The following is a 115,343-nucleotide window of genomic DNA, read 5'->3' as shown; positions in this document are numbered from 1 at the left end:
TGATCGAGCGCGTCTCGACGGCGATCTGCGGCATGCCGAGCCCATGCTCGGCAAACACATGCTGCATATGCTCGAACGGACCCGTCCCGCGTGGCGGCACACACCACTGCTGATCGAGCGTGTCGGCAAGCGATAAATCCACTTTGTTTCGCAGCGGATGATCGAGCGCGGCGACCACAAAGCTCGTGTCTTCCCACCTGCAATCGGCAATCGCCGTAATCTCATCCGTGTCGGGCACGGCCATGCTGAGCGCGAGATCGATCTCGTGTTTCATCAGACTGTCCGCAAGCCGGTCCCAGACGCCCTCCATGATCTCCACACGCAGATTCGGCCAGCGCGCGAGCACGCCGCTCACCGCGAGCGGCAGGACGAGCGTCGCAATGCTCGCCACCGCGCCGACGCGAATCGTCCCTTTCGCAAGGCCGCGCATCGCGTCGATCTCCTCGCGCGCGTGATCGGCTTCGCGTTGTAGCAGCGTAGCGTGTGGCAGCAGTGCGCTGCCGATCGCAGTAAGCTGCATACCCTTCGAATGCCGTTCGAACAGCGGCGCGCCGACCTGATCCTCGAGCCGCTTGATGGTGCGGCTGAGCGCCGGCTGCGTGACGTGCAGCACCTCGGCTGCACGGCCCAGGCTGCCGCTCGCGACGATGGTTGCGAACGCATGCAATTGCTGAAGATTGAAAGTCATGCGCAAAAGTAATGCCTTTTCTCAAAAAAGGCAATTTTCAATCAACCGCGAGCTTCCGATAATGAGCCATCAGGAAACGGCGCTCATCGACAGCAACTATTTTGCATGGGATCAGAGTAAGTGCTTTGCATGGGATCGGAGTGGCGCGCTAAAGCGCAAACTCTGATCGACAGCTAAAGCGCCAACTCTGGTCGACAGCTTTGCATGGGACCAGAGTAAGCGCTAAAGCGCCAACTCTGGTCGACAGGAGACAGGTATGACCAGCAACACGCCCCGTTCAGACGCATTGGGACTCTCTCAACACGCACCATTTACTGTGCGCCACGCCGTGATCGATTTCATGCGGCGCGTCGGTATGACTTCGGTGTTCGCCAATCCGGGGTCGACGGAATTGCCGCTGTTCCGCGATTTCCCGCAAGATTTCCGTTACGTGCTTGGCTTGCAGGAAGCAACCGTGGTCGGCATGGCCGACGGTTATGCGCAGGCCACCCGCAACGCTGCGTTCGTCAATCTGCACTCGGCGGCGGGGGTGGGCAATGCGATGGGCAATATCTTCACCGCGTTCCGCAATCGCACACCGATCGTGATCACCGCCGGCCAGCAGGCTCGCGCGATTCTGCCGTTCGACCCGTTCCTCGGGTCGACGCAAGCCACCGAATTGCCGAAACCGTATGTCAAATGGAGCATCGAACCGGCGCGCGCCGAAGACGTGCCGCTGGCGATCGCGCGCGCCTATCACGTGGCGATGCAGGAGCCGCGCGGGCCGGTGCTGGTGTCGATTCCCGTCGACGATTGGGACCGCGCAGCCGAGCCTGTGCCGGCGCGTGTGGTCAGTACAGAGATGCGGCCGGAGCCGTTCGTGCTGGCGCAGATCGGCGCGGCACTCGATGGCTGCGAACGGCCAGTTTTCGTGGTGGGGGGCGCGGTCGACCGGGCCGGCGGCTGGGACGAAGTCGTGAGTCTCGCCGAACGCCATAACGCCCGCGTATTCGTCGCTCCGATGACAGGCCGCTGTGCGTTCCCCGAAGACCATCGTCTGTTCGCCGGCTTCTTGCCTGCCATGCGCGAGAAGATCGTCGAGCTGCTCGGCGGCCATGATCTGATCTTCGTAATCGGCGCGCCGGCTTTCACGTATCACGTGGAAGGTCACGGCCCGCACCTCCCTGCCGGTGCAACGCTATGCCAGTTGATCGACGATCCGGCTATTGCGGCGTGGGTGCCGACCGGTACCGCGGTGGTCGGCAATATTCGCCTCGGCGTAGCTGACCTGCTGACCCGGACTGCACCAAAGACTCGCCCGTTGCCCGCGCCACGCGCCGAGCGTCCACGCGCGGAACCGTCACCCTTGATGTCGGTGGAGTTCGCGTTGCAGACCCTCGCAGAAGTGCGCGATGCGGACGATATCGTGGTCGAGGAGGCACCGAGCTCGCGGCCTGCGATGCAAAACTATCTGCCGTTCACGCGCAGTGGCACGTTCTACACGATGGACAGCGGCGGCCTGGGCTTCGGCATGCCGGCTGCTGTCGGCGTGGCGTTAGCGAAGCCCGGCACGCGCGTGATCGGCCTGATCGGCGACGGTTCCAGCATGTATTCGATCCAGGCCATCTACAGCGCTGTGCAGATGAAATTGCCGATCACATTCGTGATCCTGAACAATTCCCGCTATGCCGCGTTGCAGGACTTTGCCCCGGAATTCGGTTTTGGTCCTGGCGATCCTGTGCAAGGCACCGATCTGCCGGGACTCGACTTCGTGGCACTTGCTGCGGGCATGGGATGCCAAGGCTCGCGTGTGACCGACGCCGAACGCCTGCGCGACGTGCTGCGTGACGCGTTGGCGTCATCTGGACCGACGCTGGTTGAAGTCGTCGTGGCTTGAGCTCAGGCGAGCGTCGTGCCCGCATTCATAAAACTTTCCGCAGGAGACAAGACGATGCAGAGTATTTCGATGCTAATCAACGGCGCGGCAGTGCAGGCGAGCAACGGCGCCACCTTCGAGCGGCGCAATCCGCTCGACGGCGAAGTCGCGATACGTGCTCCCGCGGCGACGGTTGCCGACGCGGTAGCCGCCGCCGATGCCGCCGCAGCGGCGTTTCCGGCATGGTCTGCGCTGGGGCCGAGCGAGCGCCGTGCGCTGCTGATGAAGGCGGCGCATGCGTTGGAAGCACGCAGCGCTGCGTTCGCCGCGATGATGGCAGCGGAGACCGGCGCGTCTGCGATGTGGGCGGGGTTCAACGTGCATCTCGCCGCCGGCGGATTGATGGAAGCGGCGGCGCTTACTACGCAGATCGGTGGCGAGTTGATCCCGTCCGACGTGCCCGGTAGCCTCGCGATGGGCGTGCGTCAACCGGCCGGCGTCGTGCTTGGCATCGCGCCGTGGAATGCGCCGGTGATCCTCGCGGTGCGTGCCATTGCATTGCCGCTCGCGTGCGGCAATACGGTCGTGCTGAAGGGCTCGGAGATTTGTCCCGGCACGCATGGCCTGATTATCGAAGTCTTGCAGGAAGCGGGCTTGCCGAAGGGCGTGGTGAACTTCGTCACCAATGCCCCGGCCGATGCAGGCGCGGTGGTCGAGGCACTGATCGCGCATCCGAAAGTCCGGCGTGTCAATTTCACCGGCTCCACGCATGTGGGCAAGATCATCGCGGCCACGTGTGCGCGCTATCTGAAGCCTTCAGTACTGGAGCTCGGCGGAAAGGCGCCGTTGATTGTGCTCGATGATGCGGATATCGATGCAGCCGTCAATGCCGCTGCATTCGGCGCGTTCGCCAACTCGGGGCAGATCTGCATGTCGACGGAGCGGATCATCGTCGATGAACGGATCGCTGACCAGTTCGTTGCAAAGCTTGCGCAGAAAGCGCGCGGCTTGCCGCTCGGCGACCCACGCAAAGGGCCGGTGGTGTTGGGATCGGTCGTCGATATGAGCACGGTGGAACGCTGTAATGCGCTGATTGACGACGCGCTGGCCAAAGGCGCCACGCTCGTCTGCGGCGGTAAGGCGGACAGCACCCTGATGCCCGCCACGTTGCTTGACCACGTCACGCCCGCCATGCGCATCTATGCCGATGAATCGTTCGGGCCCGTAAAGGGTATCGTGCGGGTGAACGGCGAAGACGAAGCCGTTGCCTGTGCGAACGACAACGAATATGGGCTTTCGTCTGCGGTGTTCAGCCGTGATGTGGCGCGCGCGATGAATGTCGCAAGGCGCATCGAGTCGGGTATCTGCCATGTCAACGGGCCGACCGTTCACGACGAAGCGCAAATGCCGTTTGGAGGCGTGAAGGGCAGCGGTTTTGGACGCTTCGGTGGGCAGGCGGGAATCGCCGAGTTTACGGATTTGCGCTGGATTACCGTGCAGACCACGCCACGTCATTACCCGTTCTGAAGGGGCGATGGTCGTTCCGGTCGCTGCGTATCGCTGTGCGCTGATTTACTGCAGCGATACGCGCGCCGTGAAAGCCATGCATACATGTCATGGCTTTTACGCGAAATGGCAATGTCAATAGCCGGCCGCTCGCTTACATACTGACTAAAAAAACGCGACCAGAAAGTTTGACCAGAGAGCGTGACGACAGAAGCGCGGCGCTCAGATCGCGCACACACACCAGGAGACAGCTACATGACCAGTTATGTACCACCGGCCGGCCCGGCCAGTGCGGCGAACGGTGCGACCGACACGTCGTTCGCCGGCCATCAGGCAGGATTCGACGAGGGACGTCACGCGGTCGACATCGGCCGCACGCTCGACGAAGGCCCCTACACCACGATGCAGAAGATCGTGGTGTTTCTCGCGGCGCTGTCGATCGTTCTGGACGGCTTCGATAGTCAGCTAATCGGTTTCGCGATTCCAGTGCTGATCAAGGAATGGGGCGTCACGCGCGCGGCTTTTGCGCCGGTAGTGGCGGCCGGCTTGGTCGGCATGGGCATAGGCAGCGCGTGTGCCGGGCTGCTGGCCGATCGCTTTGGCCGGCGGTGGGCGGTGATCGGCAGCGTGCTCGTGTTCGGTGCCGCCACCTGCGGCATCAGCTTTGCCCCCGACGTTGTGACGATTGCCGTGCTGCGCTTTGTCGCCGGCCTCGGCATCGGCGGCGCATTGCCGAGTTCGACGACGATGACCGCCGAGTTCACACCAGCTCGCCGCCGCACGTTGGCAGTCACCGCGACGATCGTTTGCGTGCCGCTCGGCGGCATGGTGGCGGGTTTGTTCGCGCATGAAATTCTGCCGACGTATGGATGGCGCGGGTTGTTCCTGATCGGCGGCGTGTTGCCGTTGGCGCTCAGCGTGTTGCTGTTTTTCACATTGCCCGAGTCGCCACGCTTTCTCGCCCGGCAGCCAAAGCGCTGGCCGGAGCTCAAACGCCTGCTTGGCCGTATGTCGCGTCCTGTGGCAAGCAACTGCGTCTTTACCGATGTTCGCGAACAGGCCGCGGAAAAGCACACCGGCTTTACCGCGTTGTTCCGCGAAGGCCTGGCACTCGATACGGTGGCGATCTGGTGCGCGTTCTGCATGTGCCTGCTGGCCGTCTATAGCGCTTTCAGCTGGCTACCGACCATGCTGAGCACGCAGGGTTTGTCGGTTTCGGTGGCGGGTTCGGGGCTCACCGCATACAACCTGGGCGGCGTGGTGGGCGCGTTGCTGTGCGCGGTGGTGATCGCTCGCACCGGTTCGCGCTGGCCGTTGATTATCTGCAGCGCGGGTGGCGCGGCGAGCGCATTGCTGCTACTCGGCGTGAACATCTCCGATCACACGGGTCTGCTGATCTTTGGTATAGGTGTGCACGGACTGTTTGTCAACGCGGTCCAGTCGACAATGTTTGCGCTGTGCGCTTACGTCTATCCGACCCGTGTGCGCGCAACCGGCACTGCATCGGCGCTGGCATTCGGCCGGCTCGGCGCGATTGCCAGCGCGTTTGCGGGCGCCGTGGTGATCACAGCCGGCGGCGCATCGTCGTATTTGTGGATGCTCGGAATCGCGATGGTCATCGTGATGGTCGCGCTGATGGTGGTCAAGCGCCATATTCCGAAGCCGGGCGTTTGAGGGGCGCAATGTCCTGAATCGCGGCGATCGAGCGTGATACGCGGATCGCCGCTATCTGAAGCAGTCAATCTTCAGCGTATCGGACGGCTTGAATAGCGGTCGGTATCGTCACGTCTGTAATTAGTATCGCTACATAAAAACGCTGCATATGAAGCGCATCCGGATCGGTGCGCGCTCACACAAAGCACCAGTCAAGGAGACATGGAGACAATGAAATACAAACTCGCATTGGGCAGTATGCTGCTCGGAATCGGCGCTTCTTCGTTCGCACAGAGCAGCGTGACGTTGTACGGGATCATCGATACCGGTATCGAACTGGTGACGCATGCGAACGCAGCGGGCGATAGCCTTGTACGCATGCCGGGCATCACCGGTGAATTTCCGTCGCGTTGGGGGATTCGCGGCAAGGAAGGATTGGGCGGCGGGTTGTCCGCGGTGTTCGTGCTGGAAAGCGGCTTTAACACCAAAGGCGGCACGCTCAATCAGGGTGGCCGGCTGTTTGGGCGGCAAGCTTACTTGGGGCTTGAGAGTCCGTACGGCACGCTGACGTTCGGCCGCCAGTACACGATGACGTATTGGGCGATACTCGATTCCGATCTGCTCGGCCCTGACATTTACGGCGGCACGGGGTCATTCGATCAGTATATGCCGAGCGCGCGCAGCGACAATACGATTGCGTACAAGGGCACGTTCTCGGGCTTCACGTTCGGGGCGACCTATTCCTTCGGCCGCGATTCCGCGGGTACCGGCAATTCACCGGGACAGGGCACCTGTGTGGGATCGATTCCGGGCAGTTCGCAGAGTTGCCGCGAATGGTCGGCGATGTTGCGCTATGACATGAACGGCTACGGCGTGGCGAGCGCGTACGACGAACAACGCGGCGGCCCAGGCGCGGCCGCAAATCTGTACGACGGTACGGCGCCTTTTGCATTGACGCAGCCTGGCGACAAGGACGTGCGGATGCAGTTGAACGGTTACGGACACATCGGGCCGGTGAAACTTGGGGCGGGTTGGCTTGGCCGTCACGTCGAAACGGTGTCTCCGGCGTTGCCGGACGTGCGCTCGAATCTGTACTACCTGACCGCAGCGTATAACGTGACGCCTGCGTTCATCCTGGACGGTGGCGTGTATCGCATCATCAATCGTGCCGACGACACCCGCGGCACAATCGCCGCGCTACGCACTACATATTTGTTGTCGACGCGTTCCGCCGTTTACCTGCAAGGCGCGTATCTGTTCAATAGCCCGCATGCCGCCTACACGGTGAGCCAGGGCGGCGGTGGCACGACGCCGGCGCCAGGCATCGGGCAACTCGGTGTAATGGCCGGCATTCGCCATTCGTTCTGAGAGGTTGAAGTGGCCACGTCGGGCATTCCTACGTGGCCTTTTTTGCTTTAGATTCCGCCGACGCACATGTACTTGATGACAACGTAGTCGTCGATGCCGTAATGCGAACCCTCGCGGCCGAGACCGGATTGCTTGACGCCGCCGAATGGCGCGACTTCGTTGGAGATCAACCCGGTGTTGATGCCGACCATGCCATATTCGAGCGCTTCGGCGACACGCCAGACGCGACCGATATCGCGGCTATAGAAATATGACGCGAGACCGAATTCCGTGTCGTTGGCAAGGCGGATTACTTCTTCATCAGACGAGAAACGGAACAGCGGCGCGAGCGGGCCGAAGGTTTCGTCGCGTGCGACCTTCATGGCGGGGGTGACATCCGCGAGCACGGTCGGCTCGAAGAAGCCGTGACCGAGCGCATGGCGCTTGCCGCCGGTGACGATGCGTGCACCTTTGGCGAGAGCGTCCTCGATATGCGATTCGACCTTGAGCACAGCGGCTTCGTTGATCAGCGGACCTTGCGTGACGCCGTCTTCGGTGCCGCGGCCTACCTTGAGTTGTTCGACGGCAACGCGCAGTTTTTCTGCGAATGCGTCGTAGACTTTATCGTGCACATAAAAGCGATTCGTGCAGACGCAGGTCTGGCCGCTATTGCGATATTTCGACGCGATGGCGCCCGCGATAGCCGCGTCCAGATCCGCGTCTTCGAAGACGATGAACGGTGCGTTGCCGCCGAGTTCGAGCGATACCTTTTTGACCGTCGGCGCGCATTGCGCCATGAGCAGACGGCCGACCGGCGTCGAGCCCGTGAAGGACAATTTACGCACGATCGGATTGCCGGTCATTTCTGCGCCGATGGCTTTCGGCTCGCCGGTGACGACGTTGAACACGCCGCGCGGCACGCCGGCGCGTTCGGCCAGCACGGCGAGGGCGAGTGCCGACAGCGGCGTGGCTTCGGCCGGTTTGACGATGATCGGGCAGCCGGCGGCGAGGGCGGGACCGACCTTACGCGTGATCATGGCCGCCGGGAAATTCCAGGGCGTGATGGCCGCGCAGACACCGATCGGTTCTTTCGTCACGACAATGCGTTTGTCGCTTGCCGGCGTGGGGATGGTGTCGCCGTTGACGCGTTTGCCTTCTTCTGCGAACCATTCCAGGAACGAGGCGGCATACAGGATTTCGCCTTTGGCTTCGGCGAGGGGCTTGCCTTGTTCGGTGGTCAGGATTTTGGCCAGATCGTCGGCGTTTTCCAGCATGAGGTCATGCCATTTGCGCAGGATCGTGGCGCGGTGTTTGGCGGTGGTGGCTCGCCATGCTGGCCATGCTGCATTGGCTGTGTCGATGGCTCGACGCGTTTCGGTTGTGCCCATGCGGGGCACGGTGGCGATTGTTTCGCCTGTGGCCGGGTTTTTTACTTCGAAGGTTGCGCCGTCGTCGGCGGATTGCCATTCGCCTGCTATGTAGGATTTTGTTTTTAGAAGAGTAGGGTCTTTTAGGACTAGCGTCGGCATTTTGGTTTTTGCTCCTGGGGTTTTGGATTTAAGGTTTTTTGCCTGCGCGGCGCTTGTTGTTGTGTGCCTGTGGCGTTGGCCTTTCCTTGAATTCTTATTGGTCTATTAGCGTCGCCCCTGTGCGGGGCGGCACTTACTTTCTTTGGGGCCGCCGCAAAGAAAGATAAGCAAAGAAAGCGGCTCACCCCGCTAATTCTTAAGCGGGTCCCCCGCACAGCCACGGTAGTGGTGCATCTGGAATCGGTGCCCTCGCGCATTCTGCCCTGGTGACAAGGGCGTCATACTTCTGGCGGCGCTGCGCGCGCCGAAGGGTACTTCACCAAACCATCGCCATGTCCGAACCACCGCCACATTGCAGCGCCTCGCCGAGGCGAAGCCGATGGCCCCCACCGCGCCCGAAGCCCGGGTTTCCCTGGCGGACCCGTCCGCGACGCACGCAGTGCGGAGTGGGAGCTGATGACTCCCTTGTCACTCACGCCGAATGTGCGAGAACACGGATTCCAGATGCACCACTGCCCCTCCAAGCCAGGGGACCCACTTAAGAGTTAGCGGTTTAAGCTGCTTTCTTTTGCCTACTTTTCTTTGCAGCAGGCAAAGAAAAGTAGGTGCCCGCCCCGCACAGGGGCGACGCCAATAGACCACTAAGAAAACAAGAAAAGGCCAACGCCACAGGCAAACAACCAAGCGCCGCGCAGACCAAAAAAAACCGTCAAACAGCTACAGCAACACTTTCCTTAAGCACAGCTTCCAAAATCCCCATCGCCTCATCAAAGACGGCGTCTTGAATCGTAAGCGGGAACAGGAACCGAACCACGTTCGAATAAACACCACAAACCAGCAACAACAACCCGCGCTCCAGCGCCCGAGCCTGCACCCGCTTGGTAAAGTCAGCGTCCGGCTCCGTCCCACCTGCCTTGCAGAACTCAACAGCCACCATCCCGCCCGGCCCGCGCACATCGGTGATCTGCGGAACTTCGCTCTGAAGCGCGATCAGCTTCGCCTTAACACGATCACCCAAAACAGTCGCCCGCTCGCAGAGCTTCTCTTCGTCGATGATATCGAGCACAGCATGTGCGGAAGCAACCGCCAACGGGTTACCCGCATAAGTGCCACCCAGACCGCCAGGCGCGGCAGCGTCCATCAGATCTGCACGCCCGACCACCCCCGACAACGGCATGCCGCCCGCCAGGCTCTTGGCCATCGTCATCAGATCAGGCACCACGTCATAGTGATGCATCGCAAACAGCTTCCCGGTACGGGCAAAACCAGTCTGCACTTCATCGGCAATCAGCAAAATGCCATGCTCATTGCACAGCTTGCGCAAGGCGCGCACGAACTCGGCCGGTGCGGGATAGAACCCGCCTTCGCCCTGAACCGGTTCGAAAATAATCGCGGCGACGCGCTTCGGATCGATGTCGGCCTTGAACAGGAACTCGATCGCCTTCAGCGAATCGGCCGTCGTCACGCCATGCAGCGGATTCGGGAACGGGGCATGGAATACGTCCGCCGGGAACGGACCAAAGCCGATCTTGTACGGCGCAACCTTGCCGGTCAGCGCCATGCCCATCATCGTGCGGCCATGGAACCCGCCGGTGAATGCGATCACACCCGGACGGCCGGTCGCGGCACGCGCAATCTTGATCGCGTTTTCAACGGCTTCGGCGCCCGTCGTGAAGAAGGCCGTCTTCTTCGGATAGTCGCCCGGCGCACGCGCGTTGATCTTTTCAGCCAACTCGACATACGACGCATACGGCACGATCTGATACGCGGTGTGCGTGAAATGATCCAGCTGGTCGCGGATCGCGGCCAGAATCTTCGGGTGACGGTGGCCCGTGTTGCACACAGCAATACCCGCAGCGAAATCGATGAAACGGCGGCCCTCGACGTCCCACAACTCGGCGTTTTCAGCGCGCTCGGCGTAGAAATCGCACATCACTCCGACACCGCGCGGCGTGGCGGCATCTTTGCGGCTCTTCAGTTCGGCATTCTTCATGGTTATCTCCGTTGCTCCTCGATTTTGCAGATCCCGCGCGCTTAGCGCAGCACATGTAGCGACTATAATGAGATTTGGCTCTTAATTTCAGAGCCATTTCAATAAAAATGTAGGAGCCATTCATGCGCGCAAGCGTTTTGTCCGACTGGCTGGCGCAGCGCCTCGACCGTGGCAACGGCCAGCCGATCTATCGTCAGCTGCACCGGCTGTTGCAGCAGGCGATCCTGTCGCGCGAACTGCCGGCGGGCAGCAAGGTGCCGTCGTCGCGTTTGCTGGCGCAGGAATTGGGCATTGGGCGTAATACGGTCACGCAGGTGTACGAGCAGTTGGTGCTCGAAGGCTATGTGAACTCGGCAACCGGCCGCGGCACGTTCGTCGCCGACAGCGCACCGGACGAGATCGTCGGCGTGCCCGACGCCGAGGCGCTGGCTGCGCCGCTCGAGTCACTGCCGCCGCCGTTGCAGGGCAACCGCGCGTTGTCGACGCGTGGCGCGCGGTTGATCGCGGGTGCGGGCGTGTCGAAGCGGCAATGGGGCGCGTTTATGCCCGGCGTGCCGGATGTCACGAAGTTTCCGGCGCGCGTGTGGAGCCGCCTGCACAACAAGTATTGGCGCCGGCTGCGCCCGGACTTACTGACCTATGCGCCGGGTGGCGGCCTGGCCTCATTGCGGCACACGCTAGCCGACTATCTGCGGACATCGCGCTCGGTGCGATGTACGCCCGAGCAGATCATCATCACGACCGGGATCCACCAGTCCGTCGACCTGGCCGTGCGTCTGCTGTCCGATCCGGGCGATCTGATCTGGACGGAGGACCCCTGCTACTGGGGCGTGCGCAGCGTGCTGCACGTGTCTGGCCTGCAGTCGCGGCCGATCGCCGTCGACGAAGAAGGCATCAATCCATCCGCCGACGATCTTGCGCAACCGCCTAAGCTGATGCTCGTCACGCCGTCGCACCAATATCCGCTCGGCATGGTGATGAGCCTCGCGCGGCGCCGCATGTTGCTGGAGTACGCGCGGCAGAACCAGTGCTGGATCATCGAGGACGACTACGACAGCGAATACCGCTACGGCAGCCGGCCGCTGGCATCGCTGCAAGGCCTGGATACGTCGGGGCAGGTGATTTACGTGGGCAGCTTCGGCAAGACGTTGTTTCCGGGGTTGCGCATCGGCTACCTGGTCGTGCCCGAAGCGCTGGCGGAGAGTTTTGCGACCGCCAGCGCGGAGTTGTATCGGGAAGGGCAGTTATTGCAGCAGGCGATGCTCGCGGAGTTCATCGCGGAAGGGCATTTCACCTCGCATATCCGCAAGATGCGCACGCTTTACGGACAGCGTCGCCAGACTCTGCTGGATGCCGCAGCGCACCGTTATGGCGATGCGCTGCCGGCCGTGGGTGGCGACGCCGGTTTGCATCTCGTGATGCAGTTGCCCGCGGGTAGCGACGACCGCGCGGTGGCGGCTGCGGCGCTGGAGCGCAATATTGTCGTGCGGCCGTTGTCGGGGTATTACGCGCAACCGTCGCTCGCGCCATCGGGGTTGCTGATCGGCTATGCGTGCGTGTCGGACGAAGAGATCGCGCCGGCATTCAATACGTTGGCTGATGCGATCGACGCGACGCTCGTGCAGTTTGCGTAAGGGCGGCCGTGGTTGCTTGATAGCGTCAACGTGTCTTCAACGGGTGTCAATGCGCTTCAAATCCGGATCAACACGGCCCCCAGCGTAACCAATGCGCACGCCAGGATACGCCGTGTCGTCAGCTTCTCCTGCATGAACAGCCAGCCGATCAGCACCGCGAAGATCGAACTCAGCTCGCGCAACGCGGAAACCATCGCGATCGGCATATAGCGGTAGGCCTCGATAATCAGGCAATACGCGGTGAGCGCGAGCGCGCCGGAGGCCATGCCCTTGAGCACCACCGTGCGGCCGATAAACAGCCCCTTGGCGCCACCGCGCCAATGCCAGGCGAGCAGAAACTGCGGGATATTCCAGATCAGATAGACCCACATGATGTAGCTCAGGCCATTGCCCGCCACGCGCGCGCCGATTCCGTCGACAACCGAATACGTTGCGATGAAGAAGCCCGTCAGCAGCGCAAACGGTACGCTTTCGCCGGAAAAACGCATGCCGCGGCGGAACGCCAGCGAGACGATGCCGAGCGATACCAGCGCCACACCGATCGCCGCCAGCGGCTTGAGCGTTTCGTGCGCGAATACCAGCGCGCCGACGAACACGAGCATCGGCGAAAGACCGCGCGCGATCGGATAGATCTGGCCGAAGTCACCGCTTTTGTACGCGCGAATCAGCGCCAGCAGGTAGCCGAATTCAAGCACCACTGATGCAAAGATGTAAGGCCATGCGGCCGGGTCAGGCAAAGGCAGCACGATCACGCCGACGGCGCTGACGGCGATATACGGAATCGCCATCATGCCGAGCAGCCACACACGGTCTTCGGATAAATGCAGAAACGCGTTCCAGGTGGCGTGCAGCAGCGCGGAGAGCAGCACGAGCAAGACGACAAAGGTGTCCATGAAGACCAGGGAGAGATGAGAGACGGCCGGGGGCCGGCCGTAAGCACGTGATTATTCCAGCAGAATGCCGGAATGGAGGGGTGGACGACTAAAGTGAAGGGGCTTTATGTGGCGGAAGCCGGCAATTTGTGGCGGCGAGGTCCCGCTGCTCAACTTCGGCGCGGCGCCTGCGTGCCGCTATACTGCCGCGCTGGCACGCAGCAGGTACCCAGTAGGCTCGCAGCAGGCACGCAATATCGAAGCAACCCGGATGAGGGTTGACGAAGCACGTCTCGCCAACCCTTCGGCATGCAGGAATCGCGAAGCGATCAAATTGCGTCACATCACATCACGTTACGTTACGTCACGCGTTCGCGCAGCCACGCGGACGCCAGATCGATCACCGTCACGACCACGATCACCATGATCATCACCGCAGCCGTCTGCGCGTAATTGAACGAGCGGATCGCCTCGTACAGCACCACGCCAATCCCGCCCGCACCCACCATGCCGACCACCATCGCCGAGCGCACGTTCGATTCGAAGCGATATAACGCGTACGAGATCCACAAAGGCAGCACTTGCGGCAGCACGCCGTAGATGATTTCGTCGAGACTGGTCGCGCCGGTGGCGCGCACGCCTTCGGCCGGACGCGGATCGATGGCTTCGACCGCTTCGGCGAAGAGCTTGGCGAGCACGCCGGTGGTGTGCACCCACAACGCCAGTACGCCGGCGAACGGACCGAGTCCCACCGCGACGATGAACAGCATCGCGAAGACCATTTCATTGATTGCGCGGCACGCGTCCATCATGCGGCGCATCGGTTGAACGATCCACATCGGCGCCATGTTATGCGCGGACATCAGTCCACACGGCACCGCGCACACCAGCGAGAGCGCCGTGCCCCACACTGCCACCGACAGCGTCACGGCCATCTCGTGCAAATAGCTGCGCCATTCGGTGAAGTCAGGCGGGAAGAAATCCTTGGCGAACTGACCCATGTTGCCGGAGTCGGAGAGCAGGTCCAGCGGACGCATATCGGCGCCGTGCCATGCGCCACCCAACGCGGCAAGCACCGCGATCCAGCCGACGAGCGACAGCCAGCTGCGCTTGCCCGCGGCGGGAGCTGCACGTGCCGTCTGCGCGGCGAGCGCTTCGCTCGCACGCGTTGGCGACGTGATCAGATCAATCGTGTTCATTGCTTGGCTACGGCGGTGTTGAGTACGCTTAGCTTCGCATCGAGCGCGGCCAGCTGGGTCTTGCGGTCGTCGTCGGAAAGATGCGTGTCGCTTTCGATCTTCTGCTTCTGCTGGAACAATGCGACCTGGCGGATCGGCAGCAATTGCGCATCCGACGATGCCGCGAAGCCGGCGTAGCCCGTAATCGCCGCCATCACCGCTTTTTCATGCGGATCGGTTTTTCCGTAGTTCAGGAAAAAGTTGCGGATCTTGTCCTTGGTGGCTTGCGGCAGATCCTTGCGCCACACGAGCGGATCCGACGGAATCAACGGCGAGGTCCACAGCACGCGTACTTGCGCGAACTTGTCCGGATGCTGCTGTTTTAGTGTGTCGAGCATCTCGGTGTTGTTGGTCGCGATGTCGATCTTGTTGTTCACCACGGCGAGCAGATTCGCTTCGTGACTCGACGGCAGCACGGCTTTGAATGACGTGTTGACCGGGGTGTTGTGCTTGGCGAACAGGTAATAGCCGGGGATCAACGTGCCCGAGGTGGAGTTCGGATCGCCGAAGCCGACCGTGACGTCCCTGGTGTTTTTAAAGACGTCGTCGAGCGTCTTGAAGCGGCTGTTCACATTGGTGATCAGCACCGATTTGTAACCGGCATCGCCGTTTGCATACAGGACCTTCGCGAACACTTCGCCTTGCGACCGGTCTACCGCTTCCATCGCCGACGCATTGCCGAAATAGCCAATCTGTACCTTGTTAAAGCGCATTCCTTCGATGATGCCGGAGTAGTCGGTCGCGAAGAACGCTTTGACGTTCAGGCCGGTTTGCTTGTTCATGTCCGCGATCAGCGGTTCCCAGCGCTGTTTCAGCACGGAGGACGAATCGGTCGAGATGATGCCAAGGTTGATGTCCTCGGCTTGTGCGGAGGCGACGCAGGCGAAAGCGGCCGCGCCGACGGTCAGCGTGATCAATGAACGCAGGAATTTCATCTCTTTTGAGGTCCGGTTGAGTGGACAGAATGAGTGGGCGCGCTCAGTTCGAGTGCGCCGGATTGAGGGCGAACGCATAACGTGTCGAGGTGGGCGCGGCGTCTTGCGCCGGTGCGCCGGTGTCGACACCGTTAGCGTTGTTGTCCGTATGATCGGCCGCGCTATCAGCGCTGGTTTCGTCGAGCAGTTCGCGGACATCGTCGCCGTAGAGCTTCTTGAGCAGGGCAGGGCTCAGCGCGGCGGAGGCGCCGTCATAGACCACCTTGCCACGACGCAGCGCGACGGTGCGCGGGCAATACTGCATCGCGATATCGACCTGATGCAGCGACACCAGCACCGTCAGTTGATGCTCGACGTTGAGCGTGCGCAGCATTTCCATGACACGGCGCGAAGATTCCGGGTCGAGCGAGGCGATCGGTTCGTCAGCAAGCACGATGCGCGCGCGTTGCACCAGCGCTCGCGCCAATGCCGCGCGTTGCTGTTGGCCGCCGGAGAGATTGGCGGCGCGTTCGCGCGCATGGTCGCCGATGCCGACTTCATTGAGCGCGGCCATCGACAAGGCACGCTCAGCAACCGGAAATCTGCCGGTGAGACGGCGCCACAAAGGCAGCCGCGCGAGTGCGCCGATCAGCACGTTGCTCTCTACGGAAAGCCGGTTCACCAGATTGAATTGCTGGAATACGAAACCGATATCGCGGCGAATGCTGCGCACTTCTCGCACGATGCGGCCGTTCTGCTGGATCGGCCGACCGAGAATCGCGATCTGCGACGGCTGCGCATCCGAGGCCGTGAAGCCCGCGATATGCCGCAGCAGCGTCGACTTGCCCGAACCCGAGGCGCCGATCAATGCAACCATTTCGCCCGGTTCGACGCGCAGATCGATTTCGTCCAGCGCCTTGCGGCCATTGCTGAACGTCTTGCTCAACCGTTCGATACGAATTGCTTCCCGAATCTCTTCCATAAGTACCCCTTGATGCATCCGGCCATTGCCGGCTTGTGTGGGGCTCATTCTAGGAAGCGTCTGTGACGGTTGAGTGAAGGCATCGCAACGTCTAGACGACTATATCTTCATGTGACTTTTTTGCGTCGCCAGAAAGACAGGTAGAAGTCATTCGTTCGAATAAAAAATGACATCTGTATGACACGATTTGCGTGGGGTGGGGCTGGCAGCGCATGATCGCGCGCAGCCAGGCTATATTGCTTCATCCGGCGTGCCGTCCCCAATAACCTTGCAGTTTCCTTCGACGTCGTCATGCAGCCTTTGAGCTTTCTTCCCGACAGTTTTGCGGAGTACGAAGATCTCAAGACGATCCTCGATCAGGGCAGCGCAAGCTTCGAGATCCGCACGGTCTGCGAGACGACGGTGCGAGGGCGGCAGTTCGCCGTGCACACCGCGAGCATCGGTTCGACCGACCCGCTCGCGCCGGCAATCGGTTTCTTTGGCGGCATTCACGGGCTCGAACGGATTGGCTCGCAGCTCGTGCTCGACTACATGCGCGCGCTGCTCGCCCGGCTCGAATGGGACGAACTGCTGGTGCGGCAATTGCAGTCGATTCGTCTGATCTTTATGCCGATCGTCAATCCGGGCGGGATGTGGGCCGCCACGCGCGCCAATCCAAACGGTGTCGATCTGATGCGCAACGCGCCGCAGAATGCCGACGAACGCGTGCCGCTGCTCGCCGGCGGCCAGCGGGTGGGCGCATGGCTGCCCTGGTATCGCGGCCGGCAAGGCGAGCCGATGGAGCCGGAGGCGGCGGCGCTCCTGCGGGTGGTAGAAACCGAAATGGCCGCGCGACCCTTGAGCATCGCGCTCGATTGCCACTCGGGTTATGGCTGGCGGGACAGCATCTGGTTTCCTTATGCGCGCACGCGCAAGCTGATGCCGCATCTGCCGGAAATGTACGTGCTGAAAACCATGTTCGAGCGTGCGCATCCGCATCATGGCTACGCGTTCGAGCCGCAGAGCCACCAGTATCTATTGCACGGCGATCTGTGGGACTTCGCGTACGACCGCACACCTGCACCGAACGTCTTCCTGCCGATGACGCTCGAACTCGGTTCGTGGCTGTGGATCAAGAAGAATCCGCGCCAACTGTTTTCGCGTCAAGGTATGTTCAACCCGGTGAAGGCGCATCGCACCGCGCGCGTGTTGCGGCGTCATGCGAATCTGCTCGATTTCCTCGCGCGCGCGGCGTTCTCGTCGCAACGCTGGCTGCCGCAAGGTCATCGTCGTGAGCAACTGTTGCAAAGCGCGATCGACCTTTGGTACAAAACGGAAGTGTCATGAGCACGTGGATTCTGTTGCGTGGGCTGACGCGCGAAACTCGCCATTGGGGGCGTTTGCCTGGCTTGTTGCGCGAGGCGATCGGCACGGATTGCGTGTTGTTGCTCGATCTGCCCGGCAACGGCGAGTTTGCGAACCTGCGCGCGCCGGCTGCGGTGGAAGATATGGTGGGCTTCGTGCGGATTGCTGCGCTGCAAACTGGAGCAACAGGCCCTTATCGCGTGCTGGCAATGTCGCTTGGCGGCATGGTGGCAACTGACTGGGCGCAACGGCATCCCGGCGAGATCGAGCGGCTCGTGCTGATCAATACCAGCATGAGACCGTTCAGCCGCATGCACGAGCGCTTGCGGCCATCCGCATGGCCGGGCCTTCTGGGCGTCGCAGCACACTGGCGCGACGCGCCGCGCGCGGAAAGCGGCATTCATCGGCTGACGTGCAATAACGTCGAAACGCTGGGTGCCGATCTCGATGCATGGAGCGAAATTCGCCGGACCGCGCCGGTGAGCCGGGGCAATGCGTTACGGCAGCTTTGGGCCGCCGCACGCTTTAGCGCGGCTGTGGCAAAACCGGGTTGCCCGTTGCTGATTCTTTCTTCACGCGCCGACACGCTGGTTAATCCGGCGTGTTCGGCGAAGCTCGCGGCGGCGTGGGGCGCAACCCATCGCGAGCATCAATGGGCCGGTCATGACTTGCCGCACGACGACCCGGCATGGGCCAGCGAACAGGTTCGCGCGTGGCTGATGCAGGAAGGCGAAGAGCCGAAGGCCGGGCTCTAGCCAGGCAAGAGCGCAGGCAACAGCGCAGACCACAACGCAGACCACAACGCAGACAGCAGCACCTCAACCGCCAGCGGGTATAACCTAAGAGCTCGCACATCGTTTTTCTGGCCAGCAGGTGCATAATCCCCGTTCAGACGATGCATGCGAATCAAGCGATACTCGCTATTGCCGCCCGCCGGGGGAGTTGATCATGCAAGCGAAGAATGAAGAAGCCGTCACGCACCTGCTGAACGATGTCTTCGAATTTGCGCGTGGGCGCTTGCCCGAGCCGACCTTCAAAGTCGTCGAACCTTTCCTGCAGCACTACTACGATTTCGTCGATGCCGACGACCTGCAAAGCCGCGCGATTGCCGATCTTTACGGCGCGGCGCTCGCACACTGGCAAACCGCGCAGCGCTTCGTGCCCGGTAGCGAACGGCTACGCGTCTACAACCCGATACTCGAACAGCATGGCTGGCACTCCGATCACACGGTGATCGAGATCGTCAACGACGATATGCCGTTTCTGGTCGATTCGGTGTCGATGGCGGTCAACCGCCTCGGGCTCGCGCTGCATTCGGTCGTGCATCCGGTGTTTCGCATCTGGCGCGGGCCGGACGGCAGCATCGTGCGAGTGGGCCAGGGCGCTGAAGATGCAGCCGATACGCGCTCGCAGCTTGCCTCGTTCATTCACTTCGAAGTCGACCGTTGCGGCGACGCAGCGAAGCTCGACGCATTGCGTGACGAGATCGCCAAGGTGTTGAGCGACGTGCGCGCCGCAGTGGAAGACTGGCCGAAGATCGTCGAGCTGGCGCGCGTTACGGTGAAAGGCATGAAGGCCGGCGAGGCGGGACCAGAAGGTGTCGAGGCCCGAGCCTTCCTCGAATGGATGGTGGCCGATCATTTCACATTTCTCGGCCAGCGCGATTATGAACTGGTGCAGCACGACACTGGCTTTGGCCTGCGTGCGGTACCTGGCTCCGGCCTCGGCATTCTGCGCGACGCACTGCGTCCCGCGGGCGCGGCCGACGTCACGCCATTGCCACCGGCGGCCGCCGATATCATCTCCGGCTCATCGCCCATTTTCCTGACCAAGGCCAACTCGCGCGCAACGGTGCATCGGCCGGGCTATCTGGATTACGTCGGCATCAAGCTGACCGGCGCGGACGGCAAGGTGACCGGCGAGCGGCGTTTTATCGGCCTGTATACGTCTACCGCGTACCTGGTTTCGGCCTCGGAAATTCCGATCGTGCGGCGCAAATGCGCGAACATTGTGCGGCGCGCTGGCTTCCTGCCGAAGGGTCACCTGGCCAAATCGCTGGTAACTGTGCTCGAAACCTATCCGCGCGACGAACTCTTTCAGGCGGACGAAGACCAGCTCTACGATATCGCGCTGGGTGTGCTGCGTTTGCAGGAGCATCAGCGCACGCGTCTGTTCGTGCGCCGCGACCGTTTCGACCGTTTCGTGTCGTGTCTCGTGTTCGTACCGCGCGACAAGTACAACACCGATATGCGGCAGCGCATTGCCAACCTGCTGGCCGATGCATTCAATGGGGAAAGTGTCGAATTCACGCCGCTGTTGTCGGAGTCGACCCTCGCACGTATTCACTTCGTCGTGCATGCAAAGCCGGGTGGTATGCCCAATGTCGATACGCGCGAACTCGAAGCGCGGCTCGTCCAGGTCACGCGCCGCTGGCAGGACGATCTCGCCGACGCATTACTCGACGCATTCGGCGAGGAACAGGGCAACCGTCTTCTGCAACACTATGCGGATTCGTTTCCCCCTGGCTATCGCGACGATTATCCGGCCCGTACCGCGGTGCGCGATATCGAGCTGATCGAACGCGTGCAGGGCAGCGAGCGGCTCGCCATGAATCTGTACCGCCCGATCGAAGCAGGACCGCGTGCGTTTCGCTTCAAGGTTTATCGCGCGGGACTACCCATTGCGTTGTCGCGCAGCTTGCCGATGCTTGAACATCTCGGCGTGCGTGTGGATGAAGAGCGGCCCTATCTGATCGAAGCGCTCGGCGCCACGCCTGCGTGGATTCACGATTTCGGCCTCGAACTCGCGGACGACGCCGAGTTCGATATCGAACGTGTGAAGGATCTTTTCGAAGACGCGTTCGAACAGGTGTGGACTGGCGGAATCGAAAGCGACGATTTCAACCGCCTTGTGTTGCGTGCGCAACTGAATGCGCGCGAGGTGACGATTCTGCGTGCTTATGCCAAGTACCTGAGGCAAGTGGGATCGACCTTCAGCGACGCCTATATCGAGCGCGCGGTTACCGGCAATCCGGCGATTGCCCGCATGCTCGTGGAGTTGTTCATTGCGCGCTTCGACCCGGCGCAGGGCGTGACGCGCGAGGCACGTGTCGACGGCTTGTTGAAGTCGATCGACAGCGCGCTCGATCAGGTGCCGAATCTCGACGAGGACCGGATACTCCGGCAATTCCTCGGCGTTATCAAGGCCACCCAGCGCACGAACTACTATCGCTTCGATGCAGACGGCCAGCCGAAGCCGTATCTGTCGTTCAAATTCAATCCTGCGCAAGTGCCCGGTTTGCCTGAACCGAAGCCGATGTTCGAGATCTGGGTGTACTCGCCGCGTGTGGAAGGCGTGCATTTGCGCGGCGGCCGTGTCGCGCGCGGCGGGCTGCGCTGGTCGGACCGGCGTGAGGACTTCCGCACGGAGGTACTCGGGCTGATGAAGGCGCAGATGGTGAAGAACGTGGTGATCGTGCCGGTCGGCTCCAAAGGCGGCTTCGTCGTGAAGAATCCACCGCCGCAGACCGAACGCGACGCGTGGATGCGTGAAGGTATCGCTTGTTATCAGACGTTCCTGCGCGGCCTGCTCGACCTGACCGACAACCTCGCGGGCACGGCGGTGGTGCCGCCGCCGGATGTGGTGCGGCATGATCCCGACGATCCCTATCTGGTCGTCGCCGCCGACAAGGGCACGGCCACCTTCTCCGACTACGCGAACGCAATCTCGCAGGAATACGGTTTCTGGCTCGATGACGCCTTTGCGTCGGGCGGTTCGGTCGGCTATGACCACAAGAAAATGGCGATCACGGCGCGCGGCGCGTGGGAGTCGGTCAAGCGGCACTTCCGCGAAATGGGCGTCGATACCCAAACGACCGACTTCACCGTGGCCGGTGTCGGCGACATGTCGGGCGATGTATTTGGCAACGGCATGCTGCTGTCGCCGCATATCAGGCTGGTCGCCGCGTTCGATCATCGGCATATCTTTCTCGATCCGAATCCGGATCCTGCGGTAAGCCTTGCCGAGCGTGGGCGCCTTTTCATGCTCGATCGCTCGAGTTGGGCGGATTACGATCCGTCGTTGATCTCTGCGGGCGGCGGCGTGTTTCCGCGCACGGCCAAGACAATTCCCTTGTCTGCGGCGGTGCAGTCGGTGCTCGGTATCAGCGCGCCGGCGCTCGCGCCCGCTGAATTGATGCGCGCGATTCTGCTGGCGCCTGTCGATCTGCTCTACAACGGCGGCATTGGCACTTACGTGAAGGCGAGCCGGGAAACGCATCTGCAGGTCGGCGATCGCGCTAACGATGCGATTCGCGTCAACGGCGCCGATCTGCAGTGCAAGGTCGTCGCGGAAGGCGGCAATCTCGGGCTTACGCAACTCGGACGCATCGAATTCGCGCAGCGCGGCGGCCGCATCAATACCGATGCGATCGACAACTCCGCGGGTGTCGACTGTTCGGACCACGAGGTCAACATCAAGATTCTGCTGGGCCTCGTCGTCTCCGACGGCGAAATGACTGAGAAACAGCGCAATGCTCTGCTTGCGGAAATGACCGATGAAGTCGGTTTGCTCGTCTTGCAGGACAACTACTATCAGACCCAGGCGCTCTCGATTGCAGGACGCTTTGGCGTCGAGTTGCTCGATGCCGAAGCGCGGTTAATGCGTTACCTTGAACGCGCGGGCCGGCTCAATCGCGTAATCGAGTTCTTGCCAACCGATGAAGAAATCGCCGAACGCCAGGCCGCAAAACAAGGGCTGACCACGCCCGAGCGCGCCGTGCTGCTTGCCTATAGCAAGATGTGGTTGTACGACGCACTGCTCGAATCGTCAATGCCGGAAGATCCGCTCGTCAGCGACATGCTGATCGAATACTTTCCGAAGCCATTGCGGCAACGCTTCAGCGAACCGATGCAACGGCATCCGCTGCGGCGCGAAATTCTTGCAACCCATCTGACCAATGCGTTGGTGAATCGCGTGGGCTGCGAGTTCGTGCATCGCCTGATGGAGGAGACCGATGCACAGCCTGGCGTCATCGTGCGAGCCTGCATTATGGCGCGCGACGTGTTCGATCTGGACGACGTATGGCGCAGTATCGACGCGCTCGATAACCGTGTCGCCGACGATGTGCAGGCGCGCATGTTCGTCGAAGTGGCGCGGCTTGTCGAACGCTCGGCGCTGTGGTTTCTGCGGCAGTTGCAGTCGGGAGCGGTCAGCGACGGTGACGTCGCCGGCTTGCTTGCACGCTGTCGCGACGCGGCGCAACGCCTCGCGCCGCAATGGCCTGCGCTGCTGCCGAGCGCGGATCTCGAGGCGTTGTCCGAACGGCAACGCGCGCTCGCGGACGCGGGTGTCGATAGCGAACTGGCGGTGCGAATCGCCAGCGGCGAGATATCGGCGGCTTTGCTCGACATCGCCGAGGTGGCGTCGACCTGCGGGCGTAGTCTCGAACTCGTGGCGGGCGTCTACTTCGCGCTTGGTACGCTGCTGAACTACAGCTGGATCAGCGAGCGCGCGGCCGCACTGCCGGCGCCCACGCACTGGGACATGCTGGCGCGCGCCACGGCGCTTGCCGAGCTTGCGCGCCTGAAACGCGCGTTGACCACGAGTGCGCTGACCGGCGCGGACGATGCGTCGACGCCGGATGCACTGGTTCAGACGTGGCGTGACAAACGCACCGCGCAGCTGGAGCGCTATGCGCGCCTGCTTGCCGATCTGCGGGCCACGGGCGGCGCGAGCCTGTCGATGCTGCTGGTGATCGTGCGGGAGATGGCCGCGCTCGAAAGGGCCTAGCACAACGGACCGTGAGAGAGGGCGGATGGACTGCAGACGTCATGGAGCACGGGGCGAAACCGCACTGGGGTTGGACGCATGCCGTCTGGCATGTCCATAATACGAACAATTGCCAACCGAAACCGCTCTGCAAACCCACGGACCCTCTCCACGACGATGAAAGAAGAATCGCCGAAAGCCATTTTCTATGCGCTCGCCGCCAACCTCGGCATCGCTGTCTGCAAGTTCGCTGCAGCCACCTTCACGGGTTCCGGCTCGATGTTCGCTGAAGCCATTCACTCGACCGCCGATTGCGGTAACCAGTTGCTACTGCTATTCGGTTTGCGTGAAGCGCGCAAACCCGCGAGCCCGTTGCATCCCATGGGTAGCGGCCGTGAAATCAATTTCTATTCACTGCTGGTGGCGTTGCTGCTGTTCTTTGTCGGCGGGGCGTTTTCGGTGTACGAGGGCGTGCATCGTCTGTTTGCACGTGAGCCTTTGCAGTATGCCTATGTAGCGCTCGTCGTACTCGGTGTTTCGGTGGTGCTCGAAGCCCTTTCTTTGTGGGGCGCGGTTAAGGAAATCCGCAAGACGCATCCCGACAAAAGCATGTGGCGCTGGTTTCGCGAAACGCGCGAGTCCGAATTGCTGGTGGTGGCCGGCGAGGACATTGCTGCGTTAGCGGGTCTTGCGATCGCCTTCGTCGCCGTGCTGCTGACGATGGTGACCGGCAATCCCGTCTACGATGCATTGGGCTCCATCGGTGTGGGTGTGTTGCTGATGGTGATTGCGTGGCTGGTGGCGCGTGAAGTGAAGTCGATGATCGTCGGCGAATCGGCGGGGCCGGAAGTGCGCCGCGCGATCGAGGCGCATCTGCGCGCCAGATCGGAGATTCGCAGCATCATCAACATGATTACGCTGCAATGGGGCCGTCACGTGGTGGTGGCGGTGCAGGCGGAAATGATCGACTATGCGAGCGGCCGCGCGATGGTCGATGCGATCAACGTGATCGAAGCGGACTTGCAGGCGACATTTCCGCAAGTGCGCTGGGTGTTTTTTGAACCGGACGTGCCGCGGATCTGATGCGCTTTCGCGCTGCCTGGCGGGGCGCGTCCGGTCTGTCCGGGACCGGCGGATTCCGGGTGGGTTGCCGCTCAGGTGCCCCCTCATGTGTCTGCTGAGCGGTGCATTTTCCGCTTATTTGAACCCGGTCACCGCATGCGGCACATACAGTTCTTCCAGTTGACGGATTTCGTCCGCGCTCAGGTTCAACGACAGCGCCGCAACCGCATCGTCGAGGTGATGCAGTTTGGTCGCGCCGACAATAGGCGCGGTGATCGGCTTCTTCTGCAACACCCAGGCTAGCGCGACTTGCGCACGCGGTACACCGCGTTCCTTGGCGATCTGACTCACTCGCTCCACGATCCGGCGATCCGCATCTTCGGTATGCGCGTACAGCGTGCGGCCGAATTCGTCGGTCTCGGAGCGCGCGCTCTCGGTGTTCCAGTCGCGCGTCAGTCGTCCACGTGCCAGCGGGCTCCACGGAATGACGCCGATGCCTTCGCTTTCGCACAGCGGCAGCATCTCGCGTTCTTCTTCGCGGTACAGCAGGTTGACATAGTTCTGCATCGTTACGAAGCGCGTCCAGCCGTTGCGTTCAGCCACATGCAACGCCTTGGCGAACTGCCATGCATACATCGACGATGCGCCGATATAGCGTGCCTTGCCTGCCTTCACGACGTCGTGCAGCGCCTCCATGGTTTCTTCGATCGGCGTGCCGTAGTCCCAGCGGTGGATCTGATACAGGTCGACGTAGTCGGTACCGAGACGCTGCAGGCTGTTGTCGATTTCCGCCATGATCGCCTTGCGTGACAGGCCTGCACCGTTCGGGCCCGGATGCATGCGGCTATTCACCTTGGTAGCCAGCACAATCTCGTCGCGCTTCGCAAAGTCCTTCAGCGCCCGGCCGACGATTTCCTCGCTGGTGCCGTCTGAATAAACGTTGGCGGTATCGAAGAAATTGATGCCGTGGTCGAGCGCCTGCTTGATAAAGGGACGCGCCGCCTCATCGTCAAGCGACCAGGGGTGGGTGCCGCGAGCGGGCACGCCGTAGCTCATGCAGCCGAGACAAAGACGCGATACATCGAGGCCGGTGCGGCCTAGCTTCACATAATCCATTGTGGTGCTCCTGTATTGAACGGTACAAACGCGGTGCGTGCTGACGGTCCTCCATTATAGGAAGGGACGCGTTGACGTGCTGAGGAGCCGACGGGCTGGCCAGACGCGGGAGCCGGCGGGGTTCAGACGTGGCGTATGAAATGCAGTAACACGTAGTGGAAAAAAATTCCTTCGCATCTATACTTCTTTCGGCTTGAAAGCAGTCCCTCTCCCAATCTGCATCACAAGCAAAAAGGAAGGATCCCGATGCTGACTCGCACACTTGGTGCAATTTCCGCAATTGCACTCGCGGCTTGCGCCGCCTTCACGCCCGGCGCCGCCAGCGCGGACGACAACGATGGTTTCTCGCAAGGCGACGGCGGCTCGCACGGCCGGCCGGTCAAGGTGATGATCATTTCGATGTTCGCGCCGGAGGGGCAGGTGTGGCTCGACCGGCTGGGGCCGTGGCGTGAAATTCAGGTCGACGGCCTATCTCCCGATTATCCGACGGTTCATTGCAACAAGCAGGACGTCTGTGTCATGACTACTGGCATGGGGCATAGCAACGCTGCCGCGTCGATCATGGCGCTGACCTTCTCGCCTCGCTTCGATTTGCGGCATACGTACTTTATGGTGGCGGGGATTGCGGGGATCGATCCGCAGCAGGGCACGGTCGGATCTGCCGCGTGGGCGAAGTATCTGGTCGACTTTGGGATTCAGTGGGAGATCGACGGGCGGGAGATTCCGCCTGGCTGGAATACCGGGTACCTTGGGATCAATACGACGAGTCCGACGGACAAGCCGCCGCTTGACTATCGGACGGAGGTGTTCCAGTTGAATACCCAGCTTGCCGATACGGCGTTTGATTTGTCGCGCAGCGTTGTGCTGTCGGACAACGCTCAGGCGCAGGCTGCGCGGGCCAAGTATTCGTACGCGCCTGCGAATCGGCCGCCGACTGTTATTCAGTGCGATACGCTTGCGGGCGATACCTGGTGGTCAGGGACCCTGCTTGGTCAGCGGGCGCGCGATTGGACCAGGATTTTGACTGATAACAAGGGGGTTTATTGCACTACGCAGCAGGAGGATAACGCGACGTATGAGGCGCTTAAGCGCGCGGCCTCGGTGCATAAGGTCGATTTGAATCGTGTTGCTGTGGTGAGGGCGGGGTCTGATTTTGATCGGCCTTACGATGGGCAGACTAGTGCGGATAATTTGCTTAACTATGCTGCGCAAGGGGGCTTTACGATTGCTATTGAGAATTTGTTTCGGGCCGGGAATCCGCTTGTGCAGGATATTGTGACTCATTGGGGGGAGTGGCGGGAGGGGGTGCAGAAGAGGTAAAGGTTTTGTGCCTGTTCGGCGCTTGTTTGGGTTGAGTTGAGTGCCTGCGGCGGTGGGCTTTGCTTGGATTGATTGTTTGCGCAGCATTTGTCGTTTGTTTGCCTACGGCGTTGGCCTTTCCTTGCTTTCTTAGTGGTGTATTAGCGTCGCGCCTGTGCGGGGCGGGCACTTACTTCTCTTTGCCGCCGCAAAGAGAAGTAAGCAAGAGAAAGCGGCTCACACCGCTAGCTTATAAGCGGGTCTCTCGCGCAGTTGCGGTAGTGGCGCATCTGGAATCCGTATCCTCGCACATTCGGCGTGAGTGACACAGGGCTCATCCGCTCCCACTCCGCACTGCGTGCGTCGCGGATGAGTCTGCCAGGAAAACCTGGAGCTTCGTTTGGGGGGGCGATCGGCTCCGGCCAGGCGACGACGAAGTTGCACGAGGAACCTCGGGCTCCGTTTGAGCACAGAGGGAATCATCAGCTTCGCCTCGGCGAAACGCCGGATGAAACGCGAGTGCAAAAACACCACAATCGGTTTTGAGAACGTGCGCTTCGGCGCGCGCAGCGCCGCCGGAAGTATGACTGCCTTGTCACGAACGCGGAGTGTGCGGGAACGCAGATTCCAGATGCACCACTGCCGCAACTGTGCGAGAGCCCCGCTTATAAGCTAGCGGTGTGAGCGGCTTTCTTTTGCCTACTTTTCTTTGCGGCAGGCAAAGAAAAGTAGGTGCCTGCCCCGCACAGGGGCGACGCTAATAAACCACTAAGAAATCAAGGAAAGGCCAACACCAAAAACGCACCAAAAAACGCACCGAGCAGGCAAACAACTCGAGAAAAACCCAACGCCGCAGGCAAACAGACAAACAGACAAACAAGCGCCGCACGGCAAAAACCAACCCCTATCGTCACGACGCCCGATAAGGCGTCCACACAGGCGTATCCATATCCCAATGATCAAGTTCAGACGGCGTCATAACATGCTCCTTCATAAAGAGTGCACAAACACCACCGCAATGACTATTTCTTTTGGAAACCGAATCATCGCGGTGCGTCAGCCTTACTGCCCATTAGCAACGCGTGTCACGTCGCCACTGGCGCCTTCCTGCAATGCAATACGCGCAGCCTGCGTCTGACCAATCAGACCTTTATTCGGATACGACGTACGATTCAGCGCAGGTAGCGAGCCGTCACGATACGCCGCGACCAGTTCGGCCTTAACCTCAGCACGGGTTTTACCGCCTGTGGTCGGCGTGGGTTGCGTTTCGTATGTGCCGGCATGGCCAATCCCACCACCATTGCTTTGAGCAAAAACCGGTGCGCTGGCAAGCAGCGAAAGAGCCAGACCTGCTAAGAGATTGCGTTTCATGATTCACTCCTGTCGATTCGTTTGCAGCACGACGAGCGCTGCGACAGGGTGAAATGTAGACTTCGAGGCGACTCGGATAAATCGCACTTTCGCGAAATGAATTGTCGCGATTCCAGAACAATCATCGCAGCGCGCGTGTCTCCCCGACAACCAGAGGGCACTACAGGGCAACTGCGGGACAACCGCGGCATTAGAGCCGCGGTTGGAATTCACTGTTCCAGATTACGTACTTCAACTCGGGCGAATCAGGCGACCCACTCCGTTATTACCGGCGTATCGAGCGTCGGAGCAGATTCGCGTTCTTCGAAAGTACGCTTCGTGCACATCGTGTCCAGACTGCCGCGTCCGCTCAGCAGCGGGCAGCGGTCGAACAACTCCGCGATCCAGTCTACGAAAACACGGACTTTAGGCGACAGATGCCGACTGTGCGGATAGACTGCGGAAATCGGCATCGGCAAAGGCTTCAGCTCCGGTAGTACTTCAACCAGTTGGCCCGAACGCAGATGCGGCAACACCATGAAGAGCGCCGGCTGAATCAGGCCGAAGCCTTCCAGTCCGCAAGTTACGTAGGCATCGGCGTCGTTCACCGACACAATGCCCTTCATCTTCACTTCAATTTCTTTGCCATCAACCATGAAGGCCCAATCGATCGTGCGCCCCGTGCGGCTCGAAAAATAGTTGACTGCTTTGTGATTCTCGAGGTCCTCGAGCGAAGTCGGCATGCCCGCTCGCTCAATGTAGTCGGGGGCCGCGCAGGTCACGCCCTCGAACAAACCGATGCGTCGCGCCACCAGCGACGAATCCTGTAGCGCACCCACACGTACCACGCAATCCACGCCTTCCTGCAACAGATCGACGGGCCGGTCCGTCAATCCGAGTTGCAGGTCGATGTCCGGGTAACGCGTGTGGAATTCACACAGCGAAGGGATCACCAGCAGGCGCCCGATCGATCCCGGCATGTCGATGCGCAGCTTGCCGTGCGGTTTTTTGTTGCCGCTCTGGAAGCTGGCCTCGGTTTCTTCGACGTCCGCCAGGATGCGCACGCAGCGTTCGTAATACGCCGCACCGTCCGGTGTGAGCGACAAACGCCGCGTGGTCCGGTGCATCAGCCGCGTGCCGAGGAACGCTTCGAGGTTCTGAATGATGGTGGTAACCGATGCGCGCGGCAGGTCGAGCGTTTCCGCCGCACGAGTAAAGCTGTTGGTGTCGACGACGCGCGTGAACACTTGCATGGCCTGAAGCCGGTCCATTGCAAACCTCCGAAAGGGGCGGGCGCACTGAGCAGGGATCGAATCCGGGAGAGCAATCGCATTCGATTGTTCAGGTGCGCCGAATTGTGTTGCCGGATTATAGGCATTTATTTACGAGTCTGCTGAACCCACAATTCGCACCATTGAAGTTCTATGCGCATTGCGCGGCTCGACATGGATGCATTTAAACCGCCGTACTCCTTTGTGCCCTCCGGCAGCGGCCCGGCACAGGCAGACAGCACGGCACTCGACGTTACTGACGTGCAGATCGAAGGGCACGCGCAGGACATTACGTTGCGTTTGTACCGGCAGTCACAAAAAACCGCACTGCCAGTACTGCTTTATTTTCACGGCGGTGGTTTTACGAAGGGCTCGATCGATCAGGCTGAGTACGCCGCGCGTTATTTCGCAGAACACTTACCAGCTCTCGTCGTCTCGGTTGGTTATTCGCTGGCGCCGCAGTTTCCGTTTCCGGCGGCGCCTGAAGACGCACACCGTGCGGCGCTGTGGGTGCAGACAAGAGCCCGCGCGTTTGGCGGAAATAGCGGGAAGATCGGCGTGGCGGGCCACGATGCGGGCGGGCAGTTGGCCAACTGCCTCGCTTTCATCGCGCGGGATCGCGGCGACGTGCGCATTGCTGCGCAAGCGCTGTTCGGACCGATGCTCGATCCGAGCCTCACGCGTTTAGGCGACGAGCAACGCCTCAGTTCGGACATCACCGCGAAGGAATGCGCTGCGTGTTATCGCGCATATCTGCCGCAAGCGTCGCAACGCATGCATCCGTATGCCGCGCCGCTCGAATCGTCACGCCTCGCGGGCCTGCCGGCCACGCTGATCGCGACGGCTCAAAACGATGTGCTGCATGTGGAAGCGGAGAAATACGCGAGCAGTCTGATCGATGCGGGTGTGCTGACCCAGGTGGTCCGCTATCCCAGCGTTTCGCACGCCGCGTTGGCCGACCATCCACCTGCGTTGCAGGAAGCGGTGCGATTTTTTCAGTGGCGCTTCGATGCGCGCGCCCATCGCTGAGACAGAAATAAGTAGAACTTTAATCAACGATACCGGGAGCTTCTCATGACTATCCTTCCTCTTTCCCGTCGCCGTGTGGCGATTGCCGCGCTAGCCGTCCTCGTTGTGGCCGGGCTGGGCACGTTCGGCGCGATCCGGGTCGACGCGAGCTCGCCCGCCGCGCCGACCATCGTGCCGGAGGTCGATGTTGCCACTGTGGTGCAAAAGACCATCACCGACTGGCAAAGCTATTCAGGCCGCCTCGAAGCGGTCGAAAAAGTGGACGTTCGTTCGCAGGTGCCGGGCACGATCGTGTCCGTCAACTTCAAGGACGGTGCGCTCGTGAAGAAGGGCGATACGCTGTTCGTGATCGATCCGCGTCCGTACGCAGCCGAAGTCGATCGCGCCGAAGCACAGGTCGCGGCAGCGCAAGCGCGTACGGGCTACACGCAAAGCGATTGGGAGCGTGCGCAACGGCTGATTGCCGACAACGCAATCGCCAAGCGCGATTACGACGAGAAGCAGAACGCCGCGCGCGAAGCGAGCGCCAACCTGAAGGCCGCGCAAGCCGCCGTCGAAACCGCGCGCATCAATCTCGGCTACACGAAGATCGTCGCGCCCGTGGCGGGCCGCGTCTCGCGTGCGGAAATCACCGTGGGCAATGTGGTGGCCGCGGGCGCAAGCTCGGCGCCGCTGACCACGTTGGTGTCGGTTTCGCCGATCTACGCATCGTTCGACGTTGACGAACAAACCTACCTGCAATACCTGAGCCGGGCGAAGGACGGCCGCAAAGTGCCGGTGGACCTGGGTCTGGCGGATGAAAGCGGCTACTCACGCAGCGGCACGATCGAATCCGTCGACAACCGGCTGGATACGTCGTCCGGCACGATTCGGGTGCGCGCGCGCTTCGATAACCAGGATGGTGCATTGATTCCGGGGCTGTATGCCCGCGTCAAGGTCGGCGGCAGCGAACCGCATCCGGCACTGCTGATCGACGATGCAGCGGTGGGCACCGATCAGGACAAGAAGTTCGTGCTGGTGGTCGACGAGAAGAATCACGTGGTGTATCGCGAAATCTCGGTGGGCAATATGCAGGGCAACCTGCGCGTCGTTAAGGGCGGTTTGCAGGCGACCGACCGGATCGTGGTGAATGGTATCCAGCGTGTGCGTCCGGGCGATGCAGTACGCGCTCACATGGTGCCGATGACCGCGGATCAGGATCCGAACGGCGCGCCGCTCGCACAGACGCGAGCGAAAACAGCGGACAAGAATTCGTGAGCCTCGTGCGCCGCGCTTGTGTGTAGCCACATCAAGTAGCCGTAGCGGCGCATGCTCCAACGTTAAGAGCTTCCCATGAATATATCCAAATTCTTCATCGATCGGCCGATCTTTGCCGGCGTGCTATCGGTATTGATCCTGCTGGGCGGTATCATTTCGCTCTTCAAGTTGCCGATTTCGGAGTACCCGGAAGTGGTGCCGCCCTCGGTGGTGGTGCACGCGCAATATCCGGGCGCCAATCCGAAAGTAATCGCCGAGGCTGTCGCCGCGCCGCTCGAAGAGCAGATCAACGGCGTCGAGAACATGCTGTACATGCAGTCGCAAGCCAATAGCGACGGCAATCTCACGCTGACGGTGACCTTCAAGCTCGGCACGAATCCGGACCTTGCGACGCAGCTGGTGCAGAACCGCGTCAACCAGGCGCTGCCGCGCCTGCCGGAAGACGTGCAGCGCCTCGGCATCACGACCATCAAGAGTTCGCCTACGCTGACGATGGTGGTCCACCTGATCTCGCCGAACAATCGCTACGACATGACGTACCTGCGCAACTACGCGCTGCTCAACGTCAAGGATCGGCTCGCGCGGATTCAGGGCGTCGGCGAAGTGCAGTTGTGGGGTTCGGGCGACTACGCGATGCGCGTCTGGCTCGATCCGCAGAAAGTCGCACAACGCGGTTTGACGGCAACCGAAGTGGTTAACGCAATCCGTGAGCAGAACATTCAGGTGGCGGCCGGTGTAATCGGCGCATCGCCTTCGGTGCCGGGCACGCAATTGCAGTTGTCGGTGAATGCGCGCGGTCGTTTGAAGACTGAGGGCGAATTCGGCGACATCATCGTCAAAACCGCGCCGGATGGCGGCGTAACGTACCTGCGTGATATCGCGCGTGTCGAGCTGGCGGCGTCGGAATACGGCTTGCGTTCGCTGCTCGACAACAAGCCTGCGGTGGCGCTCGCGATCAACCAGGCACCGGGCGCGAACTCGCTGGCGATTTCCGATCAGGTTCGTGCGGCGATGAAGGAGCTGGCGGAAGACATGCCGGCTGGCGTCGAATACAAGATCGTCTATGACCCGACGCAGTTCGTGCGCTCGAGTATCGAGGCGGTGATTCACACACTGCTCGAAGCGATTGCGCTGGTGGTGATCGTGGTGATCGTGTTCCTGCAAACATGGCGTGCGTCGATCATTCCATTGATTGCGGTGCCGGTGTCGATTGTCGGTACGTTCTCGTTGCTGCTTGCATTCGGCTTCTCGATCAATGCGTTGTCATTGTTTGGGATGGTGCTTGCCATCGGGATCGTGGTGGACGATGCGATCGTGGTGGTGGAGAACGTCGAACGGAACATCGAAAGCGGGCTCAGTGCGCGCGATGCGACTTATAAGGCCATGCAGGAAGTGAGCGGGCCGATTATCGCCATCGCGCTGACGCTGGTCGCTGTGTTCGTGCCGCTCGCTTTCATGACCGGCTTGACGGGCCAGTTCTACAAGCAGTTCGCGATGACCATCGCGATCTCGACGGTGATCTCGGCGTTCAATTCGCTGACCTTGTCGCCGGCTTTGTCCGCGCTACTATTGCGCAGCCATGGTGCGAAGGAAGACTTCCTGACCCGTGTGATGAATCGTGTACTGGGCCGCTTTTTCAAGGGGTTCAACAAGGTGTTCCATCGCGGCTCGACGGAATATGGCCGTGGCGTGAAGGGCGTGCTGCGCCGTAAAGGGGCGATGCTCGCGGTCTACGCGATCCTGCTGTGTGCGACTGTGCTGATCTCGCGCGTCGTGCCGGGCGGTTTCGTGCCGGCGCAGGATAAGGAATACCTGATTGCGTTTGCGCAGTTGCCGAACGGCGCGTCGCTGGATCGCACGGAAAAGGTGATCCGCGATATGAGCGCGATTGCCTTGAAGCAGCCGGGCGTGGAAAGCGCGGTGGCGTTCCCGGGTTTGTCGGTGAACGGCTTCACCAATAGTTCGAGTGCGGGCATCGTGTTCGTCACGTTGAAGCCTTTCAAGGATCGCGGCAGCAAGAAACTCTCGGCCGGCGCGATTGCCGGTGCGTTGAACCAGCAGTACGGCGCGATCAAGGATTCGTTCGTCGCCGTGTTTCCGCCGCCTCCGGTACTGGGTCTCGGCACGCTCGGTGGTTTCAAGATGCAGTTGGAAGATCACGGCGCGGTGGGTTATGCGGAGTTGAACAAGGCTGCGGAAGCGTTCGTGAAGAAAGCGGCGCAAACGCCTGAACTTGGACCGACGTTCTCGAGCTATCAGATCAACGTGCCGCAACTGAACGTCGACCTGGATCGCGTGAAGGCCAAGCAACTCGGCGTGCCGGTCACGGATGTCTTCAACACGATGCAGATCTATCTGGGCTCGCTGTATGTCAACGACTTCAACCGCTTTGGCCGCGTGTACCAGGTGCGGGTGCAGGCGGATGCGCCGTTCCGTCAACGTGCTGACGACATTCTGCAACTGAAGACACGCAATGCTGCAGGCGACATGGTGCCGTTGTCGTCCCTGGTGACGGTGACGCCTACGTACGGTCCGGAAATGGTGGTGCGCTACAACGGCTATACGGCTGCCGACATCAACGGTGGACCGGCACCAGGTTTTTCGTCGGGCCAGGCGCAGGCCGCGGCCGAACGCGTGGCGGCGGAAACCTTGCCGCATGGCGTGAAGCTCGAATGGACCGACCTGACGTATCAGCAGATCATCGCCGGCAATGCGGGCTTGTGGGTGTTCCCGATCAGCGTGCTGCTCGTGTTCCTCGTGCTGGCCGCGTTGTATGAAAGTCTGACGCTGCCGCTCGCGGTGATCCTGATCGTGCCGATGAGCGTGCTGTCCGCGCTGACCGGCGTGTGGCTCACGGGTGGCGACAACAACATCTTCACGCAGATTGGTTTGATGGTGCTGGTGGGGCTGTCGGCAAAGAACGCGATTCTGATCGTCGAGTTCGCCCGGGAGCTGGAACATGACGGGCGTACGCCACTGGCAGCGGCGATCGAGGCGAGCCGCATGCGTCTGCGCCCGATCCTGATGACGTCGATCGCTTTCATCATGGGTGTGGTGCCGCTGGTGCTTTCAAGTGGCGCCGGTTCGGAGATGCGTCACGCGATGGGTATCGCGGTGTTCTTCGGCATGCTCGGCGTGACGTTGTTCGGCCTGATGCTGACCCCTGTGTTCTATGTGGTGCTGCGTACGTTGGCGGGCGGGACGATTCACGTCGCGCAGAAAGACGCGCCGCACCTTGGGGCGCCGGCGACGGAAGCCTGAGGAGAAAACAAAAATGAATCGTTTTGAATCTTTAAACGGATGGGGCAGAGCGGCTGCCAGCGGTTTGCTGGTGGCGTTGCTCGCGGCCTGCTCAGTCGAGCCCACGTATAAGCGGCCGGAGGTGGATACGCCGGTTGCGTTCAAGGAAACGCCTGCCGCTGCGTCGGGAGCGTCGACCACATCGGCTACGTCCGCCGCATCGCCGCAGGACACGGGCACGTGGAAGCAGGCCCAGCCTGCCGACGACGCGCATCGCGGCGAATGGTGGACGATTTTCGGCGACCCGCAGCTCAACGCGCTGGAAGAGCAGGCGGCTGCTGCGAACCAGGACCTGAAGGCCGCAGCGGCGCGTGTGCAACAGGCACGTGCGGTGACGCAGGCGGCAAAATCGGACTGGTTCCCGAAATTCGACGCGGGTTTTGGCCCGACGCGTGAACGGGCATCGGCAGCCTCGCAGTTCCAGCCGGATAGCGTGGGCGGTACGAACGGTACGATCTGGCGTGCACAGGTCGGTGCATCGTATGAAACCGATCTCTTCGGACGGGTCGGTTCGAACGTGAATGCGTCGCGCGCGGACGAGCAGCAAAGTGAAGCGCTGTTCCGGTCGGTCCAGTTGTCGTTGCAGGCTGATGTTGCGCAGAACTACTTCCAGTTGCGCGAGCTCGATACGGATCAGGATCTCTACCGCCGTACCGTGACATTGCGCGAGGACACGCTGAAACTGGTCGAGCGGCGTTTCAAGGAAGGCGATATCGGCGAACTGGATGTTTCGCGCTCTCGCAACGAACTGGCGAGCGCACGGGCCGATGCGGTTGGCGTGGCGCGTCAGCGCGCGGCCTCCGAGCATAGTCTCGCGATTCTGCTTGGCAAGCCGCCGGCGGATTTCTCGTTTGCGGAGGCGCCGCTCGCGCCGGTGACGGTGAGTGTGCCACCGGGTTTGCCTTCGGCGCTGCTCGAACGTCGGCCGGACATTTCGGCGGCGGAGCGGGCGATGATGGCGGCGAATGCGCGGGTCGGTCTGGCGAAGTCGGCGTTCTTCCCGAAGCTCGATATCACCGGCGGGGCTGGCTTTGAATCGGCGACGCTCGGCGATCTGTTCATGTGGTCGAGTCGCGCGTTTATCCTCGGCCCGTTCGCCGGTACCGCACTGACGTTGCCTTTGTTCGACGGTGGTCGCCGCAAGGCAAACCTTGCCCAAGCTCGCTCGAAGTATGACGAGGACGTAGCGCAATATCGTCAACAGGTGCTGGTGGCGTTCCGTGAGGTCGAGGACAACCTGGCCGATCTGCGTTTGCTCGAGGATCAGATGCGCGAGCAGAACGATGCGGTCGTGGCCTCGCAGCGCGCGGCGCATCTCTCGCGCACGCAGTACACGGAAGGCGCGGTCAGCTATCTGGACGTGATCGACGGCGAACGGCAGGTGCTGATTTCGCAACTGCAGGCGAGTCATCTGTCGGGCACGCAAGCGGTAGCGACGGTGAATCTGATTCGCGCGCTGGGCGGCGGCTGGGGCGATGTGAAACCTGCGGGCGATGAGGCGGTGGGGGCGGTTGCGCCGGCTTCGGGCCCGGTTGTTGCGGCTTCTGCTTCGGTGTTGCCGGATCAGGTGGCGAAGCGCTAGGGTTTACTTTTTAGTTAGTTGGCTGGCGAAGAACGCCGGGTTGCGCTTAGGCGCGGCCCGGCGTTTTTTTTGCTGAGGCAGTGCGCCAGCCCCTGCGTGCGGCGCGGTCACCCCAAATCATTTTTCCCGCTTTCCTTCCCAAAATCCGTTCGTAGACCGCTGGTTTCCCGCCGTCTATGATGATTCGCACCTCATCTGGAGAGAGGCGATGACCTGTCCGACCTGCCGCTGTCCGCGCTGATCCGCTCGCGCGTTCCATTGTTGCTGCGCGCCGGTTAAACCGCACGTTGCAGATTTCCGTTGTCCGATTGAGTCCGGCACACCCGCATGCCGTGGGATCGGCTCGCCTCGAAACACACCACGCCCCAACCCTAACGAGTTCACCATGCGCATTTCTCTTTCTACCGTGCGGCGTTTTTTTCGTGCACCGACGCTAACGCTTATTGGCGCGCTCGGTTTTGCGCTGGCGTTATCGGCGGCGCCCGCAGTCGCGGCAGACACGGCCACGCTGAAAATCGGCACCGCCACCAGCCCGCAAATCGAGGCACTCAAAGTGGCCGCGCGCGAGGCGAAGGAGCAGGGGCTGGACGTGAAGATCATCGAGTTCACCGACTGGAATACGCCGAACGCGGCGCTCGCTAACAAAGATATCGACGTCAACTATTTCCAGCACATTCCGGTTCTCGAGAACGCAAAGAAGCAGGGCGGCTATAACTTCGTTGCAATCGCGCCGGGCACGATCATGAAGATCGGCCTGTATTCGAAAAAGATCAAACGCTTCGACGAATTGAAAGACGGCGCCACCGTCGCCATCGCTAACGATCCGGTTAATGGTGGTCGTGGGTTGTTGTTGCTGCAACGCGCCGGTCTTATCAAGCTGACCCCGGGCATCGACTATCGCGCCACGACACTTGACATCGTCGACAATCCGAAGCATTTGAAGATCGTTCAGCTCGAGGCATCGCAATTGGCCCGCTCGCTGGACGACGTCGATCTCGCGCAAGGCTACCCGAGCTTCATCAAGCTCGCGGGCACCACCGATCCGAATAGCGCATTGCTGTTCGACGGCCTGGAAAACAAGAATTATGCGATCCAGTGGGTAGTGCGCCCGGAAAGCGTAAATGATCCGCGTATCCGCAAGTTCATCTCGATCTATCAGCATTCGCCCGCTGTGCGCGCCGCGCTCGACAAAGCCTTCGGCAATCTCTACGCCGTCGCCTGGTAAGTCACTCAACTAAGCCACACAGCTAAACACGCAGCTAGCAACGTTGAATAGAGCAAGGAGCCCCACGATGGCGAAGAAAAAGATCCTGTTGAACGCGTTCAACATGAATGCGGTCGGCCATATCAATCATGGTTTGTGGACGCATCCGCGCGACCGCTCCGCGCATTACACCGACCTCGACTACTGGACGAGCCTCGCGCAAACGCTCGAACGCGGCAAGTTCGACGGGATCTTTCTCGCGGATATCGTTGGCGTGTACGACGTTTATCAGGGCGGCCCCGAAACGCCGTTGCGCGAATCGGTGCAGATTCCGATCAACGATCCGTCGCTGATCGTGCCCGCGATGGCACATGTGACGAAGCATATCGGCTTCGGCGTCACGTCGAATCTGACTTACGAGCCACCGTACCTGTTCGCGCGCCGCATGTCGACGCTGGATCATCTGACCCGTGGCCGGGTGGGCTGGAACATCGTCACCGGCTATCTGGACAGCGCGGCGCGCGGTATGGGTCTCGCGCAGCAGATCAGCCACGACGACCGCTACGACCGCGCCGACGATTACATGGACGTGGTTTACAAGCTATGGGAACAGAGCTGGGAGGACGACGCGGTGGTGCGCGATCGCGAGGCGCGTATCTTCTCGCACCCTGACAAGGTGCATCGCGTAAAACACGATGGTCCGTATTATTCGATCGACGCCATTCATTTAAGCGAGCCGTCGCCGCAGCGCACGCCGGTTCTGTATCAGGCAGGCTCGTCGAGCCGCGGCGTCGATTTTGCGGCACGTCACGCGGAATGCGTGTTTGTCGGCGGCCAGAACAAGCAGCTCACGCGCTCCATTGTCGACGACATTCGAGCACGGGCGGTGAGTTTCGGCCGCGCACCCGACGACATCAAGATCTTTGCCGGTATCACCGTTGTAGTCGGCGAAACAGAACGCGCCGCGCAGGAGAAATTCGAAGAATACCGGCGTTATGCGAGCGCCGAGGGCGGCATCGCGCATTTCTCCAGTTCGACCGGTATCGACTTCTCGCAGTACGAACTGGACGAACCGATTTCGTATGTGAAGACCGAATCGATGCAATCGGCGGTCGAGGCTATTTCGAAGAAGAGTGTGAGCGGCGTATGGACCAAACGCAAGGTTCTGGAACAGATGACGCTCGGCGGCCGCGCGAAACCCGTAGTCGGATCGCCGCAGCAGATCGCGGACGAACTGGAGTCGTGGATCGAAGAGGCCGGCGTCGACGGATTCAATCTTACCCGTACCGTCATGCCCGAATCGTTCGAAGACTTCGTCGATCTGGTGGTGCCGGAACTGCAGAATCGCGGCGTCTACAAGGAAGACTACGACCCGGCGCCGACGCTGCGCGAAAAGTTATTCGGTGGCGGCCGCGCACGACTGCCCGCGGTGCATGCCGGCGCGCAGCATCGGCGGCGTGACACGCAAACCGGTGCGCGATCCACCGTGGAAGCATAGAGGAGCGAATCCATGGCTAATCTATTCGACGTGCCCCAGTTCATTGAAGACGCACCGTCCCTCGCCTTGAATCGTGTTGCGGCCGATGCCGCGCAAGAAACCGTCGTATTCGACGAGGTGGGCAAGGTGTTTGCCAACACGCGCGGTGTGTCGACCGCGGCGCTTGCGAATGTCACGCTGAATGTGGCGCGCGGCGAAGTGTTCGGCATCATCGGCCGCAGCGGGGCGGGCAAATCGACGCTGCTGCGGCTCGTCAACGGTCTGGAAAAGCCAAGTTCCGGCGCGGTGCGCGTGAATGGCGTAAGCGTCGGCGAGCTCGACGAACGCGGTCTGGTCACGCTGCGGCGGCGTATCGGCATGGTGTTCCAGCATTTCAATCTGCTCTCCGCGAAGACGGTGCGCGAAAACATTGCGTTGCCGCTAAAAATCGCCGGCGCGCCTAAGGCGGCGATCGACAAAAAGGTCGACGCGTTGCTCGAACTGGTCGGTCTGTCAACCAAGCGCGACGCCTATCCGGCGAGTTTGTCCGGCGGCCAGAAGCAGCGCGTTGGGATCGCGCGGGCCCTTGTGACCGATCCGGACATTCTGTTGTGCGACGAGGCGACGTCCGCACTCGATCCGGAAACAACGCAAGCCATTCTCGCGTTGCTGCGCGATATCAATCAGCGGCTCAATCTGACCATCGTGCTGATTACGCATGAGATGCAGGTCATTCGCGAGGTCTGCGATACGGTGGCCGTGATCGAGCGCGGTGAAGTGGTGGAAACGGGACCCGTGTGGCGGGTGTTCGGCGACCCGCAGCACGACGCGACGCGCGCGTTACTGCGTACCCTGGTCCATGATCTGCCTGCCGACCTGGCTGCGCGCGTCAAACCGTTGCACGGGATCGAGCATGCGGATGCACAGATTCTGCTCGATGTGCGCTTCACCGGCAGCGATGCACGTGAACCCGACCTCGGCGGATTGACGTCTGCGTTGAGCATGGAAGGTGGCCGGGTGAGTTTCGTGCATGGCGGCATCGACCGGATTCAGGGGCATGCGCAAGGGCGCCTGGTGGTGTCGGCAGAGGTGCGTGCGAATGCGGGCGGCACGGTGCAGACGCAGATCGCGACGCTGCTCGAGCGCGCGCGTCACTATGCCAATCATGTCGAGGTGCTCGGTTATGTCTGATCTCTGGCTCGCGGAACTCGCCGATGCAATTCGCGACACCATCGTCATGGTCGGCGTATCCGCCTTCGTCGCGGCGTTGATCGGCATTCCGCTCGCACTGGTGCTGGTCACCACCACGCGCGGCGGTATCTATGAAAAACGTGTGGTGAACAGCACGCTCGGTGCGCTCGTCAATGCGTTCCGCTCCACGCCGTTCATCATTTTGCTGGTCGCGCTGCTGCCGCTCACACGTTTGTTGATCGGCACGACGATCGGCGTATGGGCGGCGATCGTGCCGCTCAGTATCGCGGCGATTCCCTTTTTTGCACGCGTGGCCGAAGTGAGCTTGCGCGAAGTGGACCGCGGTTTGATCGAAGCCGCGCAGGCAATGGGCGCGCAGCGCCGGCATATCATCTGGCATGTGCTATTACCTGAGGCGCTGCCGGGCATTCTGGGCGGCTTCACGATTACCGTAGTGGCGATGATCGGCTCCTCGGCCATGGCGGGCGCCGTGGGCGCCGGTGGCCTCGGCGATCTGGCGATCCGCTACGGCTACCAGCGTTTCGATACTACTGTGATGGTGACCGTGATCGTGCTGCTGATCGTAATCGTGACGGTGGTGCAGTTCGTCGGCGATCGTTTCGTGCGGCGGCTTGCACAACGCGCTTGATCGTCGCACTTCGACCGCCATTTGCATGACGAATACACGCATGCGACCCACGTTTTCAGCGCAGACATCACCGTCTATCATGCTATTTACGAGGATGAGCGCAGCGAGGCTCCCGCTCACCGGATCGAAGGCGAACCGGCCGCGCTGACAATCCGTGCGCCGCTCCTCGCCAAATATCTTCACGTGGACATTGAATGAACGAACTTCGCCATCCCGAGGCATTGCAGACGCTGCAAACCGACGCTGCGCCCGTGGTGCGCGATCTCGCCGGCTTGCTCCATGCGTTGCGTGCCAGCGCGGCCCAGCGCGATCGCGACGGCGGCCACGCCGCGCAGGAAAAGCAATGGATCGCCGACGCGGGTCTTCTAACGCTCGCCGTGCCGCGTGAATTCGGTGGTCCCGGGGCGCGCTGGCCTGAGATCTACGAGACGATCCGCAAGATCGCGCGAGTCGACAGTGCGCTCGCGCATCTTCTGGGCTTCACGTGCCTGCAGGTGGTCAGCGTCAATGTGTGGGGCAGCCCGGAACAACGTGCCCGCTATCTGAGCGGCACGGTGGAAGGGCGCTGGTGGTGGGGCAATGCGGTCAATCCGCTCGACACGCGACTCGTTGCAGGCGCAACCGGCGATGGCGGCTATCGTCTCGACGGGCAGAAAGGATTTTGCTCGGGCACGCGCGGCTCGCACATGATGACGGTTTCCGCACATGATCCGGCCACCGGCAAAGCGGTGTTCGCCGTGGTGCCGACCACGCGCGAGGGCATTACCGTTCACGAAGACTGGAATCCGATCGGTCAGCGGCAAACCGACAGCGGTAGCGTCTCCTTCGTGCGAGTCCTGGTCGAATCGCATGAGGTGCTGGAGCGGGCTGACACGCCATACGCCAGTTTGCGCACACTAATCTCGCAGCAGGTGCTGACCAACCTGTTCGTCGGCATCGCGCAGGGCGCGCTCGAAGAAGCGCGTGCATACGTCACACAGCACGGCAAGCCGTGGATCACTTCCGGCGTCGATAAAGCTACCGACGATCCCTACCTGATCCAGCGTTTCGGTGAAATGCGCCTGCAGACGGTGAGCGCGGAAGCGCTGGCAGCGCGTGCCGCCTACGCGCTCGAAGACGCGTGGCAGCAGGGTGTGGCTTTGGACGCCGAAACCCGTGCGCATGTGGCGCTCGCCACCTCGGAGGCGAAAATCGTCGCGCACCGGGCCGCGCTCGACGTCAGCGAAAAACTGTTCGACGCCTGCGGTGCGCGCGCCACACACGCGCCGCTCGCGCTCGACCGTTTCTGGCGCAATGCTCGCGTGCATACGCTGCACGATCCGCTCGACTATCGTGTGCGCGACGTCGGCCGTTACGCGTTGAGCGGGACATTGCCGGAGGTTTCTTTGTACACTTGAGGCGGTTCGCGGCGGCCTGCACAAGGCGCCACGGTTTATCCCCTTCAAGAGACCACCGGATTGCAGTTCAAATTACCGACCACCGCAACTGCGCCGTTTTGCCCGTCCGAGGTGCAAGGTACGGTCGCCATTACGCAAGGCGCGCCGTTCTGGAAAAAAATCCTGCAATTCGCGGGACCCGGCCTGCTGATTTCGATCGGCTACATGGACCCTGGCAACTGGGCCACCGATATCGAAGCGGGTTCGCGCTACGGCTACAGCCTGCTGTTCGTCGTGATGCTGTCGAGTCTTGCTGCAATGGCGCTGCAATGCCTGAGCATGCGCCTTGGCATCGCCACAGGGCGAGACCTCGCGGAATTATCGCGACTGCGTTATTCACCGGGCATCGCGCGCTTTCAGTGGTTGCTCGCTGAACTGTCGATCGTGGCCTGCGATCTGGCCGAAGTGCTCGGCGGCGCGCTGGCCTTCCATCTGCTCTTCAAATGCTCGTTGACCACCGGCGTGTTGCTGACCGCGTTCGACACGCTGATTGTGCTCGGCCTGAAGGGCAAGAATTTCCGCGATCTCGAAGCGATCATGCTCGGCTTGATCGTGACCATCGGCGTTGGTTACATCATCGAATTGGCGCTGGTGAAGCCACATTGGCCGTCAGTCGCGCAAGGGCTGATTCCTTCGTGGCAGGCGCTAAGCAGCCGCGAACCGATGTATCTGGCGATCGGCATTCTCGGTGCGACCGTGATGCCGCATAACCTCTATCTGCATTCCTCAATCGTGCAGACGCGCGCGGTCAAGCGCGATCCGGCCAGTATCAGGTCGGCGATCGGCATGTCGCGCATCGATACGATCGTCTCGCTGATCATTGCGCTGCTGATCAACATGGCGATCCTGATTCTTGCGGCGGCCGCCTTCCATGCGACCGGTCACAATCAGGTCACCGAAATCGAAGACGCTTACAAGTTGCTGGCGCCGATCGTCGGCACGGGTTTCGCGGCGGTGCTGTTCGCGATCACGCTGCTGGCGTCGGGGCAAAGCTCGACCTTCACCGGCACGGTGGCGGGGCAGGTCATCATGGAAGGCTTCCTGAAGCTGAAAATTCCGTGCTGGCAGCGGCGCTTCATTACACGGGCACTCGCCTTGATTCCGGCATTGATTGGCGTGCAGATGATGGGTAACGGCGCGGTCGGCAAACTGCTGGTCGCAAGCCAGGTCGTATTGAGCCTGCAACTGCCGTTCGCGCTTTATCCGCTGATCCGCATGACCGACGATCGCTCGTTGATGGGCGAATTCGCCAACAGGCTACCGACGCGGTTCCTCGCGTGGTCGCTGTTCGTGGTGATCAGTGCGGCGAATCTGTGGCTGGTGGTGCAGACGGTGGGACTGGTGGACTGATGCGGCAGCGGGAGGTAGCGGGGTAGCGTCGGGTGTTAGATGTGAGGTGTCCCGTGTCAGGGCGGGAGCTACACAAAAAAAAGTCCGCGGGATGGCGGACTTTTTCCAAGGTGCTTCGGTTCGAATCAGGCTGGACCGGCCCTCATCGATTCCACTTAACTCAGGCGGCTTGCGCAATCTGCGCTGCTTCGAGCGCTTCCTGACGAGCGGCGGCCGCCTTTTTGGTCTTGCCGGCGCGCGATGGCGGTTGGCAGGCGCCACACACCACGTTGTGTTGCAAATCGTGCCTGTGCGCGACGAACTTGCCCGTGCAACGACAGCACTTGGTCAGTTGCAGGATGTCGGCGTCGAAGAAACGCACCAGCGTCCAGGCGCGCGTCAGATCCAGCACCGGTTCGGCTTCGCTGTGCTGGCAATGTTCCAGATACAGCCGATACCCTTTGGTCAACGCATCCAGATGCGAGCAACGCGCTTCATTTTTCAGGAACAGGTACGTGTTGTAGAACAACGACGCGTGAATGTTCGCCAGCCACGTCATGTACCAGTCTGCCGAGAACGGCAGCATGCCCTTGGGCGGCGAGACACCTTTGACCTCACGGTACAGGCGGATCATGCGGTCGCGCGAAAGCGTCAACTCGCTTTCGAGCACCTGCATGCGCGCGCCGAGTTCGATCAGCGCGATGGCACGGAATACTTCTTGTGCGTCTTCCGTCAGGCTACGCTTGAGCATCGCGGTCACCTCAATTAAGCAAACTGCTCAGCAGGCTGGCCTGCAAGCAGGATCGCCGCGTGAGTCGGTGCAACTGTTGCGTGCTTCGTTGTTTGCGTCAACGCCGACAACATCGAGTGGTCGTTGAAGCGGAAGAAGCATAAAAGCTGATCGGAAGCGGCTAGCTTGACGATCTGCGCGAGCGACAGCCCGGCAAGCAAATCAGCCAGTTCCGACGACAGTCCCAGTCGGAACATGCCGACCGGTTTGTCCTCACGCAACATACGTTGCGCGAGCATGATGTAAGACAAGTTGATCTCGCGGATTGAATCCAGCGTCTCGCTGCTACGGTCCATTTTCTGTGTTTCCGAAGCCCCGAATTACTATGTCGGCATTTTTTGCCGTTATGTCTTTTGTGCCTCGCCGGAAACGATAACCTCCGGCTACATGTCACCACCTGATACAGATGGCGACCTTTTGATACATCGCGTTACATTTCGTAACAGCTTGGGACGAATTGTATGAAGGGTAAAACAAGAAATCAATCCCTTATCAAAAAAATATCTCAAAAAGATGCATCAAATATCGGTAACTCTTTCACGGTCCTGTAATAGATGATGCTGCGCGGGTTTTTGGCGCGCCGGGAATTCACTCCGATCCATGAAAACCCTTGTGTGGCGGGCTTCTTTATTATTTGTCTGAGCAAAGCTGCACATCCGGTCAAGAACCGGAAAATCAGGTCTGAATCGGAAAGGAAATAGAAAGCGAGGCCAATTAAAAGTAATAAATACCGTTCATTGACGCTGCTATGGGGACAAATCAGAAGCGTAACAAATTGATGCGGCCCCAGTTACAAATGAGGCCGCATTTGTAACCTCTAGCAACCGTTTGCGCGGATCCGTTCGACTTCGAGCCCGAACGCCGGGCGCAGACGGGTGCCGAGTACGTTGCCGGCGAAGGCGGCGACCAGCCACAGCCAGCCATGCAAGCTGCCTGACACGATGCCGCTGAAATAGGCGCCGATGTTACAGCCATAGGCCAGACGGGCTCCGTAGCCGAGCATCAGGCCGCCGACCACCGCCGCGACCAGTGAGCGGGCCGGCACCTTCCAGACCGGCGCGTAACGGCCGGCGAGCGCGGCGGCCGTCATGGCGCCGAGGATGATGCCGATGTCCATTACCGTGGTGACGTCATGTGTAACCGGGGCGGCCAGCGCGCCAGCGTTGGCATGAGCGGCCCAATACGGCCAATTGGCCACATCGATACCCAGCGCGGCAAATAGCTTGGCGCCCCACAATGCGAACGCCGACGTCACACCCCACGGCCGGCCGGACAGCGCTAGCGTCGCGAAATTGAGCAAGGCCAGAGCGATTGCGCCGACAAACAACGGCCACGGGCCGTGCAGCCATGGCGACGCGTGCGGCGCGCGCAGCGGCTCGTCAACCAGCCGCCCATGGCGGCGCCGCTCGACCAGAACGGTGAGCGCCGCGATCGCAGCGAAGATGATCAGGTTCAGCACGATCGCCCAGCCCGCACCGAATGTGGTCACCATCGAAAGCGGTTTAAGAGACGGCAGTGCGGTCCAGAACGGCATGTGCGCGGTGGCGACAACCGAACCGATGACAAACGCCACCAGCGTGACGATCATGCGCGTGCTGCCGCCGCCCACGGTGTACAGCGTGCCGGACGCGCAGCCGCCGCCCAACTGCATGCCGATGCCGAACATGAAGGCCCCGACCAGCACGGAGGTGCCTGCCGGCGCGACCAGGCCGACCACGGGCCGGCCGAACAGCGTGCCTGCGGCGAGCGCCGGAAAGAACAGCAACACACCGAGCGCCAGCATCAGCATTTGTGCGCGCAGACCGGCGCCGCGGCCATCGGCGATGAAGACCCGCCATGCGGAGGTAAAGCCGAATGCCGCGTGATAGAGCGACATGCCCAGCAGTGCGCCGACAATGTAGAGCGCCGCCTGACGGCCGCTGACGCTCTGCGCCAGATAGAGGGCGCCCAGCGCGATCAGGACGAGCGCGGCGCCTAGCGGTTTCGGATTGATGTCGAAACGGCGTGGTATGCGTGGAAGCGAAGTAGAGAGATCGGACATGGTGTTGGACTGGCGAACGGCAAATCGAAGATAGCCCGAGGGGCGGATGAGCCGTCTCGGGGTTGGTGCAGCGGAAAGGTGATTGAAAAAGATAGCACGGATCGCGTGCTGAAGCAGGGCGGCTGAAGGTGGTGCGGCGCTCGATAGCAGTTACATGAAGCGTTGCATCAGATCGGCGTCGTGAAACACCCCGCTGACGTTCAATGCACCGACCTCGCAGCCATATTTGCGAAAGCCAACCGACTCATAGAGTCTGCGCGCCGCTTCGTTCCGGCTACTCACCATCAACTGGATTTGCCGTAGGCCTTCTATTTGTGCCGCTCGCGTCAGCAACTCGTTAAGCAAGGCGCGCCCGACTCCGCGGCCCGCAGCTTCCGGCGCGACATACATGCCGATGACGGCGGCCTTGTGCTGTTCCTTGTCGCGCTGGCTGCGCAGCAATCCGACCACGCCGATCAACGGCGTATCGGCCGACGCGTAAGCGCCGAGCAAAAAATCGCCTTCGGCCGCGCGCGTGCCCTGCAACATCGCGTCATGTTGCGACGCGCCCTTGGCCACCGCTTCCTCGTAGCTTTGACCGAACGACTCCGGATGTGCCTTCAGTCCCCGCAGGCGAAGCTGAAAGTAGGCGTCGCGGTCGGCCGGCCCGAGTTGGCGGACCAGTAGGGCGTTGTTGATCAAATGCGTTTCTCCGTGTGGTTTGAATGGTGCTGCAAGCGCTAACAACTCAGTGTTCGATGCTGCCTGGGTTTCTGCAGTTCCGCGGCCCTGCAGTCTGCCCTCCTGCTATAACTTCACGGCGTCAGCCCCTTGGTTTTCGGTGCGCTGGCTTTCCGCAAACGCGTGCAATGCCGCCGCGGTTTGCTGATCGGCGGGAAAGAACGCCTCAATGGCAAGTTCCGCCAGTGTCACGTCCACCGGCGTGCCGAATACCGTGGTCGTGCTGAAGAACGACAGCTCGCCGATCGGTGTGCGCAGCCGCAGCGGCACGGCGACCTGATTGCCCGCGGTGTCGTCGTGGCCGGCCACCTCTGCACCGGGCGGGGCGGGATACGCGGCCAGCTCGTCGCGCAGTGCGCTCAACGTGTCGTCGCCGCTCACGTCGATTTGCCGCTGGAGCCGGGACAGCGCGTGCGCACGCCAGGCATGCCAATTGACGATCGACGCTGCAATGCCTTCTGGATGCAAGCTCAGTCGCATCGCATTGACCGGCGGTTTCAGAAGTTCCGGGCTTGCGCCTGCGAGCAGCGGCGCGAGCGCATTGTTTGCGGCAACGATGGTCCAGTGACGGTCGATCGCGAGTGCCGGATACGGCTCATGGCCTTTGAGCACCAACTCGACTGCCTCGCGCGCGGCGGCCAGTTGCGGGTCCGTCAAAGGACGTTCGCGGAACAGCGGCGCATAACCCGCAGCGACCAGCAGCGAATTGCGCGCACGCAGTGGCACATCGAGCCGCTCGGCGAGGTGCATGACCATTTCACGGCTGGGCACTGCGCGGCCTGATTCGACAAAGCTCAGATGCCGCGTTGAAATATCGGCTTCGGCGGCGAGCAGCAACTGGCTCATTCTTCGCCGCTGCCGCCATTCGCGCAGCAGATCGCCGACCGTGCGGCTTGCCGTCGGCACGTTCGACGGAATGGTTTGCGCCAGAGAGAGTGTGTTCATGCTGCAGATGATAGCCAAAGCGCTTTAGTGATCCATTACCTGACAGGTAATGGAATACCCGGGAATACCCAGGAATACGCGGCGATACCTGAGAAAACGTAGGCGCACCCACGAAGACAAAACACATTCAGGGCGTTGCCTCAAGCGACAACACGGCAAGCGTGAGTCAGGCGGGCGCCACACCTTCCGGTACTGCATTGAGCTTGACGCCCAGCGCGCGCAGCAGTTTGAACACCGTATCCATGCGCGGTTTGGAGCCGGGGGCGAGGGTTTTATAGAGGCTTTCGCGCCCGAGCCCGGCATCGGCCGCGACCTTTGCGATGCCGCGTGCTTTCGCGATGTCGGAGATCGCGGCGAGGAGGAGGTCGGCGTCACCTTCTTCCAGTGCTGCGTTGAGATATTCGGCGATCATCTCCTCGTTATCGAGGTAGTGCGATGCGTCGAACCGCGCGGTTTTTATTTTGCTCATGACAGTTCCTTTCTGATTGCTGCCCACATTGATTTGGCATGCTTGATGTCGGCCGACTGCGTGGATTTATCGCCACCACAGAGCAGCAGGTACACCACGCGCCCTTCGCGCGCGAAGTAGACCCGATAACCGGGACCGCAATCGATGCGCATCTCGGACACACCGTCTTCCAGCAGCTTTACGTCGCCGAAATGACCTCGTTCCGCACGCCGGACCCGCACCAGGATTTTTGCCCTTGCTCTTAAATCCGCAAGGCCGGCAAGCCAGTTGTCGAATGCCTCGGTGCGGTTGACCGTGTACACAGGCGGTGAACCGATTTGCTGATGATTGTATCCTTTTGGATACGTCCTTGCAAGTGAAAAACCCATATTGAAAAAGCGGCTCGCGTCCGCGCCCGTTCAGTCCGTCACATGCCGCGTGTCAACGTTGCGCGGCCCCCATTTTCGGCATGAGGTTAGCGGCTGACACGGCCTGTGACGATTCGGCCGAATGGCCAATCCTGCGGTCAATCAGGCGCGGATCTTCGCTTCGGTGCATCCGGATACTTACCTCCCACGTAATCGACGTGCTGCGTTCGAGCCGCCAATCTTCACTCCGAGCCCGCCGCATACAACCTGTCTGCGAGGCGTAGTGCTCAGTGATGCCAATCAAGGAGTCAGAGATGAATGCACACACCGATCTGATCGATCGTTATTTCGACGCATGGAATGAAACCGATGCCGCGCGCCGCCGCGATCTGATCGCCGCGACGTGGGCCACCGACGCCGACTATCGCGATCCACTACTGGCAGGCGCGGGCCATGACGGCATCGACGCGATGATCCGTGCGGTGCATGAACGCTTCCCGCATCACACGTTTCATCGCACGACGGAGGTCGACGGCTTCGCGAACCGGCTGCGTTTTTCGTGGGAACTGACCACGCCGGCCGGCGAGGCGATCGTCAAGGGTTCCGACTTCGGCGTGCTCGACACGCACGGTCGCCTGCAGGCGGTGACCGGCTTCCTCGATCAGGTGCCTGCCGCCACCTGACAACTCACGGTTTTTTCACGGAGACGATCATGCACGAGTCCGTTGCCGCCACGGCTTCCGGTACTGTCCTCACGTTCGCGCGCCTGTCGGGCGCCGTCGACGCGCTCTCCAGCGCGGTCGCCGGCTTCGCTCTGCTGGCCGGCACGCGCGCGTTCACCTTCACCGCGTTGCTGGCCTGGCGCGAGCCGGTGTTGGGCGGCGCGGGTCTCGTGCTGCTCGCGTTAGTCGGATGGCTGCGGTGGCAGTGCCGCCGGAATGTCGCTCATCGAATCGGGTGGGAAAACTGATTGACGACGAGCCGCCGGCAACGGACTGTGCGCCGTGGTCTTGCTACAATCGATCACGACGCGCTACGAGGACAAACTGTCCAAACCCGGGCGGCTCGCCGCCAGTCGGACCTCAAGGAGACACCGTGCTGAAGAATCTGGACCCGCTGCTGAATGCCGATGTGCTGCATGCGTTGCGCTCGATGGGACATGGCGACGAACTGGTGCTTTGCGACGCCAACTTCCCGGGCGCATCCGTTGCGCAGGAGACGGTGTTGGGCAAGCTGCTCCGCCTCGATGGCGTGAACGCGCCGCGTGCAATTCGCGCGATCCTGTCGGTGATGCCGCTGGATACATTCATCGAGCATCCGGCATCGCGGATGGAAGTGGTGGGGGAGCCGAACACGATTCCGGCGGTTCAGCGCGAAGCGCAGATCGAGATCAATGCGGCGGAGGGGCGCGAGGTGCCGTTTGCTTCGGTTGAACGTTTCGCGTTCTATGAGCGGGCGCGCAAAGCGTATTGCGTGATCGCCACCGGCGAAGAGCGCGGTTACGGCTGCTTCGTGTTGACAAAGGGTGTCTTGCTCGCGCCGGATGCACCGCAGCAATAGCACCTCACCACGGCGTCGAAACCCATGAGCTTCTCGATAGACAGTCTCGATCATCTCGTTCTGAATGTTGCCGACGTGGAAGCCAGCGCGGCCTGGTACGCTCGAATGCTCGGCATGCGGCGCAGCGAGTTCGAGTCACGTACCGGCACGCGCGTGGCAATGACCTATGGCAATCAGAAGATCAACTTGCGTCCGGCGGATGCGGACACGGTCGCGTGGTTCACCGGGCGCGAGCCGGTGCCGGGCAGCGCCGATCTATGCTTTGTTACCACCACGAGTCCCGCCGAGGTCAAGGCGCATTGGCTCGCTCAGGGTGTCGAGATAGAGGCCGGCCCGGTTGAGCGCGATGGCGCGCGCGGCAAGATGACGTCGGTGTATTGCCGCGATCCGGACGGCAATCTGATCGAGGTCGCGACGTATCCCCACGCTTGAGCACGGCGGCGATACCGGCCGTGCCGTGCAAAACCGGGCACTCGCCGAGCACCCGGACACCCTTTCCGTTCCCTTGAGACGGCGCGAATTGCGCCGCTCACACCGGCTCGCGCTGGGAAAAGGCGGGTAATGCACATATTCTCAGATGCAAAGCAGGGAACTGCGGCGGCTTGAGCGGGTCTGCTGCTTATTCATTTACAGGAGCTCCTCATGACGCGTCCCGTCGATTCCGGCGTCATCCTCATCGCGCGTATCGCCCTTGCCGTGCTGTTTTTGTGGGGCGGTGTGATGAAACTGCTGGGCTATGCGGGCTTTGTCGGCTATCTGCATTCGAAGGGTGTGCCGCTCGTACAGGTCGCCGCACCGATTGCAACGGCGGTCGAGGCACTCGGCGGTCTGCTGCTGATCGTCGGCTTCAGGATCCGCCCGCTCGCGCTCATCATGGCCGTCTACACCGTGGCAACCGCGGTGCTGGGCCACGATTTCTGGAACGTGACCGATCCCGCTTTGCAACGCGATATGGTGATCCACTTCTGGAAGAACATCGGTATCGCCGGCGGTTTCCTGCTGTTGTTCGTGACCGGAGCAGGCCGTATCAGTATCGATGGCGCGCGTTCGCCCCGCAGCGGGCTGCATCTCTGATCTCGCAGTTGAGGTAGTCTGTGCCGGTCGCTTTTGATTCTGGCTGTAATCAAGGGAGCAAATAATGATTCAAAGCTTTGAGCAAACCATTGGCGGTAAGGTCACGCAATTGTGCGCAAGTCTCGGCGAAGGGCCGACACCGCACCGCGTCATCATCAGTCTTGCCGATTCGGCGAAAACATTGGTGGTTCTGGATGCCTCCGGTCTTATCAGCACGATCAAGGCCGAAATCGAACAGCCGGAAAAGCTGATCGCCGACGCGATCGCCAAGGCGCAAAACGAAGGGCTGATTGAGCGCGCCATCGACACCGGCACGATTCAGGAAGCGCCGCTGTAAGCCGTGGCGGCAACGTGAGTTGTATCGTGTATCGCTGCTTGCTGGCAGCGTGGTAGCGTCAAAAAGGACCCCTGCGGAGCGGAAGCATCGCGGGGGTTTTTTTCGCACTCGTGGCGAAAAAGAGGTGAGGCGCTCGGTGCGTCTCACTGATTCACGAATTCACCAAATCCGTCAATTCATCGACCCGCCAATCCACCAATCCACCAATCCGCCGATTCACCGATCCGCGCCGACCAAAGTGCTAAGACGATCAGCGCGATTCAGTAACTTGTTTGGCACCCGTCCTATGTGGCTTCGAGCCCGACGCATGTGGCTCCGGATGGACAAGGCAGCCCATTACGCCACCGACTACCAGCAGACCGACCGAGATCGCCGTCGCGGCCTGCATTCCCGAAACGATCTGCGTGGCGGCAGCACCACTTGCCAACGCGCCGAAGGCGGCTACGCCCACCGCGCCACCTGCTTGCCGGGCAGTATTCAGCACAGCGGAAGCGGTGCCTGCGCGCTGCGCTTCGACGGAGGCCAGCACGGCGGTCGTCATCGCCGGGACCGCAAGGCCCATTCCCGAGGGAATCAGCAGGAACGGCAACAGCAAACCGACGAGCGGCGTGGACGCATCGACGAAATGCAGCAGACCATAGCCGAGTCCCGCCGTGATTGCGCCGGCGATCATCGGCACGCGTACGCCGAAGCGCCCGACCACCCAGCCACTCGCCACGTTCGAGAGCAGAAATCCGCCCGTCAGCGGCAGGAACGCGAGGCCGGCCTGCAGCGGGGTATAGCCGCGTACGCGCTGCAAATACAGGCTCAGTACGAACACCATGCCGTAGTACGTCAGATTCACGCAGATGCCGAACAGCACCGCCGCATTGAAAGTGCGCTTGCTGAATAGCGAGAGCGGCAGCATCGGTGCCGCGACGCGCGATTCCACGGTGATAAAGGCGCCCGTTGCGATTAGCGCGAGTACGAACCCGCCGGCTACCAGCGGATGGCTCAGCCCTAACGGTCGCAACTCGATGACAGCGGCGACGAAGGCGGTGAGCGCGACGATCGCAAGGGCCTGACCACTCAGATCGATACCGCGCGGGCTTACTGCAGTTGCAGTTCCGGCCGGGGCAGTAGCACCTGTCCCAGTCGTAGCAGCAGCCTTAGCCCGGGCTGCTTGTCGCGCGTCTTTCCGCGCGGATTCAGGCCGTGGTATCCAGAGCAAAGTTGCGAGGAAACCGGCTGCGCAAATCGGCAGATTGACGAGAAAGATGCTGCGCCAGCCGAACGCCGCAATCAGCAGACCGCCGACCACCGGTCCGGCCGCGATCGAAATCGCGCCCGCCGCGGTCCACAGCCCGACTGCGCGCGCCCGGAGCTTCGGATCGTGGCCATATGACTGGTTAAGCAGCGCCAGCGAGTTCGGCAGCATGGCGGCGGCGCCGATGCCCTGCACCGCGCGCGCCGCCACCAGCATGGTGGCATCGAGCGCCAATCCGCAGGCGAGCGACGCGAGCGCAAACAGCACGATGCCGGCCGCGTACATGCGCCGTGTGCCGAGCCGGTCGCCGAGCGCGCCCGCCGAAAGCATCAGCACGGCGAACGCGAGCGTGTACGCGTCGACGACCCATTGCAGCCCCGCGACATTCGCATGCAGGTCCGCACCGATCTTAGGCAGCGCGATGTTGACGATAGTCACGTCGAGTTGCGTGACGACGAAACCGACGCTGACAGTCGCGAGAATGCGGCCGAGGGCGGGCGAGGAGGGCGTATTGGGCGAGTTCATGAGATACATCGTAGGCCGATACAGCGCACGATGTTTCGGTCCGGCGTGAAGTATGGATGTCGCCGACACTGCCGGAAAGGCGAGGCGTGGAGCCGGTACAGACAACGGCGCACCGGGCGGCGCGCCGTAGCGAAATAGCTCGATTAGCGCGTTTGCGGCGCGTCTTTGATAAACAGCGTAGTCAATGCGCCGAGAATGCAGATTGCGCCGACATACAGGGGCGCCGCCATCGGGTTCGACTTCATCATCAGCGAAACGGCGATGGGCGTCAGGCCGCCGAATATCGCGTAGGCGACGTTATACGAGAACGAGATGCCCGAGAACCGTACGACCGGCGGAAACGCCTTGACCAGCACGAACGGAATCGCGCCGATCACACCGACGAAAAGGCCAGCCACGGCGTACAGCGGCACTAGCGCCGACGTATCGACGGCGAGCTGCTGGAACATCACGTAGTACGTCACCGCCAATGCCAGGCCGCCGATGAAAATCGTGCGTCCCGCGCCAATCCGGCCGGCGATCGAGCCTGCCATGACGCAACCGATGGTCAGGCACAGCGTTGCCACGCAGTTCGCCAGCAGTGCGGTGGCCGGCGCGATATGAAACTGCTTCTGCAGCAGTGTCGGTGTCATCAGAATGACCACGACAATCGCGGCCGACAGCATCCACGTGAGCAGCATCGACACGATCACGGCACGGCCGTGGTCGCGTAATACGGCCTTGAGCGGCACTTCCGCGGCGATGGCCTTGCGTTGCTTGAGTTCGGCGAACACCGGCGTCTCATGCAGCCAGCGGCGCAGATAAACCGAGAACATGCCGAACACGCCGCCCACCAGGAACGGGATGCGCCATGCGAAGGCGGAGATTTCCGCGGGCGCGAAGTTGCGATTCACCGCCGATGCGATCAGCGAGCCGAGCAGGATGCCCGCGGTGAGGCCGGCCGTCAGCGTGCCGCACGCATAGCCGACGTGCCGCTGCGGCACGTGCTCCGAGACGAACACCCACGCGCCCGGCACTTCTCCGCCGACCGCCGCGCCCTGCATCACACGGAACAGCAGCAGCAATACCGGGGCCATCACGCCAATGCTGGCGTAGGTGGGCAGCAGACCCATCATCAGCGTCGGCACCGACATCAGCAGCACGCTCAGCGTGAACATGCGCTTGCGGCCGAACAGGTCGCCAAAGTGCGCCATGATGATGCCGCCGAGCGGCCGCGCCAGATAGCCCGCCGCGAAGATGCCGAAAGTCTGCACCTGACGCAGCCAGTCCGGCATCGCGGCGGGGAAGAACAACTGGCCGATCGCCGGCGCAAAGAATACAAAGATGATGAAGTCGTAAAACTCCAATGCTCCGCCGAGCGCGGCGAGGCCGAGTGTCTTGTAATCGCTTCGCCCAAGAGGGCGTGGGGTGACAGCCTGCGCTCCACCCAGATTTGTCGCTTGCATTGCTTGTGTCTTGTCTTGAATTGGGAGCCACACGTAGCGCGTGGAAATACGGCGGTCGTCAGGCGAGAAGTGTGACAAGCGCTGGGTAGAGCACGGGACACCGGCGCGCCGGCCCGGGTAGGGCAAGCACGATGACGACTGGGGCCGGGCCGGGATTTTACAGGATGAAAGACTCTCGCTTCGGGAAGTACTTAATTAGATTGGAAAAAGTTCCTCCAGACGTGTCTTTTCGACGTCGTGCAGGACAGCAAGGGTTGCGCGTCGTGCGAGCCGCAGCGGTCGAGTGTAGGAATGGTGCGCACACCTGTCGGAGTGGGGCGATTGGTGCGCAAATTAGGAATGCTCCTATGGGATGGCCGGGGCGTCCCTCTGAGAATCGCGTCCAAGCTATCAGTTAAGAGTTATCCCAATGCGCATTGCCATCCTTCAGCGTGACCCCGTCATGCGTCAGTCGATCGAAAAGATTCTTATGAACGCCAGCCATACCTGTATGGCCTATGACGACGGTTTGACCATGTCGAAAGCGCTTGCCCGTTCCACGGTGGATCTGCTGGTACTGGACTGGCACGGCACACGCCTGTCTGGCGCCGAGGTCCTGCGATCGGTGCGCGCCGTCGGCGGCGACCGGCTGCCGGTCGTGTTCGCCTCGACGGAAACGTCAGAGGAGAGCGTGGTGCGCGCCTTTGCCAGCGGGGCAGACGATTATGTTTCGTTGCCGTTGCGGCCGGGCGAGTTCCGCGAGCGCATTGCGGCGTTGCTGCGCCGCGCCTATCCGGATCGTTTCAGCGCCGCGAGCTTCGATGTGGGCCCCTACCATTTCGACACGCATCGCCAGCTCGTCATGCTGCGTGGCCAGCCGGTACAACTGTCGGGTACGCAATACCGGTTGGCGTCGCTGTTCTTTTCCAACATCGGCCGCGTAATGTCGCGCGACCATATTTTCGCGATGGTGTGGGGCCGTGAATTCCGCGAATTCACCCGTACGATCGACAGCCACGTGTCGCGCCTGCGGCTGCTGCTCGAGATCGAGCCGCAGAACGACTTCCGGCTGCAACCCGTTTACAAGAGCGGCTATCGGCTGCTGCATCTTCGGCAAGGTGAAGTGGCTGCGGAGAAGCAGGCGGCCTGAGCGGGTCCGCCCGCGTAGGGAACTCAAACCTGCGGCAGCGCCGGCCGGGTTTCAAGCGACTGGCGGATCAACGCTTCCACCGATTTGCGTTCATCTCCGGCCAACGGCAGGCGCGGCGGCCGCACCGGCTCCGTGCCCAGCCCGACAATTGTTTCGGCCAGCTTGATGTTCTGCACCAGCTTCGAGGAGACGTCGAGCGCGAGGAGCGGCGCGAACCAGCGATAGATCGCCCGTGCCTCTTCAAGACGGCCCGCTCTCAGCAACTTGTAAATCACGACCGTCTCGCGCGGAAACGCGCACACGAGACCGGCCACCCAGCCATGTGCGCCCATCAATATCGCTTCCATTGCAAGGTTGTCGACCCCGCACAGGATCGCGAAGCGGTCACCGACCACGTTGATCAGATCGGTCACGCGGCGCACGTCGCCGCATGATTCCTTGATCGCGACGATCTTCTTTTCATCGGCGATTTCCGCGAACATCTCGGGCGTCATGTCGACGCCATAGGCCAGCGGATTGTTATAGATCATCAGCGGCAGCGCGCTCGCATCGGCGACGCTGCGAAAGTGGTGCAGCGTTTCGCGGCGGTCCGACAGGTAGCGCAGCCCGGGCAGCACCATAAAACCGGCCGCGCCACGCTGGCTGCCGGCTTCGGCCTGGCGGCACGCGTCGAGCGTGCTGTTCTCGGCGATGGTCAGCAAAACCGGCACGCGTCCGCGTGATGCCTCGACGGCGATGTCGAGCACTTGCAGCTTCTCGTCCAGTGAGAGCGTCGACGCTTCACCGAGCGATCCGCACACGATGATGCCGTCCACCCCCGCGTCGATCTGCGCCTCGATATTCTTACCAGTCCATTCACGGTCTATGCTGAAATCCGCGTGGAATTTGGTGGTAACTGCGGGTAATACGCCTTCCCAGATATGCGCCACGACTGCTCTCCTGATTGTGATGAGTCGAAGCGCAGTGTAAGCAGGGAAAATGCTGCCGTCTTGCGCGATTCGCGCGTGGCGGGTGACGATTTCAGCATAGTTGTCATGCCCGCAAGCCAGGCAAGATCGAGTGATCAGACTATTTCGCGACAGGGAACAAAGTACATGGAAGTTGCATGGAAAGGGCCTCGCGTGTGCTCTTGAATCTGGTGGCGGTGCACTGTTCCGGTATGGATTTCACCCGTTTTCAAAGATTGACGCGTGAATAAACGGGCGTAAACATTATGCTGAAATCGTCACAATCCACGCGTAAGCACACCAAGACTCCGACGCCTGGCTTTCCTACCATGTGCATCATGAAAACCCTAGACATTATCGACTCGCACACCGGCGGTGAACCGACCCGCCTGGTGGTGTCGGGCGGCCCGGCGCTTGGCGGCGGCACGCTGGCGCAGCGTCTCGACGTGTTTCGCACGCATTTCGACGACTGGCGCGCAGGCATCGTCACGGAACCGCGCGGCTCGGACGTGGTGGTCGGCGGGCTGCTGTGCGAGCCGGACGACCCCACGTGCGCGGCCGGCGTGATTTTCTTCAACAACGTCGGCTATCTCGGCATGTGCGGGCACGGCACGATTGGTCTCGTTGTCTCGCTCGCGCACATGGGGCGGATTGGGCCGGGGCGTCATCGGATAGAGACGCCGGTCGGCGTCGTCGAAGCCACGCTCAACGAGGACGGCAGTGTGGCTGTGCGAAACGTGCCGGCTTATCGCTACCGGCAAGGCGTGCAGGTGCACGTGCCGGGCTACGGTTTGTTGAGTGGCGATATCGCATGGGGCGGCAACTGGTTCTTTCTTGTCGCCGACCACGGGCGCACGCTGGAGGCAGCGCATATCGCCGAGCTGACCACGTTCAGCGCGGCAATCCGCGATGCGCTGATCGCGCAGCGCATCACCGGCGCGGACGGCGCCTTGATCGACCACATTGAACTCTTTGGACCCGGCTCGCGCGACGGTATCGACAGCCGCAGCTTCGTTCTTTGTCCGGGCAACGCGTATGACCGCTCGCCGTGCGGGACAGGCACGAGCGCGAAAATCGCCTGCCTCGCCGCTGACGGCAAGCTCACCGAAGGCGCCGTGTGGCAGCAGGAAAGCATCATCGGCAGCGTGTTCGCGGCGAGCTATCGTCACGCCGGCGACGGTGTCTCGGTGATTCCGACCATCACCGGTCACGCGCACATCATGGCCGAAGGGCGTTTGTGTTTCGACGAACGCGACCCGTTCGCGTGGGGCATCCGCACGGCATGACAGCGGACGCGCTGATCATCGGGGCCGGCATTGTCGGCGCGGCTTGCGCGGCGGAGCTGGCCGCGCTCGGCATGCGGGTCGAGGTACTCGACGCACAGGGCATCGGCGGCGGCGCGACGGCGGCGGGCATGGGCCACATCGTCGTGATGAACGACTCGCCCGCGGAATTCGCGTTGAGCCGTTATTCGCGCGACTTGTGGCTGGCGCTCGCGCCGCAACTGCGCACGCGCGACGCGTTCGCGCGTTGCGGCACGCTATGGATTGCCGCCGACGATGAGGAGTGGCAAGCCGCCCGCACCATGCACGCCGCGTTCGAAGCGCAGGGCGTCTCTGCACAACTGCTCAACACGGCTGCGCTGCGGGCGTGCGAGCCGGCGCTGGCGGCATCGATGGTGGGCGGCTTGCGGATCCAGCACGACAGCGTGGTGTATGCGCCCACCGTTGCCGAGTGGCTGCTGACGCAATCCTCAGGAGTCGAGAATATCCGCGTTCGGCTCGGTACACGCGTTACCGCAATCAGCGCGAACGGCGTGACGTTAGCCGATGGCGAGCGCGTCAGCGCCGCGCACGTGATCGTCGTCAATGGTCTGGGTGCTCAGCAACTGCTGCGCTCGCTGCCGTTGGAGCCGAAGAAAGGCCACCTGCTGATCACTGACCGTTACCCCGAACTCATTCGTCATCAACTGCTCGAACTTGGCTACATCAAGAGCGCGCATCACGCGGCCGGCACCTCGGTGGCATTCAATGCGCAGCCGCGACCGACAGGCCAGTTGTTGATTGGCTCGTCGCGCCAGTTCGATACAACCGATCCTGCCGTCGACATGCCGGTGCTTGCCCAGATGCTGCAGCGCGCGGCGCACTATCTGCCGGTGCTGCCGACGCTGAGTGGCATCCGCGCCTGGACCGGCTTTCGTTCGGCGTCGCCCGATGGTTTGCCGTTGATCGGTCCGGCCGGCGATTTTTCACCTGGCGTGTGGCTCGCAGTCGGACACGAAGGTCTTGGCGTGACGACTTCGCTCGCAACCGCAAAGTTGCTCGCCGCGCAAATTACCGGGAGTGCCGCACCGATTCCGGTCGAGCCATACTTGCCGGTCCGTTTTGCGCAAGGGGTGGGCCATGACTAACGCCAATGCAGCACGTCTTCACTTGACGATCGACGGTAGAAGCATCGCGGTCGAAGCGGGTACGACCGTGGCCGCGGCGCTCGTCATTGCGGGTGTGAGCGCCACGCGGACTTCGGTGAGCGGCCAGCCGCGCGCAGCACTGTGCGGGATGGGCGTGTGCCAGGAATGCCGCGTTACGATTGACGGCCGGGCTCACGCGTTGGCGTGTCAGACGCTTTGCCGCGAAGGGCAGATGGTTTGCACCACTGCCGGGACTAGCGCGGCCAACGTGTTCAAAGTATTCAATGGGACTAACGGGACTAACGGGATCAGCTCCACCGCCACCATTACCACCACAGGCCCGCGATGAATCAGCACTTCGATATCGTCGTAGTGGGCGCCGGTCCAGCCGGGCTGAACGCCGCGCAGGCAGCGGCGCGCGAGGGCGCTACGGTTGCGCTGCTCGACGACAATCCGCGCGCTGGCGGTCAAATCTGGCGGCAGGGTCCCGGTCATTCGCCGCAAGCACCGCTGCAAGGCCTGCTGGCTGCCCTGACGACGCGAACCAATATCACCCTTATGCCGTCGACTCGCGTGATTGCGCCGATGGGTCCAGGCGGTTTGCTGCTTGAGTCGGCTGAACATGGTGGCTTGTCTATCACGTACGATCAGTTGATCCTCGCGACCGGCGCGCGCGAGCGTCTATTGCCATTCACTGGCTGGACGTTGCCCGGCGTGACCGGTGCGGGCGCATTGCAAGCACTCGTCAAAGGCGGCATGCCGGTGCGCGGCGAACGGATCGTGATTGCAGGCAGCGGTCCTTTGCTGATCGCCGCGCTCGCTACCGCGCGTGCTGCCGGGGCGCAGGTGGTGGCGCTCGTCGAGCAGGCGTCGGCGTTCGAGGTCGCCCGATTCGGAATCTCTCTGCTAGGCGAGCCGGCGAAGTTGCGGCAAGCCGTTGCCATGACGCGCGGCTTCGCGGGCGTGCGGTACTGGACCGGCAGCATCGTCGCGCAAGCTGATGGCGATGGCTGTGTCGAGCGCGTGACGATCCGGCGCGGTCAACACGCGTCGACGCTCGACTGCGACCGCATCGCGTGCGGCTATGGACTCGTGCCGAACATCACGCTTGCGCAGGCGCTCGGATGTGCGATCACCGAAGCAGGCGAGATCGTCGTTGACGGTGAGCAGCGGACTTCGGTCGACGGCGTGCTGGCGGCAGGCGAATGCACGGGTGTCGGCGGCGCGGAACTGGCGTGTGTGGAAGGCGAGATCGCGGGCCGCTTCGCGAGCAGCGGCTCGGCAGGCCCCACCTCTGCCAGCACCACACTGGATTCGCAACGAGCGCGATGGCAGCGCTTCGGCCGGCGCGTCGAAGCGGCCTTTGCGTTGCAGGCCGCCGCGCGCACGCCACCCGACGATGCCACGCTGCTCTGCCGTTGCGAAGACGTCAGCATCGGCGAGGTGCGCGCCTATCCGGATTGGCGCGAGGCGAAGCTGCATACCCGCTGCGGGATGGGCGCATGCCAGGGACGAATCTGCGGCGCCGCGGCTGGCCTGTATTTCGGCTGGAACGCTGCGATGCCGCGCCCGCCGTTCAGTCCGGCACAAATCGGCACATTGATGGCGGCGAGCGGCGAGCAGCCGCCGGCTGAATGACACCGGTATCGATACGCCTGGTGGATACTGTCGGCGGCTACTCGGCCCTATAATCGACCGCAACCGCCCCGACCACGGAACCCGCACGATGAACACGCTGGCTCATCCGCTCGAACCGGACGACGCAACGCTATCCAGCATGCTGTCGCATTTCACGCTGCTCGAGCCCGTGTTCGACGCGATGCCGGACGTCGTGTTCTTCGTCAAGGACGTGCACGCCCGCTATGCGCTGGTCAATCGCACGCTGGCTTCGCGCTGCGGCTTCAAGGAAAAGACCGCGTTACTCGGCAAGACCGCCGAGGACGTCTTCCCGCGCCGATTCGGCCGCATCTATACCGCACAGGACGAAGCGATCATCAACGTCGGCAGCCAGATGATCGATCAGCTGGAGCTGCACCTGTATCCCGGCCGCCAGCCGGGTTGGTGCCTGACCTGCAAGCAGCCGTTGCGCGATCCGGCGGGCAAGGTGGTCGGTCTCGCGGGCATCTCCCGCGACCTGAAAGCGGACGAAAGCAGTCATCCCGCTTACAGCCGGTTGGCCGCGGTAGTGCAGTCCATCCAGGAAAACTACGTGCAGCCGCTCAATCTGAAACAGCTTGCTGCGATGGCGGATATGTCGGTGGCGCAACTGGAGCGCTATTTTCACAAAGTGTTTCATTTGACACCGCGCCAGGTGTTGCTGAAAACGCGACTGGACGCCGCCACCGCGCTGCTGGTTTCGCACGACAAGGTCACCGACGTCGCCGCACTCTGCGGCTACACGGACCACAGCGCCTTTACGCGCCAATTCAAGGCGACCGTCGGCGTCACGCCGACCGAGTACCGGATGCTGCTGCACGGAACCTCGCGAAGCTGAGCCGCCGCCCACATGGCTCGTCGCAAGCATCATTACTACGTCTACGTCGTCGCGCTGGACGACACCGTCTGGAACGAGGCACGCTTTCGCCGCGCGAATCCGGATTACCTGTTCGACAAGCCTTGCGTGTACGTGGGAATGACGGGGCTGGACCCGGATCAGCGATTCGACCGGCACAAAGCCGGCATTCAGGCAAATCGCTATGTACGCGATTACGGCCTGCGTCTCGTGCCCGAGTTGTATGAAGTGTTCAATCCAATGCCTTACCGCGGCGCACAGGATATGGAAGTGGAATTGGCGATTGGACTACGCGAAGCGGGGTACGGCGTGTGGCAGGCGTAACTAAAATGTAAAACGTGCCTTATTTCACGCCAAGGCCACGCAGCACTGCATTGCCTTCAGACGTCAGACGGATATGCGAGGCGCCTGCATCGCCGGAGACCGTTTCGATCAAGCCGGCTTCGTGAAGCTGGGGAATCTCGGGTTTCGCGGACGCGTCGATCGGCGCGTGCAGTAACAGCAGCAACGTCGCCAGTTCATGGTGGCTCAGCAGGCGGCGCAGAATCGTGGGCCGCTTCGCCGGTGCGGGCGTGTCGTTCGTGTTGTGATCGGGCTGGTTCATGGAGCGCACCTTGTGCGGGATAGTGTCGGATGGATCATGCGGATGAAGTCTTAAACGATTCTTAAGACACCATTGTGATGTAACACCGTGACACTATGATTGCGCCGGAACACGTTACCGACCGTTACATCTGGCCGATTGTTACCCTTGCTTACCTCATGGCGCGCAGGTTTTGCTGGCCGATTCAATCCACAGATTGCCCACGTGGCGCTTGCCCGCGTAGAAGCGGTAAGTCGTTGCGCCGTTGTCGCCGCGCACCTTGACGATATTCGAATCGCCGAAGTCGAGCATCTGGCCTTGCGGGATTGCCGTGGATTTGAACGCCGCGTTGTGGCTGGTCGCCACTTGAGTCAGGCAGGCGACCACATCGTTGACCGAGCGCTGCGTGGTGGTGTCCGTGACCGGCTCACCGGCATCGGGATTCTTCTGGAAGTACGCGCAAGCGCTGAGAAGCAGGGGAACTGACAGGACTACGGCAAACTTCTTCATATCTCTCCTGGCGTTTCATTCGGCCGACGGGTGCGCGCGGCGCTCGCATGAGGCAGAGTGCCACGCGGCACCGGAGCGCGGATCAACCGCCATTATATCGGTGCGGCGCACCCGCTTGAGCCGATGACGCATGGGCCGTGCCCGATTCGACTGGATTCGCCCACCGCCCACCGCCCACCGCGATCCCCCCTCATTGCCGGCCGATCGCCTATTTGCGGCGCTGGGCCTGCGCAGCGAGCCGCACAGCCGCATTGGCCGCGCCATAGCCGTCGTAGCCGCCGCGTCGTTCCACAATCTCCATAAAAAAGCGCTGATCCAGTTGTTCGGTGTAAGCGTGGAAGAACTCGCCGCCGCGTTCGTCCCGGTCGTACAGGATGTTGTATGCGCGCAGCGCCTCGAGCGTCTGGTCCGGCAGCGCATAGCGGGCGGCGAGGTCGTCATAGTAATTGCGCGGGATGCGCAGCACCGGCAAACCGTCGGCGACGAATTCGGGAATCGCGCTAAAGATGTCGCCAGTGCTGAACGCGACGTGGTTCAGGCCCGAGCCGTGGTAGGTGTGCAAGGATTCAGCCACTGCCGTGTGATGATCCACCGACGCGTTCAGCACGATGCGTACCGAGCCGTCACGACTGCGCAGCGCCCGGCTGCGCACCAGCCCGTACGGGTCGGGCACCAGCACGCCCGGCTCGGCCTGGAAGCCGAACGCGGTCCGCAGAAACAGAACCCATGTATCCAGCGAAGGCGCCGGCACCGAGAGGCAAACGTGATCGATGCGCGTGAGCGGCCCGACTTCGGTCGGACCGTTGATGTCGGTGAGCAGGAAATCGGCTTCGAACAGGGTGGGCTGGTCGGGCGTCTCGTCGACGAAATAGTTCAGGCTGCCGTCGGGTGCCTGCACGGCCGGCAGCACGCGTTCGTTCGGGCCGATCTGGCCGGAGAACGGCGCATAGCCGAACCCGGCGGCGCGCTCGAATGCCTGATTGGCGTCGTCCACGCGAAACGCCGACGCGCATAGCGACAGACCATGCTGCTGGAAGAAGGCGTTGGCGAATGAATCCGGTTCGGCATTCAGCACGATCGACGCCGCGCCATGCTGAAACAGCGTCACATCTTTCGAACGATGCTGGCCGGCCTGGCGAAAGCGCAGCTTGCCGAGCCAGTCGACCAGTTGCGCGCGGGTGGTGTGGTCGACCGCGAACTCGAGAAACTGGTAGCCAACGTGCGCGGGCGCAGCGGGCGATTGATAGAGCTCGCCGACCGGCTGCTGGGTGGATTCAAGCAGTGCGCGAGTCTGTTCTTCGAGGAACAGCAGCGAGCGATGACCGTCCGCCGCGGTGATGGTGGTCGGTGCCGCGCGAAAACCGTCGTTGAAAATTTCAAGCGAAAGCGGCCCTGCGTAGCCGGTTTTCACAATCTGCGCAGTGAAGCCTGCCAGATCGAAATCCCCCTGACCCGGGAAGCAGCGGTAGTGGCGGCTCCATTCGAGCACGTCCATGGCGAGTTTCGGCGCATCGGCGATCTGCACGAAGGCGATGCGCTCGCCCGGAATCTCGGCGATCGCGTCCACCGTATCGTTCAGCGACAGCGTGTGAAAGCTATCGAGCACGAGCCCGAGATTCGGATGATTCACTGCGTTGACGAGTTTCCACGCATGGCGGTAGGTCTTCACGTGCTTGCCCCACGCGAGCGCCTCATAGCCGGCGATCACGCCGGCCGCTTCGGCTGCGCGGGCCAGCGCACCCAACTGGTCGGTCATGAGCGAATCGTCGCCGATGGTGTCGGGCGAGACGTTGCTGCACACCAGAATCCGGTCCGTTCCCAGTTTGTGCATCACGTCGAACTTGCGCTTCGCCCGATCCAGATTGCGTTCGAGGCGCTCGGGGCTCACCCCGTCGAAATCGCGGAATGGCTGGAACAGCATGATCTTCAGACCGAGATCCTCGGCGATGCGCCGCACGTCGGCGGGCGAGCCGTCGAAATACAGCAGGTCGTTCTCGAAGATTTCGACGCCTTCAAAGCCCGCCGCCTGGATTGCGGTCAGCTTCTCGACGAGGGTCCCGCTGATCGACACGGTGGCAATCGAACGTTGCATGAACGGCTCCTGCGAAAACAATGAAACGGCTGTTGGAACTGCGTGAAGTGGCCGCTGTGCCACGTCCGCATGCTCTGCAGTTCGTCATGCTGCAATGCGAAAAATGGTCTATCTGGTTACCTGCAATGACAAACGCACAGGCCGAAAATACCCACACTAATCGAGTTTTTCGACATTCTATACAAACTAACTAGATGGTACAAATTCGTATAAACCCCGAATGACGATTGCATTCAATGCGCGCACACTGCAATCACGTTGTAGAGCCACGGCGCATGCTGTGGCCCGCTTTATGCCTCATTTTTGCAGGAGTGGTCGTCATGAGTTTTGCATCAGTGCTGGTCCTCAATGGACCGAATCTCAACCTGCTAGGCACGCGTGAGCCCGCTATCTATGGCTCGGAAACGCTCGACGACGTCGCGAAACTTTGCAGCGATGCGGGTGAACGGCTCGGTCTGTCGGTCGGTTTCTGCCAATCGAACGCCGAGCATCAAATCATCGACTGGCTGCATGCGGCGCGGGACAAGGTCGACGGCATCGTGATCAATCCGGCGGCTTATACGCATACCTCGGTGGCGATTGCCGACGCGCTCACCGCGATCGAAAAGCCCGTCATCGAAGTGCATATTTCGAATGTGCATCGCCGCGAAGCGTTCCGGCATCACTCGTATGTGTCGCCTGTGGCCGAGGCGATCATCGTCGGTTGTGGTACGCAAGGCTATGTGCTCGCTCTGGAGCGGATGGCGACCATCCTTAAGAATAGGGTGGCTAAATGAACATTCCAGCGAACACACAAACGAACACACAAACGAGTGCCAAATCATTTCTCGTCGGTCTGATCGGTTCGGGCATCGGAGGATCGCTCAGCCCCGCGATGCACGAGGAAGAGGGCAGCGAGCTCGGCCTGCACTATGTGTATCGGCGCATCGATCTGGACACGTTGAAGCTCGACATCACGGCGCTCCCCGATTTACTCATCGCCGCGGAACGCATGGGCTACAACGGACTGAACATCACGTATCCATGCAAGCAGGCGGTCATTCCGTTGCTCGACGAACTCTCCGACGACGCGCGCGCACTCGGCGCGGTCAACACGGTTCTGTTCAAGGACGGCAAACGTATCGGCCACAACACGGATTGGTCCGGTTTCGCCCGCGCGTTTCAACGCGGCTTGCCGGACGTTTCGCTGGAGCGCGTCGTGCAACTGGGCGCCGGCGGCGCTGGCGCGGCGGTCGCGCATGCCGCGCTGACGATGGGCACACAAACGCTCACGCTATTCGACGTGGACGCCGTGCGCGCCACATCGCTGGCCGCGGAATTGCAGGAGCGTTTCCCTGCATCGACCGTCAGCGCCGGCAACTCGCTGGCCGAATCGCTGGCCGTTGCTAACGGCCTGATTCACGCGACGCCCACCGGTATGGCGAAATTGCCGGGCTTGCCGTTGCCGGTCGAATTGCTGCACCGCGGTTTGTGGGTATCGGACATCGTCTATTTCCCGATCCGCACCGCGTTGCTGCAGGCCGCCGAAGCACTCGGCTGCCGCACATTAAGCGGCGGCGGCATGGCGGTGTATCAGGCGGTCGACGCGATGCGCATCTTCACGGGTCTCGAGCCTGACGCCGAGCGCGTTTACACACACTTCCAGGCCTTGTTGCAACGCCCCGAGTGAAGTCCCCCGTCCCGAAGGAAGCCCCCTTTGGGGGATCGGGGGATTAGGGGACGCTAAGCCGGTAGCACGCGAACCGCACACAACCGGTACACAAACCAGACCGAGGAGACAGAGACGACATGCCACAACCCATTCAATCCACGCCCGCCGACGCGACGCGTCAAACAAATGCCGCGGCGAGCACCGGGCGCCGTTCGAAAGCCCGCTATCAGATCCTCGGGCTACTGGCCGTCGGCACGATGATCAACTATCTGGACCGCACGGTGCTCGGCATCGCGGCGCCGCAGTTGACCCGGGAACTCGGTATCAACGCCGCGTTGATGGGGCTGCTGTTCTCTGTGTTCTCGTGGAGCTATGTAGCCTCGCAGATTCCGGGCGGTCTCTTTCTCGATCGCTTTGGCAGCAAGCTCACGTATTTCCTGTCGATGACGTTCTGGTCGCTGTGCACGCTGGCGCAAGGACTCGTGCATGGCATCGGCGCGTTGTTCGTGTTCCGGCTCGGCCTCGGCGTGTCGGAAGCGCCGTGCTTTCCGACCAATAGCCGCGTGGTGGCCACATGGTTTCCGCAGAGCGAACGCGCGATGGCGACCGGCACGTACACGGTCGGCGAATATATCGGTCTCGCGTTTTTTAGCCCGTTTCTGTTCATGTTGATGGGCGCGTTCGGCTGGCGCTCGCTGTTCTACGTGGTGGGCGGCGTGGGCCTCGTGTTTGGTGTGATCTGGTGGACGTTCTATCGTGAGCCGCACGATCATCCGTCCGTCAATCAGGCGGAGCTCGACTATATCGAAGCAGGCGGCGGTCTGACACAGCGGAAGAAAGACGCCGACCTTTCCGGCGCACCGGCTGCAGCGGCAAAGAGCGGTTTCGAATGGCGCACCATTGGACGCCTGCTCAAGCATCGTCAGCTCACGGGCATCTGCCTCGGCCAGTTCGCCGGTAACTCGACGCTGGTGTTCTTCCTCACCTGGTTCCCCACCTATCTCGCCACCGAACGCCATATGGCATGGCTGAAGATCGGTTTCTTCGCGATCATGCCGTTCATTGCCGCGTCGATCGGTGTGATGTTCGGCGGCCTCTTCTCCGACTGGCTGCTGCGTCGTGGCAAATCGCCGAATGTAGCGCGCAAGCTGCCGATCATCGCCGGCCTGCTGCTCGCGTCGACAATCATTCTCGCCAACTATGTCGAGAGCAACGTAGTGGTGATCGCGATTCTGTCGGTGGCGTTTTTCGCGCAGGGGATGGCGGCGCTGGGCTGGACGCTGGTGTCGGATATTGCGCCCGAAGGCCTGCTTGGCGTGACCGGCGGTATCTTCAACTTTGCCGCCAATCTGGCCGGCATTGTGACGCCGCTGGTGGTGGGTTTCATCGTCGCGGCAACCGGCTCGTTTGTCGGTGCGCTGGTGTTTATCGGCGCGGTCGCGTTGATCGGCGCGCTGTCGTACATTTTTATCGTCGGCGATATCAAGCGGATCGTGCTGGTGGATTGAGCCGCACGGCTTGATCGAATAGCTTGAGCAAAAAAAGCGGAACCTGGTCTTAGCCAGGTTCCGCTTTTTCGTATCCGCCTTGCTTCAGTCTTCCTTGCGTACGAAACGCAGTACGGCGTCGACGATCATCGCGCGATGACGCGCGCGCAGGCGCGGGTGCGACGGATCGCGGCCGAACGCCGTACCAAAGGTATGGCGATTGCCGATGCGGTGAAAGCACAGCGAGCTGATCATCAGATGCAGATCGATCGCATCGATATCGCTGCGGAACAGTCCCGCCGCGATGCCGCGCGAGAGCAGATCTTCGATCGTATGAATGACGGTGACGTTGCGGCCTTTGAAGGTCTTCACCTGCTCGACGTATTTCGCGCCGTGAATGTTCTCGATCGTCACGAGGCGTACGAAGTCGCGCTGACGGTCGTGATAATCGAACGTGAACTCGACCAGCGCGCGCATGCCCTCGATCGGATCGAGTTCGCTGACGTGCAGATCCTGTTCGAGCGCGCGAATGTCGCCGTACACTTTTTCCAGCACGGCCTGGTACAACCCCTCTTTGCTGCCGAAGTAGTAGTACAGCATGCGCTTGGTGGTGTTCGTGCGCTCTGCGATCGCGTCGACGCGCGCACCGGTCAGTCCCATCGCGGAGAACTCCTGCGTCGCGACGTCGAGAATGTTGCGCTTCGTCTGTTCGGGATCGTACTTGCGTCGGGCGTCGGTGCGCGGAGCGTTGGACGCGATGCCGTTGGTATCAGGCTCGGCGGCCTTGCTTCCCTTTTTCATTGTGTATTCGAGCGGCAGTGACGGCGCATTCTAGCATGGTAAAACCGGCCTCTGGAGCGGGTCCCGGGCATAAGCAGCGCCGTATCGCGCGGCGTATTGAATAGCATCACGGCGAAGGGAGTCAAGGTGTCGACCGGGTCGAGGGGTGCCGGGCGGCGAGGGCGTCGCGCGTCTGCATGGCGGTGTAGGTGAGTTGCGCGGCCGCGAGACCGAGCGCGCCGTAGGTGGGCGTCAGGCCGAAGGCCGCGAAAGCGTCGGGCACCGGCCGTTCGCCGGAGATGGCCGCTGCCAGCAATTCGCCCGAGACAGTGGTGGGCGCCATGCCGTGGCCGCCGAAGCCGACTGCGTACCAGACGCCGTCCGCGCTGCAACCAATTTGCGGCATCTTGTGCCGCGCGTAGCTCATCAGGCCGCCCCAGGCGTGTTCGATACGCACGTCGTGTAGCTGCGGATACACCTTCAGCAGATCACGCCGTAGCAGCCGCGCGATGACGTCAGGAGCGCGGTCGCGAACCGAGATGCGGCCGCCCCACAGGATGCGTGTGTCGGGCAGCGGGCGGTAATAGTCGAAGGCGAAGCGGGTGTCGTAGACGGCGGCGCGGGTGTCCATCGCGTCTTTCAGGCGTGCGCCGAGCGGTTCAGTGGCCATCACGTAGGTGGCGATCGGCAGGACCGCGCGCTCGACCCGTGCATAGACGTTGCGCGCATAGCCGCCGCTGGCCATCACAACGTGTCGTGCTTCGAGCGCGCCATGCGGCGTATGCACCACGAAACCGGCGCCATCGCGCCGGGCGCCGTCGCGCTCCAGGCGCACAACGGGCGACTTCTCGTGAATCTGCACGCCCGCGCTGGCCGCGGCGCTAGCGATACCGAGCACGTATTTCAGCGGATGAAAGTGGAACGCGTTGCGCTCGAACAGGCCGCCGTGATAACGGCTCGTCTTCAGTTGTGAGGCGAGTTCCGCGGCTGCCATGGGTTCCCACTCGACGCCGAATGAATCCCGCATCAGACGCCGCTGCATGTCGAGCCTTGCCGGTTTGTCGAACCAGTTGGCGAGGATCACACCGGCGTCGGTCACGTCACAATCGATGCGGTAGCGCTGGATACGCTTACGCATCAGATCGACCGCGTCGGTTGTCAGCGTATAGAGTTCGCGCGCGCGGGCCGGCCCGAGGGTTTTCAGCAGATCCGCGCAATCGAGGCTATAGCCGCCGAACACGAAGCCGCCGTTGCGGCCTGAGGCGCCGAAGCCGACCTGCTCGGCCTCGAGCACGGCTACGTCGGCGACGCCGCGTTCGGCGAGCCCCAAGGCCGTGGACAAACCCGCGAGGCCTGCGCCAATGATGCAGACGTTGACGCTCCGCCGGCCGGTTAGCGGCGCGTAAGCGGACGGTTGCCCGGCAGAGCGCGTGACGGTGGCTTCGTAAAAGTTTTGCATGGAGTCAGGGTAACGGGAATGTCGCGCCCACGTCCAGCCATCGCGCGATGACCGCGCCGGGGATGCGGATAAACAAAGGCCGGCATCCGCAGAAAGCGCATGCCGGCCTTGCCCGCTGATACCGAACTGGTTCAGGACACCGGCAGCAGCTTGCCGCTGAACACCACCGGACCGCTAGGCGCGTTGTGATCGGGCGAGCCGCCCGGTGCTTCGATCGAGACCGCCAGCGCCTCGTAGCTCTCCGGCTTCTGCACGCCGGCCGTCACCCTGCCGCTGGCGCTGTCAGGCAACATGCCGAGCGAGACCGGATGACCGTTCGCCGGAATGCCCCACAGCTCCATCGCCCGGCCCGCCGGCAAGTCGACCTTGCCGAGCGGATGCAGCGTCATGGTGGAGCGGGCTTCGTCCCAGGCGACCAGCATCACCGGATGCGCTTCCTTATTGTTCAGCACGGCCACATGCGAAACGGCCGTTTCCGGCTGCTGCGCGACGGTCGGCGCCGTGAAAGGCGTCACCCCGGACGGCAACAGCGAGCGCACCGCGACCACGACGGCGACCGCGGCCAGTCCCGTGACGCCGAGTGCCCAGCCACGCCAGAACGCGAGGTTTTCGAAGATGCTGCGGGACGGCCGCGCGGGCTTTTCGACCACGGTGCGCGGTCGTGCCGCTTCACGCGCTGCGGTGAGGCCGAGACGCCTCTCGATGGCATCCCACACGGCGGCCGGCGGCATGCGCGGCTCCGCGAGTTCGGCCAACGGCGAGATCCGCCGCTGCCATTCTTCGACCGCCTGACGAATGACCGTATCGTGGTCCGCGTAGCGCTCGAAGCGGCGCCGGGCGCCCCCGCGCAGGGTGCCGAGCACATACTCGGCGGCCAGCATATCGACCAGTTGAGGATAGCGATGGAGATTCATCACTCGCCTCCCAGGCAGGTTTTCAGTTTGGCCAGGCCACGCCGGATCCAGGATTTGATGGTGCCGAGCGGCACCGTTAGAACTTCGGCGATCTCGCTATGGCTTTGATCGCGCAGGTAGGCGAGCGCAACCGCCTGACGCTGCGCCGGTTCCAGTTGCTGCATGCAGCCGGCCAGCAAACGTGCCTGCAGGCTGACCGCGGTCAGCGCTTCGGGATCCGGATCGCCGGTTGCCACAAGATCGTCCAACGCATCGCTCCATTCTGTTTCCTGTGGATTGACCCGCCGCAGGTGATCGAGAGCACGGTTCCGGACGATCGCCGACATCCACGTCATGGGGGCGGACAGTGCCCGGCGGTAGTCGCCGGCAAAGCGCCAGATATTGACGAAGCTGTCCTGCAATACTTCTTCGGCCCACTCGTGCCTGCTCAATATACGGAGCGCGAGGCCAAACAGTTTCGGGGCCGCGAGATCATATAGCTCGCGCAGGGCCGCGGCGTCTTCTTTGGCAATGCGTTCGAGCAACCCGGCGAGGGTTTCCGGCGTCAGTTCTCGAGGATTGGCGGTCATGGAAAGTGATGTGGTGGGCTTGCGGGCCTATGTTACTCAGTTTCTTCCCGGTCTTATATGTGATTTTTCTCGCGTGGGCTGCATCCATCGAGCTTGTTGCTGCGTATATGGTGCGGGGCCTTGGCGCGTCCTGGCGTTGTGTCTTCGCAGAGCAGAGTTAAAAGTCGCGACGGGCGCGGCATTAAAGACGCATTAACGGGTGACTTGAACACGGGGTGCGTGTGCAGGGAGGCGTAGGGCCGTTGCACAAGCCTGATGAGTGGCGGGCAACGGAGCCACGCGACGCGGGATGGATAATGCGGCGCGGGCGTGTTCGACGGTGAAGGGCGGCGGGCTCATTCCAGATGAGGTTCGGGCCGTTGTCGATTGCTCGACAGCGGCCCGGATCGGAATGGGTTCGCCTGCCTGTTTGGGCCTGTTTGCCTTTTCTTTCGAGCGTTGCCGGTTGCTCCCGGCCGCGTTGGGTCGACTTTAGCCGCCCCAGCGCAACACCAGTGGATCGAGCCGCCGCGCGACTTTCAGCAAGCCTGCTCGCGTGGCCGCATGCATTGATGGCAACGGATGGCGCACCGCGTCCGATCGAATCACGCCGCCTTCTTTCATCAAAGCCTTGCACGACGCGAGGCCGCCCTGGCGGTTTTCATAGTTGATGAGCGGTAGCCACTGCTGATAATGCGCGGCGGCCGCTTCCGTGTCGCCCGCTGCATAGGTGTCGACGATCAACCGGATACCGTCCGCGTAACCGCCGCCGGTCATCGAACCGGTTGCGCCCGCATCGAGATCGGCCATCAGCGTGATCGCTTCTTCGCCATCCCACGGACCCACCACGGCATCGCCGCCCAGCTCGATCAGTTCGCGCAGCTTGTTCGCCGCTTGCGGCACTTCGATCTTGAAGTACGAAACGTTCTGCAGTTCACGCGCCATACGCGCGAGAAACGGCGCCGACAGCGCCGTGCCGCTGACCGGCGCGTCCTGGATCATGATCGGAATCCCGATTGCATCGGACACCGTGCGATAGAACTCATAGATGCCGCGCTCGCCGATGCGGATCGTCGCGCCGTGATACGGCGGCATGATCATCACCATCGCGGCGCCCGCCGCTTGCGCGCTGCGGCTGCGTTCAGCGCACAGGTGCGAGCTGAAATGCGTGGTCGTGACGATCACCGGCACGCGGCCGGCGACGTGTTCGAGTACCAGGTGCATCAGCGTGTTGCGCTCGTCGTCGGACAGCGCGAATTGCTCCGAGAAGTTCGCCAGAATGCACAGACCGTTCGAACCCGCGTCGATCATGAAATCGATGCAGCGTTTCTGGCCTTCCAGGTCGAGACGGCCGGTCTCGTCGAAGATGGTCGGCGCGACGGGGAACACGCCGCGCAATGCAGCAGGGTTAGGTGTCTGGGTCATGATGATGTGCGTTGTACCGAGGTGGTCAGGCGTGGGTTTTTGAATGTCTCCGCCGTTGACTATACGGCGGCGTGCGTGGCGGGTATATTGAATTGTTTCCATCTTGTGATCGCTTTTGCGACTCACCCAGCAGCAGCCCTGCAATCCATGAAAGACACCCTGAACGTTCTGCTGTCGAGACTGCGCATGAAGCAGCTGCAATTGCTGATCGCACTCGACGACCACACGTCGCTGCACAAGGCCGCCGGCGCGATGTCGATGACGCAATCGGCCGCCAGCAAGGCGCTACAGGAGCTGGAGTCGATGTTCGAGGCACCGCTCTTCGAACGCTCGAAGAGCGGCATGATTCCGAACCAGCTTGGCCACTGCGTGATCCGCTACGCGCGGCTCGTGGCGACGGACCTGACCGCGTTGTGCCAGGACGTCGCCGAGATACGTTCGGGGCGCGGCGGGCGTCTTGCGGTCGGCGCGATCATGGGCGCGATTCCAGAATGCGTCGTGCCGGCGCTGAACGATCTGCATGCCGGGCAGCCGGGTTTGTCGATTGAAGTGGTTGAAGACACGAGCGCGCGCATGCTGCTGCAACTCGACCAGGGCCGGCTCGATCTGGTGATCGGGCGTGCGGCGGTTGCCGCCGATCCGTCGAAATATCACTATCGTCCGCTGGGGGACGAGCCCTTATCCGTGGTGGTGGGTTATGGCCATCCGCCGTTGCCCAGGAAGGAAGTGAAACTGCGCGACCTGGCCGGCCATCGTTGGGTGATGTATCCGTCGCATATGCCGTTGCACGCGTTGCTTGAACGGGAGATGGATCTGGCGGGTCTCGAGATGCCGGACAATCCAATCTCGACCGCTTCCACCTTCGTGACGGTGGCGCTTCTGCAAAGCAGTCCCGATCTGGTTTCGCTCTTGCCAACCGCGATCGCGGAGTTGTTCGTGCGGCAGAAAATGTTGCGCTTCGTGCCGGTCAAACTGAAGTCGCCTTCGCAGACTTTCGGCGTTGTGACGCGCAAAGGCGGCGTGCTGTCGCCGCCGGCTGAGCAATTTATCGAGTTATTGCGTGGGCGGGCGGTGGGGCAGGCGGTGGCGCCGCTGGGCAATCCGGTGGTGAAAAAGGAAAAACCGCAAAAAACGCGAAAAACCGCCTGAAACAGCGATTCTTCGACTTGCTCAAGACGTCCAATATCTCACGCCAATCGGCGCTCCGCCATGCCCTGCGATTGCGGTGTTGCGGCGACGACACTGTCGGGTAAATCCGAACCGATTGCACACTCGCGTTCCGCGCTACACTTGATTGAAGGTGCGCCGGAATCAAGAGCATGGCGCACGCTCGGGGAGAGCAGCCATGAATCGGCCACTGATTCGGTTACCGCTTCGCACGACAGGCACGGCGCCCGTCAGGAAGTGGCTCAAATGGGGGCTGGCAGCGGCTTTTCTGCTTGCGCTGGCCTTGGCGGCCCGTTTTGTTCAGATCGAGATAGAAACCTCGCGATTGCAGGCGCGCTATCTCTCCGAACTCACGCGCGACGTGGGTTTCTCCGTCGCGGATGGTCCAAGTCATTCCATCCGATTCCCTCAGACAGACAAAGGCCCCTACGACAGCCGCCTCGGCTACGCGTTGCTGCCTTCGTTCCAGCAGCGGTTGCTTCAACGCGGGTTTGAAATCAGCGCGCAGTCACGTGATTCCGAGCGCATGCTATCGCTGGCGGATGATGGTCTATTCATTCCTTACGCCGAAAAAGATCAGGCGGGGCTGCAACTCTTCGATGGCACCGGCGCGCCGCTCTTTGGCGCCCAGTTTCCGGGGCGCATTTATAACAGTTTCGATTCGATCCCGCCGCTTGTCGTCAATTCGCTGCTGTTTATCGAAGACCGCTATCTGCTCGATCCGGATCAGCCGAACCGCAATCCGGCGGTCGACTGGGGACGCTTTAGCCGCGCACTAGTCGATCAGGGCGCGCGTGTATTCAACCGGCATCAGTCGACGCCGGGCGGCAGCACGCTCGCCACCCAGATCGAGAAGTTTCGCCACTCGGCGGGTGGACGCACTGCGACGCCACCGGAGAAATTGCGGCAAATCGCATCGGCTTCGGTACGCGCTTATCTGAACGGCCCGCAGACCATGCCGGCGCGCCAGCAGATCGTCGTCCACTATCTCAACTCGGTGCCGCTTGCCGCGCAACCGGGCATCGGCGAAATCAACGGGATGGGCGACGGTCTGGCCGCCTGGTACGGCCGCGATTTCAACGACGTCAACCGCATTCTCAAAGCGCCGTCGACTCAGGACAATCTCGCGGAGCAGGGCGTGGCGTTTCGCCAGGTGCTCTCGCTGATGATCGCGCAACGTGCGCCGTCGTATTTCCTGCATCACGGCTATGCCGAACTCGAACGTCTGACGGATAGCTATTTACGGCTGCTGGCGAACGGCGGTGTCATCACGATTGCACTGCGTGATGCAGCGCTGTCCGCGCAAGTCGATCTGCGCCACGCGCCGAACACTACGCAGAACGCAGACTCGTTCGTGTCACGCAAGGCTGTGACGTCGATGCGCTCGCATCTGCTGGCGGCGCTCGGCATTCCGAGTTTCTATGAACTCGACCGGCTCGACTTGCAGGCAAAGGGCACACTCAACAACGCCGTGCAGCAGGCCGTGAGTGAACGCCTCGCCGCCGCCGCGACGCGCGACGGCGCGAAAGCCTCGGGGCTCGTCGGTTTCGAAATGCTGCGCGCCTCCGACGATCCGTCGAGAATCGCTTATAGCTTCACGCTGTTCGAACGGCGTGATGGCGCAAACCTCGTGCGGGTGCAAACCGACAGCGTCAACCAGCCATTTGACATCAACTCCGGCGCACGGCTGAATCTCGGTTCGACCGCGAAAATGCGCACCGTGGTGACCTATTTGCAGATCGTCTCCGATCTGCATGCACGTTATGCCCCGCTGAGCACAGCGGAACTGAAGGCCTTGAAACCCGATCCGAACGATCAGCTCACGCGCTGGGCGCTCGATTATCTGGCGCATACCTCGGATCGCTCGCTGCAAGCCATGCTCGATGCGGCCGTGGAACGTAAATACTCGGCGAATCCAGGCGAAACGTTTTACACGGGCGGCGGCGCGCAGACCTTCAACAACTTCGATTCCGACGACAACAGCCGCATTCTCACCGTGCATCGTGCCTTCCAGCATTCGGTGAATCTGGTGTTCGTGCGTCTGATGCGCGATATCGTCCACTATGAGATGGTGCGGACCACCGGACCGTCGTCGCAATGGTTGGGCGACCCGGCGATCCGCAAGATGTATCTCACGCGTTTCGCCGATCAGGAAAGCCGCGTGTACATGAATCGTTTCTACACGAAGTACCACGGCAAAACGCCCGACCAGGCGTTGGCCCTGCTGCTGCTCGGTGTGCGTAAATCGCCGCCTAAAGTGGCGACCGTGTTGCGCAGCGTCGCGCCGGATGAATCGAATGCGTGGTTCAACGCGAAGATGCGTGCCGCGCTGAAGAACACACCGGCAGCCTCCGTGCTGGACGATGAAGATCTGGCGAACCTGTACGACAAATATGCGATCGACCGCTTCAATCTGAACGATCGCGGCTATATTTCGAGCGTGCATCCGCTGGAACTATGGACGCTTAACTATCTGCGCGCCCATCCCGATGCGACGCTCGATCAGGTGCAGAACGCGAGCCGCGACGTGCGTCTGTCGACTTATTCGTGGCTCTTCAAGACCCGCTATCACGCCACCCAGGATCGCCGTATCAAGCGGATGGTCGAACTGCGCGCGTACGATGTGATCGGCAAATCGTGGCAGGCGCTCGGCTATCCGTTTGCGACGCTCACGCCCTCGTATGCGGCGGCGATTGGGGCGTCCGGCGACCGGCCGGCTGCGCTTGCGCAGCTGATCGGCGTGATTGCCAACGGCGGCAACAAGGTACCGACCGAAAGCCTCACGCAACTCGACTTCGCTCAAGACACGCCATACGAAACGCATTTCCAGCGCGCGGCGGTGGCACCGCAGCAGCAGATGTCGCCGGAGATCGCCGGTGTTGTCAGAGTGCTGTTGCGTGATGTTGTATTAGGCGGTACGGCTAAGCGTCTCGCGCAGGGCATGACGTTCCCTAACGGTCAGACACTCGAGATTTACGGCAAGACCGGCACTGGCGACCAGCGCTTCAATGTGTGGGCCAAAGGCGCGCGCCTGATCGAATCGCGCAAGGTGAATCGCAGCGCAACGTTCGTGTTCGTGATGGGAGACCGCTTCTACGGTACGCTGACCGCCTACGTGCATGAACCGTATGCGGCCCGCTACGATTTCACCAGCGCGCTGTCGGTGCAATTGCTGAAGTCGCTCGCGCCGGTGTTGCAGCCGTTGCTGGAGAATCCGCCGGCCAAAACTGCTTCTGTCGCGAAGGTAGCAGCACAATAAGCGGCGGGTTAGCCATGGGCAATGACCGCATGAAGGCCGTGCGAGACCTGATGGGCGAAGGTGCATTCGCTACGGACCCGCGCGAAACAGCAAAACAGCGTCTCGACTTCTAATATCCCGCGTCCGTCGCCGGCTTAAGAAATAGCTCGTGCACGGGCGCGAAATGCGCGTACAACGGCAGAATCGCGCCGCCCATTGCCCGCGCATCGGCGCCGATGGTGCCTTCCAGCAGTTGCGGGCGCACCATGCCTTCCCATTCGAAGCGATCGAGCACGCGCTCGGTTCGGCGGATGATTTCGCGGACCAGTTGCCGGTCGAACTCGCCGTCGATCACCACCGCTTCCAGGTCGAGCAAGGCCGCCGCATTGGTCGACGCATTGGCGATCGCGGGGCAAGCGGTGTCGAGCCACTGTTCGGTCTGCCGCCACAGTTCAGGCGACAACGCACGATGGTCATGCGCGGCGGCAGCCGGCGCGCCGGCATCGCTCAACAACTGTTCCAGAACAAAGCCTGATGCGGCGTGCAGCAGTTGCCGCGCCGGCTTGCTCGCGTTGCCGTCTCTCAACGGAATTGAGCCGACCGCGCCCGCGTTGCCATGCGGCCCGCCATGCAAACGGCCATCGATCACGAGGCCGCCGCCGATAAACGTGCCGACAAACAGATACAGAAAATTGTGAATCCCGCGGCCCTGGCCCATCACGAGTTCTGCCGCGCAAGCAGCCGTGGTGTCTTTAGCGAACTCGACGGGCAAGCCCGTCATCGTTGCGATGCGACTGCGCAAGTCGATCTCGTGCCACGCTTCCAGCGCTTCCGGCGGCGCGCCGAGAAAGTCACGCCAGCCGCCGAGCCACAACGGTGCTGCGACGCCTACCCCCACCACTATGTCAGCCTTCGCGCCGAGCGTCTGATTCACGCGCGCCAGTCTGCTTTCGAGCGCGGGGAACAGCGTGCGCGGATCGGGATAGGCATACTCGAATACGTCGCGGCACACCACGTGGCCCGCGAAATCCATCGCCAGCACGTCAAGGCTGCGGCGACCGACCTTGATGCCGATGGTGTATGCGCCATCCGCACGTAACGCGATCGGCACCGAGGGTTGACCAATACGGCCACGCACGCGCGCCTGCTTCTCGAGCAGGCCGTCGTCGATCAGGCGGTCGACGATCATCGACACGGTCTGCATCGACAGACGGGTGAGACGGCCTACGTCGGCTTTCGGCAGCGGCCCATGCAAACGGATCGTCTGCAGGACGATCCGTTCGTTGAACTGCCGCATGCCGACCTGATTTGAGCCGACCGTGCGTTTGACGGGAGAGCGGGTGCCGGTGGTATCCATCGTCGCGTGCCCCTCAGCGGGATGCATGCATCATGCAATCGCCTTGACGTCCGCTTCCTTCGCGCCCGTCATGATCGCCACGGCCTCCGACATGTGGATGTCTTTGGTGTTCACCACCGCGGCACGCCGGCCGAGCCGCTGGATATGAATGCGATCGGCGACTTCGAACACGTGCGGCATGTTATGGCTGATCAGGATCACCGGCAGGCCGCGCTCGCGCACGCGGCGGATCAGTTCAAGCACCATGTTGCCTTCTTTCACGCCGAGTGCGGCGGTGGGTTCGTCGAGAATCACCACATGCCGGGCGAACGCTGCGCTGCGTGCGACAGCCACACCTTGACGCTGGCCGCCTGAGAGCGTTTCGACCGCCTGACGCATCGAGCGGATGCCGATCTGCAAATCCTTCATATGCGCGGTCGCTTCTTCGAGCATGCGGCGCTTGTCGATCATCTTGAAGATCGAACCACGCCAACCCGGCTTGACGAGCTCACGGGCGAGAAACAGGTTTTCGGCGATGCTCATGGCGGGTGCTACGGCGAGTTCCTGATACACGGTTTCGATGCCTTGCGCGCGAGCATCCAAAGGACTGCGGAATTTGACCGGCCTGCCGTCGAGCAGGATTTCGCCTTCATCCGGTACGGTGGCGCCCGAAAGCGCCTTGATCAACGACGACTTGCCCGCGCCGTTATCGCCGATTACGGCGAGAATCTCGCCAGGCAGCACTTCGAAATCGCAGCCGTCGAGCGCGGTGACGTTGCCGTAGCGTTTGACGAGTCCGCGCGCCTGCAGAACGGGCATCACGGCTGAAGCGGAAGTAGGTGTCGACATGACGGGTTCCTGTTAATTGCTCAGCCGCGACGATGGGAAAGTTTGTCCGCGGCGACCGCGAGAATCACGAGCATGCCGGTGATCAACACCTGGTAGACCGAAGAGACGCCGATCAGCGTCAAACCATTGCGAAACACGCCGACAATCAGCGCGCCAAGCAGCGTGCCGGTAATCGAGCCGCGTCCGCCGAACAGACTGGTGCCGCCGAGTACCACGGCGGTAATGCTGTCGAGGTTCTCGGTTTGTCCCGCCTGCGGATCGCCGACGCCGGTACGCGACACCGACAACAGCGCGGCGATGCCGTAGATCGCACCGGCCAGCGAATAGACGGTAAGCAGGATCTTTTGCGACGAGAGACCCATCAGGCGAGCCGCCTCGGGGTTATTGCCGAGTGCATACAGATGCCGGCCGGGCACGGTGTCGCGCAGAACGAACCATGTCACCACGTACATCAGCAGCGTGAGCACGGTGCCGTAGGTGACGTCGGCGGGGCCGAGTTTGAACGTGTTGCCGAGGAACATGATCGCGTCCGGCAGGTTCGAGACACTCTCCGCGTTCGAATAGATCTGCGTGAGCGCGAACGCAATGTTCAGCGTACCCAGCGTGACGATAAAAGCCGGTAACTTGATCCGCGTGATCAGCACGCCGTTGAGCGCACCGAACAGCGCGCTCGCGGCGATGCCGCACAGAATCGCGAGAACGGGCGGTACGCCCAGCGTGACCGCGAATTTGGTCATGATGATCGAGCCGAAGGCCATCACCATCCCGCACGACAGATCGATCCCGCCTGTCAGCACGATCAGCGTCTGGCCGATGGCGATGACGGCGACCACCATCGTCTGTTGCAGGATCAGCGAGAGGTTCTGGAACGACAGGAACCGGTTGCTCTGCGAAATGAAGAAGCCGCAGGCCAGAAGCAGGGCGATCAGCGGTCCGATTTCAGCGAGCGACGGCAAGCGTTCGCTGAAGGGGCGCGAGTGACTGGCGGGCGCGGAAGGAGTCGACATGATAGGTGTCCTGGATACATGAACGTGGCGTGCAGGCCATGCGGTAAGTGCGGCGGCCGGCGATCCGGGGGCCGGCCATCCGGCAACTGGCGGTCCATCGGCGGCCCAGCAAAGTGGGCCGCGGTTCGATGCGCGTTACTTGTTGCCCCAGCAGTTGTCGAGGCCGAACTTCGTATCCTTGCTGTCGACGCCGGACATCGGTTTGTCGGTGATCAGCGTCACGCCCGTGTCCTGATAGCCGGAGACCTTCTTGCCGGTCTTCGCGTACTCGACGCCCGCCGTCACGCCGAGCGCGGCCATCTTCAACGGATACTGCTGCGAGGTCGCGGCAATCGCGCCGGCCTTCACATTGCGTACGCCTTCGCAGCCGCCGTCGATGGAAACGATCATCACGCTCTTATCCTTGCCCGCCGCTTTGAGCGCGCGATACGCACCCGCTGCGGCCGGTTCGTTGATCGTGTAGACCACGTTGATATCCGGTGATTTCTGCAGGCAGTTTTCCATCGCCGTCTGGCCCTTCGCCTGGTCGCCACGAGTGTCCTGGCTGCAGACGATCGACGGATCGCCTTCCTTCACGCCGAAGCCTTCCAGGAAGCCGTTATGACGCAGCACGCCGACCGATACGCCGGGTGCAAGGTCGAGCGTGGCGATCTTCGCGGGCTTGCCGTTCATGGCGGCTTTCGCGTACTTGCCGATCAGCACGCCGGCTTTGAAGTTGTCGGTGGCGAAGAGGGCGTCAGTGGCGTCTTGCGGGTCGGTCGGCGTGTCGAGCGCGATCACCATCACACCGGCCGCGCGCGCTTTCTTGATGCTCGGCACGATCGCCTTGGTGTCGCTCGGCGTGATCAGAATGGCTTTGGCACCGGCCGTCATCATGTTTTCGATGGCGGTGACCTGGCTCGCGTTGTCGCCGTCGAACTTGCCGGCGGCGGTGAGCAGCTTGGCGCCGTCTTTCGAGGCGGCCGCTTCGGCGCCCTGTTTCATCTTCACGAAGAACGGGTTCGTGTCGGTCTTGGTGATGAGGCCGACGACAGGCTGGTCGGCCGCCTGGCTCGCGCTCGCACACCACACGGCCGATGCCGCTACGCACATGGACACGATTTTCCTGGTGACAGGGTGCCTGCGGGAATTCAGATTCATGGGACGCTCCTCCGGTTATTGGCAACGACGTTGTGGACTGCGGGCGGTTGCACACGCGAACGCTGCGCGCTTGCAACCTGATTAGGGGGGCCGGCGTGGAACCCAATGCCATTCCTGGGCAATCCGAAGCGGACCGCCTAAATCACTTGGATTGATTTAGTACAGCAGGCGTGCGGACGCTCGTCAAGAAAACGATTGAGGTGCACGTTGACATGCGGAACCGGCCGGGAGGGCGGAATGGCTTATGGGGCGGGGCTTGGCGAGTGTAATGCGGTGCGGGATCGAACCCGGAAACTTGGGGAAAGTCCTGGCTCGATTGAAGGTGAATTGAAATCTTAAGGTGTCGTTCTCGAACGTATTGGCTGGCGTCGTGAAGATTTTCAGTAGTGGCTGAAAACAACGATTCTCACAGCGATGACCGCAAACCTGATCAATGCCGTGAGAATCGCTGCGCGCGCGCCCGAGGGTGCTTACCGGCGCGGCACGAGCGTTTGACGCTTCGTTTCGAGTTGGGTGACGACACGTTGCAAGGTGCGTTCCGCCGGCCCCGGTGTCTGCACGAACTTGCAGCCGATGACGAAGCGCCGGTCGCCCTTCGGCGTAGTTAATTGCCGCGGCGCGACGATTTCCAGATCGAGCCGCAGCGTGCCGAAGCTGCCGAGTTGCAGCGTCACGTCGCGCAATACGGTGCCGCTTTCAAGCGAGCCGAAATGCTCATCGGCGGTTTTCAACGCCACGCCGCCCAATGAAAGGTCCTGCAGTTCCAACCGGAACGAACCGCCGTCTACATAGGGGCCGCTGGCGATGTACGGATCCAGCACGGGCGTTTGCACGCGGAAGAATTCGCGGCGTTGAACGTAGTACAGCAGCGAAGGGAAGGCTGCCTCGAAGGCCGGGCGTCCTTCGAACATGATTGGGTTCGCGTTGAGCGTCGTGAATTCCGTGCGAATGCCACCTGGCAAACTGCGGAAGATCAACTGGCGCGCAGCCGGAAGCGCGTAATTGTCGGCATTGACACTGCCGGCGTCGAAGATAAAGCGGGCATTGCGTGAGTCGACATCGAGCACTTGCGTAACGATCTGGCGGCCGTTGAATTCGACCGTCACGAAGTCCTGTCCGGCCATCAGCTTGCGCAGGCAAACTGCGATTTGCAGGGGGTGGCACTGCGCGAAAGTCGAGTCTGCGTCGGTGAACTGTTCGGCGACATCGGCGTCCAGAAGAGCGGCAATCATTTGAGTATCCATGCTTGTTATGGCCTTGGCCTGGCCGGTTTTGGGGAGCGCAAGCGGCATGTGAGTCGTGCCGGCGCTCGGCCTTTTCCTGCTTTATTGCAGGGACCGTGCCAACTGCATGGATGGACTGATCGGAGCGATATTTTTGTCGCGGAACCGCTTGATACGGGCGTTTGCGGGCGTTAGCCTGGAAGGCGGGGATGGGCGTATGCAGGGTTCGCTACGTAACGTCCTCGATACCGTTACGGCCACACGAGCGCACTCGGCCGCATCGTTCAACGCGTCTGACGCGCCGCTCCGGTCGATGCGCGCACAACCAGTTGCGGCGGCGAGGAAATCCGCATCGGCACGCTTGCGGCGGCCTCGCGACCCGCTTGCCCGTACGAGGATTCGATCAACTCGCGCAACAGCGATACCGCGAGTCCGGCGACTTCGACGGTCGGCACGGCGACCGTCGTCAACGCGGGCCGTGACTCGCGCGCCAGTTGAATATCGGTAATGCCGACCACGGATAGATCGCCCGGCACGTTCAAACCGAGATCGGCGGCCGCGTGCATTGCGCCGAGCGCCGGCAGATCGTTGGTCGCGAAGATCGCGGTGAGTGTTGGATCGGCTTCCAGCAGCGCGCGCGCCGCAGTGTAGCCACCTTGTATCGTATCGGGCGCATGCTTGACCGGGCTTTTGGGCGCGCCGGCCGCACGCACAGCCTCGGCAAACCCCTCATAGCGGGCCGCGTGAATGCCCGAGGCCTTGCTGCCGACAACCGCGCCGATCCGCCGATGCCCGAGCTCCAGCAGATGCGTGCCGGCCAATTCGCCAGCCAGACGAAAATCGACCGCGACGCACGGCAGCCCCGGCGATTCGTTAGGCCGCTCCCACATGCACAACACCACGGGCGTGCCGCGCGACTCGGTCGTATGAAGGTCCGCAAAATCGAGGTTCGCATTCGTCACCAGCACGCCCTCGGAGAGCGTCCCCGCGATCTGGTCGAGATACGCCCGCCCGATCAGCGGATCTTCATTTGTGTTGCAGATGATCACGAAGTGGCCGCTGCTGCGCGCCGCGTGCTCGACCGCGAGCGCGAACTCCGGATAGAACGGGTTGGCAATGCTCGACACCATCAACGCCAGCGTCGGCGCGCGACCCTCGGCGAGCGCGCGGGCGGCCAGATGCGGGCGGTAGCCGAGCGCCTCGATGGCGTCCAGCACTCGCTGCCGGGTGGCCGCGCCGACCCGCCCGCGATTGCGCAGTACGTTCGATACCGTAGCAGGGGTAACGCCGGCGTGACGCGCGACTTCGCTAAGTGTGGACATGGTCTGTCAATATTTGGGATGACTGTTCGATATTTGCATCGTAGCCAAAGGCGCGGCACCATTTGCCGCACAGACAAAACGATATCGGAGACAGGTAAGGCCCCACGATCGCATGCGATCGATTTTTTAGGCTTTACTGATTAAGCGCTTAATCTCCGACATCGAGCCGATTAAATCACGGAGTCGATGCGATGGCGAGCATTTCGTTGAAAGGCGTGCAGAAGGCGTATGGCGACGGCGCGCTGGTGATCCGCGACGTCGATCTGGAGATTGGGGAAAACGAGTTTTGCGTATTTCTCGGCCCGTCCGGCTGCGGCAAGTCCACCTTGCTGCGCATGATTGCGGGCCTCGAAGACGTGACCGACGGCGACCTGTCGATCGCCGGCCGCCTCGTCAACGACGTCCCGGCGGCGCAGCGCGGTGTGGCGATGGTGTTCCAGAGCTACGCGCTGTTTCCGCATATGACCGTGTTCGAGAACATGGCATTCGGCCTGAAGCTGGCTAAAACCCCGAAACACGAAATCGATCGCAAGGTGCGCGAAGCCGCGCGCATCCTGCAACTGGAGGCGTTGCTCGAGCGCCTGCCGAAAGCATTGTCCGGCGGCCAGCGTCAGCGTGTGGCGATTGGCCGGGCCATCGTGCGTGAACCTGGCGTGTTTCTGTTCGACGAACCCCTCTCCAATCTCGACGCGACGCTGCGCGGCCAGACCCGCGTCGAAATCGCGCGGCTGCATAAGCAGTTCGCCAAAGCCAGTGTCGTGTATGTCACTCACGATCAGATCGAAGCCATGACCCTTGCCGACAAGATCGTGCTGCTGCACGCCGGCAAGGACACCGAGCGCTACGGCAGCATCGCGCAGATCGGCGCGCCGCTCGAGTTGTACCACCGTCCCAGGAGCCGCTTCGTCGCCGGTTTCATCGGCTCGCCGCGCATGAACTTTTTGCCGGGGCGGGTGGCGTCGGTCGATCCGCAAGGCGTGGTTATCACGCTCGATCACACAGATGAAAACGTGCGCGTGCCGGTCAGCGGCGATGGGCTTCAGACGTCGCAAGCCGTCACGCTAGGCATACGACCTGAACACCTGGAATTCATCGATGCGGCCCCGTCTGAAAACGCGCAGGACGCCGTTCTGACTCGCACGGTGTCCCTCGTCGAACAGCTCGGCGAGCACAGCTATGTCCACCTCGATCATCCCGGCGCTGCCGCGCTGATCGCCAAGGCGCCGGGCGACACATGCCTCGCACCGGGTGACCGTGCGAGCTTGCGCGTCCCGAGCCGCGCCTGCCATTTGTTTACCGAAGACGGCTTTGCCGCCGCTTCGCTCGAATCCGTCGAACACTACGCATAAAGGACATTCGGATGCGCCTTGGAGTCTGTTATTACCCGGAACACTGGCCGGAGTCGATGTGGGAAGACGACGCTCGCCGGATGAAGGCACTCGGCATCGAGCAGGTGCGGATCGCCGAATTCGCATGGAGCCGGATGGAGCCGACGCTTGGCGAATACGACTGGGGCTGGCTGGATCGCGCGGTGGACGTACTCGGCGCGGCCGGTCTGCAGGTCGTCATGTGCACGCCGACGGCGACGCCGCCCAAGTGGCTGATCGACCGTCATCCGGACATTTTGCCGATCGGTGCCGACGGCCGCCCGCGCGCCTTCGGCTCACGCCGTCATTACGATTTCTCGTCGCCTTCGTATTTCGCCGCATCGCAGCGGATCTGCACGGCAGTCGCCGAGCGTTACGGCAAGCATCCGGCTGTCGCGTACTGGCAGACCGATAACGAATTCGGTTGCCATCACACAGTACTCAGTTATTCGCAGGCGGCGGTGGGGCGCTTTCGCGAGTGGCTCAAGGCACGCTATCAAACCGTCGAAGAACTGAACCGTGCGTGGGGCACGGTGTTCTGGAGCATGGAATATCGCAGTTTCGACGAGATCGACGCGCCGGTGGCGACCGTCACCGAAGCGCACCCGTCGCACCGGCTCGATTACCGGCGCTTCGCCTCAGATGAAGTGGCGCGCTACAACCGCATGCAGGTGGAGATCATCCGCGCCCATTCGCCAGGGCGGCCGGTCGCGCACAACTTCATGCAGCTCTTTACCGAGTTCGATCACTACAAGGTTGCGGCCGACCTCGATGTCGCGGCATGGGACAGCTATCCGCTGGGCGGCCTCGAAGAGCAGTGGTTTGCGCCGGACGTAAAGGCGCGCTGGTTGCGCAGCGGACATCCCGACTTCGCGTCGTTCAATCATGACGTGTACCGCGGCATGTCGAAGCTGCCGTTCTGGGTGATGGAGCAGCAACCGGGGCCGGTGAACTGGGCGCAGTGGAATCCGGCGCCGCTGCCTGGCATGGTGCGGCTGTGGAGTTGGGAGGCGTTCGCGCACGGCGCGGGCTGTGTGTCGTATTTCCGCTGGCGCCAGGCGCCGTTTGCGCAGGAACAGATGCACGCCGGCTTGAATACGCCCGACAACCGGCTCGACGTGGGCGGCAATGAAGCTGCGCAGGTCGCCGCCGAGATTCGCACGGTGCTTGCCGCGAACGCCGACGCCAATGCTTCGATTCGCTCAAAGGTCGCACTCGTCTACAACTACGAAGCGAAGTGGCTCTTCGAGATTCATCCTCAAGGCGCGGACTTTCACTATCCGCGTTTCGCGTTCGAGTATTACTCGGCGCTGCGTGCGCTCGGGCTCGACGTCGATATCGTGCCGGTCGATGCGCCGCTCGATGGCTATCGTCTGATCGTCGTGCCGCCGCTGCCGGTTGTGCCCGCCGATTTCGCCGCGCGGCTTGCAAGCTCGGGCGCGCAAGTCGTGCTCGGTCCGCGCACCGGTTCGAAGACTCAGGATTTGCAGATTCCGGCGAACCTGCCGCCGGGCGCTCTTGCCGCGGTGATGCCGCTGCGCGTGTGGCGTGTCGAATCGATGCGGCCGAATGTGACCGAAGCGGTGCGCCTTGCGGACAGCAAGGACGCGGCCGCGGAAGATGGCGTAGCGCGCCACTGGCGCGATTTCATCGATGCCGGCAGTCATGCGCCGGACTCGCTCGACGTGCGTGCCCATTTCGCTGACGGCCATCCCGCCTATGTGAAAAGCGGCGCGTTTCATTACCTCGCGGGCCTGTTCGATGATGCGCTCACCGTCCGCCTGTTCGCGCAGATCGCCGGGGAAGCGGGCGTCGACACGATATCGCTCGGCGACAGCGTGCGCATCAGCCGTCGCGGCGCGCTGACCTACGTGTTGAACTACGGCGATCAGACCCACACGCTTGCCAATGTAGCCGACGCTGCTTTCGTGATCGGCTCACGCGCGATCGAACCACAAGGTGTGGCCGTTTATCGATCGAACACATGATTTGAAGCGCTGAACGAAGGATTCCATGCAGTAACAACAACGACGCAAAATCAAGGAATAAAGGAGACAGCAATATGGCACTGAAACCTCGCAGGATTCTGCTGGCACTCGCGCTTGCCGCGGCGGCCGCGGGCACATCCGTTGTCAGCACGGCGCAGGCCGGCACGCTCGCGGTCAACATCGCGTTCAAGGGCGCGAGTCAACGCGCCGTCTGGCAGTCGATCATCGACGACTTCAAGAAAACGCATCCCGGTACCGACGTGAAGGTGTCGTTCATCGATGAAGAAGCGTACAAGGTGCAGTTGCCCGGTTGGCTCTCCACCGTCGCGCCCGATATCGTCAACTGGCATGACGGCGAGCGGATGGCGTATTACGCGCAGCGCGGCCTGTTCGACGATCTGAGCGGCGACTGGGCGAAGAACGGCTGGAACGATATGTATGCGTCGACGAAGGAAGCGTCGTCGTATAAGGGCAAGCAGTATGCCGCGCCGACCGTCTATTACTCGTGGGGCATGTTCTATCGCAAGGACCTGTTCCAGAAGGTCGGCATTGCCGGCGAGCCGAAAACGTGGGACCAGTTTCTCGACGACTGCAAGAAGCTGAAAGCAGCCGGCATTACGCCGATTGCCGTGGCAGGCCGTGATTCATGGACGCTGGCCGGCTGGTTCGATTACCTCGACCTGCGCCTGAACGGCAACGCCTTCCATCAGAAACTGATGGCGGGCGACATCGCGTACACCGATCCGCGCGTGAAGAAGGTCTACACAACGTGGAAGCAACTGATCGACGCCGGCTATTTCATCGACAACTCGCTCTCCTACGATCTGGATTCGGTGCAGCCGTTCCTGTTCCAGGGCAAGGCCGCGATGATGCTGATGGGCACCTTCATCTCCGCTGGCTTCCCGCCGAACGTGAAACCGGAAATGGGCTACTTCCAGTTCCCGATCATCGACGCGAACGTGCCGACCGCCGAAGATGGCCCGGTCGAATCGCTGCATATTCCGTCTAAGGCGAAGAACAAGGCGGATGCGCATGCGTTCCTCGCGTTCGTCGAGACGCCGGAAAATGGCGCGAAGCTGGCGGTTGGGCTCGGCTCGCTGTCGGCGAACAGCAAATCGCCTGAGCCTGAGGATCCCATCTCGAAGATCGGCTTCCAGATTCTCTCGAACACGAAGGGCGGTATTGCGCAGTTCTACGATCGCGACATGACGAAGGAAATGGCCGACGAAGGAATGAAGGGGATGCAGCAATTCGTCTCCGATCCTTCAAAGCTTGACGACGTGCTCGCGCAACTCGAGCAGACGCGCAAGCGGATCTACAAGAAGTGAGCAACGGCGGCCCGTTGATGGGCCGCCCGCTTAAGCGTCAACTCGCTATGTTCGTTCGGGAGAATGATCGTGTCGCACTCCGTCACCCGTCACACTGTTGGCGGCCCTGCCGACCCCGGCGGTTCTGGCTTTCCTGCACCGGGAGGACCGGCTTCGGGTGGAGCATTGCGCGGTGGGTCACTGCGTGTGGCACGCCGGCGCCGTCCATCGCCGACTGCGCGCCGGCAGCGGCGAGCCGCCTTTCTGTTTCTCGCACCGGCCTGCGTGATGGTGGCGATCTACGTCGTGTGGCCGATCATCTCGACCGTCCACCTGAGCTTTTTCAACTGGGACGGGATGACCGACCCGTCTTTCGTCGGTCTCGCAAATTACGTTGAGTTGTTCCATACGCAGACGTTTTACACCGCACTGAAGAACAACCTCATCTGGCTGCTGCTGTTTCTGCTTGCCCCGCCGATGGGGCTCGCCGTCGCCCTCTATCTGAACCAGGCGGTGGCCGGTATTCGCATCGTCAAATCATTGTTTTTCGCGCCATTCGTTTTATCGGGCGTGGTGGTCGGTTTGATCTTTTCATGGTTCTACGACCCGACCTTTGGGTTGCTCGCGGTGATTCTCGGGCACGGCGTGCCGGTGCTCGGGGACCCCCGCTACGCGACTCTCGGGATCGTGTTTGCGGCACTGTGGCCGCAAACTGCGTATTGCATGATCCTCTATTTGACTGGCCTGACCTCGCTGAACGCCGAACAGATCGAGGCTGCGCGGATGGAGGGCGCGCGTGGCTGGTCGATGTTGTGGCACGTGATCCTGCCGCAATTGCGGCCCACCACATTCATGGCGATCGTTGTCACGGTGATCGGCGCGTTGCGCAGCTTCGATCTGATTTCGGTGATGACTGGCGGCGGCCCGTTTGAAAGTTCCACCGTGCTCGCGTATTACATGTACGACCAGGCGATCAAGTATTACCGCGTCGGCTATTCCGCGGCGGTGGCGGTCGTGCTGTTCGGGATCATGCTCGTGTACATCGTTTATCACTTGCGCCGCATGCTGCGCACCGAGCAATAAGGAGCCGATCATGTTTCCAATCCCGATCGACAAATGGAAGCCGGCTGCGCGCCGTGTGTACAAACTGACGTTGCCGCTCGCGCTGCTGATCTGGCTGTTGCCAATGATCGCCGTTCTCGTGACCTCGGTGCGTTCGACGGAGGAGCTGAGCGAGGGCAATTATTGGGGCTGGCCAAAACATTTCGCGATGTTCGATAACTATCGCGAGGCATTGACGACCTCGCCGATGCTGCATTACTTCTGGAACAGCGTGCTGATTACGGTGCCCGCCGTGGTCGGCTCGATTGCACTCGCGGCGATGGCGGGATTCGCGCTGGCCATCTATCGGTTTCGCGGCAATTCGGCTTTGTTTGCGACCTTTGTCGCGGGCAATTTTGTCCCGGTGCAGGTGTTGATGATTCCGGTGCGGGATCTGTCGTTGCAGCTCGGCTTATTCAATACGGTGGGCGCGTTGATTCTGTTCCACGTGTCGTTTCAGACGGGATTTTGCGCGCTATTTTTGCGGAATTTCATTAAGCAACTGCCGTTTGAACTGGTCGAAGCGGCACGTATCGAAGGCGCCAATGAATGGACGGTGTTCTTCAGAATCGTATTGCCTCTGATTCGTCCCGCGCTTGCGGCTCTGGCGATTCTTGTGTTTACGTTCGTGTGGAATGACTACTTCTGGGCGCTGTGTCTGACGCAAGGCGACGATGCCGCGCCGATTACCGTAGGCGTCGCGGCTTTGAAGGGGCAGTGGACCACCGCCTGGAATCTGGTGTCCGCCGGGTCGATTCTTGCCGCGTTGCCTTCGGTCGCGATGTTCTTTGCGATGCAGAAGCATTTTGTGGCCGGGTTGACGTTTGGGGCGACGAAGGGATGAAACGAACGTTACGGAAAAACATTCGCTCTATGGTTGCCGATGCCTTGCTACGGCCTGGAAGCTCGGGTGACACTCGCTAGTTCACATTGAAATGCACCCGGATATCCTGCCGGCTTTCGACCGGATGTCCGGCCTGCATTGCCGGAAAGAATCGCCATTTACGCAGCGTTTCAAGGAGGATCTGGTTGAGCCGCGGGTTGGATGTCGGCTTGATGAGATCAACCTGGACCGAGCCGTCGACGTGAATTGCGAAACGGGCCGTCGCGACGGCTTGATACCCCTGCTCGCGCAGATCGTCGGGAAGTTCGGGCAACGGCTGGGAAATGGCATGTGCTGCGGCATCGCCGGATGATCTGGCGTTTGCGCTTTCTTCTGCAGGTGCAGCAGCGCGCGCAGGCGGCTCGGCTGGCTGCTTCTGTTCCTCCGTTGCGGGGGCCGATTGAGCCTGTGCAACGCTTTGCACCGATCGCATATCCGGTTTCGAGGGCACCGGTGGCGTCGCGCGTGCCTGGGTTGAGACGTGAGGGCGCGGATCGGCCGGTTGTCGTGGCTTTGCCGGAGTGATCGGCGCGGGCGCGGCGTGCGTAACCGGAGCCACAGAAGGAGCCGCAACCGGCGCCTTCGGAGGATCGAGCTCCACCAGCTGCATCTCGAGTGGCCTGGCAGGGGCATGTGCAGACGCCGATGGACCCAACCAATGCCCCAACTGAAACAGGAAGACGATCCATACGATGAGCGCGACCAGCACCGCTAGCGTAATCCGTATTTGCGGAGAATCGTCCACAGCGACCGCGAAGCGCATCCGGCTATTCACGATGCACTGCGATCAGAAACCGCTCAGCGCCGGCGCGGCGCGCGGCCAGCATCGCCTGAACCACCACGCCGTGACCCGCTGCGTCGTCAGCGGCGATCACAACATTGCCGTCGGGTTGCAGCAACCCCTTTACCGTCGGCTCGATCTGATCGAGCCGGACGGCCTGACGATTGACGAATACCTCATTGCTGCTGTCCACCGAGATCGTCAGTGGCTCATGGGCTGTCATCTGTTGCGCGCGGCCGGCCGGGAGCTTAACCTTGAGCGCGTCGAGCCGCTGCATTGCGAGCGACGCGAGCATGAAGGTCGCCAGCAGAAAGAACATTACGTCGATCATCGGAATGATTTCGATGCGACCGCGCTTCGCCGCGCGTGAGCGCCTGAACCTCACGGCTGCGCTCCCGCAGACGGGGCGGCAAGACGGATTTCGCCGAGCCGTGCATTCGCGAACGATTCGAGCTCATCCATGAGGCGTTCAAGCCGGCGGGAGAAATAGTTGAACGCAAAGAGCGCGAACAATGCGACCACCAGGCCGATCGCGGTTGCCACCAATGATTGCGCCACACCGCCGGTCACGCCCCCTGGATCGACGAGACCATCGCCGCCGAACAACTGGAACGAATGCATCATGCCGACGATGGTGCCCAGCAGACCCAGCAAAGGCGCTGCCGTGACGATGGTTTCCAGCACCCAGAAACCTTTGCTCATGTCACGTTCGATTTGCGAGGCGACCGATTGCGCCTTGGCCTCGCGTAGCCACAGCGGTACGGAAGGATCGGGCGCCCACGGCGCGCTCATACGCCTGAACGCGTTCTGACTGGAGGCATCCTTTAATCTGCCGGCCCAGTCAAGCGCCGAGCCGGGCGCAGCGATTTCGTCTGTGCCACGCAGCGCGCCCGGTAACCGGCCAAAGCGCAGAAACACATAGATGCGATCGAGGGCGATTGCGACCGCCAGAATGGCGAGTATCGTCAGCGGATAGATAACCCATCCGCCTACGCGTACCGCCGCTAGAACGCTTGCCCAATCTTGCATGACCTACCTCTTCGTAGCCTGACGGAATTAGAAATGCTTGGTGATACCCGCATAAACGGCGAAATGTGGGCCATATTGCGGTGCGCCGACGCCGATACCCGATCCGTCGCGCAACTCGTAGACGCGATTGAACGCGTTGATCACGAGCAGGCGTGCATCGAATTTTCCGATGAGCGGCTGGTTGAAGTGCTGTATCACGCCGAGGTTGACTTGCGCATAGAGCGGCAACCGGTCGGTGTTCGCAAAGCCGCTACGCAAACCGCTTCCCACCAGCCCATCGAAAGTGAAAGTTGTTCTGCCGAAATCGTAGGTTCCGCCGAATGAGGCGGTGATGCGCTGGTCGTGATCCAGATAGACCCAGTGATTGTTGATATAGGCGAGTTCAGCCGGGTCGAAATTGAACTGGGCCGAATCGATCTGTGTTCCCTGTGCACGGCTCCACGCGAGATTCACGTACGCAGATGCGTTGTCCTGTTTGTAATTGGCGGTGAACTCGACCCCATACACGCGTCCCTCCCTGTAGTTGAACGGGGTGAAGATGAGTGCGGAGCCGAACTGGCCTTCATCGAGCAGGTTCGTCGATTTCTTGTAGTAAGCGTCGAGCCCGACCGTCACATTCGACCCGAGACGCTGGGTCACACCGAGATCGAAATAATGGCTGCGTTCCGGTTGAACCTGGTCGTTCTGACTCGACGGACTCTGGTTGGTCGTGCCGTTGAAGCGGCTGATGGTCGAGCCGGACACCAACTCGAACGCGGGCGGCGTGAAATAGCGCGAGTAACCGGCGTGGAAGGTCGTGGTCGGCGTCAGCGTATAGACGAGGCCAACACGAGGGCTAAGCTGGCTTGCGCTGACGTACTCGTCCATCTTGTCGTAGCGAAGACCATAGTTCAGCGTGAGCTTGTCCGTGATTTTCCATTCGTCCTGCACGTAGGCGCTGTACAGATAACCGGTCTTGCTGCTGGAGTCCTGAATATTGAAGGGTTGATCGGATAGCTGATTGCCGTTGCTGTCTGTCGCGAATACGTTGACGCTGTCGTCGAACACCGCATGTTCCTGCTGGAAGAAGATGCCCGCGCGGATCGTATGCTTGTCGTTCAGTCGCCAGGTCGTGTCCACTTGCGCGCCATTGGCCGAGTTGCTGTGAAAATCCTGCGACGCCACGCCGTTAAAGAGCAGATCGCCGACCGGATCGGGATTGAATTGCGTGCGCGTGTAGCGCGTAAAGAGAGCGACCTGGTAGTCCAGTGCGCCGCCATTGGTGCCCTGAAGCGCCACTACGGCGAAGTTGTTCAACTCCGATTGCGTTTCGTTCAGTTGGCTCGAATTGAACGTGTTGTTGCCGTTGAGCGTGAAGTTGGTCGGCAGGCCGGGTGTGTTGGGAATCTCGAACTGATTGCTCGTCGTGCCGAACATCACGCTCACGCGCGTGAGCGGGTTGATGATGTACGACATGTAGCCGAACGCGTCGCCCTGGCGGGTGTGATCGTGAATCGCGTTGGCACTGGCGGTGGGATTCTCGATCCCGAGGTTGTTCATACCGACCGAGCCGCTGAAGTAGTAGCTGAACGGTCCCTGAGTGCCGAAGACATCCGCGCTGGTCTTGATGGTCTGATGGCTGCCGCCGAACACGTCGATGGAGCCACCGTTGCCTGCATCACCCGTCTTCGTGCGGATGTCCACCACGCCTGCGGTGCGATAGCCGTATTGCGCCGGTAACGCGCCAGTGAGCAGGTTCACCTGGTCGATGATTCGGGTGTCGAGTGCCTGACCGAAACCACTAATCGGCTCGGGAATGATGATGCCGTTGATGCGGTATTGCAGGTTCGCGTGGTCTCCGCGCACATGCAACTGGCCGTACGAGTCGCTTGCCACGCCGGGAGCCTGGAGCAGCACCTGGTTCAGCGGCGTATCTTGCCCCGCGGGTAGTGCATTGATATCGGCCTGGCTGAAGCGGTACACGCTACTGCCTGTCTCCGGCAACAGTCCGTTACGGGCTCGATCGAGGCGCCTGGCGTTCACCTGAACATCGAGTGTGTCGCTTTGAGTGAGTTTGACACTCACCGCGCTTTCCGCACCCGCCGTCGTGGTCGCTATGCTGTTGCCGCTCGCGAATCCCGGTGCCGTAACAACGATCGCATAAGTGCCCGGTGTCACATGGCCGATTGCAAAATGACCTTCTGCGTCCGTCTTCGCCTCATTGACTGCGGCGCCGCTCGCGTTCTGAACGCTGACGGTGGCGTTGCGGACGGGCTTGCCCGCGGCATCAGTGACCGCGCCCGTCACGGAGCCTTCGTCGGGCGCGGCATGGGCGTGAGCAGCGATTGCGAATAGCAGCAGGGCTGCGTGGGAGACGCGCGTGCGGTTTTTCATCTTGGTTTATTTGAGGTTGACCACTGGATGGATGCGGTTCCGTCTTGTTGACGTTCTTCTTGAGTGCGATCGGGATGACAGGGCGTGCGCTTACCGATCCCGATCAAGCGGGATCCTTGCCGTCGTTCTTTCGTTCGGAATGTTATATCATTACATTTAAAAACAAAAATGACAACCAGATGGACGGCGCTGCGAGCGAGTCGGGGGACGTGAGGAGGGTGGTTGACGCGGGAGTGGGGCCCGGATTCGGGCCGCCGTAGTGATTTGGCACGGGGTGCGTGCCGTGATCGTGCTTAGTCGTGCTTTGGCATCGCGAGCGAATGATGCACACCGACGCCCGCCATTACGCCGGCCGCCGACGCAAACGTCGCGTTGGTCATCTTGTTGGCAATGTCGCCTGCGGCATAAACGCCCTCGACCGTCGTCTGCTTCAAGTCATCGACCTTGATGACGGCGCCAAGCGGGCCGTCGTCGAATGCACACCCAAGTTGCTCCGCGAGAGTGCTGTTCATGTACGTTCTGGGTGCGACGAACAACGCGTCGATTTCGACAACGCGGCCATCGGCGAGCCTGAGCCCCTCGAGTTGCGGCGCTGGACCGAGTAGTTCCGTCACGGGTGAGCGCTCGATGCGAACATTGCGTGCGGCCAGTTGTGCAATCTGCTCCGCGTCGGGTTCGAAGATCCCCTGAGTGAAATACGTTGTGGGACCCCATTCGGGAATCAGAAGCGCCTGATGAACAGACAGCGCGTGATTGCCCAACACGCCGAGACGGCGATCCCGAACTTCATACCCGTGACAATAAGGGCAGTGCAATGCCGTCGTGCCCCAACGTTCCTGCAATCCAGGTATGGATGGCAACTCGTCGCGCACGCCCGTAGCGAGAATGAGCCGGGAAGCGAGTTCAGTTCGGCCGTCCGAAAGCGCGACAGAGAAAGCATTGTCGGTCCGTCGAGCGCCGACAGCCTTGCCTTTGACCCATTGAACCGTCGGATAGGCCGCAAGCTGTAAAGCGGCTTCGCGAATGATCTCCGCAGGCGGCTTGCCATCCTGGCCGAAGAATCCGTGAGCGTGCGAGGCAAATCGGTTGCGCGGAAATCCAGCGTCCACCACGAGAACTTTCCGTCTGGCGCGCGCCAGCTGCATGGCGGCCGACAAGCCAGCAAAGCTACCGCCCACGACAATCACATCATGCTGCGTATGCATTCCCTCTCTCCTGTATCACGCCGGCGCCCACGCTTATCGACCATTGCCAAACTGACGCCGGCAGTTTCATGAAACTTCACAAGTTGCATGATAGGGCGGTGTTATACTTCATGCAACTCTTAATGTTGCGTGAGTGGGCTTGCCCACAATGCTGCTTGAACACGAGGCGATAAATGAGAACGGATAGCCGCTTGTCGCGGATGCTGCATGTCCTGATTCACATGGATCGGCACGACGGTCCGCTAACGTCTGAAACGATCGCGCAGATGCTTCGCACCCATCCCGTTGTGGTGCGGCGAATGCTGGCAGGGCTAAGAGATCAGGGCTACGTACAGTCGGAAAAAGGGCACGGGGGCGGTTGGGTTGTGTCGATCAACCTGGATGAACTAACGTTATTGGACGTTTATCGGGCAGTCGGTGAGCCGCCGATTTTTTCCGAATTGCTGACGGACGATCACCCGGAGTGTCTCGTCGAGCAAGCCGTCAACGCCGGTCTGTCGGAAACGGTTCGAGAGGCTGAAGCTGCGCTGCTTGCACGCTTCGGCGAAATTTCAGTCGGGATGCTGGCGCGCGATTTTGACGAACGGTTTGCCCGCAGCCGCCCATGACCCGCATGTCACAAGGTCATCGGCGAGCGTGCAGGTGTTCACATCAATCTTCCTGTGGACTTAACGTTCAAAGCCGTTGGTCCTGATATAAGCGGACGCGTCGATCCGCTTACAACTGGGCATGCTTCGCCGCGTCCTCGATCACAGCAGCGACTTCTTTCGGACGCGATTCGTAGACCGAGTGGCTCGCGCCGGCGAGTACGGTCGTGTGACTATGGGCGCGCGCGTAGTACCAGCGTTCGAGGTCGGGATTGATGATTTTGTCATCGGCTGCGACGATGCCCCAGCTCGGCTTGCTGGTCCATGCGGCGACTGTCATCGGCGTCGAAAAGACTTTCGCGGCGGTCAGGATTTGCGCGTGCGATTCGAACTGGGCTTCCTTGAGCGGCAGATCGGCGGCGAAATCCGCCGGGAAATCCGCGGGGTTCAGGTACGTGTAGCCGTCGCCGGTTTTCGTGATGGCGCCCGGCTGCTTCGACGTGTAACTCGGCATGCCTTTGCCGAGCGTGCTTTCATCTTCGCCGACGGCCGGCGCGTGCGCGGCCACATACACCAACCCGACGACGTTCGGATGCACACCGGCCTCAGTGATGACCGAGCCGCCATAACTGTGGGCCACGAGGATCGTCGGGCCATTCTGCTGGTCGAGGACGCGTCTGGTTGCGGCGACGTCGTCTTCGAGCGAGGTCAGCGGCTCCTGCACGATCGTGACGTGGTAGCCGTCTTTGGTCAGCCGGTCATAGACCGGCTTCCAGCCTGATCCGTCCACCCACGCGCCGTGTACGAGCACGATATTGTGGACCGGGACATTCTGCGGCTGCGCGTCCTGTGCGGATGCCCGGGTGACCGCGCCGACCGATGCAAGGAGAATCATCGAAAGAGTAGTTGCAAGATTGCGTTTCATTCTGGATACCTAATTGATAATGATTGGATCTAACTATCGGTGTGATAGAAAACTACGTCTTGACCTGTTTGCCTACATGATCCATGTGCCGCTGGATCTGCACGGAAGTAGTTCCGCTTGCGCTCGTTGACTGTGTGCCTGTTGTCGTCTACGTAGAGGCAAACACATCGAGTGGCTGCTTATTCCATTTTTTTTTAACGTCGAGTTTTGCAGCACCTGGGAAGCGCGCGAACCCTTACGATTTCCCCGAATCGATCCGCGTATCCATGGCTGACAACCAGCAGGTTCGGGTTGCCTCGCAATGTCAGCGTAGGTTTTTTGCCGATGCCCGGCGAGGCTGCCGCAACATCGTGAGCGCCGGGGCCATGGCCCCCGCCCCGGCTTAACGGAAGATCTCGGCAATGAGGTTGGCCACCGTCCGGATACGCTCACTATCGCGCAGGGCGGGATGCAGCACCATCCATACGTCCTGGTCGAGCGCCTTGATGTGCTTCTCGATGCAAACGAGATCGCTCGTCGTGTCACCCGCGAGCTGGGCGAGCACGCCAAGCCCCGAGCCGCCCAGCACGCCGTCGAATACGCCCATGCCGTAGCTGCTTCGAAGCGAGGGTGCAGGGGCGCCCGGCAGGGTTTTCAGCCATTGCGTGGCTGGGTGATCGGGCTGCCGGTCGTCATAACCGACGAACGACAGCTTGTCCCATTCCTTCCTCGTGATCGCCGCCTTGTGGCGCAGATAGTAGTCGCGCGAACCGAACAGCCCGAAGCGGATCCTGCCGATTCGCCGGACATACAGATCGCCCTCGTCCGGGCATTCGGACCATAGTGCTATGTCTGCTTCGCGGCGGGCAAGGCTATACGGCCGTCGCGAGGTCAGCACCTCGATGGCGAGGCCGGGCAGCCGCTCCTGGAACGAGCCGAGCAACTTAAGCAAGATGTAAGACGGCCATTCCACGGCGTTGATCCGCACCGTGCCGTGAGCGCCTGCGCCGCCGGTCACGTCCGCGGCGCGTTCGATCTGGTGGGCGAGATCTTCCATCTGCTCGGCGCAGGCCAGCACGCGCGCGCCGAATGCCGTCACCGTACAGCCCGACGGCACCCGGTCGATGAGCGGCTCGCCCAGCCGCCGCTCAAGCTCGCTCAGGCGGCGCGACAGGGTCGGCGCGCTCAGATCGCATGCCACGGCGGCGGCTCGCATGGTCCCGCCGCGCGCGATTGCCACCAGAATCCGCAGGTCGTCCCAGTCCACGTGTTCCATTTTTGAAACGCTCGATTTTAAAATTAGGCATAGCATAACGTGGATCGCGAGGATAGCATTGGACTTGGCCATACTCGTCCCAGCATCTGGCAAAGAAACCCGAGGGTTTCCACGGTGGCCGGCGGCAGGTGTGGCATCCCAACCCATCACGCGACTCAACGGCTATCAGTACGTAGACCGAACGAGCGATACGGAGACATCAATGATTCGTCATTTCCAACCGGCGCGGCGTCGCGTCATCGTAGCCAGCGCAGCCTTCCTCGCAGCGTCGATCCTGCCGATGCCCGCAGCGTTCGCTCAGGCCGCTCACAAGCCGAAAGTCGCACTGGTGATGAAGTCGCTGGCGAACGAGTTTTTCCTGACCATGGAAACCGGCGCGAAAAACTATCAGAAACAGAATCCCACGAAGTTCGATCTCGTCACGAACGGCATCAAGGACGAAACGGATACGGCTAACCAGATTCGCATTGTCGAGCAGATGATCGTGTCCAAGGTCGACGCGCTCGTGATCGCACCGGCCGATTCCAAGGCGCTTGTGCCGGTTCTCAAGAAAGCGGTCGACGCCGGCATTATCGTGGTCAACATCGATAACCAGCTGGATCCGGGCGTGCTCAAGTCGAAAGACCTGAACATCCCGTTCGTCGGCCCGGATAACGCGAAGGGCGCGCTGAAGGTAGGCGACTACCTGGCCAAACATCTGAAGTCGGGCGACAACGTCGCCATTATTGAAGGCGTCTCGACCACCACCAACGCGCAGCAACGCACGGCCGGCTTCAAGCAGGCCATGGCGACAGGCGGCATGAAGGTCGTCTCGCTGCAATCGGGTGAGTGGGAAATCGACAAGGGCAACGCCGTAGCGAGCCAGATTCTCAATGCCAACCCGGACGTCAAGGCGCTGTTGTGCGGCAATGACAACATGGCAATCGGCGCGGTCTCGGCCGTGCGCGCGGCAGGCAAGGCCGGCAAGGTGCAGGTGGTAGGCTACGACGACATCGACGCGATCAAGCCGATGCTCGCCGACGGCCGCGTTCTCGCCACCGCCAATCAGTACGCCGCCAAACAGGCCGTGTTCGGTATTGATACGGCTTTGAAGGCCATCTCCGAACACAAGAAGCAGTCGGAATTGTCGGGCGTGGTCGAAACGCCTGTCGATCTGGTCACCAAGTAAGACTGGCACAACGTGTGGTCCGTGCTGGTTGCGGGCCACGTTGCCTGATCTTTGTCTGGCTTTATCCATGCGATGTCCACTCCCATTCTATCCGTTGCCGATGCCCCGCCCGTGCTGAGTGTTCACGAGATCGGCAAGACTTACGCCGGACCCGTGCTCGCCGATATCTCGCTGGAACTGTACGCGGGCGAGGTGCTCGCACTGACCGGCGAAAACGGCGCGGGCAAGAGCACCTTGTCCAAGATCATCGGCGGTCTCGTCACACCGACTACCGGTTCGATGACGCTCGGCGGCGCGGCTTATACGCCGGCCAGCCGCAAGGACGCCGAGGCGCTCGGCGTGCGCATGGTCATGCAGGAGCTGAACCTGCTGCCAACCCTCACGGTGGCGGAGAACCTGTTTCTGAACCGCTTGCCGCAGCGCGGCATGTTCGGCTGGATCGACCGCGCCAGGTTGCGCGAGGACGCCCGGCATGCCATGGCGCAAGTCGGGCTCGACGCGATCCACCCTGACACGCTGGTGGGCACGCTGGGCATCGGGCATCAGCAGATGGTCGAAATCGCGCGCAATCTGATCGGCGATTGCCGCGTGCTGATCCTCGACGAACCCACCGCGATGCTAACCGCCCGCGAGGTGGACCTGCTGTTCGAGCAGGTCGAACGGCTCAAGGCGCGTGGCGTGGCGCTGGTGTACATCTCGCACAGACTGGAAGAATTGAAGCGTATTGCGCGGCGCGCCGCGGTGCTGCGCGATGGGCGGCTGGTGCATGTCGACGAGATGGCGAATCTCTCTGCTGACCGTCTCGTGACGCTGATGGTTGGGCGCGATATCGGCGAGCGGATCGACCTCGGCGAGCGGCGCATCGGCGACGTGGCGCTCAAGGTGGCGGGCATGACCCGCGAACCGGTTGTGCGCGATGTATCTTTTGAAGTGAAGGCCGGCGAGATTTTCGGCATCAGCGGTTTGATCGGCGCGGGCCGCACGGAATTGATGCGACTCATCTACGGGGCCGATCGGGCGGATGCCGGTGCGGTGTCGATCGCGCATGGCGGCGGGCCGCTCGAACTCGTGAAGGTTTCATCGCCATCGGACGCGGTGAAGAACGGCATCGCGCTGATTACGGAGGACCGCAAAGGCGAGGGCCTCCTGCTGACGCAGCCTATTGCAGCCAATATTTCGCTCGGTCATCTGCGCGCGGTGTCGAAGAATGGCGTGGTGGACGGCCGTCGTGAGGCGGCGCTGGCGCGCAAACAGATCGATGCGATGAGCATCCGCAGCGCGGGGCCGTCGCAACCGGTGTCCGAACTCTCCGGCGGCAACCAGCAGAAGGTGGTGATCGGCCGCTGGCTCGCGCGCGATTGCACGGTGCTGCTGTTCGACGAACCCACACGCGGCATCGACGTCGGGGCGAAGTTCGATATCTATGCCTTGATGGGCGCGCTCGCGCGGGAAGGCCGCGCGTTGGTGGTGGTGTCGAGCGATCTGCGCGAGTTGATGTCGATTTGCGACCGGATCGGGGTGATGTCGGCAGGGCGGATGACGGGCATGTTCGAGCGTGGCAGCTGGACCCAGGACGCGCTGCTCGCAGCGGCGTTCGCGGGTTACACGAAACGCGACGCGCTGCTGCACGATCCGATCGAACCTGATGCGAAAGCCCCCGACGCCCCGGTGCCCGCCGCATCGGCGCCCGACACAAAATCTGTGGAGTATTGAAGTATGACCTCACCAACCAGCCTGCCCACGTTGCAGAACGAACCACCCAAAGACGCGAAGCCGATTGGCACGCGCCTGGGTTTCTCGAACTACCTCGGCCTGCTCGGCGCGCTCCTCGGGATGATCGTCCTGTTCTCGCTGCTGAGTTCGCACTTCCTGAGCTACGACACCTTCAGCACGATTGCGAACCAGATTCCCGATCTGGTCGTGATGTCGATCGGCATGACCTTTGTGCTCATCATCGCCGGCATCGATCTGTCGGTCGGCTCCGTGCTGGCGCTCGGCGCGGCGCTCACGAGCGTTGCAGCCTTGCAGTGGCACTGGCCGGCGTTGCCCGCCGCCTTGCTCGGCATGGCGGGCGCGGCCTTGACGGGCTGCGTGACCGGCGCGATTACCGTGGCCTGGCGGATTCCGTCATTCATCGTGTCGCTCGGCGTGCTCGAGGCGGCCCGCGGTCTCGCGTATCAGCTCACCAACTCTCGCACGGCCTACATTGGCGATGCGTTCGATTTCCTGTCCAACCCGATTGCGTTCGGCATTTCTCCCGCGTTCCTGATTGCCATCGTCGTGATGATCGCCGCGCAGTTGGTGCTGACCCGCACGGTGTTCGGCCGCTATCTGGTCGGCATCGGCACGAACGAGGAGGCGGTGCGCCTCGCGGGCGTCAACCCGCGGCCCTACAAGATTGCCGTATTCGCGATGATGGGCCTGTTAGCCGGCCTCGCGTCCCTGTTCCAGATTTCGCGGCTCGAGGCTGCCGATCCGAATGCCGGTTCGGGCATCGAATTGCAGGTGATCGCGGCCGTCGTGATCGGCGGGACGAGCTTGATGGGCGGCCGAGGCTCGGTGATCAGCACCTTCTTTGGCGTGTTGATCATCTCGGTGCTGGCCGCGGGTCTCGCCCAGATCGGCGCGACCGAGCCGACCAAACGCATTATCACGGGGGCCGTCATTGTCGTGGCCGTCGTGCTGGATACGTATAGAAGCCGGCGTCGCGCCGCATAAATTGACCATTAGTGACCACACGTGGATGGTCAGCAGGAGAATGAAAGTGTCGAAGGAAGCGAAACAGGGCCGCGTGCTCGTGGTGGGCAGCATCAATACCGACCTGGTCGCCCGTGCACCGCATTTGCCGCGGCCCGGCGAGACGATCGGCGGACATGAGTTCTCGCAGGTGGCCGGCGGCAAGGGTGGCAATCAGGCGGTGGCGGCTGCTCGCATCGGCGCGCGTGTAGCAATGATCGGACGCGTGGGGAAGGATGCGAACGGCGCCCAGCGGGTCCAGGATCTGGAAGCGGAGGGTATCGACTGCGCGGGTATCGAGGTCGATCCGGCGCAACCCACCGGTGTTGCGATGGTGACGGTATCGGACGACGGGCAGAACACAATCGTCGTGGTCGCCGGCAGTAACGGCGAACTCACGCCGGAGAGCGTCGCCCGCCACGAAGCGGCGATCAAGGCCAGCGACGTCGTGGTTTGCCAGCTGGAAACGCCTTGGGATTCCGTTCACGCAACACTCGCTCTTGCCCGGCGCCTGGGCAAGGTCACCGTGCTGAACCCGGCGCCGGCAACCGGCCCGCTGCCCGCGGAATGGCTGCCGCTAATCGATTACCTCGTGCCGAACGAGGTCGAGGCCGCGATCCTGGCCGGCTTGCCGGTCGAATCGCAAAGCGGCGCCAGACGGGCGGCACTGGAGCTGCAACGCGGCGGCGCCAGTAACGTGATCGTCACGCTCGGTGCGCAAGGGGCTTATCTGTTGCCGGAAGGCGGCGAAGGCATGCATTTTCCCGCACCGCAGGTGCGGGCCGTCGATACGACCGCGGCCGGCGACACGTTTATCGGTGTTTTTGCCGCACAACTCGCCGGCCGCCAGCCGCTGGAAGGCGCGATCAGCCTCGCACAACGCGCGGCTTCGATTTCCGTCACGCGTGCCGGCGCGCAGCCGTCGATCCCGACTCGCGCGGAAGTGGATAGCGCAGCCTGAAACGGATGCCTGTTGTGACATGAGGCAGTCCGGCCTGCAACTCTGGGTAGCTTGACGTTGAATGACCGGCACCATCTCCGGATGGTGTTCCTCTGGTTCAATCGCGATTCATACTGAAATAAATGGACTAAACATGAAATCACAATATATAGGTATCCTGACGATGTCGCTGCTCCTTGCCGCATGTGGGGGCAGCGTGACCACCACCGATCCGCTCGCCAATGCGCCGAAGATCATCATCGATTCAGACTTCAACACAATGGGCGACGACGGTCAGTTGTTCGCCATGACCACGCAGTTGATGGGGCAGGGCAAGGTCAACCTGCTGGGGTTGACCGTCGTGACCGGTAACGACTGGTTACTCCAGGAAGAATCGGATGCGCTGAAGGCCGTGGAGCGCATGGGCGTGCAGAACGTGGTGGGTGTCTACGGCGGGGCGGACTATCCATTGCAATACGATGTGGCGAGTATTCGCGCGCAGCAGGCCGCCAATCCGCAAGGTTATTTCGGCGCGTGGAGCCGCCCGGAACCGACCCAGCAGTCCCAGCTTGTTGCACCGCCGGACGGCTTCGCGGTGTCGACGAAACTGCAGGCACAAAACGCCGCGGATTTCATGATCCAGACCATCAAACGCTATCCGAATCAGGTCACCATTCTTGAGGTCGGGCCGCCTACCAATCTCGCCACGGCGATCATGAAAGCGCCGGAGATCGTGCCGCTGATCAAGCAGATCGTCTACATGGGTGGCGCGATGGCGGTACCGGGCAATGCGAATGCCGTGGGCGAACTGAACTGGTGGTTCGATCCGCTTGCCGTACGTACGGTGCTTCAAACCACGATTCCCCAGGCTGTCATTCCGCTCGATGTCACGAACACGGTGCCGCTCACCCAGACCGTGTACAACCAGATCGTCAACAACCCGAGCAAGCAGACCGCGGTGACCAGGGCGTACGGCATCGCCAATGCGGGCGCATTCGCCGACAACACCGATCTGTTCGACACCTTGACGATCGCTTACTTCATGGACCCGACCTATGCCACGCGGACGAAAAGCGCCTACCTGGATATCGATACCACGAGCGGCGAGGATCAGGGGCATGTGATGGTCTACCCCGATCAACCCGCGGCGGGCGCGTCACCTAGGAAGATCACCTACGTCACGCAGTTCGACAACAATCGCTTCTTCAGTCTCTACGTCGACCTGCTTACGCGTCCTGTGCCGATTACGTTGCCTTGATCGGCCTCGACCTGCAACTCGGCAACGGTGCTTCCGGGTTCTCCCGGGCCGCAGCACTGACCGCTTAAGCAGATTGATAAAAACTGGATGACGGCATGACCGGCGACCGATCCGACATGCCGGTCCCGCGACTCAAACGCAGACCCCAATTACGGGGCGCACGTTAAGTATTGCGTCCCTTTACTCGCTCGCTTCCCACGCCGCTTCTGTCGCAAGGCGCCGCAACGGTTTGCCGTCGACGCTTGCAGCGCCGCAGGTAATCCACCGAAACACAACCGTAGTCGAACTGTAGTGTCATGTGTCTAGGATGTCCTCATCGCCCATGTATCGACCTATGGAGGTGCCGGATGCTTAGTCATCACGAACTCGCGACACTCATGCTGCTTGACGACACGGACAAGCGGCTGGAAGATTTTGATCCGGATGTGCTGGCGTTACGCCGTTACGAGCTAGTGGAAATACGACAGCGCGATCCACATGGATCGACACTGCAACTCACCCGCCAGGGCCGTGAATTGCTGGAGCGTCTGCGCACAGGCGCAGGGGGATGAGTGAGGCGCGTAGCGAAGGCTCAAGAGTCTTTCGGCGAGCTGGATCAGAGCGCCGCAGGAATCAAAACCGGCCGATTCACGCGGCCTCTCACAGCAGTGCTGAGCTAAGCCGGACGCAAAGTACGTCGCGCGTATCCGGGGCGCTGTACAGCGCGCGAAGCGCGAAGCTCTTTTATCGGCCGCGCGCAAAACAATATCGTTTGGTACACCCCCACTGCGCTGCGTAGCGCGCTTCCAGCAACGCGCTCCGCCTCGCGCGAGGCGAAACGGGCGCATCGCGTACCTCGTACAAAGAAAATGCGCGCCGCGTGCCGCTTGCCCCACGTTCAAGCGAGTCATAAATCCCCCGTCAACCCCCGTAGTGCGTGCCAGCGCACATAGCAATGCAAGCGCCGGCCGCGTCGACCCCATCACACATTGGCCCAAACGGCGGCTCATCGTCTCAGGCTTGCGACAGTCCGGTCCAGGGCATGAAAAAGCTACTTCATCGAATTGCGAATCGGCATATTTGACCTGAGCATTCGTCAAACCATTGCCTGTCATCGAGACCAAGGGTTTTCCATCCTCCAGAAATCACGCGCGGTGCACGACAACTGGCCGCCGCGATGGCCATCCACGGCGTATCAGGCGCGAGTCATCGCGCGATGCGAATCCCCCTTCCGCGGGGTGTGCCGAATCACTCAACTCCGCCCGGCAAGGCTTTGAAGGCATATGGCATAACCCGTGCAATAAGCGAGTCACAAAGCGAAACAGGTTGCAGCCGGGAAGCAGCAAACGAGTAGAAGCAGCAGAAAAAATCCCGGCAGCAGCAACAGTCTTCGTAGAACGCGTCGGGGAGTTCAACGCGCTTTACGAGGTGCGGCGGGGCCAGCGAAAAACGGATGTCGATAAAGTACGGCGCGAATGATCGATACGGGGTATCGGCCACTTGCGACCGCGACGACGTGAAGCGATGATCCCGCCACTTTTTCCGTCTCTATGGACGGACCTGAACGCCGCGCCGGCAGACCTGTTTTCAGGCAGCTGTGGCGGCACAAATCGAAGTCAACTTTCACTCTTACGGGGGTTAGCATGAAGAACACGATCCAACAATTCCTGCGCGAAGAAGACGGTGTTGCAGCGATCGAATACGCCCTGCTGGCTGGGCTGATTGCGGTGGCAATCATTGGGACGGTGACGACAATGAGCACGAGTCTGAAAGGCGTGTTCACCACCATTTCGAACTCGCTGGCCGCCATCACCACGGCCGCGGCCTGACGCCGTACGCAATACCAGGCGCATACCGATCGCTCGCCCTGTCTCGACGGTCCTTCGAGACAGGGTAGCGACGGCCCAGCGCTAAATGACACGCAAGAAGGGCAATTCGATCCTCAAAGCGGGGCAGACAATGAACGGGGTTCCTTTTCCGGTTGGGCCGTGCGTGATAACGCTGGTGCTCTTCGCCGCACTGTGGGATATGCAAACGCGCCGGATTCCTAACTGGTTGGTGGCGACAGGATTGATCGTGGCGATACCCGTGCAATGGTTCACGCAGGGTGGTATCGACGGGATGCAGACTTGGCTGAGCGGCACGCTTGTGGGCGGTGCGATGTTTCTGCCGGGCTACGCGATGCGGCTGATGGGCGCGGGTGACGTGAAGCTGATGGCAGCGATCGGCGCTTTCTGCGGCGCTTACGGCGCATTCGAAATTAGCCTTGCGACTTGTGTGATAGGTGGAATCGGGTCGCTTGCAATCTTGCTCCGGCGCCAACAGATGCGCGTCGGACTGAGCAGGGTGGCGGCATTGCTGATGAGTTGCACGACGCCGGGATACGGCGCGAAGCAGCGGCAAGGCGATGTGGCAAGTAGTTCGACGGGGTCCATGCCGTACGGAGTGGCTATAGCAATAGGCAGCGCACTCGTGTTGTTCTACAGCGTGTGACGCTGACCAGCAGGGCAAAAAAATCGGGGGTTGAAAATGAAAAATGCGCGCGCTGTAACGATGCTGCTGATCGCGACGCTGGCCGGCCTTACTGCGGTCGTGTTCGCTTCACGCTGGATGGTCTCGCAGGCGTCGAATGCCACGACCAAGGTGGTGGTGGCCGCAACCGATATCAATCTCGGTCAGCGGATCGGGCCTGACTTCCTGAAACTCACTGACTGGCCGTCGAACAGCGTGCCGCCTGGCGCGTTCACCGATACCCAGAAACTCGACGGCCGGGTGCTCAAGGAAAGCCTGCTGCACGGCGAGCCGATTGTCGAAGCGAAGCTGACACCGGTTGGCACGCTCGGTGGCTTGTCGGCGGTGATCGGCGAAGGCAAGCGGGCCATCACGGTACGTGTGAACGACGTGATCGGCGTGGCGGGCTTCGCGTTGCCGGGTAACTACGTCGACATCATCGTCAATACGCAGAAAGATACGCGCGATTCCGGTGCCCAGCGTGACCAGAATATTTCGAAGATCGTACTCGAGAAGATTCTCGTGCTGGCCGTCGCGCAGGAAGTGGGCCGCGACGAAACCAAACCGAAAGTGGTCGATGCGGTGACGCTCGAAGTGTCGCCGGAACAGGCCGAGAAAATCGACCTGGCACGCAGCATCGGCACGCTCTCGCTGGTGTTGCGCAACCAGATCGACCCGCAGGCCATCGATACCGCCGGCGCGACCAAAGCATCGCTGTTGAAGATGCCGGTTGCCGTGGTCGCCGCGCCCGAGCCGAAACCGGTGAGCATCGTACGGAAAGTGGCGGCGCGTGCACCGGGTAATTGCGTGCGCGTACTCGACGGCGCCGACGCAAGACAAGAATGCTTTTGACAGGCCTTAGCCTGCAAGCCGTGACCGATGCGTGACTGACCTCCAGGTACAGCACGTAAAAAAGCGGCACATAACGGGGGTAGGACATGAACGCCAGAACCAATCAGCGCGCTTGCGCGCCGCAGGATCCGCTCGGCCCGCGCAAAGCGAACGCGCGCTCGCCACGCGGCCGGACCCGGATCGCCGAAGCTTGCACCTGCGTGGTGGTCGGACTGTATCTGTCGATGCTGCCGGCGGCGCAGGCGGCCGGCCAGAATATGGCGGGCAATGTGCCGGGCCTGCCGGACATGCCGCTTACCGTGGCGTCAAACGGAGCCGTGCATCTGACTATTGCCGCCACAGGCATGGGCGGCGGCACGTCGTCCGGCGGCGCGGCGCAAAGCAGCCGTGGGCCGAATTGCAGCGGCCCGGTCGCCGAACATAGCTCGGTCACGATCCCGGTCGGCAAGTCGGCGATGGTCGACGTGCGCGAGCCGGTGCGGACCCGCACCGTCGGCAATCCGTCGATCGTGCAGGCGATGCTAGTGTCGCCGCAAACCCTTTATCTGCTCGGGACGGACGTCGGCACTACCAATATGATCGTGCAGGGCCGCAGCGGCTCCTGCACGATTATCGACGTGAGCGTCGGCGCGGACCCGGGCGGTCTGCAACAGACGCTCGCCGCGCTAATGCCAGAGGAAACTGAAATTCAGGTCAAAGCAGCCGCCGATACGCTGGTGCTGACCGGCACGGTTTCCGATGCGGTTAAAGCCGAGCGCGTGATGGAACTGGCCCGCGCCTTCGTGGCCCGGCCGACCGCCGCATTGCAAAGCAGCGCACCCATGGGAAGTGGTCCGCTGCCCATCGGCGCCGCGCCTCGGGTAATGGGTGCGCCTGCGCCATCGCTCGGCGGGGCGGGCGGCGAACGCATCATCAACATGATGCGTGTCGCCGCGCCGCAGCAGGTCATGCTCGAAGTGAAAGTCGCCGAAGTCTCGAAGACATTGATCGATCAGCTTGGCGTCGCGGCCAACATCCAGGGCGGCATTGGCAGCTGGAGTTTCGGCTTGCTGGCCAATTATCTGTCCGGCGGATTGAGTGCGTTGACCGCCTCGAAAGCGAACAATCTGCCGCTCAACCTCGCGGTCGACGCGCAGAAAACCGATCAGCTCGTGAAGATCCTCGCCGAGCCGAATCTGATGGCGATCAGCGGCCAGGAAGCGAGCTTCCTCGCAGGCGGCAAGGTCTACATTCCGGTGCCGCAAAGCAACGGCTCGGGCGGCACGACGATCGTCCTGCAGGAAGAGCAATACGGTGTCGGCCTGACCTTCACGCCGACGGTGCTCGAAGGTGGCCGTATCAATCTCAAGGTGTCGCCGGAAGTGTCCGAGCTGTCGTCGACCGGCGTGGTGGTCAGCGCGGGCAACTCCAACACGACGTCGATCCTGCCGCTGATTACGACGCGACGCGCCTCGACCACGCTGCAGGTGTTCGACGGTCAGAGCTTCGCGATCGGCGGCCTTTTGAAGAGCAACGTGACCGGCTCGATCAAGGGGCTGCCCGGCGCGGCGGAACTGCCGGTGCTCGGTGCGCTGTTTCGCAGCACCAGCTACGAGCAGGACAAGACCGAGCTGGTGTTCGTCGTGACGCCGCGTCTCGCCAAGCCGCTGCCGCAGCACTATCCGCTGCCGACCGATGGTTTCAACGATGCCAGTGAAGGGAACGTGTATCTGACCGGCCATATGGAAGGCACGAAGCGCAGCGCGCCCGCAGCGGGAGCTTCGGCACCGGTGGCGCCTGGCGCGCCCATGGCACCGGCCGCGCCCGCGACACCCGCGGCGATTACGCAGACATCGGTGATCACTACGCCTGTCGTAACGCCGGCCTCGTCCACGCAACCCTTGCAACCCACGCAACCCGCGCCGGGTCCGAACGATCGCGCGGCAGCGCCGGTGGCGGCGACCGCTCCAACCCGACCATCGGCGGCAAGCGACGGCGGTGTACCGCAATTGCTCACAGTCGTAAAGCCCGATGTGGCCCGCGACGCCACGCTCGCCGGCCAGGTATCGGCGGCCGGCACCGACTCACACGCCGCGCGCTGATTCGCGGCACATTGGAGATCGACATGACATCCACCAGGACACTGATCCGCGCCGTTTTGAGCGCGGGCCTGAGCGCCGCGCTCGCCGGCTGCCTGACCTCGACGCCGCATTGGGACGCGACGTTCGGCGACTCGCTCAACCAGATCAAGGAAATGCAGACGCTCAATCCGCAAGCTTCGGCCAATACCGACCCGGTTGCGGGTATCGACGGCGTGGCGGCCGCCGCGGCGCAGAAGAGCTATGCCAAATCGTTCACGGCGCCGCCCGCGCCGACCAATAACTTCACGATCGGCATCGGTTCGTCGAGTAGCTACTGAAACAGCGCAGCCAGGCGGCTCGGGTTCGAGCCAGCGGAGACAGACCATGATCGACACCCTCCTGATTTCGTCCAGTACCGAGCGCGGGCCGCAGATCGCCGCGCGTCTCGAAGCAAGTGGTATTGCGTTCCGGTTGCGTACGCTGCACGGCAACGCGAAGCAGTTGCGCGTGCACGCCGCGGCGATCAAGAACGCCGATCTGCTGATCATCGACGATGCCGAGTTGACGCCACGCGAACTAAGCGGCGTCGAGGAGGCCCTGTCGCAGACGCCGAATCTGCATTGCATGCTGGTGACACCTGCGCCGTCGACCACGCTGTTGATGGCGGCCATGCGCGTTGGCGTGCGGCACGTGCTGTCCTGGCCGCTCGACGAAGCGGAACTTGCCGATGCGCTCGCGCATGTTTCGGCGAAGAAAAACGCGGGCATGCGCCGTGATGGCCGTGTAATTTCGTTCACATCGTGCAAAGGCGGCAGCGGGACGACGCTGATCGCCGTGAATCTCGCTTATACGCTTGCGGCGCAGCGTGACAAGCGCGTGCTGCTGGTCGATCTGAATCAGCAGTTCGCCGACGCAAGTTTGCTGGTGGCCGACAAACCGCCGCCCGCGACGCTCGCCGACCTCTGCGCGCAAATCGACCGGCTCGACGCCGCTTTCTTCGAAGCCTGCGTGATGCACGTTCATGCCAATCTCGATGTGCTGGCCGGCGCGGGTGACCCGGTCAAGTCGGGCGAGCTGCGCGCCGCGCATCTGGAGCGAATCCTGACGCTGGTACGCGAGCAATACGACGCGGTGTTGATCGACGTCGGCCAGAACATCAATCCGCTTGCCATTCATGCGCTCGATCACAGCGACTCGATCTGCATGGTGGTGCGGCAGAACATCCTGTATCTGCATGCCGGGCGCCGCATGCTCGACATCTTCAAGGAACTCGGCTATCCCGCGAGCAAGGTGAGGATGATCGTCAATCAGTACGACAAGAACGCGCGCATCGATCTGCCGACGCTAGAAGAAACACTCGGCGCGAAGGTCACGCATCACCTGCCGCGTGACGAGAAGCAGGCCACCGAGGCGCTCAACCACGGCGTGCCGCTCGTCACCTCGGCGAAGGGCGGGGCGCTCGCTCAAGGCATCGCGCAACTGGCTGAGGTGCTGTGGCCGCGGCCTGTCGTGGTGCGTAAGAACGTGCTCGGGCGCCTGTTCCGTGGCCGGCCGAATGCGCCGCCGCAACTGAAGACCGGACACTAAGCCTGGCTCGGCCTGACTGAGCCGGGTTGTCATCGAAAAAGAAAGCGGAGAGCACCATGTCATTGCGCGAACAGTTGATGATGCAAAACGGCACCATGCCGTTCGACGACGCCAGCGGCGGCACCGCGGCGGCAGCCGGCATCGCGGCCGAAAGCCTCGCGGCGCGGCGCGCATACCAGCAACTCAAGATGAACATTCATCAGGCGATCATCGACCGGGTCGAGCTCGACAAACTACAACGCCTGTCACCCGAGCAGATCAAACGCGAACTTGCGCAACTGGTGGAACGGATCGTCGACGAAGACAAGATTCCGATGAACGAACTCGAGCGCCGCCGTCTCGCGCAGGACGTCCACGACGAAATGGTCGGCCTCGGCCCGCTCGAACCTTTGCTCAACGATCCGACCATCTCCGACATTCTCGTCAACACGTCGCAGCACGTGTACGTGGAGCGGCATGGCCGTCTTGAACACACCGACGTGACGTTCTATGACGACGCTCATCTGATGAAGATCATCGAGCGCATCGTCTCGCGCGTGGGCCGCCGGATCGACGAATCCACGCCGATGGTCGATGCGCGCCTGCCCGACGGTTCGCGTGTCAACGCAATCATTCCCCCCTCGGCGATCGACGGTCCACTGGTCTCGATTCGCCGCTTCGCGGTGAATCCGCTGACGGTCACCGACATGGTGAACAACCAGAGCTTTACGCCGGCCATGGCGCAACTGCTCGAAGCGCTCATCAAGGCGAAGCTGAACGTGTTGATCTCGGGCGGCACGGGCAGCGGCAAGACCACGCTGCTCAATCTGCTGTCGGGTTTCATTCCCGGCGACGAACGGGTCGTGACGATCGAAGACGCGGCCGAATTGCAGATGCGTCAGGAGCACGTGCTGCGGCTTGAAACGCGGCCGCCGAACATTGAAGGCAAGGGTGAAATCTCGCAGCGCTCGCTGGTACGCAATGCATTGCGGATGCGCCCTGACCGCATCGTGCTCGGCGAAGTGCGCGGCGCTGAAGCGCTCGACATGCTGCACGCAATGAACACCGGCCACGAAGGCTCGATGGCTACGTTGCACGCCAACACGCCACGCGATGCGTTGACGCGGCTCGAGAACATGGTCGGCATGGCCGGTCTGACGATGCCGATCAAGGCGATCCGTCAGCAGATCGCCTCCGCGATCACGGTAGTGGTGCAGGCCTCGCGTCTGACCGACGGGCGCCGCAAGTTGATGAGCATTCAGGAAGTCACCGGCATGGAAGGCGATGTCATCAACATGCAGGAAATCTTCACGTTCAAGCGGACTGGTGTCGACGAACACGGAATGATCAAAGGGCATTTCTGCGCAACCGGTGTACGGCCGAAATTTTGCGACCGGCTGGCGGGCTTCGGCATTGCCTTGCCGGATCAGATGTTCGATCCGGCACGGCGCTTCGAGGTGTGAGCATGCGGTACGCAACAGCGTCAAGGAGACGGACATGAACACATCGCTTATCGGCTTTGCGGTACTTGCGTTTCTCGCGATCGTGCTGCTGATCGAAGCCGTCTATCTGTTCTGGAGCAGCCGTCATGGCACGGCCGTCAAGCGCATGGACGAGCGCCTCCGGGCGCTTTCGGCGGGCGGCAATATCAGCAAGGAGCAGTTGTCGATCCTCAAGCAGCGCCTTCTGAGCGAATCGCCGTTTGTCATGCGGTTATTGCTGCATGTGCCGCGTGTGCACGCGCTCGACCGCCAGTTGCTGCAGTCCGGGCTGCGCTGGTCGGTGGGGCGCTTTGTCACCTATACGCTGCTGTGCGCGCTCGCCGGCGCCGTGCCGGGTTTCCTGATGCAGACACCGGCTTTGCTGACGGCGGTTCTGGCAGGAGTGCTGGGCCTGCTGCCCGCCATGATCCTGCGCCGCAAGCGCGCGAAGCGCGTGCTGCAACTCGAACGCCAGTTGCCCGACGCAGCCGATCTGATCGCTCGTGCGCTGCGCGCCGGCCACTCGTTTCCCGCCGCGCTCGGCATGGTCGGCGAAGAACTGCCCGATCCGCTCGGCGGCGAATTCGCGCTGGTGTTCGACGAGGTCAACTACGGCGTGTCGATGAACGACGCGCTCCTGAATATGGTGAACCGCGTGCCGGTCGACGATCTGCGCTACTTCGTGATCGCCGTGCTGATCCAGCGGGAAGCGGGTGGCAATCTGGCAGAGATTCTCGGCAGTATCAGCAGCATCATTCGCGAGCGGCTGAAGCTGCTCGGCAAGGTGCGCGTGCTGTCGGCGGAAGGGCGCTTGTCGGCCTGGGTGTTGGGTGTGTTGCCGTTTGCGATTCTCGGCCTGCTGTCGATGCTCAATCCTGGCTACATCA

Annotated in this window: 99 protein-coding genes and 1 pseudogene (2 of these 100 cut by a window edge); 59 read left to right on the top strand and 41 right to left on the bottom strand. The window is 61.8% G+C overall.

Annotation, left to right across the window (positions count from 1 at the left end; all coding sequences use genetic code 11):
- Positions 1 to 688, bottom strand: partial view of a LysR family transcriptional regulator gene (locus PQR40_RS10240; RefSeq protein WP_408335114.1) — the 5' portion only. The gene continues 221 nt to the left of window position 1, outside the view; 688 of the gene's 909 nt are visible here — the first part of the coding sequence; its start codon is at positions 686 to 688; its stop codon lies off the left edge, out of view.
- A gap of 256 nt (positions 689 to 944) precedes the next feature.
- On the opposite strand from PQR40_RS10240, the gene mdlC reads away from it, so the two are divergent.
- The 4 genes from mdlC (at position 945) to PQR40_RS10220 (ending at position 7,070) form a co-directional block, all read left to right on the top strand.
- A complete protein-coding gene (gene mdlC, locus PQR40_RS10235; protein WP_408387762.1) occupies positions 945 to 2,564 on the top strand; it encodes a benzoylformate decarboxylase in 1,620 nt (539 codons plus the stop codon).
- A gap of 54 nt (positions 2,565 to 2,618) precedes the next feature.
- Complete coding sequence (locus PQR40_RS10230) at positions 2,619 to 4,070, top strand: aldehyde dehydrogenase (protein WP_408508924.1); 1,452 nt, start codon at positions 2,619 to 2,621, stop codon at positions 4,068 to 4,070.
- 381 nt (positions 4,071 to 4,451) lie between these two features.
- The gene (locus PQR40_RS10225) at positions 4,452 to 5,723 is read left to right on the top strand and encodes an MFS transporter (RefSeq protein WP_408508956.1); all 1,272 of its coding nucleotides are present in this window, start codon (positions 4,452 to 4,454) and stop codon (positions 5,721 to 5,723) included.
- Positions 5,724 to 5,933: 210 nt separating this feature from the next.
- Positions 5,934 to 7,070 carry a porin gene (locus PQR40_RS10220; protein WP_408335120.1) on the top strand — a complete coding sequence of 379 codons (1,137 nt, stop codon included), beginning with the start codon at positions 5,934 to 5,936 and terminating at the stop codon, positions 7,068 to 7,070.
- Between the two features lie 47 nt (positions 7,071 to 7,117).
- Here the strand turns inward: PQR40_RS10220 and gabD are convergent, their stop codons facing one another.
- Both gabD and PQR40_RS10210 read right to left on the bottom strand, forming a co-directional pair.
- Positions 7,118 to 8,578 carry an NADP-dependent succinate-semialdehyde dehydrogenase gene (gene gabD / locus PQR40_RS10215; protein WP_408508923.1) on the bottom strand — a complete coding sequence of 487 codons (1,461 nt, stop codon included), beginning with the start codon at positions 8,576 to 8,578 and terminating at the stop codon, positions 7,118 to 7,120.
- A gap of 709 nt (positions 8,579 to 9,287) precedes the next feature.
- A complete protein-coding gene (locus tag PQR40_RS10210) occupies positions 9,288 to 10,571 on the bottom strand; it encodes a 4-aminobutyrate--2-oxoglutarate transaminase (protein ID WP_408508922.1) in 1,284 nt (427 codons plus the stop codon).
- 122 nt (positions 10,572 to 10,693) lie between these two features.
- Here PQR40_RS10210 and pdxR point away from each other — a divergent pair, with 122 nt between their 5' ends.
- On the top strand, positions 10,694 to 12,205 hold the full coding sequence (gene pdxR / locus PQR40_RS10205) for a MocR-like pyridoxine biosynthesis transcription factor PdxR (protein ID WP_408508921.1): 1,512 nt from the start codon (positions 10,694 to 10,696) through the stop codon (positions 12,203 to 12,205).
- 56 nt (positions 12,206 to 12,261) lie between these two features.
- Here pdxR and PQR40_RS10200 read toward each other — a convergent pair whose 3' ends face one another.
- From PQR40_RS10200 to phnC, 4 genes are all read right to left on the bottom strand, one after another.
- A complete protein-coding gene (locus PQR40_RS10200) occupies positions 12,262 to 13,098 on the bottom strand; it encodes an EamA family transporter (RefSeq protein WP_408229501.1) in 837 nt (278 codons plus the stop codon).
- Positions 13,099 to 13,436: 338 nt separating this feature from the next.
- On the bottom strand, positions 13,437 to 14,276 hold the full coding sequence (gene phnE, locus PQR40_RS10195; protein WP_408229504.1) for a phosphonate ABC transporter, permease protein PhnE: 840 nt from the start codon (positions 14,274 to 14,276) through the stop codon (positions 13,437 to 13,439).
- Positions 14,273 to 15,250, bottom strand: coding sequence for a phosphonate ABC transporter substrate-binding protein (gene phnD, locus PQR40_RS10190; protein WP_408229507.1), 978 nt, complete (start codon positions 15,248 to 15,250; stop codon positions 14,273 to 14,275). Before phnD ends, phnE begins: the two co-directional genes overlap by 4 nt.
- Positions 15,251 to 15,293: 43 nt before the next feature.
- Positions 15,294 to 16,211 carry a phosphonate ABC transporter ATP-binding protein gene (gene phnC / locus PQR40_RS10185; protein WP_408335129.1) on the bottom strand — a complete coding sequence of 306 codons (918 nt, stop codon included), beginning with the start codon at positions 16,209 to 16,211 and terminating at the stop codon, positions 15,294 to 15,296.
- Between the two features lie 291 nt (positions 16,212 to 16,502).
- On the opposite strand from phnC, the gene PQR40_RS10180 reads away from it, so the two are divergent.
- From PQR40_RS10180 to PQR40_RS10165, 4 genes are all read left to right on the top strand, one after another.
- Entirely contained in the window at positions 16,503 to 17,537 is a 1,035-nt protein-coding gene (locus tag PQR40_RS10180; RefSeq protein WP_408229510.1) for a M14 family zinc carboxypeptidase, read from the top strand.
- The gene (locus PQR40_RS10175; protein WP_408508920.1) at positions 17,534 to 18,310 is read left to right on the top strand and encodes an alpha/beta fold hydrolase; all 777 of its coding nucleotides are present in this window, start codon (positions 17,534 to 17,536) and stop codon (positions 18,308 to 18,310) included. The genes PQR40_RS10180 and PQR40_RS10175 overlap by 4 nt, the downstream gene beginning before the upstream one ends.
- 193 nt (positions 18,311 to 18,503) lie before the next feature.
- The gene (locus tag PQR40_RS10170) at positions 18,504 to 23,345 is read left to right on the top strand and encodes an NAD-glutamate dehydrogenase (protein ID WP_408387752.1); all 4,842 of its coding nucleotides are present in this window, start codon (positions 18,504 to 18,506) and stop codon (positions 23,343 to 23,345) included.
- Between the two features lie 156 nt (positions 23,346 to 23,501).
- Entirely contained in the window at positions 23,502 to 24,407 is a 906-nt protein-coding gene (locus tag PQR40_RS10165; RefSeq protein WP_408229519.1) for a cation diffusion facilitator family transporter, read from the top strand.
- 114 nt (positions 24,408 to 24,521) lie between these two features.
- Here the strand turns inward: PQR40_RS10165 and PQR40_RS10160 are convergent, their stop codons facing one another.
- Complete coding sequence (locus tag PQR40_RS10160) at positions 24,522 to 25,502, bottom strand: aldo/keto reductase (protein ID WP_408387750.1); 981 nt, start codon at positions 25,500 to 25,502, stop codon at positions 24,522 to 24,524.
- Between the two features lie 246 nt (positions 25,503 to 25,748).
- On the opposite strand from PQR40_RS10160, the gene PQR40_RS10155 reads away from it, so the two are divergent.
- Positions 25,749 to 26,822, top strand: coding sequence for a purine-nucleoside phosphorylase (locus PQR40_RS10155; RefSeq protein WP_408229525.1), 1,074 nt, complete (start codon positions 25,749 to 25,751; stop codon positions 26,820 to 26,822).
- Between the two features lie 1,041 nt (positions 26,823 to 27,863).
- Here PQR40_RS10155 and PQR40_RS10150 read toward each other — a convergent pair.
- Complete coding sequence (locus PQR40_RS10150; protein WP_408335147.1) at positions 27,864 to 28,172, bottom strand: DUF4148 domain-containing protein; 309 nt, start codon at positions 28,170 to 28,172, stop codon at positions 27,864 to 27,866.
- Between the two features lie 245 nt (positions 28,173 to 28,417).
- The gene (locus PQR40_RS10145) at positions 28,418 to 29,422 is read right to left on the bottom strand and encodes a LysR family transcriptional regulator (protein WP_408229531.1); all 1,005 of its coding nucleotides are present in this window, start codon (positions 29,420 to 29,422) and stop codon (positions 28,418 to 28,420) included.
- Positions 29,423 to 29,596: 174 nt separating this feature from the next.
- On the opposite strand from PQR40_RS10145, the gene PQR40_RS10140 reads away from it, so the two are divergent.
- From PQR40_RS10140 to PQR40_RS10090, 11 genes are all read left to right on the top strand, one after another.
- On the top strand, positions 29,597 to 30,451 hold the full coding sequence (locus PQR40_RS10140) for an alpha/beta hydrolase (protein WP_408229534.1): 855 nt from the start codon (positions 29,597 to 29,599) through the stop codon (positions 30,449 to 30,451).
- A 45-nt stretch (positions 30,452 to 30,496) separates the two neighbouring features.
- The gene (locus PQR40_RS10135) at positions 30,497 to 31,708 is read left to right on the top strand and encodes an efflux RND transporter periplasmic adaptor subunit (protein WP_408229537.1); all 1,212 of its coding nucleotides are present in this window, start codon (positions 30,497 to 30,499) and stop codon (positions 31,706 to 31,708) included.
- A gap of 75 nt (positions 31,709 to 31,783) precedes the next feature.
- Positions 31,784 to 34,969 (top strand): efflux RND transporter permease subunit, encoded by a 3,186-nt coding sequence (locus PQR40_RS10130; protein ID WP_408229540.1) that lies wholly within the window; start codon positions 31,784 to 31,786, stop codon positions 34,967 to 34,969.
- Between the two features lie 13 nt (positions 34,970 to 34,982).
- Complete coding sequence (locus tag PQR40_RS10125) at positions 34,983 to 36,590, top strand: efflux transporter outer membrane subunit (RefSeq protein ID WP_408229543.1); 1,608 nt, start codon at positions 34,983 to 34,985, stop codon at positions 36,588 to 36,590.
- A gap of 385 nt (positions 36,591 to 36,975) precedes the next feature.
- Complete coding sequence (locus PQR40_RS10120; protein WP_408508919.1) at positions 36,976 to 37,815, top strand: MetQ/NlpA family ABC transporter substrate-binding protein; 840 nt, start codon at positions 36,976 to 36,978, stop codon at positions 37,813 to 37,815.
- Positions 37,816 to 37,882: 67 nt separating this feature from the next.
- On the top strand, positions 37,883 to 39,292 hold the full coding sequence (locus PQR40_RS10115; RefSeq protein ID WP_408508918.1) for an LLM class flavin-dependent oxidoreductase: 1,410 nt from the start codon (positions 37,883 to 37,885) through the stop codon (positions 39,290 to 39,292).
- A 12-nt stretch (positions 39,293 to 39,304) separates the two neighbouring features.
- Positions 39,305 to 40,462 carry a methionine ABC transporter ATP-binding protein gene (locus PQR40_RS10110; protein ID WP_408229552.1) on the top strand — a complete coding sequence of 386 codons (1,158 nt, stop codon included), beginning with the start codon at positions 39,305 to 39,307 and terminating at the stop codon, positions 40,460 to 40,462.
- Positions 40,455 to 41,111 carry a methionine ABC transporter permease gene (locus PQR40_RS10105; protein WP_408508917.1) on the top strand — a complete coding sequence of 219 codons (657 nt, stop codon included), beginning with the start codon at positions 40,455 to 40,457 and terminating at the stop codon, positions 41,109 to 41,111. The genes PQR40_RS10110 and PQR40_RS10105 overlap by 8 nt, the downstream gene beginning before the upstream one ends.
- A gap of 21 nt (positions 41,112 to 41,132) precedes the next feature.
- Complete coding sequence (locus PQR40_RS10100) at positions 41,133 to 41,309, top strand: hypothetical protein (protein ID WP_408229558.1); 177 nt, start codon at positions 41,133 to 41,135, stop codon at positions 41,307 to 41,309.
- The gene (locus PQR40_RS10095; RefSeq protein ID WP_408229561.1) at positions 41,306 to 42,508 is read left to right on the top strand and encodes an acyl-CoA dehydrogenase family protein; all 1,203 of its coding nucleotides are present in this window, start codon (positions 41,306 to 41,308) and stop codon (positions 42,506 to 42,508) included. Before PQR40_RS10100 ends, PQR40_RS10095 begins: the two co-directional genes overlap by 4 nt.
- 60 nt (positions 42,509 to 42,568) lie before the next feature.
- Positions 42,569 to 43,897, top strand: a complete 1,329-nt coding sequence (locus tag PQR40_RS10090) for an Nramp family divalent metal transporter (protein ID WP_408335165.1) — start codon at positions 42,569 to 42,571, stop codon at positions 43,895 to 43,897.
- A gap of 160 nt (positions 43,898 to 44,057) precedes the next feature.
- Here PQR40_RS10090 and flhC read toward each other — a convergent pair whose 3' ends face one another.
- The 7 genes from flhC to PQR40_RS10055 all read right to left on the bottom strand — a co-directional run bounded on the left by flhC (position 44,058) and on the right by PQR40_RS10055 (position 49,209).
- Positions 44,058 to 44,627, bottom strand: a complete 570-nt coding sequence (flhC, locus tag PQR40_RS10085; RefSeq protein ID WP_408229567.1) for a flagellar transcriptional regulator FlhC — start codon at positions 44,625 to 44,627, stop codon at positions 44,058 to 44,060.
- A gap of 14 nt (positions 44,628 to 44,641) precedes the next feature.
- On the bottom strand, positions 44,642 to 44,962 hold the full coding sequence (gene flhD / locus PQR40_RS10080; RefSeq protein WP_408229570.1) for a flagellar transcriptional regulator FlhD: 321 nt from the start codon (positions 44,960 to 44,962) through the stop codon (positions 44,642 to 44,644).
- A 521-nt stretch (positions 44,963 to 45,483) separates the two neighbouring features.
- A complete protein-coding gene (locus tag PQR40_RS10075) occupies positions 45,484 to 46,707 on the bottom strand; it encodes a YeeE/YedE family protein (RefSeq protein WP_408229573.1) in 1,224 nt (407 codons plus the stop codon).
- 150 nt (positions 46,708 to 46,857) lie between these two features.
- Positions 46,858 to 47,388, bottom strand: a complete 531-nt coding sequence (locus PQR40_RS10070; RefSeq protein WP_408229576.1) for a GNAT family N-acetyltransferase — start codon at positions 47,386 to 47,388, stop codon at positions 46,858 to 46,860.
- 105 nt (positions 47,389 to 47,493) lie between these two features.
- Positions 47,494 to 48,372 carry a helix-turn-helix domain-containing protein gene (locus PQR40_RS10065; protein ID WP_408508916.1) on the bottom strand — a complete coding sequence of 293 codons (879 nt, stop codon included), beginning with the start codon at positions 48,370 to 48,372 and terminating at the stop codon, positions 47,494 to 47,496.
- A gap of 166 nt (positions 48,373 to 48,538) precedes the next feature.
- Entirely contained in the window at positions 48,539 to 48,841 is a 303-nt protein-coding gene (locus tag PQR40_RS10060; RefSeq protein ID WP_408508915.1) for an addiction module antidote protein, read from the bottom strand.
- Positions 48,838 to 49,209 (bottom strand): type II toxin-antitoxin system RelE/ParE family toxin, encoded by a 372-nt coding sequence (locus PQR40_RS10055; RefSeq protein WP_408508914.1) that lies wholly within the window; start codon positions 49,207 to 49,209, stop codon positions 48,838 to 48,840. The genes PQR40_RS10060 and PQR40_RS10055 overlap by 4 nt, the downstream gene beginning before the upstream one ends.
- Before the next feature lie 293 nt (positions 49,210 to 49,502).
- On the opposite strand from PQR40_RS10055, the gene PQR40_RS10050 reads away from it, so the two are divergent.
- From PQR40_RS10050 to PQR40_RS10025, 6 genes are all read left to right on the top strand, one after another.
- Entirely contained in the window at positions 49,503 to 49,871 is a 369-nt protein-coding gene (locus PQR40_RS10050) for a nuclear transport factor 2 family protein (protein ID WP_408508913.1), read from the top strand.
- A 29-nt stretch (positions 49,872 to 49,900) separates the two neighbouring features.
- The gene (locus PQR40_RS10045) at positions 49,901 to 50,158 is read left to right on the top strand and encodes a hypothetical protein (protein WP_408508912.1); all 258 of its coding nucleotides are present in this window, start codon (positions 49,901 to 49,903) and stop codon (positions 50,156 to 50,158) included.
- A 125-nt stretch (positions 50,159 to 50,283) separates the two neighbouring features.
- Positions 50,284 to 50,748: an RbsD/FucU family protein gene (locus PQR40_RS10040; protein WP_408229593.1), complete on the top strand. Its 465-nt coding sequence runs from the start codon at positions 50,284 to 50,286 to the stop codon at positions 50,746 to 50,748.
- Between the two features lie 24 nt (positions 50,749 to 50,772).
- Positions 50,773 to 51,180: a VOC family protein gene (locus tag PQR40_RS10035; protein ID WP_408484870.1), complete on the top strand. Its 408-nt coding sequence runs from the start codon at positions 50,773 to 50,775 to the stop codon at positions 51,178 to 51,180.
- Positions 51,181 to 51,390: 210 nt separating this feature from the next.
- Complete coding sequence (locus tag PQR40_RS10030) at positions 51,391 to 51,822, top strand: DoxX family protein (protein WP_408229599.1); 432 nt, start codon at positions 51,391 to 51,393, stop codon at positions 51,820 to 51,822.
- A gap of 64 nt (positions 51,823 to 51,886) precedes the next feature.
- Entirely contained in the window at positions 51,887 to 52,159 is a 273-nt protein-coding gene (locus PQR40_RS10025; protein WP_408229602.1) for a hypothetical protein, read from the top strand.
- 250 nt (positions 52,160 to 52,409) lie between these two features.
- Here the strand turns inward: PQR40_RS10025 and PQR40_RS10020 are convergent, their stop codons facing one another.
- Together PQR40_RS10020 and PQR40_RS10015 are read right to left on the bottom strand one after the other, a co-directional pair.
- Entirely contained in the window at positions 52,410 to 53,930 is a 1,521-nt protein-coding gene (locus PQR40_RS10020; protein WP_408335177.1) for an MFS transporter, read from the bottom strand.
- 143 nt (positions 53,931 to 54,073) lie between these two features.
- Positions 54,074 to 55,375, bottom strand: coding sequence for an MFS transporter (locus tag PQR40_RS10015; RefSeq protein WP_408508911.1), 1,302 nt, complete (start codon positions 55,373 to 55,375; stop codon positions 54,074 to 54,076).
- Between the two features lie 409 nt (positions 55,376 to 55,784).
- Between PQR40_RS10015 and PQR40_RS10010 the strand changes: the two genes are divergently transcribed.
- On the top strand, positions 55,785 to 56,504 hold the full coding sequence (locus PQR40_RS10010; protein WP_408335183.1) for a response regulator transcription factor: 720 nt from the start codon (positions 55,785 to 55,787) through the stop codon (positions 56,502 to 56,504).
- Positions 56,505 to 56,527: 23 nt separating this feature from the next.
- Here PQR40_RS10010 and PQR40_RS10005 read toward each other — a convergent pair whose 3' ends face one another.
- Complete coding sequence (locus PQR40_RS10005; RefSeq protein ID WP_408508910.1) at positions 56,528 to 57,433, bottom strand: dihydrodipicolinate synthase family protein; 906 nt, start codon at positions 57,431 to 57,433, stop codon at positions 56,528 to 56,530.
- Positions 57,434 to 57,780: 347 nt separating this feature from the next.
- Between PQR40_RS10005 and PQR40_RS10000 the strand changes: the two genes are divergently transcribed.
- The 6 genes and pseudogenes from PQR40_RS10000 to PQR40_RS09975 all read left to right on the top strand — a co-directional run bounded on the left by PQR40_RS10000 (position 57,781) and on the right by PQR40_RS09975 (position 62,697).
- Positions 57,781 to 58,737, top strand: a complete 957-nt coding sequence (locus PQR40_RS10000; protein ID WP_408508909.1) for a 4-hydroxyproline epimerase — start codon at positions 57,781 to 57,783, stop codon at positions 58,735 to 58,737.
- Complete coding sequence (locus PQR40_RS09995) at positions 58,734 to 59,861, top strand: NAD(P)/FAD-dependent oxidoreductase (RefSeq protein WP_408508908.1); 1,128 nt, start codon at positions 58,734 to 58,736, stop codon at positions 59,859 to 59,861. Before PQR40_RS10000 ends, PQR40_RS09995 begins: the two co-directional genes overlap by 4 nt.
- Positions 59,854 to 60,117, top strand: a pseudogene (locus PQR40_RS09990) (2Fe-2S iron-sulfur cluster-binding protein); the annotation flags it as partial. The gene PQR40_RS09995 and the pseudogene PQR40_RS09990, both read left to right, overlap by 8 nt.
- 89 nt (positions 60,118 to 60,206) lie before the next feature.
- The gene (locus tag PQR40_RS09985; RefSeq protein ID WP_408508907.1) at positions 60,207 to 61,499 is read left to right on the top strand and encodes an FAD-dependent oxidoreductase; all 1,293 of its coding nucleotides are present in this window, start codon (positions 60,207 to 60,209) and stop codon (positions 61,497 to 61,499) included.
- Positions 61,500 to 61,587: 88 nt separating this feature from the next.
- Positions 61,588 to 62,355 carry an AraC family transcriptional regulator gene (locus tag PQR40_RS09980; protein ID WP_408229623.1) on the top strand — a complete coding sequence of 256 codons (768 nt, stop codon included), beginning with the start codon at positions 61,588 to 61,590 and terminating at the stop codon, positions 62,353 to 62,355.
- Positions 62,356 to 62,367: 12 nt separating this feature from the next.
- On the top strand, positions 62,368 to 62,697 hold the full coding sequence (locus tag PQR40_RS09975; RefSeq protein WP_408229626.1) for a hypothetical protein: 330 nt from the start codon (positions 62,368 to 62,370) through the stop codon (positions 62,695 to 62,697).
- 19 nt (positions 62,698 to 62,716) lie between these two features.
- On the opposite strand, the gene PQR40_RS09970 is transcribed toward PQR40_RS09975, so the two are convergent.
- The 3 genes from PQR40_RS09970 to PQR40_RS09960 all read right to left on the bottom strand — a co-directional run bounded on the left by PQR40_RS09970 (position 62,717) and on the right by PQR40_RS09960 (position 65,558).
- Positions 62,717 to 62,977: a hypothetical protein gene (locus PQR40_RS09970; protein WP_408215466.1), complete on the bottom strand. Its 261-nt coding sequence runs from the start codon at positions 62,975 to 62,977 to the stop codon at positions 62,717 to 62,719.
- A gap of 156 nt (positions 62,978 to 63,133) precedes the next feature.
- A complete protein-coding gene (locus PQR40_RS09965; RefSeq protein WP_408229629.1) occupies positions 63,134 to 63,466 on the bottom strand; it encodes a hypothetical protein in 333 nt (110 codons plus the stop codon).
- 208 nt (positions 63,467 to 63,674) lie between these two features.
- Positions 63,675 to 65,558 (bottom strand): bifunctional sugar phosphate isomerase/epimerase/4-hydroxyphenylpyruvate dioxygenase family protein, encoded by a 1,884-nt coding sequence (locus tag PQR40_RS09960; RefSeq protein ID WP_408508906.1) that lies wholly within the window; start codon positions 65,556 to 65,558, stop codon positions 63,675 to 63,677.
- A 320-nt stretch (positions 65,559 to 65,878) separates the two neighbouring features.
- Here PQR40_RS09960 and aroQ point away from each other — a divergent pair, with 320 nt between their 5' ends.
- From aroQ to PQR40_RS09945, 3 genes are all read left to right on the top strand, one after another.
- Complete coding sequence (aroQ, locus tag PQR40_RS09955; RefSeq protein ID WP_408335195.1) at positions 65,879 to 66,334, top strand: type II 3-dehydroquinate dehydratase; 456 nt, start codon at positions 65,879 to 65,881, stop codon at positions 66,332 to 66,334.
- Positions 66,331 to 67,227 carry a shikimate dehydrogenase gene (locus PQR40_RS09950; RefSeq protein ID WP_408508905.1) on the top strand — a complete coding sequence of 299 codons (897 nt, stop codon included), beginning with the start codon at positions 66,331 to 66,333 and terminating at the stop codon, positions 67,225 to 67,227. Before aroQ ends, PQR40_RS09950 begins: the two co-directional genes overlap by 4 nt.
- Positions 67,228 to 67,346: 119 nt before the next feature.
- Positions 67,347 to 68,717, top strand: coding sequence for an MFS transporter (locus PQR40_RS09945; protein ID WP_408335198.1), 1,371 nt, complete (start codon positions 67,347 to 67,349; stop codon positions 68,715 to 68,717).
- Positions 68,718 to 68,801: 84 nt separating this feature from the next.
- Here PQR40_RS09945 and PQR40_RS09940 read toward each other — a convergent pair whose 3' ends face one another.
- From PQR40_RS09940 to PQR40_RS09920, 5 genes are all read right to left on the bottom strand, one after another.
- The gene (locus PQR40_RS09940; RefSeq protein WP_408229642.1) at positions 68,802 to 69,497 is read right to left on the bottom strand and encodes a TetR/AcrR family transcriptional regulator; all 696 of its coding nucleotides are present in this window, start codon (positions 69,495 to 69,497) and stop codon (positions 68,802 to 68,804) included.
- A 121-nt stretch (positions 69,498 to 69,618) separates the two neighbouring features.
- Entirely contained in the window at positions 69,619 to 70,935 is a 1,317-nt protein-coding gene (locus PQR40_RS09935; protein WP_408508904.1) for an NAD(P)/FAD-dependent oxidoreductase, read from the bottom strand.
- Between the two features lie 131 nt (positions 70,936 to 71,066).
- On the bottom strand, positions 71,067 to 71,849 hold the full coding sequence (locus tag PQR40_RS09930; RefSeq protein WP_408508903.1) for an anti-sigma factor: 783 nt from the start codon (positions 71,847 to 71,849) through the stop codon (positions 71,067 to 71,069).
- Positions 71,849 to 72,418, bottom strand: coding sequence for an RNA polymerase sigma factor (locus PQR40_RS09925; RefSeq protein WP_408215486.1), 570 nt, complete (start codon positions 72,416 to 72,418; stop codon positions 71,849 to 71,851). The genes PQR40_RS09930 and PQR40_RS09925 overlap by 1 nt, the downstream gene beginning before the upstream one ends.
- Positions 72,419 to 72,889: 471 nt before the next feature.
- Positions 72,890 to 73,822 (bottom strand): dihydrodipicolinate synthase family protein, encoded by a 933-nt coding sequence (locus tag PQR40_RS09920; RefSeq protein ID WP_408508902.1) that lies wholly within the window; start codon positions 73,820 to 73,822, stop codon positions 72,890 to 72,892.
- Positions 73,823 to 73,969: 147 nt separating this feature from the next.
- On the opposite strand from PQR40_RS09920, the gene PQR40_RS09915 reads away from it, so the two are divergent.
- Both PQR40_RS09915 and PQR40_RS09910 read left to right on the top strand, forming a co-directional pair.
- Complete coding sequence (locus PQR40_RS09915) at positions 73,970 to 74,971, top strand: LysR family transcriptional regulator (RefSeq protein ID WP_408508901.1); 1,002 nt, start codon at positions 73,970 to 73,972, stop codon at positions 74,969 to 74,971.
- A 196-nt stretch (positions 74,972 to 75,167) separates the two neighbouring features.
- The gene (locus tag PQR40_RS09910) at positions 75,168 to 78,248 is read left to right on the top strand and encodes a transglycosylase domain-containing protein (protein WP_408508900.1); all 3,081 of its coding nucleotides are present in this window, start codon (positions 75,168 to 75,170) and stop codon (positions 78,246 to 78,248) included.
- Positions 78,249 to 78,357: 109 nt separating this feature from the next.
- On the opposite strand, the gene PQR40_RS09905 is transcribed toward PQR40_RS09910, so the two are convergent.
- The 6 genes from PQR40_RS09905 to PQR40_RS09880 form a co-directional block, all read right to left on the bottom strand.
- Positions 78,358 to 79,584 carry an ROK family transcriptional regulator gene (locus tag PQR40_RS09905; protein WP_408508899.1) on the bottom strand — a complete coding sequence of 409 codons (1,227 nt, stop codon included), beginning with the start codon at positions 79,582 to 79,584 and terminating at the stop codon, positions 78,358 to 78,360.
- Positions 79,585 to 79,614: 30 nt separating this feature from the next.
- Positions 79,615 to 80,412 (bottom strand): ATP-binding cassette domain-containing protein, encoded by a 798-nt coding sequence (locus PQR40_RS09900; RefSeq protein WP_408508898.1) that lies wholly within the window; start codon positions 80,410 to 80,412, stop codon positions 79,615 to 79,617.
- A gap of 20 nt (positions 80,413 to 80,432) precedes the next feature.
- Entirely contained in the window at positions 80,433 to 81,419 is a 987-nt protein-coding gene (locus PQR40_RS09895) for an ABC transporter permease (protein WP_408229663.1), read from the bottom strand.
- A gap of 135 nt (positions 81,420 to 81,554) precedes the next feature.
- Positions 81,555 to 82,559 carry a sugar ABC transporter substrate-binding protein gene (locus tag PQR40_RS09890; protein WP_408229666.1) on the bottom strand — a complete coding sequence of 335 codons (1,005 nt, stop codon included), beginning with the start codon at positions 82,557 to 82,559 and terminating at the stop codon, positions 81,555 to 81,557.
- Between the two features lie 470 nt (positions 82,560 to 83,029).
- Complete coding sequence (locus PQR40_RS09885; RefSeq protein ID WP_408508897.1) at positions 83,030 to 83,791, bottom strand: flagellar brake protein; 762 nt, start codon at positions 83,789 to 83,791, stop codon at positions 83,030 to 83,032.
- 275 nt (positions 83,792 to 84,066) lie between these two features.
- Positions 84,067 to 85,104 (bottom strand): LacI family DNA-binding transcriptional regulator, encoded by a 1,038-nt coding sequence (locus PQR40_RS09880; protein WP_408387712.1) that lies wholly within the window; start codon positions 85,102 to 85,104, stop codon positions 84,067 to 84,069.
- Positions 85,105 to 85,295: 191 nt separating this feature from the next.
- Here PQR40_RS09880 and PQR40_RS09875 point away from each other — a divergent pair, with 191 nt between their 5' ends.
- From PQR40_RS09875 to PQR40_RS09855, 5 genes are all read left to right on the top strand, one after another.
- Positions 85,296 to 86,453, top strand: a complete 1,158-nt coding sequence (locus PQR40_RS09875) for an ABC transporter ATP-binding protein (RefSeq protein WP_408508896.1) — start codon at positions 85,296 to 85,298, stop codon at positions 86,451 to 86,453.
- Positions 86,454 to 86,464: 11 nt separating this feature from the next.
- Complete coding sequence (locus PQR40_RS09870) at positions 86,465 to 88,459, top strand: beta-galactosidase (protein ID WP_408508895.1); 1,995 nt, start codon at positions 86,465 to 86,467, stop codon at positions 88,457 to 88,459.
- A gap of 74 nt (positions 88,460 to 88,533) precedes the next feature.
- A complete protein-coding gene (locus PQR40_RS09865; RefSeq protein ID WP_408229679.1) occupies positions 88,534 to 89,787 on the top strand; it encodes an ABC transporter substrate-binding protein in 1,254 nt (417 codons plus the stop codon).
- A gap of 63 nt (positions 89,788 to 89,850) precedes the next feature.
- Positions 89,851 to 90,849: a carbohydrate ABC transporter permease gene (locus tag PQR40_RS09860; protein ID WP_408229682.1), complete on the top strand. Its 999-nt coding sequence runs from the start codon at positions 89,851 to 89,853 to the stop codon at positions 90,847 to 90,849.
- 10 nt (positions 90,850 to 90,859) lie between these two features.
- Entirely contained in the window at positions 90,860 to 91,711 is an 852-nt protein-coding gene (locus tag PQR40_RS09855) for a carbohydrate ABC transporter permease (RefSeq protein ID WP_408508893.1), read from the top strand.
- 76 nt (positions 91,712 to 91,787) lie between these two features.
- On the opposite strand, the gene PQR40_RS09850 is transcribed toward PQR40_RS09855, so the two are convergent.
- The 5 genes from PQR40_RS09850 to PQR40_RS09830 all read right to left on the bottom strand — a co-directional run bounded on the left by PQR40_RS09850 (position 91,788) and on the right by PQR40_RS09830 (position 97,138).
- Positions 91,788 to 92,513 (bottom strand): energy transducer TonB, encoded by a 726-nt coding sequence (locus PQR40_RS09850; protein WP_408508892.1) that lies wholly within the window; start codon positions 92,511 to 92,513, stop codon positions 91,788 to 91,790.
- Between the two features lie 4 nt (positions 92,514 to 92,517).
- Complete coding sequence (locus PQR40_RS09845) at positions 92,518 to 92,916, bottom strand: ExbD/TolR family protein (RefSeq protein ID WP_408508891.1); 399 nt, start codon at positions 92,914 to 92,916, stop codon at positions 92,518 to 92,520.
- Positions 92,913 to 93,560: a MotA/TolQ/ExbB proton channel family protein gene (locus PQR40_RS09840; protein WP_408508889.1), complete on the bottom strand. Its 648-nt coding sequence runs from the start codon at positions 93,558 to 93,560 to the stop codon at positions 92,913 to 92,915. The genes PQR40_RS09845 and PQR40_RS09840 overlap by 4 nt, the downstream gene beginning before the upstream one ends.
- Positions 93,561 to 93,587: 27 nt before the next feature.
- The gene (locus PQR40_RS09835; RefSeq protein WP_408229697.1) at positions 93,588 to 95,933 is read right to left on the bottom strand and encodes a TonB-dependent receptor; all 2,346 of its coding nucleotides are present in this window, start codon (positions 95,931 to 95,933) and stop codon (positions 93,588 to 93,590) included.
- A 293-nt stretch (positions 95,934 to 96,226) separates the two neighbouring features.
- Complete coding sequence (locus PQR40_RS09830) at positions 96,227 to 97,138, bottom strand: NAD(P)/FAD-dependent oxidoreductase (protein ID WP_408508888.1); 912 nt, start codon at positions 97,136 to 97,138, stop codon at positions 96,227 to 96,229.
- 173 nt (positions 97,139 to 97,311) lie between these two features.
- On the opposite strand from PQR40_RS09830, the gene PQR40_RS09825 reads away from it, so the two are divergent.
- A complete protein-coding gene (locus PQR40_RS09825) occupies positions 97,312 to 97,746 on the top strand; it encodes an Rrf2 family transcriptional regulator (RefSeq protein WP_408229703.1) in 435 nt (144 codons plus the stop codon).
- Positions 97,747 to 97,855: 109 nt separating this feature from the next.
- On the opposite strand, the gene PQR40_RS09820 is transcribed toward PQR40_RS09825, so the two are convergent.
- Both PQR40_RS09820 and PQR40_RS09815 read right to left on the bottom strand, forming a co-directional pair.
- Complete coding sequence (locus tag PQR40_RS09820; RefSeq protein WP_408229706.1) at positions 97,856 to 98,650, bottom strand: alpha/beta hydrolase; 795 nt, start codon at positions 98,648 to 98,650, stop codon at positions 97,856 to 97,858.
- A gap of 382 nt (positions 98,651 to 99,032) precedes the next feature.
- Positions 99,033 to 99,977: a LysR family transcriptional regulator gene (locus tag PQR40_RS09815; protein ID WP_408335249.1), complete on the bottom strand. Its 945-nt coding sequence runs from the start codon at positions 99,975 to 99,977 to the stop codon at positions 99,033 to 99,035.
- Between the two features lie 130 nt (positions 99,978 to 100,107).
- Here PQR40_RS09815 and PQR40_RS09810 point away from each other — a divergent pair, with 130 nt between their 5' ends.
- The 14 genes from PQR40_RS09810 to PQR40_RS09745 form a co-directional block, all read left to right on the top strand.
- Positions 100,108 to 101,073 carry a sugar ABC transporter substrate-binding protein gene (locus PQR40_RS09810; protein ID WP_408229712.1) on the top strand — a complete coding sequence of 322 codons (966 nt, stop codon included), beginning with the start codon at positions 100,108 to 100,110 and terminating at the stop codon, positions 101,071 to 101,073.
- 72 nt (positions 101,074 to 101,145) lie between these two features.
- Positions 101,146 to 102,786 (top strand): sugar ABC transporter ATP-binding protein, encoded by a 1,641-nt coding sequence (locus PQR40_RS09805; RefSeq protein ID WP_408508887.1) that lies wholly within the window; start codon positions 101,146 to 101,148, stop codon positions 102,784 to 102,786.
- Positions 102,787 to 102,789: 3 nt separating this feature from the next.
- Positions 102,790 to 103,791, top strand: coding sequence for an ABC transporter permease (locus PQR40_RS09800; RefSeq protein ID WP_408508886.1), 1,002 nt, complete (start codon positions 102,790 to 102,792; stop codon positions 103,789 to 103,791).
- Between the two features lie 40 nt (positions 103,792 to 103,831).
- Positions 103,832 to 104,770, top strand: a complete 939-nt coding sequence (gene rbsK, locus PQR40_RS09795; RefSeq protein WP_408229721.1) for a ribokinase — start codon at positions 103,832 to 103,834, stop codon at positions 104,768 to 104,770.
- Positions 104,771 to 104,903: 133 nt separating this feature from the next.
- On the top strand, positions 104,904 to 106,007 hold the full coding sequence (locus PQR40_RS09790) for a nucleoside hydrolase (RefSeq protein WP_408508885.1): 1,104 nt from the start codon (positions 104,904 to 104,906) through the stop codon (positions 106,005 to 106,007).
- Positions 106,008 to 106,354: 347 nt separating this feature from the next.
- On the top strand, positions 106,355 to 106,558 hold the full coding sequence (locus PQR40_RS09785) for a hypothetical protein (protein WP_408229727.1): 204 nt from the start codon (positions 106,355 to 106,357) through the stop codon (positions 106,556 to 106,558).
- A gap of 1,071 nt (positions 106,559 to 107,629) precedes the next feature.
- The gene (locus PQR40_RS09780) at positions 107,630 to 107,815 is read left to right on the top strand and encodes a Flp family type IVb pilin (RefSeq protein ID WP_408215600.1); all 186 of its coding nucleotides are present in this window, start codon (positions 107,630 to 107,632) and stop codon (positions 107,813 to 107,815) included.
- A gap of 85 nt (positions 107,816 to 107,900) precedes the next feature.
- The gene (locus PQR40_RS09775; RefSeq protein ID WP_408229730.1) at positions 107,901 to 108,479 is read left to right on the top strand and encodes an A24 family peptidase; all 579 of its coding nucleotides are present in this window, start codon (positions 107,901 to 107,903) and stop codon (positions 108,477 to 108,479) included.
- 36 nt (positions 108,480 to 108,515) lie between these two features.
- Entirely contained in the window at positions 108,516 to 109,349 is an 834-nt protein-coding gene (gene cpaB / locus PQR40_RS09770; protein ID WP_408229733.1) for a Flp pilus assembly protein CpaB, read from the top strand.
- Between the two features lie 86 nt (positions 109,350 to 109,435).
- Positions 109,436 to 111,430 (top strand): type II and III secretion system protein family protein, encoded by a 1,995-nt coding sequence (locus PQR40_RS09765; protein WP_408229736.1) that lies wholly within the window; start codon positions 109,436 to 109,438, stop codon positions 111,428 to 111,430.
- A 23-nt stretch (positions 111,431 to 111,453) separates the two neighbouring features.
- Positions 111,454 to 111,747 (top strand): hypothetical protein, encoded by a 294-nt coding sequence (locus PQR40_RS09760; protein ID WP_408229739.1) that lies wholly within the window; start codon positions 111,454 to 111,456, stop codon positions 111,745 to 111,747.
- A gap of 46 nt (positions 111,748 to 111,793) precedes the next feature.
- Entirely contained in the window at positions 111,794 to 112,996 is a 1,203-nt protein-coding gene (locus PQR40_RS09755) for a CpaE/TadZ family protein (protein ID WP_408229742.1), read from the top strand.
- A 56-nt stretch (positions 112,997 to 113,052) separates the two neighbouring features.
- Positions 113,053 to 114,438, top strand: coding sequence for a TadA family conjugal transfer-associated ATPase (locus PQR40_RS09750; protein WP_408335269.1), 1,386 nt, complete (start codon positions 113,053 to 113,055; stop codon positions 114,436 to 114,438).
- Positions 114,439 to 114,472: 34 nt separating this feature from the next.
- A protein-coding gene (locus PQR40_RS09745; RefSeq protein ID WP_408229747.1) for a type II secretion system F family protein crosses the window boundary here: on the top strand, positions 114,473 to 115,343 show its 5' portion. 107 nt of this gene lie beyond the right edge of the window; the window shows 871 of its 978 coding nt (coding positions 1-871); its start codon is at positions 114,473 to 114,475; its stop codon lies off the right edge, out of view.

Source organism: Paraburkholderia sediminicola (genome assembly GCF_046026855.1).
In the GTDB taxonomy this organism is placed as follows: Bacteria; Pseudomonadota; Gammaproteobacteria; order Burkholderiales; family Burkholderiaceae; genus Paraburkholderia; species Paraburkholderia sediminicola_A.
Note: the sequence above shows the minus strand (reverse complement) of the source record. Positions and strands in the feature narration are given on the sequence as shown.

Excerpts from the sequence above, each read along its gene's own strand:
- PQR40_RS09975 (WP_408229626.1), top strand. The coding sequence starts at position 62,368 with ATGGCTCGTCGCAAGCATCATTACTACGTCTACGTCGTCGCGCTGGAC.
- PQR40_RS09895 (WP_408229663.1), bottom strand. The coding sequence starts at position 81,419 with ATGTCGACTCCTTCCGCGCCCGCCAGTCACTCGCGCCCCTTCAGCGAA.
- PQR40_RS10130 (WP_408229540.1), top strand. The coding sequence starts at position 31,784 with ATGAATATATCCAAATTCTTCATCGATCGGCCGATCTTTGCCGGCGTG.
- PQR40_RS10150 (WP_408335147.1), bottom strand. The coding sequence starts at position 28,172 with ATGAAACGCAATCTCTTAGCAGGTCTGGCTCTTTCGCTGCTTGCCAGC.
- PQR40_RS10180 (WP_408229510.1), top strand. The coding sequence starts at position 16,503 with ATGCAGCCTTTGAGCTTTCTTCCCGACAGTTTTGCGGAGTACGAAGAT.
- PQR40_RS09750 (WP_408335269.1), top strand. The coding sequence starts at position 113,053 with ATGTCATTGCGCGAACAGTTGATGATGCAAAACGGCACCATGCCGTTC.
- PQR40_RS10170 (WP_408387752.1), top strand. The coding sequence starts at position 18,504 with ATGCAAGCGAAGAATGAAGAAGCCGTCACGCACCTGCTGAACGATGTC.
- PQR40_RS10050 (WP_408508913.1), top strand. The coding sequence starts at position 49,503 with ATGAATGCACACACCGATCTGATCGATCGTTATTTCGACGCATGGAAT.
- PQR40_RS10155 (WP_408229525.1), top strand. The coding sequence starts at position 25,749 with ATGCTGACTCGCACACTTGGTGCAATTTCCGCAATTGCACTCGCGGCT.
- PQR40_RS10010 (WP_408335183.1), top strand. The coding sequence starts at position 55,785 with ATGCGCATTGCCATCCTTCAGCGTGACCCCGTCATGCGTCAGTCGATC.
- PQR40_RS09945 (WP_408335198.1), top strand. The coding sequence starts at position 67,347 with ATGCCACAACCCATTCAATCCACGCCCGCCGACGCGACGCGTCAAACA.
- PQR40_RS10225 (WP_408508956.1), top strand. The coding sequence starts at position 4,452 with ATGCAGAAGATCGTGGTGTTTCTCGCGGCGCTGTCGATCGTTCTGGAC.
- PQR40_RS09875 (WP_408508896.1), top strand. The coding sequence starts at position 85,296 with ATGGCGAGCATTTCGTTGAAAGGCGTGCAGAAGGCGTATGGCGACGGC.
- PQR40_RS09995 (WP_408508908.1), top strand. The coding sequence starts at position 58,734 with ATGACAGCGGACGCGCTGATCATCGGGGCCGGCATTGTCGGCGCGGCT.
- PQR40_RS09860 (WP_408229682.1), top strand. The coding sequence starts at position 89,851 with ATGATCGTGTCGCACTCCGTCACCCGTCACACTGTTGGCGGCCCTGCC.
- PQR40_RS09785 (WP_408229727.1), top strand. The coding sequence starts at position 106,355 with ATGCTTAGTCATCACGAACTCGCGACACTCATGCTGCTTGACGACACG.
- PQR40_RS09960 (WP_408508906.1), bottom strand. The coding sequence starts at position 65,558 with ATGCAACGTTCGATTGCCACCGTGTCGATCAGCGGGACCCTCGTCGAG.
- PQR40_RS09930 (WP_408508903.1), bottom strand. The coding sequence starts at position 71,849 with ATGAATCTCCATCGCTATCCTCAACTGGTCGATATGCTGGCCGCCGAG.
- PQR40_RS09885 (WP_408508897.1), bottom strand. The coding sequence starts at position 83,791 with ATGATTGCCGCTCTTCTGGACGCCGATGTCGCCGAACAGTTCACCGAC.
- PQR40_RS09805 (WP_408508887.1), top strand. The coding sequence starts at position 101,146 with ATGTCCACTCCCATTCTATCCGTTGCCGATGCCCCGCCCGTGCTGAGT.
- flhC (WP_408229567.1), bottom strand. The coding sequence starts at position 44,627 with ATGCTCAAGCGTAGCCTGACGGAAGACGCACAAGAAGTATTCCGTGCC.
- PQR40_RS09800 (WP_408508886.1), top strand. The coding sequence starts at position 102,790 with ATGACCTCACCAACCAGCCTGCCCACGTTGCAGAACGAACCACCCAAA.
- phnC (WP_408335129.1), bottom strand. The coding sequence starts at position 16,211 with ATGGAAGAGATTCGGGAAGCAATTCGTATCGAACGGTTGAGCAAGACG.
- PQR40_RS09855 (WP_408508893.1), top strand. The coding sequence starts at position 90,860 with ATGTTTCCAATCCCGATCGACAAATGGAAGCCGGCTGCGCGCCGTGTG.
- aroQ (WP_408335195.1), top strand. The coding sequence starts at position 65,879 with ATGAGTTTTGCATCAGTGCTGGTCCTCAATGGACCGAATCTCAACCTG.
- flhD (WP_408229570.1), bottom strand. The coding sequence starts at position 44,962 with ATGGACCGTAGCAGCGAGACGCTGGATTCAATCCGCGAGATCAACTTG.
- PQR40_RS09780 (WP_408215600.1), top strand. The coding sequence starts at position 107,630 with ATGAAGAACACGATCCAACAATTCCTGCGCGAAGAAGACGGTGTTGCA.
- PQR40_RS09825 (WP_408229703.1), top strand. The coding sequence starts at position 97,312 with ATGAGAACGGATAGCCGCTTGTCGCGGATGCTGCATGTCCTGATTCAC.
- PQR40_RS09915 (WP_408508901.1), top strand. The coding sequence starts at position 73,970 with ATGAAAGACACCCTGAACGTTCTGCTGTCGAGACTGCGCATGAAGCAG.
- PQR40_RS09920 (WP_408508902.1), bottom strand. The coding sequence starts at position 73,822 with ATGACCCAGACACCTAACCCTGCTGCATTGCGCGGCGTGTTCCCCGTC.
- PQR40_RS09905 (WP_408508899.1), bottom strand. The coding sequence starts at position 79,584 with ATGGATACCACCGGCACCCGCTCTCCCGTCAAACGCACGGTCGGCTCA.
- PQR40_RS10140 (WP_408229534.1), top strand. The coding sequence starts at position 29,597 with ATGGATGCATTTAAACCGCCGTACTCCTTTGTGCCCTCCGGCAGCGGC.
- PQR40_RS10120 (WP_408508919.1), top strand. The coding sequence starts at position 36,976 with ATGCGCATTTCTCTTTCTACCGTGCGGCGTTTTTTTCGTGCACCGACG.
- PQR40_RS09900 (WP_408508898.1), bottom strand. The coding sequence starts at position 80,412 with ATGTCGACACCTACTTCCGCTTCAGCCGTGATGCCCGTTCTGCAGGCG.
- PQR40_RS09985 (WP_408508907.1), top strand. The coding sequence starts at position 60,207 with ATGAATCAGCACTTCGATATCGTCGTAGTGGGCGCCGGTCCAGCCGGG.
- PQR40_RS10210 (WP_408508922.1), bottom strand. The coding sequence starts at position 10,571 with ATGAAGAATGCCGAACTGAAGAGCCGCAAAGATGCCGCCACGCCGCGC.
- rbsK (WP_408229721.1), top strand. The coding sequence starts at position 103,832 with ATGAAAGTGTCGAAGGAAGCGAAACAGGGCCGCGTGCTCGTGGTGGGC.
- PQR40_RS09810 (WP_408229712.1), top strand. The coding sequence starts at position 100,108 with ATGATTCGTCATTTCCAACCGGCGCGGCGTCGCGTCATCGTAGCCAGC.
- PQR40_RS09940 (WP_408229642.1), bottom strand. The coding sequence starts at position 69,497 with ATGAAAAAGGGAAGCAAGGCCGCCGAGCCTGATACCAACGGCATCGCG.
- PQR40_RS09980 (WP_408229623.1), top strand. The coding sequence starts at position 61,588 with ATGAACACGCTGGCTCATCCGCTCGAACCGGACGACGCAACGCTATCC.
- PQR40_RS10160 (WP_408387750.1), bottom strand. The coding sequence starts at position 25,502 with ATGGATTATGTGAAGCTAGGCCGCACCGGCCTCGATGTATCGCGTCTT.
- phnD (WP_408229507.1), bottom strand. The coding sequence starts at position 15,250 with ATGAAATTCCTGCGTTCATTGATCACGCTGACCGTCGGCGCGGCCGCT.
- PQR40_RS09755 (WP_408229742.1), top strand. The coding sequence starts at position 111,794 with ATGATCGACACCCTCCTGATTTCGTCCAGTACCGAGCGCGGGCCGCAG.
- PQR40_RS10095 (WP_408229561.1), top strand. The coding sequence starts at position 41,306 with ATGAACGAACTTCGCCATCCCGAGGCATTGCAGACGCTGCAAACCGAC.
- PQR40_RS09880 (WP_408387712.1), bottom strand. The coding sequence starts at position 85,104 with ATGTCCACACTTAGCGAAGTCGCGCGTCACGCCGGCGTTACCCCTGCT.
- PQR40_RS10015 (WP_408508911.1), bottom strand. The coding sequence starts at position 55,375 with ATGCAAGCGACAAATCTGGGTGGAGCGCAGGCTGTCACCCCACGCCCT.
- PQR40_RS09790 (WP_408508885.1), top strand. The coding sequence starts at position 104,904 with ATGAAATCACAATATATAGGTATCCTGACGATGTCGCTGCTCCTTGCC.
- PQR40_RS10175 (WP_408508920.1), top strand. The coding sequence starts at position 17,534 with ATGAGCACGTGGATTCTGTTGCGTGGGCTGACGCGCGAAACTCGCCAT.
- PQR40_RS09910 (WP_408508900.1), top strand. The coding sequence starts at position 75,168 with ATGAATCGGCCACTGATTCGGTTACCGCTTCGCACGACAGGCACGGCG.
- PQR40_RS10045 (WP_408508912.1), top strand. The coding sequence starts at position 49,901 with ATGCACGAGTCCGTTGCCGCCACGGCTTCCGGTACTGTCCTCACGTTC.
- PQR40_RS09765 (WP_408229736.1), top strand. The coding sequence starts at position 109,436 with ATGAACGCCAGAACCAATCAGCGCGCTTGCGCGCCGCAGGATCCGCTC.
- PQR40_RS10060 (WP_408508915.1), bottom strand. The coding sequence starts at position 48,841 with ATGAGCAAAATAAAAACCGCGCGGTTCGACGCATCGCACTACCTCGAT.
- PQR40_RS10020 (WP_408335177.1), bottom strand. The coding sequence starts at position 53,930 with ATGAACTCGCCCAATACGCCCTCCTCGCCCGCCCTCGGCCGCATTCTC.
- pdxR (WP_408508921.1), top strand. The coding sequence starts at position 10,694 with ATGCGCGCAAGCGTTTTGTCCGACTGGCTGGCGCAGCGCCTCGACCGT.
- PQR40_RS09890 (WP_408229666.1), bottom strand. The coding sequence starts at position 82,559 with ATGAATCTGAATTCCCGCAGGCACCCTGTCACCAGGAAAATCGTGTCC.
- PQR40_RS10025 (WP_408229602.1), top strand. The coding sequence starts at position 51,887 with ATGATTCAAAGCTTTGAGCAAACCATTGGCGGTAAGGTCACGCAATTG.
- PQR40_RS09950 (WP_408508905.1), top strand. The coding sequence starts at position 66,331 with ATGAACATTCCAGCGAACACACAAACGAACACACAAACGAGTGCCAAA.
- PQR40_RS10030 (WP_408229599.1), top strand. The coding sequence starts at position 51,391 with ATGACGCGTCCCGTCGATTCCGGCGTCATCCTCATCGCGCGTATCGCC.
- PQR40_RS09935 (WP_408508904.1), bottom strand. The coding sequence starts at position 70,935 with ATGCAAAACTTTTACGAAGCCACCGTCACGCGCTCTGCCGGGCAACCG.
- phnE (WP_408229504.1), bottom strand. The coding sequence starts at position 14,276 with ATGAACACGATTGATCTGATCACGTCGCCAACGCGTGCGAGCGAAGCG.
- PQR40_RS09820 (WP_408229706.1), bottom strand. The coding sequence starts at position 98,650 with ATGAAACGCAATCTTGCAACTACTCTTTCGATGATTCTCCTTGCATCG.
- PQR40_RS09835 (WP_408229697.1), bottom strand. The coding sequence starts at position 95,933 with ATGAAAAACCGCACGCGCGTCTCCCACGCAGCCCTGCTGCTATTCGCA.
- PQR40_RS10165 (WP_408229519.1), top strand. The coding sequence starts at position 23,502 with ATGAAAGAAGAATCGCCGAAAGCCATTTTCTATGCGCTCGCCGCCAAC.
- gabD (WP_408508923.1), bottom strand. The coding sequence starts at position 8,578 with ATGCCGACGCTAGTCCTAAAAGACCCTACTCTTCTAAAAACAAAATCC.
- PQR40_RS09965 (WP_408229629.1), bottom strand. The coding sequence starts at position 63,466 with ATGAAGAAGTTTGCCGTAGTCCTGTCAGTTCCCCTGCTTCTCAGCGCT.
- PQR40_RS09970 (WP_408215466.1), bottom strand. The coding sequence starts at position 62,977 with ATGAACCAGCCCGATCACAACACGAACGACACGCCCGCACCGGCGAAG.
- PQR40_RS09850 (WP_408508892.1), bottom strand. The coding sequence starts at position 92,513 with ATGCGCTTCGCGGTCGCTGTGGACGATTCTCCGCAAATACGGATTACG.
- PQR40_RS10220 (WP_408335120.1), top strand. The coding sequence starts at position 5,934 with ATGAAATACAAACTCGCATTGGGCAGTATGCTGCTCGGAATCGGCGCT.
- PQR40_RS10135 (WP_408229537.1), top strand. The coding sequence starts at position 30,497 with ATGACTATCCTTCCTCTTTCCCGTCGCCGTGTGGCGATTGCCGCGCTA.
- PQR40_RS10115 (WP_408508918.1), top strand. The coding sequence starts at position 37,883 with ATGGCGAAGAAAAAGATCCTGTTGAACGCGTTCAACATGAATGCGGTC.
- PQR40_RS10230 (WP_408508924.1), top strand. The coding sequence starts at position 2,619 with ATGCAGAGTATTTCGATGCTAATCAACGGCGCGGCAGTGCAGGCGAGC.
- PQR40_RS09865 (WP_408229679.1), top strand. The coding sequence starts at position 88,534 with ATGGCACTGAAACCTCGCAGGATTCTGCTGGCACTCGCGCTTGCCGCG.
- PQR40_RS10145 (WP_408229531.1), bottom strand. The coding sequence starts at position 29,422 with ATGGACCGGCTTCAGGCCATGCAAGTGTTCACGCGCGTCGTCGACACC.
- PQR40_RS09870 (WP_408508895.1), top strand. The coding sequence starts at position 86,465 with ATGCGCCTTGGAGTCTGTTATTACCCGGAACACTGGCCGGAGTCGATG.
- PQR40_RS10000 (WP_408508909.1), top strand. The coding sequence starts at position 57,781 with ATGTGCATCATGAAAACCCTAGACATTATCGACTCGCACACCGGCGGT.
- PQR40_RS09760 (WP_408229739.1), top strand. The coding sequence starts at position 111,454 with ATGACATCCACCAGGACACTGATCCGCGCCGTTTTGAGCGCGGGCCTG.
- PQR40_RS10065 (WP_408508916.1), bottom strand. The coding sequence starts at position 48,372 with ATGAACACACTCTCTCTGGCGCAAACCATTCCGTCGAACGTGCCGACG.
- PQR40_RS10055 (WP_408508914.1), bottom strand. The coding sequence starts at position 49,209 with ATGGGTTTTTCACTTGCAAGGACGTATCCAAAAGGATACAATCATCAG.
- PQR40_RS09840 (WP_408508889.1), bottom strand. The coding sequence starts at position 93,560 with ATGCAAGATTGGGCAAGCGTTCTAGCGGCGGTACGCGTAGGCGGATGG.
- PQR40_RS10125 (WP_408229543.1), top strand. The coding sequence starts at position 34,983 with ATGAATCGTTTTGAATCTTTAAACGGATGGGGCAGAGCGGCTGCCAGC.
- PQR40_RS09925 (WP_408215486.1), bottom strand. The coding sequence starts at position 72,418 with ATGACCGCCAATCCTCGAGAACTGACGCCGGAAACCCTCGCCGGGTTG.
- PQR40_RS09775 (WP_408229730.1), top strand. The coding sequence starts at position 107,901 with ATGACACGCAAGAAGGGCAATTCGATCCTCAAAGCGGGGCAGACAATG.
- PQR40_RS10075 (WP_408229573.1), bottom strand. The coding sequence starts at position 46,707 with ATGTCCGATCTCTCTACTTCGCTTCCACGCATACCACGCCGTTTCGAC.
- PQR40_RS09830 (WP_408508888.1), bottom strand. The coding sequence starts at position 97,138 with ATGCATACGCAGCATGATGTGATTGTCGTGGGCGGTAGCTTTGCTGGC.
- PQR40_RS10200 (WP_408229501.1), bottom strand. The coding sequence starts at position 13,098 with ATGGACACCTTTGTCGTCTTGCTCGTGCTGCTCTCCGCGCTGCTGCAC.
- cpaB (WP_408229733.1), top strand. The coding sequence starts at position 108,516 with ATGAAAAATGCGCGCGCTGTAACGATGCTGCTGATCGCGACGCTGGCC.
- PQR40_RS10110 (WP_408229552.1), top strand. The coding sequence starts at position 39,305 with ATGGCTAATCTATTCGACGTGCCCCAGTTCATTGAAGACGCACCGTCC.
- mdlC (WP_408387762.1), top strand. The coding sequence starts at position 945 with ATGACCAGCAACACGCCCCGTTCAGACGCATTGGGACTCTCTCAACAC.
- PQR40_RS09815 (WP_408335249.1), bottom strand. The coding sequence starts at position 99,977 with ATGGCCAAGTCCAATGCTATCCTCGCGATCCACGTTATGCTATGCCTA.
- PQR40_RS10105 (WP_408508917.1), top strand. The coding sequence starts at position 40,455 with ATGTCTGATCTCTGGCTCGCGGAACTCGCCGATGCAATTCGCGACACC.
- PQR40_RS10035 (WP_408484870.1), top strand. The coding sequence starts at position 50,773 with ATGAGCTTCTCGATAGACAGTCTCGATCATCTCGTTCTGAATGTTGCC.